This is a genomic window from Rhizobium sp. X9 (assembly GCF_018873185.1).
GTDB lineage: Bacteria > Pseudomonadota > Alphaproteobacteria > Rhizobiales > Rhizobiaceae > Agrobacterium > Agrobacterium oryzihabitans.
Genome location: NZ_CP071311.1, coordinates 398,373 through 512,145, shown reverse-complemented (window position 1 = coordinate 512,145; position 113,773 = coordinate 398,373). Strand labels below are relative to the sequence as shown.

At 60.2% G+C, this 113,773-nt stretch carries 110 protein-coding genes and 2 pseudogenes (2 of these 112 only partly in view); 48 read left to right on the top strand and 64 right to left on the bottom strand.

The window, feature by feature from the left end; all coding sequences use genetic code 11:
• A protein-coding gene (ppdK, locus tag JZY08_RS02490; protein ID WP_216330900.1) for a pyruvate, phosphate dikinase crosses the window boundary here: on the bottom strand, positions 1–643 show its 5' portion. 2,084 nt of this gene lie to the left of the window's left edge; the window shows 643 of its 2,727 coding nt (coding positions 1–643); its start codon is at positions 641–643; its stop codon lies off the left edge, out of view.
• Positions 644–871: 228 nt separating this feature from the next.
• Here ppdK and JZY08_RS02485 point away from each other — a divergent pair, with 228 nt between their 5' ends.
• Positions 872–1,849, top strand: coding sequence for a VOC family protein (locus tag JZY08_RS02485; RefSeq protein ID WP_216330897.1), 978 nt, complete (start codon positions 872–874; stop codon positions 1,847–1,849).
• A 430-nt stretch (positions 1,850–2,279) separates the two neighbouring features.
• On the opposite strand, the gene JZY08_RS02480 is transcribed toward JZY08_RS02485, so the two are convergent.
• The 5 genes from JZY08_RS02480 to JZY08_RS02460 form a co-directional block, all read right to left on the bottom strand.
• Entirely contained in the window at positions 2,280–5,747 is a 3,468-nt protein-coding gene (locus JZY08_RS02480) for a chromosome segregation SMC family protein (RefSeq protein ID WP_216330895.1), read from the bottom strand.
• Positions 5,748–5,831: 84 nt separating this feature from the next.
• Positions 5,832–6,512, bottom strand: coding sequence for a DsbA family protein (locus tag JZY08_RS02475; RefSeq protein WP_216330893.1), 681 nt, complete (start codon positions 6,510–6,512; stop codon positions 5,832–5,834).
• Between the two features lie 186 nt (positions 6,513–6,698).
• Positions 6,699–7,157: a hypothetical protein gene (locus JZY08_RS02470; protein WP_216330891.1), complete on the bottom strand. Its 459-nt coding sequence runs from the start codon at positions 7,155–7,157 to the stop codon at positions 6,699–6,701.
• Between the two features lie 112 nt (positions 7,158–7,269).
• Positions 7,270–7,794, bottom strand: a complete 525-nt coding sequence (locus JZY08_RS02465) for a DUF721 domain-containing protein (RefSeq protein ID WP_137037227.1) — start codon at positions 7,792–7,794, stop codon at positions 7,270–7,272.
• 30 nt (positions 7,795–7,824) lie between these two features.
• Positions 7,825–8,337 (bottom strand): hypothetical protein, encoded by a 513-nt coding sequence (locus JZY08_RS02460; RefSeq protein WP_253204042.1) that lies wholly within the window; start codon positions 8,335–8,337, stop codon positions 7,825–7,827.
• A 76-nt stretch (positions 8,338–8,413) separates the two neighbouring features.
• On the opposite strand from JZY08_RS02460, the gene mutY reads away from it, so the two are divergent.
• Positions 8,414–9,526 carry an A/G-specific adenine glycosylase gene (gene mutY / locus JZY08_RS02455; RefSeq protein WP_216330889.1) on the top strand — a complete coding sequence of 371 codons (1,113 nt, stop codon included), beginning with the start codon at positions 8,414–8,416 and terminating at the stop codon, positions 9,524–9,526.
• A complete protein-coding gene (locus JZY08_RS02450) occupies positions 9,523–10,134 on the top strand; it encodes an HAD family phosphatase (protein ID WP_003494287.1) in 612 nt (203 codons plus the stop codon). The genes mutY and JZY08_RS02450 overlap by 4 nt, the downstream gene beginning before the upstream one ends.
• A gap of 67 nt (positions 10,135–10,201) precedes the next feature.
• Here the strand turns inward: JZY08_RS02450 and JZY08_RS02445 are convergent, their stop codons facing one another.
• From JZY08_RS02445 to JZY08_RS02435, 3 genes are all read right to left on the bottom strand, one after another.
• Positions 10,202–11,719, bottom strand: coding sequence for a DegQ family serine endoprotease (locus JZY08_RS02445; RefSeq protein ID WP_216330888.1), 1,518 nt, complete (start codon positions 11,717–11,719; stop codon positions 10,202–10,204).
• Positions 11,720–11,965: 246 nt separating this feature from the next.
• The gene (locus JZY08_RS02440; protein WP_216330886.1) at positions 11,966–12,442 is read right to left on the bottom strand and encodes a hypothetical protein; all 477 of its coding nucleotides are present in this window, start codon (positions 12,440–12,442) and stop codon (positions 11,966–11,968) included.
• Positions 12,443–12,996: 554 nt separating this feature from the next.
• Positions 12,997–14,142: a site-specific DNA-methyltransferase gene (locus tag JZY08_RS02435; RefSeq protein ID WP_003494284.1), complete on the bottom strand. Its 1,146-nt coding sequence runs from the start codon at positions 14,140–14,142 to the stop codon at positions 12,997–12,999.
• A gap of 233 nt (positions 14,143–14,375) precedes the next feature.
• Between JZY08_RS02435 and JZY08_RS02430 the strand changes: the two genes are divergently transcribed.
• Positions 14,376–15,476 carry a hypothetical protein gene (locus JZY08_RS02430; RefSeq protein ID WP_216330884.1) on the top strand — a complete coding sequence of 367 codons (1,101 nt, stop codon included), beginning with the start codon at positions 14,376–14,378 and terminating at the stop codon, positions 15,474–15,476.
• 163 nt (positions 15,477–15,639) lie between these two features.
• Here the strand turns inward: JZY08_RS02430 and JZY08_RS02425 are convergent, their stop codons facing one another.
• Both JZY08_RS02425 and JZY08_RS02420 read right to left on the bottom strand, forming a co-directional pair.
• Complete coding sequence (locus tag JZY08_RS02425) at positions 15,640–16,116, bottom strand: DUF1284 domain-containing protein (RefSeq protein WP_216331493.1); 477 nt, start codon at positions 16,114–16,116, stop codon at positions 15,640–15,642.
• Positions 16,117–16,365: 249 nt separating this feature from the next.
• Positions 16,366–17,046: a GntR family transcriptional regulator gene (locus tag JZY08_RS02420; RefSeq protein ID WP_216330882.1), complete on the bottom strand. Its 681-nt coding sequence runs from the start codon at positions 17,044–17,046 to the stop codon at positions 16,366–16,368.
• A 222-nt stretch (positions 17,047–17,268) separates the two neighbouring features.
• On the opposite strand from JZY08_RS02420, the gene JZY08_RS02415 reads away from it, so the two are divergent.
• Entirely contained in the window at positions 17,269–17,958 is a 690-nt protein-coding gene (locus JZY08_RS02415; protein WP_216330880.1) for an HAD family hydrolase, read from the top strand.
• A gap of 455 nt (positions 17,959–18,413) precedes the next feature.
• Here JZY08_RS02415 and JZY08_RS02410 read toward each other — a convergent pair whose 3' ends face one another.
• Positions 18,414–18,953, bottom strand: coding sequence for a PilZ domain-containing protein (locus JZY08_RS02410; protein ID WP_167377515.1), 540 nt, complete (start codon positions 18,951–18,953; stop codon positions 18,414–18,416).
• A 262-nt stretch (positions 18,954–19,215) separates the two neighbouring features.
• On the opposite strand from JZY08_RS02410, the gene thrC reads away from it, so the two are divergent.
• The 4 genes from thrC to JZY08_RS02390 are packed head-to-tail and all read left to right on the top strand — an operon-like array spanning position 19,216 to position 25,477.
• Positions 19,216–20,613, top strand: a complete 1,398-nt coding sequence (gene thrC / locus JZY08_RS02405) for a threonine synthase (protein WP_216330879.1) — start codon at positions 19,216–19,218, stop codon at positions 20,611–20,613.
• A gap of 21 nt (positions 20,614–20,634) precedes the next feature.
• Complete coding sequence (locus JZY08_RS02400; RefSeq protein WP_216331492.1) at positions 20,635–21,933, top strand: pitrilysin family protein; 1,299 nt, start codon at positions 20,635–20,637, stop codon at positions 21,931–21,933.
• Positions 21,934–21,965: 32 nt separating this feature from the next.
• The gene (locus JZY08_RS02395) at positions 21,966–22,565 is read left to right on the top strand and encodes a GNAT family protein (protein ID WP_216330877.1); all 600 of its coding nucleotides are present in this window, start codon (positions 21,966–21,968) and stop codon (positions 22,563–22,565) included.
• Entirely contained in the window at positions 22,562–25,477 is a 2,916-nt protein-coding gene (locus JZY08_RS02390; protein ID WP_082183863.1) for an EAL domain-containing protein, read from the top strand. The genes JZY08_RS02395 and JZY08_RS02390 overlap by 4 nt, the downstream gene beginning before the upstream one ends.
• A 149-nt stretch (positions 25,478–25,626) precedes the next feature.
• Here JZY08_RS02390 and JZY08_RS02385 read toward each other — a convergent pair whose 3' ends face one another.
• From JZY08_RS02385 to JZY08_RS02375, 3 genes are all read right to left on the bottom strand, one after another.
• Positions 25,627–26,724: a putative zinc-binding metallopeptidase gene (locus JZY08_RS02385; RefSeq protein WP_216330875.1), complete on the bottom strand. Its 1,098-nt coding sequence runs from the start codon at positions 26,722–26,724 to the stop codon at positions 25,627–25,629.
• Positions 26,725–27,003: 279 nt separating this feature from the next.
• Complete coding sequence (locus JZY08_RS02380) at positions 27,004–27,195, bottom strand: CsbD family protein (RefSeq protein WP_003494272.1); 192 nt, start codon at positions 27,193–27,195, stop codon at positions 27,004–27,006.
• Positions 27,196–27,305: 110 nt separating this feature from the next.
• On the bottom strand, positions 27,306–27,911 hold the full coding sequence (locus JZY08_RS02375; protein ID WP_035242027.1) for a YqgE/AlgH family protein: 606 nt from the start codon (positions 27,909–27,911) through the stop codon (positions 27,306–27,308).
• Between the two features lie 161 nt (positions 27,912–28,072).
• On the opposite strand from JZY08_RS02375, the gene JZY08_RS02370 reads away from it, so the two are divergent.
• Positions 28,073–28,921: a protein-disulfide reductase DsbD domain-containing protein gene (locus JZY08_RS02370; protein ID WP_216330874.1), complete on the top strand. Its 849-nt coding sequence runs from the start codon at positions 28,073–28,075 to the stop codon at positions 28,919–28,921.
• Positions 28,922–29,043: 122 nt separating this feature from the next.
• Positions 29,044–29,529 (top strand): peroxiredoxin, encoded by a 486-nt coding sequence (locus JZY08_RS02365; RefSeq protein WP_216330873.1) that lies wholly within the window; start codon positions 29,044–29,046, stop codon positions 29,527–29,529.
• A gap of 217 nt (positions 29,530–29,746) precedes the next feature.
• Here JZY08_RS02365 and JZY08_RS02360 read toward each other — a convergent pair whose 3' ends face one another.
• From JZY08_RS02360 to coxB, 12 genes are all read right to left on the bottom strand, one after another.
• Entirely contained in the window at positions 29,747–30,055 is a 309-nt protein-coding gene (locus tag JZY08_RS02360) for a Dabb family protein (protein ID WP_003494265.1), read from the bottom strand.
• A gap of 111 nt (positions 30,056–30,166) precedes the next feature.
• Entirely contained in the window at positions 30,167–30,607 is a 441-nt protein-coding gene (rnhA, locus tag JZY08_RS02355) for a ribonuclease HI (RefSeq protein WP_003494262.1), read from the bottom strand.
• Positions 30,604–31,572, bottom strand: a complete 969-nt coding sequence (locus JZY08_RS02350; protein WP_216330872.1) for a homoserine kinase — start codon at positions 31,570–31,572, stop codon at positions 30,604–30,606. Before JZY08_RS02350 ends, rnhA begins: the two co-directional genes overlap by 4 nt.
• 92 nt (positions 31,573–31,664) lie before the next feature.
• Entirely contained in the window at positions 31,665–32,711 is a 1,047-nt protein-coding gene (ispH, locus tag JZY08_RS02345; protein ID WP_137037217.1) for a 4-hydroxy-3-methylbut-2-enyl diphosphate reductase, read from the bottom strand.
• 52 nt (positions 32,712–32,763) lie between these two features.
• A complete protein-coding gene (locus JZY08_RS02340) occupies positions 32,764–33,498 on the bottom strand; it encodes an SURF1 family protein (RefSeq protein ID WP_216331491.1) in 735 nt (244 codons plus the stop codon).
• 10 nt (positions 33,499–33,508) lie between these two features.
• On the bottom strand, positions 33,509–33,895 hold the full coding sequence (locus JZY08_RS02335) for a DUF983 domain-containing protein (protein ID WP_216330871.1): 387 nt from the start codon (positions 33,893–33,895) through the stop codon (positions 33,509–33,511).
• Between the two features lie 433 nt (positions 33,896–34,328).
• Entirely contained in the window at positions 34,329–35,204 is an 876-nt protein-coding gene (locus JZY08_RS02330; RefSeq protein WP_003494257.1) for a cytochrome c oxidase subunit 3, read from the bottom strand.
• Between the two features lie 61 nt (positions 35,205–35,265).
• Entirely contained in the window at positions 35,266–35,883 is a 618-nt protein-coding gene (locus JZY08_RS02325; protein ID WP_035241719.1) for a cytochrome c oxidase assembly protein, read from the bottom strand.
• Between the two features lie 42 nt (positions 35,884–35,925).
• The gene (locus JZY08_RS27735; RefSeq protein WP_082183856.1) at positions 35,926–36,057 is read right to left on the bottom strand and encodes a hypothetical protein; all 132 of its coding nucleotides are present in this window, start codon (positions 36,055–36,057) and stop codon (positions 35,926–35,928) included.
• Positions 36,057–37,010: a heme o synthase gene (locus JZY08_RS02320; protein ID WP_035241717.1), complete on the bottom strand. Its 954-nt coding sequence runs from the start codon at positions 37,008–37,010 to the stop codon at positions 36,057–36,059. The genes JZY08_RS27735 and JZY08_RS02320 overlap by 1 nt, the downstream gene beginning before the upstream one ends.
• Positions 37,011–37,321: 311 nt before the next feature.
• Positions 37,322–39,037 (bottom strand): cytochrome c oxidase subunit I, encoded by a 1,716-nt coding sequence (ctaD, locus tag JZY08_RS02315; protein WP_216330870.1) that lies wholly within the window; start codon positions 39,035–39,037, stop codon positions 37,322–37,324.
• Between the two features lie 17 nt (positions 39,038–39,054).
• On the bottom strand, positions 39,055–39,951 hold the full coding sequence (coxB, locus tag JZY08_RS02310) for a cytochrome c oxidase subunit II (RefSeq protein ID WP_137067524.1): 897 nt from the start codon (positions 39,949–39,951) through the stop codon (positions 39,055–39,057).
• Positions 39,952–40,361: 410 nt separating this feature from the next.
• Between coxB and JZY08_RS02305 the strand changes: the two genes are divergently transcribed.
• The 5 genes from JZY08_RS02305 (at position 40,362) to JZY08_RS02285 (ending at position 44,376) form a co-directional block, all read left to right on the top strand.
• On the top strand, positions 40,362–40,886 hold the full coding sequence (locus JZY08_RS02305) for an invasion associated locus B family protein (RefSeq protein ID WP_003494243.1): 525 nt from the start codon (positions 40,362–40,364) through the stop codon (positions 40,884–40,886).
• A gap of 83 nt (positions 40,887–40,969) precedes the next feature.
• Positions 40,970–42,385 (top strand): metalloprotease TldD, encoded by a 1,416-nt coding sequence (tldD, locus tag JZY08_RS02300; protein ID WP_216330868.1) that lies wholly within the window; start codon positions 40,970–40,972, stop codon positions 42,383–42,385.
• Between the two features lie 386 nt (positions 42,386–42,771).
• Positions 42,772–43,209: a VOC family protein gene (locus JZY08_RS02295; RefSeq protein ID WP_003494239.1), complete on the top strand. Its 438-nt coding sequence runs from the start codon at positions 42,772–42,774 to the stop codon at positions 43,207–43,209.
• A gap of 6 nt (positions 43,210–43,215) precedes the next feature.
• On the top strand, positions 43,216–43,890 hold the full coding sequence (locus JZY08_RS02290; RefSeq protein ID WP_216330866.1) for an HAD family phosphatase: 675 nt from the start codon (positions 43,216–43,218) through the stop codon (positions 43,888–43,890).
• Positions 43,891–43,998: 108 nt separating this feature from the next.
• Positions 43,999–44,376: a hypothetical protein gene (locus tag JZY08_RS02285; protein WP_216330864.1), complete on the top strand. Its 378-nt coding sequence runs from the start codon at positions 43,999–44,001 to the stop codon at positions 44,374–44,376.
• 54 nt (positions 44,377–44,430) lie between these two features.
• Here JZY08_RS02285 and JZY08_RS02280 read toward each other — a convergent pair whose 3' ends face one another.
• Positions 44,431–44,736 (bottom strand): MazG nucleotide pyrophosphohydrolase domain-containing protein, encoded by a 306-nt coding sequence (locus tag JZY08_RS02280; protein WP_003494231.1) that lies wholly within the window; start codon positions 44,734–44,736, stop codon positions 44,431–44,433.
• Between the two features lie 154 nt (positions 44,737–44,890).
• Between JZY08_RS02280 and JZY08_RS02275 the strand changes: the two genes are divergently transcribed.
• The gene (locus JZY08_RS02275) at positions 44,891–45,670 is read left to right on the top strand and encodes a sulfite exporter TauE/SafE family protein (RefSeq protein ID WP_216330862.1); all 780 of its coding nucleotides are present in this window, start codon (positions 44,891–44,893) and stop codon (positions 45,668–45,670) included.
• Between the two features lie 180 nt (positions 45,671–45,850).
• Here JZY08_RS02275 and pdxH read toward each other — a convergent pair whose 3' ends face one another.
• Positions 45,851–46,471, bottom strand: a complete 621-nt coding sequence (gene pdxH / locus JZY08_RS02270; RefSeq protein ID WP_216330860.1) for a pyridoxamine 5'-phosphate oxidase — start codon at positions 46,469–46,471, stop codon at positions 45,851–45,853.
• Positions 46,472–46,527: 56 nt separating this feature from the next.
• Here pdxH and JZY08_RS02265 point away from each other — a divergent pair, with 56 nt between their 5' ends.
• From JZY08_RS02265 to JZY08_RS02250, 4 genes are all read left to right on the top strand, one after another.
• Complete coding sequence (locus JZY08_RS02265) at positions 46,528–46,977, top strand: RT0821/Lpp0805 family surface protein (RefSeq protein ID WP_035218578.1); 450 nt, start codon at positions 46,528–46,530, stop codon at positions 46,975–46,977.
• Positions 46,978–47,188: 211 nt separating this feature from the next.
• Positions 47,189–48,304: a DnaJ C-terminal domain-containing protein gene (locus JZY08_RS02260; protein WP_216330858.1), complete on the top strand. Its 1,116-nt coding sequence runs from the start codon at positions 47,189–47,191 to the stop codon at positions 48,302–48,304.
• Between the two features lie 131 nt (positions 48,305–48,435).
• Complete coding sequence (fabI, locus tag JZY08_RS02255; RefSeq protein ID WP_003494220.1) at positions 48,436–49,254, top strand: enoyl-ACP reductase FabI; 819 nt, start codon at positions 48,436–48,438, stop codon at positions 49,252–49,254.
• A gap of 94 nt (positions 49,255–49,348) precedes the next feature.
• Entirely contained in the window at positions 49,349–49,942 is a 594-nt protein-coding gene (locus JZY08_RS02250; RefSeq protein WP_216330856.1) for a histidine phosphatase family protein, read from the top strand.
• Positions 49,943–50,185: 243 nt separating this feature from the next.
• On the opposite strand, the gene JZY08_RS02245 is transcribed toward JZY08_RS02250, so the two are convergent.
• Entirely contained in the window at positions 50,186–50,446 is a 261-nt protein-coding gene (locus JZY08_RS02245) for a DUF1344 domain-containing protein (RefSeq protein ID WP_006699882.1), read from the bottom strand.
• Between the two features lie 528 nt (positions 50,447–50,974).
• Between JZY08_RS02245 and aroC the strand changes: the two genes are divergently transcribed.
• Together aroC and ribB are read left to right on the top strand one after the other, a co-directional pair.
• Positions 50,975–52,072, top strand: coding sequence for a chorismate synthase (gene aroC, locus JZY08_RS02240; RefSeq protein ID WP_035241711.1), 1,098 nt, complete (start codon positions 50,975–50,977; stop codon positions 52,070–52,072).
• A 12-nt stretch (positions 52,073–52,084) separates the two neighbouring features.
• Complete coding sequence (gene ribB / locus JZY08_RS02235; protein WP_003494212.1) at positions 52,085–53,185, top strand: 3,4-dihydroxy-2-butanone-4-phosphate synthase; 1,101 nt, start codon at positions 52,085–52,087, stop codon at positions 53,183–53,185.
• A gap of 271 nt (positions 53,186–53,456) precedes the next feature.
• Here ribB and JZY08_RS02230 read toward each other — a convergent pair whose 3' ends face one another.
• Positions 53,457–54,653 (bottom strand): winged helix-turn-helix domain-containing protein, encoded by a 1,197-nt coding sequence (locus tag JZY08_RS02230; protein WP_216330854.1) that lies wholly within the window; start codon positions 54,651–54,653, stop codon positions 53,457–53,459.
• Positions 54,654–54,768: 115 nt separating this feature from the next.
• Between JZY08_RS02230 and JZY08_RS02225 the strand changes: the two genes are divergently transcribed.
• The 8 genes and pseudogenes from JZY08_RS02225 to dxs all read left to right on the top strand — a co-directional run bounded on the left by JZY08_RS02225 (position 54,769) and on the right by dxs (position 61,274).
• Entirely contained in the window at positions 54,769–55,449 is a 681-nt protein-coding gene (locus JZY08_RS02225; protein ID WP_216330852.1) for an energy-coupling factor ABC transporter ATP-binding protein, read from the top strand.
• A complete protein-coding gene (locus JZY08_RS02220; protein WP_216330850.1) occupies positions 55,446–56,051 on the top strand; it encodes an energy-coupling factor transporter transmembrane protein EcfT in 606 nt (201 codons plus the stop codon). Before JZY08_RS02225 ends, JZY08_RS02220 begins: the two co-directional genes overlap by 4 nt.
• A gap of 31 nt (positions 56,052–56,082) precedes the next feature.
• Complete coding sequence (locus JZY08_RS02215) at positions 56,083–56,646, top strand: biotin transporter BioY (protein WP_216330847.1); 564 nt, start codon at positions 56,083–56,085, stop codon at positions 56,644–56,646.
• A gap of 25 nt (positions 56,647–56,671) precedes the next feature.
• Entirely contained in the window at positions 56,672–57,607 is a 936-nt protein-coding gene (locus JZY08_RS02210; protein WP_216330845.1) for a histone deacetylase family protein, read from the top strand.
• Positions 57,608–57,609: 2 nt separating this feature from the next.
• Positions 57,610–57,762: pseudogene (locus tag JZY08_RS02205) on the top strand (exodeoxyribonuclease VII small subunit); the annotation flags it as partial.
• A gap of 16 nt (positions 57,763–57,778) precedes the next feature.
• Positions 57,779–58,033, top strand: a complete 255-nt coding sequence (locus JZY08_RS02200; RefSeq protein ID WP_003503059.1) for an exodeoxyribonuclease VII small subunit — start codon at positions 57,779–57,781, stop codon at positions 58,031–58,033.
• Positions 58,034–58,332: 299 nt separating this feature from the next.
• A pseudogene (locus tag JZY08_RS02195) lies at positions 58,333–59,255 on the top strand (pirin family protein).
• Between the two features lie 99 nt (positions 59,256–59,354).
• Positions 59,355–61,274: a 1-deoxy-D-xylulose-5-phosphate synthase gene (gene dxs, locus JZY08_RS02190; protein ID WP_216330843.1), complete on the top strand. Its 1,920-nt coding sequence runs from the start codon at positions 59,355–59,357 to the stop codon at positions 61,272–61,274.
• 42 nt (positions 61,275–61,316) lie between these two features.
• Here dxs and JZY08_RS02185 read toward each other — a convergent pair whose 3' ends face one another.
• A complete protein-coding gene (locus tag JZY08_RS02185) occupies positions 61,317–61,679 on the bottom strand; it encodes a nuclear transport factor 2 family protein (protein WP_216330841.1) in 363 nt (120 codons plus the stop codon).
• Positions 61,680–61,785: 106 nt separating this feature from the next.
• On the opposite strand from JZY08_RS02185, the gene JZY08_RS02180 reads away from it, so the two are divergent.
• Together JZY08_RS02180 and JZY08_RS02175 are read left to right on the top strand one after the other, a co-directional pair.
• Positions 61,786–62,580 (top strand): helix-turn-helix domain-containing protein, encoded by a 795-nt coding sequence (locus tag JZY08_RS02180; protein WP_216330839.1) that lies wholly within the window; start codon positions 61,786–61,788, stop codon positions 62,578–62,580.
• A 5-nt stretch (positions 62,581–62,585) separates the two neighbouring features.
• Complete coding sequence (locus JZY08_RS02175; RefSeq protein ID WP_137037199.1) at positions 62,586–62,894, top strand: putative quinol monooxygenase; 309 nt, start codon at positions 62,586–62,588, stop codon at positions 62,892–62,894.
• 49 nt (positions 62,895–62,943) lie between these two features.
• Here JZY08_RS02175 and JZY08_RS02170 read toward each other — a convergent pair whose 3' ends face one another.
• Positions 62,944–63,327 carry an ACT domain-containing protein gene (locus JZY08_RS02170; RefSeq protein WP_035241701.1) on the bottom strand — a complete coding sequence of 128 codons (384 nt, stop codon included), beginning with the start codon at positions 63,325–63,327 and terminating at the stop codon, positions 62,944–62,946.
• A gap of 154 nt (positions 63,328–63,481) precedes the next feature.
• Positions 63,482–65,512, bottom strand: a complete 2,031-nt coding sequence (locus tag JZY08_RS02165) for a methyl-accepting chemotaxis protein (protein ID WP_137037197.1) — start codon at positions 65,510–65,512, stop codon at positions 63,482–63,484.
• A 278-nt stretch (positions 65,513–65,790) separates the two neighbouring features.
• On the opposite strand from JZY08_RS02165, the gene JZY08_RS02160 reads away from it, so the two are divergent.
• Positions 65,791–66,543 (top strand): TlyA family RNA methyltransferase, encoded by a 753-nt coding sequence (locus tag JZY08_RS02160; RefSeq protein WP_003494183.1) that lies wholly within the window; start codon positions 65,791–65,793, stop codon positions 66,541–66,543.
• Positions 66,540–67,790 carry a class I SAM-dependent RNA methyltransferase gene (locus JZY08_RS02155; protein WP_216330837.1) on the top strand — a complete coding sequence of 417 codons (1,251 nt, stop codon included), beginning with the start codon at positions 66,540–66,542 and terminating at the stop codon, positions 67,788–67,790. Before JZY08_RS02160 ends, JZY08_RS02155 begins: the two co-directional genes overlap by 4 nt.
• Positions 67,791–67,862: 72 nt before the next feature.
• Here JZY08_RS02155 and JZY08_RS02150 read toward each other — a convergent pair whose 3' ends face one another.
• The 3 genes from JZY08_RS02150 to JZY08_RS02140 form a co-directional block, all read right to left on the bottom strand.
• Positions 67,863–68,177 carry a hypothetical protein gene (locus JZY08_RS02150; protein ID WP_137037195.1) on the bottom strand — a complete coding sequence of 105 codons (315 nt, stop codon included), beginning with the start codon at positions 68,175–68,177 and terminating at the stop codon, positions 67,863–67,865.
• Between the two features lie 89 nt (positions 68,178–68,266).
• Positions 68,267–69,025 (bottom strand): crotonase/enoyl-CoA hydratase family protein, encoded by a 759-nt coding sequence (locus JZY08_RS02145; RefSeq protein WP_003494179.1) that lies wholly within the window; start codon positions 69,023–69,025, stop codon positions 68,267–68,269.
• Between the two features lie 19 nt (positions 69,026–69,044).
• Entirely contained in the window at positions 69,045–70,832 is a 1,788-nt protein-coding gene (locus JZY08_RS02140; protein WP_216330835.1) for an acyl-CoA dehydrogenase, read from the bottom strand.
• Between the two features lie 219 nt (positions 70,833–71,051).
• Here JZY08_RS02140 and JZY08_RS02135 point away from each other — a divergent pair, with 219 nt between their 5' ends.
• Positions 71,052–72,047, top strand: a complete 996-nt coding sequence (locus JZY08_RS02135; protein ID WP_216330834.1) for a transporter — start codon at positions 71,052–71,054, stop codon at positions 72,045–72,047.
• Positions 72,048–72,264: 217 nt separating this feature from the next.
• Here the strand turns inward: JZY08_RS02135 and JZY08_RS02130 are convergent, their stop codons facing one another.
• The 4 genes from JZY08_RS02130 to JZY08_RS02115 all read right to left on the bottom strand — a co-directional run bounded on the left by JZY08_RS02130 (position 72,265) and on the right by JZY08_RS02115 (position 75,987).
• Entirely contained in the window at positions 72,265–72,783 is a 519-nt protein-coding gene (locus JZY08_RS02130; RefSeq protein WP_035241698.1) for a BA14K family protein, read from the bottom strand.
• A gap of 224 nt (positions 72,784–73,007) precedes the next feature.
• Positions 73,008–73,475 carry a BA14K family protein gene (locus tag JZY08_RS02125; RefSeq protein ID WP_216330832.1) on the bottom strand — a complete coding sequence of 156 codons (468 nt, stop codon included), beginning with the start codon at positions 73,473–73,475 and terminating at the stop codon, positions 73,008–73,010.
• A gap of 177 nt (positions 73,476–73,652) precedes the next feature.
• Positions 73,653–74,735, bottom strand: a complete 1,083-nt coding sequence (locus JZY08_RS02120; protein ID WP_301183734.1) for a hybrid-cluster NAD(P)-dependent oxidoreductase — start codon at positions 74,733–74,735, stop codon at positions 73,653–73,655.
• A 7-nt stretch (positions 74,736–74,742) separates the two neighbouring features.
• A complete protein-coding gene (locus tag JZY08_RS02115; protein WP_035219001.1) occupies positions 74,743–75,987 on the bottom strand; it encodes an aromatic ring-hydroxylating dioxygenase subunit alpha in 1,245 nt (414 codons plus the stop codon).
• A gap of 332 nt (positions 75,988–76,319) precedes the next feature.
• Between JZY08_RS02115 and JZY08_RS02110 the strand changes: the two genes are divergently transcribed.
• From JZY08_RS02110 to JZY08_RS02100, 3 genes are all read left to right on the top strand, one after another.
• The gene (locus JZY08_RS02110; RefSeq protein WP_216330830.1) at positions 76,320–76,928 is read left to right on the top strand and encodes a DUF6656 family protein; all 609 of its coding nucleotides are present in this window, start codon (positions 76,320–76,322) and stop codon (positions 76,926–76,928) included.
• Between the two features lie 66 nt (positions 76,929–76,994).
• Positions 76,995–77,972 (top strand): L-threonylcarbamoyladenylate synthase, encoded by a 978-nt coding sequence (locus JZY08_RS02105; RefSeq protein WP_216331489.1) that lies wholly within the window; start codon positions 76,995–76,997, stop codon positions 77,970–77,972.
• 48 nt (positions 77,973–78,020) lie between these two features.
• Positions 78,021–79,457 carry an FAD-binding oxidoreductase gene (locus JZY08_RS02100; RefSeq protein WP_216330829.1) on the top strand — a complete coding sequence of 479 codons (1,437 nt, stop codon included), beginning with the start codon at positions 78,021–78,023 and terminating at the stop codon, positions 79,455–79,457.
• Between the two features lie 72 nt (positions 79,458–79,529).
• On the opposite strand, the gene JZY08_RS02095 is transcribed toward JZY08_RS02100, so the two are convergent.
• Together JZY08_RS02095 and JZY08_RS02090 are read right to left on the bottom strand one after the other, a co-directional pair.
• A complete protein-coding gene (locus JZY08_RS02095; protein WP_216330827.1) occupies positions 79,530–80,390 on the bottom strand; it encodes a glycoside hydrolase family 75 protein in 861 nt (286 codons plus the stop codon).
• Between the two features lie 154 nt (positions 80,391–80,544).
• Positions 80,545–81,063, bottom strand: coding sequence for a glycosyl transferase (locus JZY08_RS02090; protein ID WP_216330825.1), 519 nt, complete (start codon positions 81,061–81,063; stop codon positions 80,545–80,547).
• 243 nt (positions 81,064–81,306) lie between these two features.
• Between JZY08_RS02090 and JZY08_RS02085 the strand changes: the two genes are divergently transcribed.
• Together JZY08_RS02085 and JZY08_RS02080 are read left to right on the top strand one after the other, a co-directional pair.
• Positions 81,307–82,464 (top strand): PA0069 family radical SAM protein, encoded by a 1,158-nt coding sequence (locus tag JZY08_RS02085; RefSeq protein ID WP_082183815.1) that lies wholly within the window; start codon positions 81,307–81,309, stop codon positions 82,462–82,464.
• Positions 82,465–82,870: 406 nt separating this feature from the next.
• Positions 82,871–83,524: a ribonuclease HII gene (locus tag JZY08_RS02080; protein ID WP_216331488.1), complete on the top strand. Its 654-nt coding sequence runs from the start codon at positions 82,871–82,873 to the stop codon at positions 83,522–83,524.
• A gap of 170 nt (positions 83,525–83,694) precedes the next feature.
• Here JZY08_RS02080 and JZY08_RS02075 read toward each other — a convergent pair whose 3' ends face one another.
• The 13 genes from JZY08_RS02075 to JZY08_RS02015 form a co-directional block, all read right to left on the bottom strand.
• Positions 83,695–84,678: a phosphotransferase gene (locus JZY08_RS02075; protein ID WP_216330823.1), complete on the bottom strand. Its 984-nt coding sequence runs from the start codon at positions 84,676–84,678 to the stop codon at positions 83,695–83,697.
• 332 nt (positions 84,679–85,010) lie between these two features.
• Complete coding sequence (locus JZY08_RS02070; protein WP_216330821.1) at positions 85,011–85,496, bottom strand: F0F1 ATP synthase subunit B; 486 nt, start codon at positions 85,494–85,496, stop codon at positions 85,011–85,013.
• A gap of 1 nt (position 85,497) precedes the next feature.
• Positions 85,498–86,139, bottom strand: a complete 642-nt coding sequence (locus JZY08_RS02065) for a F0F1 ATP synthase subunit B (protein WP_035218658.1) — start codon at positions 86,137–86,139, stop codon at positions 85,498–85,500.
• 81 nt (positions 86,140–86,220) lie between these two features.
• A complete protein-coding gene (locus tag JZY08_RS02060) occupies positions 86,221–86,448 on the bottom strand; it encodes a F0F1 ATP synthase subunit C (protein WP_003494147.1) in 228 nt (75 codons plus the stop codon).
• 72 nt (positions 86,449–86,520) lie between these two features.
• The gene (locus JZY08_RS02055) at positions 86,521–87,270 is read right to left on the bottom strand and encodes a F0F1 ATP synthase subunit A (protein ID WP_003494138.1); all 750 of its coding nucleotides are present in this window, start codon (positions 87,268–87,270) and stop codon (positions 86,521–86,523) included.
• 60 nt (positions 87,271–87,330) lie between these two features.
• Entirely contained in the window at positions 87,331–87,696 is a 366-nt protein-coding gene (locus tag JZY08_RS02050; RefSeq protein WP_003521044.1) for a F0F1 ATP synthase assembly protein, read from the bottom strand.
• A 270-nt stretch (positions 87,697–87,966) separates the two neighbouring features.
• Complete coding sequence (locus JZY08_RS02045; protein WP_216330820.1) at positions 87,967–89,130, bottom strand: cell wall hydrolase; 1,164 nt, start codon at positions 89,128–89,130, stop codon at positions 87,967–87,969.
• A gap of 367 nt (positions 89,131–89,497) precedes the next feature.
• The gene (locus JZY08_RS02040) at positions 89,498–91,417 is read right to left on the bottom strand and encodes a potassium transporter Kup (protein ID WP_082183806.1); all 1,920 of its coding nucleotides are present in this window, start codon (positions 91,415–91,417) and stop codon (positions 89,498–89,500) included.
• 15 nt (positions 91,418–91,432) lie between these two features.
• On the bottom strand, positions 91,433–92,410 hold the full coding sequence (gene corA / locus JZY08_RS02035) for a magnesium/cobalt transporter CorA (RefSeq protein ID WP_216330818.1): 978 nt from the start codon (positions 92,408–92,410) through the stop codon (positions 91,433–91,435).
• 327 nt (positions 92,411–92,737) lie between these two features.
• Positions 92,738–93,862, bottom strand: coding sequence for an Mrp/NBP35 family ATP-binding protein (locus JZY08_RS02030; protein WP_003494124.1), 1,125 nt, complete (start codon positions 93,860–93,862; stop codon positions 92,738–92,740).
• Between the two features lie 128 nt (positions 93,863–93,990).
• Positions 93,991–95,214 carry a CmpA/NrtA family ABC transporter substrate-binding protein gene (locus JZY08_RS02025; RefSeq protein WP_216330816.1) on the bottom strand — a complete coding sequence of 408 codons (1,224 nt, stop codon included), beginning with the start codon at positions 95,212–95,214 and terminating at the stop codon, positions 93,991–93,993.
• A gap of 78 nt (positions 95,215–95,292) precedes the next feature.
• Complete coding sequence (locus JZY08_RS02020; protein ID WP_003494120.1) at positions 95,293–96,033, bottom strand: LuxR family transcriptional regulator; 741 nt, start codon at positions 96,031–96,033, stop codon at positions 95,293–95,295.
• Between the two features lie 184 nt (positions 96,034–96,217).
• Positions 96,218–97,102 (bottom strand): IclR family transcriptional regulator, encoded by an 885-nt coding sequence (locus JZY08_RS02015; protein WP_216330815.1) that lies wholly within the window; start codon positions 97,100–97,102, stop codon positions 96,218–96,220.
• A gap of 71 nt (positions 97,103–97,173) precedes the next feature.
• On the opposite strand from JZY08_RS02015, the gene JZY08_RS02010 reads away from it, so the two are divergent.
• The 4 genes from JZY08_RS02010 (at position 97,174) to JZY08_RS01995 (ending at position 100,470) form a co-directional block, all read left to right on the top strand.
• On the top strand, positions 97,174–97,956 hold the full coding sequence (locus tag JZY08_RS02010; protein WP_216330813.1) for an SDR family NAD(P)-dependent oxidoreductase: 783 nt from the start codon (positions 97,174–97,176) through the stop codon (positions 97,954–97,956).
• The gene (locus tag JZY08_RS02005; protein ID WP_216330811.1) at positions 97,956–98,870 is read left to right on the top strand and encodes a 2-dehydro-3-deoxygalactonokinase; all 915 of its coding nucleotides are present in this window, start codon (positions 97,956–97,958) and stop codon (positions 98,868–98,870) included. The genes JZY08_RS02010 and JZY08_RS02005 overlap by 1 nt, the downstream gene beginning before the upstream one ends.
• Positions 98,871–98,948: 78 nt before the next feature.
• Entirely contained in the window at positions 98,949–99,578 is a 630-nt protein-coding gene (locus JZY08_RS02000) for a 2-dehydro-3-deoxy-6-phosphogalactonate aldolase (RefSeq protein ID WP_216330809.1), read from the top strand.
• A 4-nt stretch (positions 99,579–99,582) separates the two neighbouring features.
• The gene (locus JZY08_RS01995) at positions 99,583–100,470 is read left to right on the top strand and encodes an SMP-30/gluconolactonase/LRE family protein (RefSeq protein ID WP_216330807.1); all 888 of its coding nucleotides are present in this window, start codon (positions 99,583–99,585) and stop codon (positions 100,468–100,470) included.
• 185 nt (positions 100,471–100,655) lie between these two features.
• Here JZY08_RS01995 and JZY08_RS01990 read toward each other — a convergent pair whose 3' ends face one another.
• Positions 100,656–102,008 (bottom strand): bifunctional diguanylate cyclase/phosphodiesterase, encoded by a 1,353-nt coding sequence (locus tag JZY08_RS01990; RefSeq protein ID WP_003494108.1) that lies wholly within the window; start codon positions 102,006–102,008, stop codon positions 100,656–100,658.
• Positions 102,009–102,184: 176 nt separating this feature from the next.
• The gene (locus JZY08_RS01985; protein ID WP_216331487.1) at positions 102,185–103,804 is read right to left on the bottom strand and encodes a response regulator; all 1,620 of its coding nucleotides are present in this window, start codon (positions 103,802–103,804) and stop codon (positions 102,185–102,187) included.
• A gap of 408 nt (positions 103,805–104,212) precedes the next feature.
• Here JZY08_RS01985 and mutL point away from each other — a divergent pair, with 408 nt between their 5' ends.
• Positions 104,213–106,033 carry a DNA mismatch repair endonuclease MutL gene (mutL, locus tag JZY08_RS01980; protein WP_216331486.1) on the top strand — a complete coding sequence of 607 codons (1,821 nt, stop codon included), beginning with the start codon at positions 104,213–104,215 and terminating at the stop codon, positions 106,031–106,033.
• 139 nt (positions 106,034–106,172) lie between these two features.
• Positions 106,173–106,394, top strand: a complete 222-nt coding sequence (locus JZY08_RS01975) for a DUF2093 domain-containing protein (RefSeq protein ID WP_003494102.1) — start codon at positions 106,173–106,175, stop codon at positions 106,392–106,394.
• Positions 106,395–106,635: 241 nt separating this feature from the next.
• Here JZY08_RS01975 and lpxK read toward each other — a convergent pair whose 3' ends face one another.
• From lpxK to JZY08_RS01945, 6 genes are all read right to left on the bottom strand, one after another.
• Positions 106,636–107,682, bottom strand: a complete 1,047-nt coding sequence (gene lpxK / locus JZY08_RS01970; protein ID WP_216330806.1) for a tetraacyldisaccharide 4'-kinase — start codon at positions 107,680–107,682, stop codon at positions 106,636–106,638.
• A gap of 163 nt (positions 107,683–107,845) precedes the next feature.
• Positions 107,846–108,583 (bottom strand): HAD family hydrolase, encoded by a 738-nt coding sequence (locus JZY08_RS01965; protein ID WP_216330804.1) that lies wholly within the window; start codon positions 108,581–108,583, stop codon positions 107,846–107,848.
• A complete protein-coding gene (gene waaA / locus JZY08_RS01960) occupies positions 108,577–109,899 on the bottom strand; it encodes a lipid IV(A) 3-deoxy-D-manno-octulosonic acid transferase (RefSeq protein ID WP_216330803.1) in 1,323 nt (440 codons plus the stop codon). The genes JZY08_RS01965 and waaA overlap by 7 nt, the downstream gene beginning before the upstream one ends.
• Positions 109,900–110,115: 216 nt before the next feature.
• Complete coding sequence (locus JZY08_RS01955) at positions 110,116–110,355, bottom strand: DUF4170 domain-containing protein (protein WP_003494094.1); 240 nt, start codon at positions 110,353–110,355, stop codon at positions 110,116–110,118.
• A gap of 61 nt (positions 110,356–110,416) precedes the next feature.
• The gene (locus tag JZY08_RS01950) at positions 110,417–111,223 is read right to left on the bottom strand and encodes a 3'(2'),5'-bisphosphate nucleotidase CysQ (RefSeq protein WP_216330801.1); all 807 of its coding nucleotides are present in this window, start codon (positions 111,221–111,223) and stop codon (positions 110,417–110,419) included.
• 93 nt (positions 111,224–111,316) lie between these two features.
• Positions 111,317–112,663, bottom strand: a complete 1,347-nt coding sequence (locus tag JZY08_RS01945) for a TldD/PmbA family protein (protein ID WP_216330799.1) — start codon at positions 112,661–112,663, stop codon at positions 111,317–111,319.
• A 116-nt stretch (positions 112,664–112,779) separates the two neighbouring features.
• Between JZY08_RS01945 and JZY08_RS01940 the strand changes: the two genes are divergently transcribed.
• Positions 112,780–113,773: the 5' portion of a monovalent cation:proton antiporter-2 (CPA2) family protein gene (locus tag JZY08_RS01940; RefSeq protein WP_137037170.1), read on the top strand. It continues 827 nt past the right edge of the window; 994 of the gene's 1,821 nt are visible here — the first part of the coding sequence; its start codon is at positions 112,780–112,782; its stop codon lies off the right edge, out of view.

Sequence of the window (113,773 nt, the reverse complement as noted above, 5' to 3'; positions counted from 1 at the left end):
ACACCGCGCCGATTGCGCCCCAGAGCTGGACATGACAGTCCTGCGGGAAGGCTTCGCCCAACTCGTCCTCGATCAGCTTTTTGTAAAGCGAGACGACGTGCTGCCATTCGACTGCCGACATATCGGTATCGTATTCATGACCGAGGCGGCCTTTCTCGTCTTCGAGAATTTCCTCGAAAAGTTCGTGGTCGAGGCCCATGACGACATCGCCATACATCTGGATGAAGCGGCGGTAGCTGTCCCAGGCAAAACGCGCGTCACCCGCATCGTGGCCGAGCGCCTCGACGGTGCGGTCGTTGAGACCGAGATTGAGAACGGTGTCCATCATGCCCGGCATGGAGGCGCGCGCGCCTGAGCGGACCGACAGAAGCAGCGGCGTCTGGCTGCCGCCGAATGTCTTGCCGGTCACGGCTTCCATGCCATGAAGCCCGGCCATGACCTGCAGCTTCAGCTCCTCGGGAAGATCGCGATCGTTCTTGTGATAAAGCGCACAGGCATCGGTTATGATGGTGAGGCCGGGAGGAACGGGAAGGCCGAGACTTGCCATTTCGGCAAGGTTTGCACCCTTGCCGCCCAATATAGCAACGTCACCTGCCCGGCCTTCGGCAGCACCGTTGCCGAAGGTATAAACCCACTTTTTCATTCCACGCTCTCCACCCAGAAGCGTTGTCATTTTTCTATCATCTACAGCATTGGCAGCATGTTGGAAACGCCGCAACGTGCAGTTTACATCGCAGTGCAGCATAATTGCGGCGAATTGCGCGCCAGAATTGCCGCAAAAGCAAAATAACAGCGTTGCTGACGCATTCGTGTAGTGCGGAGAAACGGAGTGTTCCCTAAGCCATTCACATCGCCCAAAAAGAGATTATTCATGCAATTTACTCGCCGCCATACGTTGAAATTTGCCGGAATTTCTTGCGCCGCGACCGCCTTTGCCGGTGCTCTGAGAGCAGAAGGCGGCACGCCCGCCGCAAATGCCGGCACCGCCCTTCCCTTTGCGCTGACGACCCCCATGCATATCGGCCAGGCCGCCCTTCGGGTTCGCGAACTTGACCCGATGATCGACTATTACCGTTCCGTGCTGGGGCTGAACGAGGTGGAGCGCACATCGAGGGGCGTGACGCTCGGCGTCGGCACCGTGCCGCTGCTTGATCTCGTCCACAAACCAGCCGCCGATTACGAAAGCCCCACTTCAGCCGGCCTGTTCCACATCGCCTATCTGATGCCCAGCCGCAAGGATCTGGCGCGGTGGCTGGTGCATGCGGCGCTCAGACAGGTGCCGCTTTCCGGTTTTGCCGATCACAATGTCAGCGAGGCGATCTATCTCAACGATCCCGAGGGCAACGGCATCGAGGTTTACAGCGACCGGCCGCGCGACAGCTGGGTCTGGAGCGGCAGTGTGGTGAAAATGGGCACCGAACCGCTTGATGTGGACGATCTCGTGGCGCTGACCAACACCAGGAAGAGCGATTATGAAGCCGCACCCACGGGGATGCGCATCGGCCATATTCACCTGCGGGTCGGCGAGATTGCCGCCGCCCGCGCCTTTTACGAGGAGGCTATCGGCCTGCAACCGACACAGGATGCCCGCACGGATGCATCCTTCCTGTCTTCAGGCGGATATCATCACCATCTGGCCGTCAATACCTGGAACAGCCGGGGCGCAAAAGGCCGTAACACCACCGAAACCGGCCTCGACTGGTTTTCGCTCACCATCAAAAATCCCGCCGACCTAGAAGTGCAGAAAACACGGCTGCGGGCGGCCGGTTATGTGCTGGTGGAGATGGAGAACAAAGTTGTGGAAGCAATGGATCCCTGGGGCACGCGGCTGCGGCTAGTGCCCGCGTGAGTTGGGCGACGGCTTGAGGCGGAGTAGGTGCCAGAAAGGAATTCCTGCGCCACTTCGTCTGAATACCGCAAGCGGTACATCCCCACTCCCTCGTTCCTGTGCCTGTCACAGGCATCCAGCCGACACGCGTCTGCGTGGCGGGGAAGAGTCTTTTCAGCCCAACGACTTGGGCTGGCTGGATTCCTGTGACAGGCACAGGAATGAGGGACCGAGAGATCGAGAGAGCACGAGACCAATAAAGAAAGCCTTGCGAGGCCACGGCAGCGGCCTCGCAAGGCATTCCATCCGGTACAGGAAACCGGATGGTGGGGTTGGGAGAGCACTCTTGGGCTTCTGTACTAACCATAACAAAACGCCGCGCATTGTCGTCCACCCGAATGGGTGATGCGGCCAGATAAATTCACGATGGATGATGACTGGAAAAAGACGCTCAGACGGCTTCGCGCAGCTGTTCGGCGGTTTGCAAATCCACGGACACCAGTTGCGAGACGCCCTGTTCGGCCATGGTGACGCCGAAGAGGCGGTTCATGCGCGCCATGGTGATGGGATTGTGGGTGATGATGACGAAACGCGTTTCGGTGGAGGCCACCATTTCGTCCATCAGGTTGCAATAACGCTCGACATTGTGGTCGTCCAGCGGCGCGTCCACCTCGTCCAGCACGCAGATAGGTGCTGGATTGGTGAGGAAGACGGCAAAGATCAGCGCCATGGCCGTCAGCGCCTGTTCGCCACCGGAAAGCAGCGTCATGGTCTGCGGTTTCTTGCCCGGCGGGCGGGCGAGAATTTCCAGCCCTGCCTCCAGTGGATCATCGGATTCGATGAGTTGCAATTCCGCCGTACCGCCACCGAAAAGATGGGTGAAAAGCCGCTGGAACTGCGAATTCACCACATCAAAGGCCGCAATCAGCCGTTCGCGGCCCTCGCGGTTGAGGTTCTGGATGCCGGCGCGCAGCTTGCGTACGGCGTCGATAATGTCATCGCGTTCCTTGATGAGGGCCGCGAGCTTGGCGGAAAGCTCGGCCTGCTCCTCTTCCGCACGCAGATTGACCGCGCCAAGCCTTTCGCGCTCGATCTTAAGCCGGTCAAGATCGCGCTCGACATCGCGAATATCGGGCTTCGGCTGGTCCGGGCCAAGACCGGTCAGGCGCAGCGCCATATGCGGCTCGGTATTCAGCGTTTCGCGGATGCGATGTTCGGTTTCCTGCCGCTTCTCGCGGGCGGAGACCAGCCGCTCTTCGGAGCGTCCGCGTTTTTCGCGGGCCTCGGCCAGTTCGGAAAGCGCCGTCACGGCAACCCGGTCGGCAGCGCGTTGCAGGTTTTCCGCCTCCGCCAGCCGGTCGGCGGCCTGACGGCGGGCGTCTTCGGTTTTCTGAAGCTCGCTGAGGAGGTTGCGGCGTTTCTCGTCAAACTCCTCCGGCGCTATGTCCAGCTCGGCTATTTCCTCGCGCGCCTCTTCCTCGCGTTCACGCAGGGTGGCGATGTGATCGGCGGCACTTGCGGCGCGCGATGCCCAGGTGGAGCGCTCCTGCGCAATCGCTTGCAGCCGGCGTTGGCGGCTTTCCGCCTCGCGGCTCACCCCTTCGTGGCGGGCACGCGCTTCCGCCAAGAGGCCACGATCGGTGGCGACCTCGAGCTGGCTTTCACGCAGGCGCAGATCAAGGGCGGAAAGATCCGGCGCGTCTTCCATTTCGATGCGGGCGTTTTCTTCCTGAACGACGATCTCGTCGATCTGCGCGCCGATCTGGTTCAGCGCTTCGGAAACGATATCGCGACGGCGCAGAAGATCGCCCGAGGCGCGTTCGGCGGCGGTGAGCGCCTCTCGCGCTTCGGCAAGCTGGCGCGTCGCTAGTCGGCTTCTGTCGCGCACTTCCGATAGCCGCAATTCAGCGCTTCGGATATCCTCGGTTCTGATGGAGAGCTGCTCTTCGGCTTCCTCAAGACCGAAACGGGCCTCTTCAAGCTCCGTCTCTATTTCCGCAAGGCGGTTCTTTTGCGCCAGACGAAGGGCCGCCGCTCCCGGTGCGTCGGCGCTGGCGATGTGGCCGTCCCAGCGAAACAGCGCCCCCTCGCGCGTCACCAACCTCTGGCCGGTTTTCAGCGATGGCATTAGGTGCAGGGCTTGCGCAGTATCGGTTGCAATGCCGATCTGGGCGAGCGCGCGACGCAGGGGATCCGGTGCCTTCGCGTAGTCCAGAAGCGGTTTTACACCCTGCGGCAGAGCGGGATCGCCGGCACCGTCGCCATTGCCGGCCCAGTAGGCGGCAGCGGCGGGATCAAGCGAGCTCTCGAGATCGTCGCCAAGGGCGGCACCGAGCGCTGCCTCAAAACCGCGTTCCACCGTCATTTCTTCCGCAACCGGCGTGAAGCTGCCGGTGGCGGCAGCGCTGGAGGCGAGAATCTTGGTGATGGTGCGCGCTTCGGTTTCCAGCGCGTTCAGCCGGTTTCTTGCCGTTTCCAGCGGGCCGCGCGCCAGCGCTTCGGCGGAGCGCGCCGCGGCAACGGCGGCTTCGGCCTCTTCCGCCACGATCAGCGCGTCTTCCACCGCGATCTCGGCAGCCTCCACCGCCTCGCGGCGCTCGGACGGATCGGGAAGGCCGGAGAGTTTTTCATCGACGGCACCGATCTCGGAGGACGCTTCCTGCGACTGGCGTTCCAACCGGAGTTTACGGTCGGAAAGCTCGCGGATCGCCTTTTCCAGCTGCTGGCGTCCGGCAGCGGCCTCGGCGCGCTCTGCGGTCAATGCCGTGAAAACGGCTTCGCTTTCGGTGAGCTTGGCGGCAGCGGCCTCGAAGGCTTCGCGCATCTCTTCCGCATGGCGGCCGGAATCGGCGAGAATTTCGAGAAGTTCGGCCTCTTCCTCATCGAGCCGTGCGAGTATCTGGGCATTGTCCGAGACCAGCCGTTCCTCGCGGACAATATCCTCGCCAAGCTGGGAGAGCCGGCGCGCCAGCTCATCGCGGCGGCGCAACAGGCGGTTTGCCTCGTCATCCAGCTGGGTGCGGGCGATCTGCAGGCGTTGCAGGGCGGCGGCCACACGCGCTTCATCCTCGCGCAGTTCCGGCAGTTTCAGGCTGGCGATGCCCTGCTGTTTTGCCGCTTCCATCTGCGCCTGCGCCTTTTCGGCAACGATATTCGTGGCCTGATTGAGCGCGCTTTCCGCTTCACCCTCCGCGTCCTTCGCCTCCACCCAGCGGATATGCAGCAGGGTCGCCTCGCGGGAGCGAATATCCGCCGACAGCATCTTGAAACGATTGGCCTGTCGCGCCTGGCGTTTCAGGCTTTCGATCTGGCTTTCAAGCTGGGCGGTCACATCCTCCAGCCGCTCCAGATTGGCCTCGGCGGCGCGCAGGCGAAGCTCGGCCTCGTGGCGGCGGGAATGCAGACCGGAAATGCCGGCCGCCTCTTCCAGCAGCTGGCGGCGGGCCTGCGGCTTGGCGTTGATGAGTTCGCCAATACGCCCCTGCCCCACCATGGAGGGCGAGCGAGCGCCGGTGGAGGCATCCGCAAACAGAAGCTGCACATCCTTGGCGCGCGCTTCCTTACCGTTAATGCGGTAGACGGAGCCGTTTTCGCGCTCGATGCGGCGTGTCACCTGAATTTCATCGGCATCGTTGAAGGCGGCGGGCGCGGTGCGGTCCGAATTGTCGAGATAAAGGCCGACTTCGGCGGTGTTTCTGGCCGGGCGATTGCCGGAACCGGAGAAGATGACATCATCCATGCCGGATGCGCGCATGTTCTTGTAGGAGTTTTCGCCCATCACCCAGCGGAGCGCTTCCACCAGATTGGACTTGCCGCAGCCGTTCGGGCCGACGACGCCGGTCAGGCCCGGCTCGATGATGAATTCCGAAGGTTCAACGAAGGATTTGAAACCGACGACGCGGAGCTTGTTGAACTTCATACCGCAACGCTCCGGACAGAAATACGGCAATAAAAAACGGGCGAACGGAAATATCCGCCGCCCGTTCCTTTAGGGGTTCGGCGATCAGAGCAGCTTGTCGATGACAGCCGACATGGATTCAACCGACATGTCTCCTGCATATTTCTTGCCGTTGATGATGAAAGTCGGCGTGGAGTTGATGCCGAATTCCGTCGCACCGCGTTGCATCGTTGCGTTCACATCATCCAGAAGTTTCTGGTTCGTCAAGCAGGCCTCGAAAGACTCCTGTGAGAAACCGGCCATTTTCGACAATTGCAGCAGGGCCGCACGGGCATCCTGTGCCACAGCCCAGCTCTGCTGCTGCTTGAACAGCATGGAAACGAACGGGAAATACTGTCCTTCCGGTGCGCAGCGCGCCAGCATGAAGGCGGCCGCCGCACGCGGATCGAACGGGAATTCGCGCAGCACGAAATAGACCTTGCCGGTATCGATGTACTTCTTCTTGATCTCGTCGAAGGTCTTGTTGTGGAAGTTTGCGCAATGCGGGCAGGTCATCGACATATATTCGACGATCTTGACGGGCGCATTCGCATCGCCGAGCGCCGCTTCCGGCAGCGGGCCGGGCTTCATCACCGCAGCCATATCCACGTCACCGGTGGATTCAGGCAGTTCCTGCGCCTCGGCAACACCGGGCGTGAAGGCAAACGGCAGGGCCGTGGCAATGGCAGCAAGAGCAACGCCGCCGAGCAGGCCGCGTCTGGTAATATTCAATTCGGAAATCGGCATGGAAACACCCGTGTTGATTTGAAACTGCCTGATGCGCAATTCGCTAACCCGATACCACCGGCACTGGCAGCGCGACAAGCGGGCTCTAGAACTTCATTGTCAAAGAATCGTGACTTCGGGAAGGCGAAAGCATTAAAATGCAGGGGTGCGAACAATCGCCGCAGCAAGCGAATGCCTTTCGTGACCTCAACGGGACAGCCCAAACTGTATTTCAATATGGTGGTAGGATGAACCGGGGCCGTTCCAGTTGTGATAGACTTCGCGGCTTTCGCCTGAGAAATGGTGACGGGACATTTCTATGTCCGCAACCAGCGGAGCATATCCTTTGGTGAACAACGACCGCAGCGATCCCTGATGCACAGCGCTTGCAACCATGATTGGTTCGAGATGATGAAGCGCAATTGCGTCGTCAGGCCGCGCGGGCTTTTCTACCGGCCGGCATATTTCCCAATCGAAAAGGGTTTTACTGTCTCTCGGCAGATTGCGGGAAATGAAAACCCAGGGCCCATCGGCCTTCAGCCCATGATCAGCAATCTGCTTTTCAATTATCGGCGCATATTCGGCAGCCGCCTGTTTGACGTCGGGTATCCGCAGGCGCCTGGCAATGCGCACGACCCACATTTCAGCTGTTTCCTTGATTTCCATCGGCATACTCCTTTGGACCATGGAGTAATTCGGAAATAGGCAGCCAACAAATTGAAATAGAGAATTAAATTCTATTTTCCATCAAGCAATCAACCGCCAGTAAAATTTCTTCCTATTTCAGCCCTCGTTGCGGTGGCTTCTTCTGCATCACCGCCGTACCCAGCCTTTCCACCGCCCTGCGCAGCGCCTCGCTCTCGATGCCGTCCATCATGTCGTTGAGGCGTTTGGCGGCGTCGCCGCGCAGTGGCTGGGGTTTTCGCCTTCGGGTAACGGCCTGGGAGACCGGTTTTTGCACGATCCTGATCTGGCGCACTGCCGGAAAGCCGAAAAACCCGTTGATGCGGGCAATGAGCTCGCCCTGCGCATGGGTCAGAAACAGGGCGCGCGCGCCCTCGCAGGCAATCGTCAGCACACCCGGCTGGTAACCGCCGCGATCCGGCCCCTCGTCGCGGCGCGGCCAGGTGATTTTCTCCGGCCGCGTGCAATCGGCAAAGTCATCGCCGGCGATCTCATCCCACGAGCCGAGCAGCGCCGTGTTGATACCCGCCCGTTTCGACAGGACCGGATCCATGATGCCATTGGCGACTTCGGCGATCTGTACGACGCCCTTGCGGAACGAATTTGCAGGTTTTTTCATGCTTTCCTCGACAGAGGCGAAAAACCGACCTCAAACGATCGCGCCATCGTCATCTCCTTCACCGCGCAGGAGCGCGCGGAATCGCCGCCAGTCCCTGCGGGCGCCCAAGCTTATCATTCGCGCCACCAAACATCCAAAGAGGAAATAGGCCACCGCCAAAATCTTCAGATGCGCCATCCCGGGCTTATCCGACATAAGGGCGATCACCAACATGCATGCCAAGACGACAAACATGTATATCCACAGGACGTGACAAAAAAGCGCCCAGAAACCGGATTCAAACATGCGAAAGCGCCGCGAGGGCTTCGAGCGCATTTTCTCCAGTTCGCCAATTTCGCGGATCACGCGCGCCACGACAAAAGCCACGCTGTTTTCCAGCCCGAAATACATCCGGCCAAGATGGTTCAGCAGCCGCCCGATAATGTAGAGGGAAAGCAGAACTCCGATAACGGACAGGAGTGGCTGGGGTATCATATCGAGAAGCGCGTTCGGCATCGGTTTTCCTTTCTTCGAAATCGGACGACGGGTGTCGACGGCATTCATCACCGGACGCGATTTTCCACTTCGCCACGGTCGCGCCCTGTTGCAGATTGCCGCGCCGCGACTATGTTCAGCGGCAATGAATACATATGCTCGCCAAGACCTATCACATCCAACGGCAGAACGACTTCTCGCATGGTATGACCGCCACCATCGCGAGTTGCCGTGGCGTACGTCTCCGGCCATGGCGGCACAGGGAAAACGTGCCGATCCCTATCATGTCTGGCTTTCCGAAGTCATGCTGCAGCAGACGACGGTGCAGGCGGTGAAGCCCTATTTCCTGAAGTTTCTTGCCGCCTGGCCAAGTGTCGTCGATCTGGCGGCGGCACCGGTGGAAGATGTGATGGCCGCATGGGCGGGGCTTGGTTATTACGCCCGCGCCCGCAACCTTAAAAAATGCGCGGAAGCGGTGGCGAAAGAACATGGCGGTGTCTTTCCGGATACCGAAGAGGGCCTGAAGAAATTGCCCGGCATCGGCGATTATACGTCGGCGGCAGTTGCGGCCATCGCATTCAACCGGCAGGCGGCGGTGATGGACGGCAATGTCGAGCGCGTCATCTCCCGCCTTTTTGCGATAGATGCGCCCCTGCCCGGCTCCAAACCCGCCATGAAGGCGAAGGTGGCGGAGCTTACCCCTTCCGACCGGCCGGGTGATTTTGCCCAGGCGATGATGGATCTGGGCGCCACGATCTGCACGCCGAAGCGGCCGGCCTGCGCCCTCTGTCCGTTCAATGGCAGCTGTCTTGCGCTTGCCCATGACGAGCCGGAGCGTTTTCCGGTCAAGGCCGCGAAAAAGGCAAAGCCGGTGCGGCTGGGAGCCGCCTTCGTGGCGGTGAATGCAAACGGCGAAATCCTGCTCAGGCGACGCATCGAAAGCGGCCTTCTCGGCGGCATGACCGAAGTGCCGACAACGGCATGGACCGCCCGCCTGGATGGCGGCACGGACACGACCCACGCGCCCTTTGCGGCCGCCTGGCAGGCGGCGGGCGTCATCGTGCATGTGTTTACCCATTTCGAGCTCAGGCTCACGGTCTATCGCGCGCAGGTGCGGGACTGTCTTGAAACCGGCCCCGATGACGGATGGTGGGAGCCGGTTACAAATCTTGACGCACAGGCGCTGCCAACGGTGATGAAAAAAGTCATCGCCCAAGCTATTCCATCCGCATTCGATGAACGCAGGAAATTTCGATGACCAAGATTGAGCATATCGTATTCGACATCGGCAAGGTGCTGATCCATTACGATCCGCATATTCCCTATAGCCGCCTCATTCCCGATGCCGACGAGCGCAAATGGTTCTTCGAGAATGTCTGCACCCATGACTGGAACCTCGAACAGGATCGCGGACGCGGCTGGGAAGACGCCGAGGCGCTGCTGATGGAACAGTTTCCCGAGCGGGAAGAGCATATCCGCGCCTTCCGCAAGTTCTGGCACGAGATGGTTTCGCATTCCTATGACGACAGCGTCGCGATCATGACTGGCTTGATCGACAAAGGCCACGACGTGACGATGCTGACCAATTTCGCCTCCGATACCTTCCGCGAGGCGCAGAAGATGTTCCCCTTCCTTACGCTGCCGCGCGGCGTGACGGTGTCTGGCGACGTGAAGCTGTTGAAGCCGGATGTGGCGATCTACGAGCTGCACGCCCGGGAATTCGGTCTTGACCCCGCCGCCAGCATTTTCATCGACGATACGCTCGTCAATGTCGAAGGCGCCAAGGCCGCCGGCTGGCAGGCGGTGCACTTCACCGGCGCTGAAAAGCTTAAACAGGATCTGCGATCCTACGGTATCGATGCTTGAGAATGAGAGAAAGGGCAGCTCCGGTGGAGTTGCCCTTTATCGTCCGGTTCCTTCCGGAATGCTGGCTTCAGCCATGTGCGAATGGCACGGCAAGATAGGTCTGCGCGTCTCCGCGTTGGACCAGTAGCAGAACGGATTTACGCCCTGCCTTTCCCGCCTGCGAAATCGCGGCCTTGGCGGCGCTTGCCGACTTCACCGCGGTCTGGTTGACCGACACGATCACATCCCCCACCTGCAGGCCGGCCTCGGCGGCAGGCTTCGACGGCGCGATGCTTTCAACCACCGTCCCGGTCTCGCCCTGCGGCAGGTTGAGAGCCTGACGAACGGCTGGCGTTATGTCCGCCAGACCAAGACCAATCATCGGCAGGGATTGCGATGACGCGTCGCCCTGCTGCTGACCATTATCGGTGGAGGGCTGCCCGCCGCTCTGGGTGTCGTTTCCACCCACGGTAATCAGGAGTTCCCTGCTTTCTCCCTGCCGCCAGACAGTGACATGCTCCTTCTGGCCGGGCGACAGATCGGCGACCATGCGCGACAGATCGCGCGGCGACTTGATCGCCTGTCCGCCAAGCGCGGTGATCACATCACCGGTCTTTATGCCGGCGCGGCCTGCGGGGGTATCGGCATCAACCTTGGCGACCAGCGCGCCTTCCGCTGCTGCCAGCCCGATCGCATTCGCCACATCCGGCGTCACCGGCTGGATCTGGACGCCGATGAAACCATGCTGGATCGAACCGTCCTTCATGAGACGGACGACGACATTCTGCGCCTGATCGGAAGGAATGGCGAAACCGACACCGACACTGCCGCCATTTGGCGAGTAGATGGCGGTGTTGATGCCGACCACCTTACCCTCGACATCGACCAGCGGGCCGCCGGAATTGCCGTGATTGATGGGCGCGTCGATCTGGATGAAATCGTCATAGGGTCCGCTGTGCAGATCGCGGCCGCGGGCGGAGACGATGCCGGCCGTGACCGTGGTGCCGATGCCGAACGGATTGCCGATGGCAAGGATCTGATCGCCGGCCTTGAGCCTGTCGGAATCACCCCAGGAGATGACCGGCAGGGGCTTCGGCGCCGTGATCTTGACGACGGCCAGATCCGATTTCGGGTCGGCGCCGACAAGCGTGGCGGGAAGCTCCGTACCGTCATCCAGCGTCACCTTGATGGCGGTGGCATTGTCGATGACATGATTGTTGGTGACGATATAGCCGTCCGGCGAGATGATGAAGCCCGAACCGAGCGCTTCCGCCTGCTGGGGCTGGCGTTGCTTGGGTTGTTGCTGCGGCATGGGAATACCCTGCTCGCCGAAGAACTGGCGGAACTGTTCCTCGAAGGGGGTGGCATCATCAGTCGCCTGCTCCTGCGTTTTCATTTCAGTGGTGATCGTCACCACCGCCGGCTTGTCGGAGGCGACGATCCCCGCGAAGGAACCGCCGGATGTTACCGGGCCGGGAACGGCCGATAATCCGGCCTGGGCGAAAGCGGGCGTGTTGTGCAGAAAGAGCGGCATTGCAAGCGGTGCGGCGACAAAGGCTGCGCCAAGCAAAGCTGCGATGTGATATCTGCGAAGAATAGTGGACATGATGTTTCTCCTTTCAAGGACATCCTCAAGGCCTTGGCCGTCAGGGGAGCAGGCAGGTCCGCTCTCCATGCATCCGGCCGGGCGCATGGTTTTTTGAATTTCCGATCGTTTCTTTCGAAATCCGCGCAACCCCAAGGGGTGATAATCTGGAAGGCCGGAGGGCGGGTTCGTGCCCCGTCACCGCTCTCCGGCACGGTCTTTGCCAGTCTTTCCGGTCCTTGCCGCACAAGGACGGGAAAGCCCCAGTCAGCTCATGCGGACGATGTTCCGGTCAAGTTGCCGGACTTCGCCCTGAAGGGTGGAAAATGCCTTCATGGGAATATGGCCATGATGCATGTCAGCCGTTTTCAGCGTCTGGGTGCGGATTGCGGATGATTGATTTTCGAGCCTGTTGAAAGCGCTTGCGCTCAGCCTGCCCTGCTGGCGTTCGAAGTCGATCCGGTGGTCGGCGACACGAAGCTCATGAAGTACACGGACCAGATGCGGCCTCTGCCCGTAAGCGGCAGGGGCGGTATAGTTCATGGACATGTTGTTCATGAACAGGTCGTCATCGTTATGGCGGAAGAAATGTCTCCCACCGCGGTCGAAATCATGAGAGCGATCGCTATGCATTCCACCCGAGCCGGAATGCTCGCCATGCGAATGTCCGGCCGCGAAAGCGCCGCCCGTGGCGGCCGCCAGAATGAAGGATGCTATTGTGACTGTCCTGAAAAGCGAGCGCATGGCACGCCTCCTTGTTCATCGCAGGCAAAGGCCCGCGAATCCGGCTGTCTCGCATCGTCGCGTCGCGATTCTCTTCAACCGCCGGCGACACTCAGCCTGGAAGAATATGTACTCCCGGGCGTGTATAGCGTCACGTTAATCTTCCGTAACGCGCAGGACATCTATTGTTAAGGCTGGGGAACTTGTCTTTGCCGGGCGGGCCGTCGTGGCGGCTCATGAAAGCCTGCGGAAACCACAAAAGAAAATTGGCGCAGGCGGAAATGGCGGTCTCCGGCCTGCGCCAGTCCTGCCGCAAGCGGCATGGGACAGCAATGTTTTCGTGATCTGTCCGAACCGGATTTTCACAACCACTGCTTTGCATCAGACACTATGGCCGGTCTCTTGCGCGAAACTTGTCTAGCTAAAATTAAATGTTCGAATATACCAACGCCCGACACCGAGGTGCCGGGCGTTGGTCGTTCTCCATCCGGGACTGAAGGTACTAAACCGGACGGAGACGTATCCTGACAAGGGCGGGCGGTGGATCGTCCGTCTTCAGCCTCCAAGGCTTTTGACTATTCGGCCTTTGCCATTTCACTGCGGATGATGGTTCTGAGATCATCGATCGGCTTCAATTCGTCGCCGTCCTCGAAGTGCCAGAACGTCCATCCGTTGCATGCGTCGAGACCCTGCACCTTCGCGCCGAGGCGGTGAATGGAGCCGGCGGTCCCGGCGGATGCCAGAGTACCATCGGCACGAATAATGGCGCTATAACGGCGTTTCACATCCGTCAGCACCTGGCCCGGGCGGACAAGCCCGCTTTCCACCAGCGTATTGAAGGCCACGCGCGGTTCGGCCTTCTTGCCGGTCATGACGGTCAGTTCCGCCTTGCCGAGCGGCTCGACGGCGGCGATGCGGGCGGAGGCCGCATCGATATAATCCTGTTCGCGCTCGATGCCGACGAAGTGGCGGCCGAGACGTTTCGCAACCGCACCCGTGGTGCCGGAGCCGAAGAACGGGTCGAGCACGATGTCGCCCGGCTTGGTGGAGGCCATGATGATGCGCGCCAGCAGCGCTTCCGGCTTCTGGGTGGGATGCACCTTCTTGCCATCGTCACCCTTCAGCCGCTCATGGCCGCTGCAGATCGGGAACAGCCAGTCGGAGCGCATCTGCACATCGTCATTGGAGGCCTTCAGCGCATCGTAGTTGAAGGTGTAGTTCTTGGCTTTCGGATCGCGGCTGGCCCAGATCATGGTCTCATGGGCGTTCTGGAACCGGCGACCCTTGAAATTAGGCATGGGGTTGGTCTTGCGCCAGACGATGTCGTTGAGGATCCAGAAATCGAGGTTCTGGAGCATGGAGCCGACGCGGAAGATATTGTGGTAGGAGCCGATGACCCAGATGGTGCCATTGGGCTTCAGCACACGGCGGCAGGCGAGCAGCCAGGCGCGGGTAAAGGCGTCATAAGCCTCGAAGGAGGCGAACTGGTCCCATTCGTCATCGACGGCATCGACCAGCGACTGATCGGGCCGGTGAAGCGTGCCGCCAAGCTGGAGATTATAGGGCGGATCGGCGAAAATCGCATCCACCGACTGGCTCGGGAGGGCATCCAAGGCAGCGACACAATCACCTTTGATGATGCTGTCTTTCCAGGCGTCACTCTCGCCCGCACGATCAAAACCGGCACGCCGAAAATCGGCCAGCGGAAAAACTGCTGCCATTGGTACTCGCTCCATACGCTTACTCTCTACTGATGCTTATGGTTACCGAAGATGGTTATCAAAGCCTGAACAAGTCACGGAAAATGCAAAATAAATGGCTGTCGAGGCGTGCATGGCGGATTTGCGCCGCCGCATGGGGAACCCGAAGTCCCGTAAAAACGTTGTGCACAACAGGTTGTCCTGTTGCGCATATCCATGCGGCAGGAAGGCCGGCAATAACGGGGGTAATCCGAATGGGGTCCATGATGCGAACGGCTTCTTTTTCAATGCATGTCGTTTCCGCCGTTCTTCTGGTGACGGCACTGCCGTCACCGTCGCGGGCGCAGCAGCCGGCACCGCAATTTAACGTCGTGACCGACGCTGTTCTTTTCGATGGCGGCCCCTCGCTCGGCAACAGCGACAAAGTGCGGTGGGATTTTTACAAGGCCGATCGGAACGGAGCGCGCACGGATGCCAATGCCGGCGGGTCCTATGACGCCACTTTCGAGGCGAAGCTGCCGGCGGGCAGATATGTCGGCGTCGCGGCGCTGGGAAATGTCACCCGCGAAATACCATTTGAGGTGAAGGACGGAAGCGTCGCAAGGCCGAAGGTTAATTTCGACGCGGCAGAACTGACGGTGGTGCCGAAGCGCAGCCCCGACAGCGATGTGGAAACGCAGACGAAGACCGAAATCACCAAGGGCGATTTCAAGGACAGCGTCTACGGCCAGAACACGGCCTTCGTGCCGGCAGGCGAAGTGCTCCTCACCGGCAGCATCGGCCCGGCACGCGCACAGGAAACGCTTGCCATCAAGGCCGGGGAAAAGATCAGCCACGAGCTCGTCATTCCGAGCGGCGTGGTCGTTGCCAAGGCGGTCTATGCGCAGGATGGCAAGGCGGTGGAGACGGACGATATCCGCTTCGAGGCGCTCTCGGCCAAGGAGACGCTGGACGGCACCCGCCAGACCATCAACGGCGTTTACGGCACCGGCAAGATCATGGAAATGCCGGCGGGCGATTTCGTGATGCGCGCCCGTCTGGGCAAAGTCACGGTCGAGCAGCCCTTTACCGTGACGGCCGGAAAACGCTCCGAAATCAACATCGACCTTAATGCGGGCGTTCTGGCAATCACGGCGCCGGGTGCCGAGCGGATCGACATCGTCGAAACGACCAAAGACCTTCAGGGCACGCAAAAGGAAATTTCCGGCCGGTACGGCACCCGGCATCAGGAGACCCTGCATCCCGGCGATTATTCGGTGAAGGTGAGCTACGACGAAAAGTCCGGTCGCGAGCCGAAGGAAATCAAGGCGACGGTCAAGGCCGCAGAGCGGACAGAGACGAACGTGCCGGAGTAGTCGTCTCGGCCCCCCCACCTCTCCTCCCTCATTCCTGTGCTCGTCACAGGAATCCAGTCGACGCGCGTCTGCGCGGCGGGAGGAGTCTTTTCAGCCCAAGGACTTGGGCTGGCTGGATTCCTGTGACGAGCACAGGAATGAGGGTGTGGGGGAATGTGGACCGTCACAGCTTCCGGCCGGACGATCCATATTTGGGCCTGAGCATCGGATGGCTGGAAAAATGCTTTTCGTGTTTGACCGTCATTTGCAGCGGCTCGCCAACTTTCACGCCGGCAAATCCTGACGCCGAGATGCGATCGCACAACCTGATCCACTGGCAACCGCGACAGGCCTGCCGGATATCTCCGGCGGCGAAAGCCATGCGCATCCTTGCCAAAAGATCCGGCGTCACCCGCAGCCGTTTGCCGGCGGTCAGTGTTTCGCCCAAAAGCGTCGAAACCGAAAGCCGGGCCGCCTCGTCCCTCTGCACTACGCCTTCGTTGAAACAGTGGGCATGGCTTTCGCACAAAAGGCCGATGCAGATATCGTCAGGGCCGTCCACCAGCTCGATATCTTCGTCGCCCGCATTCAGGCGAGCGGCGACACGGTCGTAATTTTCGACGAAGCCGGATGAATATCCCTTCCCCACATAGGTCAGCATGCAGAGAAGGTGATGCGGGCGCAGTCGAACCGTCACTGGCGGTGTTTCCCGGGCTGGAAAAGGGTCTGCGGACAGAGGGAGCGCAAGGCGGGACAGCCGAAAAATCCGCCCGGTGATTTCGCCGTCTCAACCGTCATCCATCTCCCCTTCCGCTGATCTTGTCGCGGACAGGATATCGATACCCGACTTTTTCGACGGAGTCCAAAAGGGCGAGCCGAGAGCCACCATGTGGAGCAAGTTGCGCTTGGCTTATCCGACGATCGCGAAGGCGTCGTGCATCGAGCCTGAAGAGGTGCGGATCGCCTTGCGGCCGATCCATTGCACGTGGCCGTCGAGGATGCGCACCGCCTCCTCGGCGCGGCCACCGCGAAGTGCGTCGAGGATTGCCCGGTGGTCGGTATCGGTGCGGCGCTCCCAGCCGGCCCGCCAGGCGGAAAACAGGAACCGGGCGCTCGCCGCATGCAGGCCGTCGATCGCCTCCATCAGGCGCGGCATGTCGCAGGGCGCGGTGATGAGGCGGTGGAAGCGGCGATTGGCCTCCTCCCAGTGCTGCACATCGACGGCGCTATCGCCTTCGAGTGTCGCGGCTTCCGCCTGGTCGAGAATGGCTGAAGTCATGTTGGGAATGGCGTGGCGCAGCGCCAGAACCTCGAGTGCCGCGCGCATTTCCGCGACTTCGCGCACATCGGTAAGGCCGAAATCCGCTACCCGCACACCCCGGCGTGGAATGCTCGCCGCCAGGCCCTGCGCTTCCAGCCTGCGGAACGCCTCACGCACGGGCACATGCGAGGCGCCGAATTCGGCAGCGATATGATCCTGCCTCAGCCGTTCACCCGGCGACAGTTCACCGCGAACGATGCGGTCGGCCAGAGTGCGGCTGATGCGTGCGGCAATGGTGTCTTCGGGCGTGGTTTTCACTGTCTTGGGCATAACATCCCTTAACGCATCTGGCGCGACTGTGTGTAGCGCTTTTTGCACGCGGCAGATGCGCAAAGCCGAATATTCGAAGCCGCGCAGTCGCTTGCCCGGCCGGCCAAGCTATGAGCCTGATGGGACCGACCCTTGCCGGGCAACCGGTTGAGCTTGGCGCAGACATGGTCTAAAAGCGCCGGCATCACTTTCTTCCAAGCAAATTCGATACAGGGAGCGCCCATGAGCGGCTTCGACCTCATTATTTTCGACTGTGACGGCGTTCTGGTCGATTCCGAAATCATCGCGGCGCAGGTGGAGTCCCGTCTTTTGACCGAGGCCGGTTATCCGATCTCCGTCGAGGAAATGGGCGAGCGCTTTGCCGGCATGACCTGGAAGAACATTCTTCTGCAGGTGGAAAGCGAAGCCAGCATTCCCCTCTCCGCCTCCCTGCTCGACAAATCCGAAAAGCTGCTCGACATGCGGCTGGAACGCGACGTGAAGATCATCGAGGGCGTCAAATTCGCCCTGTCTCGCCTGACGACGCCGCGCTGCATCTGCTCGAATGCCTCGAGCCACCGGCTCGACATGATGCTGACGAAAGTGGGCCTGAAGCCCTATTTCGCACCGCATATCTATTCCGCCAAGGATCTCGGTGCCGATCGCGTAAAGCCGAAGCCCGACATCTTCCTGCATGGCGCGGCACAGTTCGGCGTCTCCCCCGACCGCGTCGTCGTGGTCGAGGATTCCGTGCACGGCATCCATGGCGCGAGAGCCGCCGGTATGCGCGTCATCGGTTTCACCGGCGCATCCCACACCTATCCGAGCCATGCCGACCGGCTGACGGATGCGGGCGCCGAAACGGTGATCTCGCGCATGCAGGACCTGCCGGCCGTGATTGCGGCAATGGCGGAGTGGGAAGGCGCTTTTTGACGAGGTAGCTGTGGTTACATCCCAGACACAAAAGGAATTCGTACCCGGCCAAGGCTATACCGAAGCGGACTGGGATGCTGTCGACTTTCCCGAGATGTCGGATGGAGAGCTCGCAAATGCGCGCCCCGCCAGGGACGTTTTGCCGCCAGCTTTTTTTGAGGCTGTGGAGGAGTATCGAAACTCTCGTCGCCGCCCGTCGGCGGAGAAAGCAACGGCTGTGGGAAAACCCTCCGCTTAAAACGCATGGAAAGTCGTAGACTTCTCCTCCGTCATGCCGGACTTGATCCGGCATCCAGTCACGGCGCGTCTGCGCCGTGAGAAGAGTCTTTTGCGATCAATGACTTGATCGCGCTGGACCCCGGATCAAGTCCGGGGTGACGGAATTCGCACCTTTGCGCGCAATCAGAACCGAAGCCTGCCGAGCAGCCTCCGGTTTTTACATTTCGCCCGTCAAATCACCGGCGCTTGGTCTTTGCCTTGGCGCTCTCGCCGCCGAAGCCGATATAGACGCTGACCGACTTCGGTGCGCCGCCCGGACCGTTGGGAATGGCCACGTGGTCGTTGTTGAAAATGAACTGCGTGCCGGCTCCGCCTGCCGGGACATCGATGGCGAAATTGGTCGTTTCGCCGTAGATTTCGCCGTCGCCATCCTTCACCGTCACGCGGATCGGAACCGTCACGCGGCCGGGCTTCGCCATCGGGCCGGGAACGAGACGACCCTGCGCCAGCACGTTCACCGTCAGCGTGGCTTCGTTTGCGGTGCATGAGCGCGTCGTGTCTGACAGCGAGACCTGATAGGCGAGTTTCTGCGGGTCGTCCTTGGCGCCGCCGGCATAGACCCGGTGAACGGCGTTGGCGTCGAGAACCGTCACGGTCGGGCAGTTGGCCTGCACCACCGGGGTGACGGCATTGGCCTGCGCGGCCGGAGGGTTGACGGCAAGCGAGTCCGACGGATTGGAGGAATTGCATCCTGCAACAACGGCCAGAAGCGACATCGCGGCGGACAAACGCAAGAAATTCCCTGACACTCTTCTAATTCCTCTCCATTGTCCCGGAACAGAACCGGAGACGCTGTTTATTGACCTTTCACGCAGGTTGGCGATGGTCTATAGCAGCGACGCCGGAAAAAATCGATTGGCATGTTCGGTTTTGCTTGAATTTTCAAAAAAGCCCTTCATTACCTCGCCAATCGCCTCATTTCCGTGAGACGCTGCTGAAGAAGAAGCCGATGACCGGCACCGGACAAGGGACTATCTCGTGAAATATGTATCGACCAGGGGTGCGGCCCCTTCGCTTGGTTTCTGCGACGCGCTTCTGGCGGGCCTTGGCCGTGACGGCGGGCTTTACGTGCCGCGCGAATGGCCGTCCATGTCGAAGAAGGAAATCCGCAACCTGCGCGGCAAATCCTATCAGGACATCGCGTTTGAGGTTCTCTATCGTTTCACCGGCGGTGAAATTCCGGCCGACAAGTTCAAGGCGATGATCGACGACGCCTATTCGACCTTCCGCCATCCGGCCGTGGCACCGCTGACGCAGACCGGCCCAAACACCTACGTGCTGGAGCTTTTCCACGGCACCACGCTCGCCTTCAAGGACGTGGCGATGCAGCTTCTCGCCCGCCTGATGGATTATACGCTGGCTGAGCGTGGCGAGCGCGCCACCATTGTCGGCGCCACCTCCGGCGACACGGGCGGCGCAGCCATCGACGCCTTTGCCGGGCGCGAGCGCACCGACATCTTCATCCTTTTCCCCAATGGCAAGGTCTCTCCGGTACAGCAGCGCCAGATGACGACCTCGACAGCATCCAACGTGCATGCGCTGGCGATCAACGGCAATTTCGACGATTGCCAGAACCTCGTCAAAGAAATGTTCAACGATGCGAAGTTCCGCGACGGCGTGAAGCTTTCCGGCGTCAACTCCATCAACTGGGCGCGCATCATGGCGCAGGTCGTGTATTATTTCACGGCGTCCCTGTCGCTCGGCGGTCCCGACCGGAAGATTTCCTTCACCGTTCCAACCGGCAATTTCGGTGATATCTTCGCCGGTTACGTCGCCAAGAAGATGGGCCTGCCGATCGACAAGCTCGTCATCGCCACCAATGACAACGACATTCTGGCGCGCACGCTGAAGACCGGCCGTTACGAGATGCGCGGCGTCAAGCCCACCACCTCGCCTTCGATGGACATCCAGATTTCTTCCAACTTCGAGCGTCTGCTGTTTGAAGCCTATGGCCGCGATTCCTCTGCGGTAAAGGCGTCCATGGACGGCCTCAAGCAATCCGGCGCATTTGAAATTCCGCCGCATGCGCTGAAATTCATCAAAAAGGATTTCCGTGCCGGTCGTGCCACCGAGAAGCAGGTGGCGGCGACGATCCGCGATACGCTTGAAAAGACCGGTTACCTGATCGACCCGCATACGGCCACCGGTGTTTTCGTGGCGGAAAAGCACGAAAAGGCGTCCAGCCCGATGGTGGTCCTGTCTACCGCCCATCCGGCTAAATTCCCGGCCGCCGTAAAATCCGCTTGCGCAATCGAGCCTGCGCTTCCAGTATGGTTAGCTGACATTATGAACCGGGAGGAGCGTTTCGACATTCTGGATGCAGAGCTGAAAGCCGTGGAAACCTTCATCGGCAGCCATGCACGCGCCGGCAAATAGAGACGCGGAAAGACGTTGAGTATGAGAGTTAATGTGACCCGGCTTTCATCCGGGTTGACCGTTGTCACGGAAAAAATGCCACATCTCGAAAGCGTTGCTCTTGGGGTGTGGATCAAATCCGGTTCCCGCAACGAGACGACTGCCGAGCACGGCATCGCCCATCTTCTCGAACATATGGCCTTCAAAGGTACGGCGCGCCGCACCGCCCGGCAGATCGCCGAGGAGATCGAAAATGTCGGCGGCGAAGTCAACGCCGCGACATCGACGGAAACAACCTCCTATTATGCGCGCGTCCTGAAAGACCACGTCCCCCTCGCGGTCGATATCCTTGCCGATATTCTGACGGAATCGCTCTTCGACGAAGACGAGCTGGAGCGGGAGAAAAACGTCATTCTCCAGGAAATCGGTGCCGCAACCGATACGCCTGACGATGTGATCTTCGACAATTTCTCCGGCGTCGCCTATCGCGACCAGACCATCGGCCGCCCGATCCTCGGCACGCCGGAAACCGTGCAATCCTTCACCACCGGCCAGATCAGGCACTATCTCGCCCGCAACTACACGACGGATCGCATCTTCGTCGTGGCGGCCGGTGCCGTCGATCACGATAGCTTCGTCAAGCAGGTGGAAGAACGTTTCGCCTCGCTGCCGCAGCTGCCAGCCGCCACGCCGGTTCTCGAAAAGGCGATCTATACCGGCGGGGAAATCCGCGAGACTCGCGACCTCATGGACGCGCAGGTGCTTCTCGGCTTCGAGGGCAAGGCCTATCACGCCCGTGATTTCTATTGTTCGCAGATCCTCGCCAATATCCTGGGCGGCGGCATGTCATCGCGGCTGTTTCAGGAAGTGCGTGAAGCGCGCGGTCTTTGTTATTCTGTCTATGCCTTCCATTGGGGTTTTTCAGATACCGGCATCTTCGGCGTGCATGCGGCCACCGGCGGCAACGACCTGCCGGAACTGGTGCCGGTCATTCTGGAGGAATTGCGCAAGTCGTCGCAGACCATCCATCAGGAAGAAATCGACCGCGCCCGCGCGCAGATCCGCGCGCAGCTGCTGATGGGGCAGGAAAGCCCGGCCGCCCGCGCCGGCCAGATGGCGCGGCAGATGATGCTTTACGGCCGACCCATCCCCAATGAGGAGATGATGGAGCGCCTCGAGCACATCACGCAGGACCGCCTGACCGATCTTGCAGGACGGCTGTTTTTCGATACAGTTCCGACATTGTCCGCAATTGGCCCGCTCGAACATCTGCCGCCTCTTTCAGACATTACTGCCGCGCTTTCTGCGCAGCAGCCTGCAAGGATAAAGGCGAACGGCTGAGGGTGGCGGTTTTTTCCGCACAGGGATGGTGAATGCTGCGTTTTCTTTCCCGACATAATGACACGCCCGAACTGCGCAGCGCCGACCATCTTCTCAGACTGCCGCGCTATGGCGATTTCAGGCAGTGGCACGTTCTGCGGTCGGAAAGCCGGCAGTTTCTCCAGCCCTGGGAACCCACCTGGCGCCCGGACGAATTGACGGAAGGCTCCTTCCGGATGCGCGTGGTGCGCAACGGTCAGGAGTTTTCCTCCGGCACCGCCGTTTCGTTTCTGCTGTTCGAAAAGGAGACCCTGCTGGTGGGCGGCATCACCATCGGTTACATCCGCCGGGGCGCCGCGCAAAGCTGCATGATCGGCTACTGGACAGGCGAACGCCACGCGGCACAAGGCCATATGTCTGCCGCATTAAAATTGGTAATACCCTACATCTTCAACGGACTTCAGTTGCACCGTATCGAGGCAGCCTGTATTCCGGAAAACTTCAAAAGCATCCGGCTTCTCGAAAATGCCGGGTTCCAGCGGGAAGGTCTCTTGCGGGAATATCTGAAAATCAATGGCCAATGGCGGGATCATATGATGTTTTCCCTTCTTGCCGACAAGCAAAGCTCCGGCGGAACGAAGTACGATACATGACCTACAATCACACTGCGCCGTGCTCGTCGAAACGTCTGGCGGCAATCGCACTGGCTGCGCCGTTTTTCCTGCTGTTCCTGCTTTTTGCTTCCTATTCCTACGCCTTCGAGCCGGTGAAGATTTCCCGTGACGACACGGCGCTTGATCTGACCGCGACCACCGATATCTATGCCAATCAGGGCGAGGCCTTTCAGGTCTCCACCGCGCCCGGCCCCGATGGCATCCGCCGCCGTATCGAGGTGCGCGCCAGTTCCACGGACCACCAGGGCGACTGGGCGGTCTTTGCGCTCGCCAATGTCTCCGAAGAGCAGCTGGAGCGCGTCATCGTCGCCCCGCATTTCCGTCTGGTGAACTCGAAACTGTTCTGGCCCGATCTCGGCTCGCAGCGCATCATCGCGATCACGCCGAGCGAAGGTTTTGCGCTGGACCGGCAGCCAAGCCCGGATGCCGACGTGTTCCGCATCACGCTCAATCCCGGCTCCGTCATCACCTTCGTCGCCGAGCTTTCCACGCCGCAGCTGCCACAGATCTATCTGTGGGAACCGGAAGCCTACAAGGACACGATCAACGCATTCACGCTTTATCGCGGCATCGTGCTCGGCATTGCCGGTCTGCTGGCCGTGCTCTTGACCATTCTGTTCGTGGTCAAGGGAACCTCCGTTTTGCCCGCTTCCGCCGCACTCGCCTGGGCGGTGCTCGCCTATATCTGCGTCGATTTCGGCTTCCTTGAAAAGCTCATCACCGTCACATCCAGCGACCAGCGAATATGGAGGGCGGGCGCCGAAGTGGCGCTCGCCTCCAGCTTCGTGGTCTTCCTGTTCACCTATCTCAATCTCAACCGCTGGCACGCGCATCTGGGTTACGCGACCTTCGCCTGGGTGGTGGGTCTGGCGCTGCTGTTCGGCGTCGCGATCTACGATCCTTCGGTTGCGTCGGGCATCGCCCGCGTGTCCTTCGCGCTCACCGCAACGGCCGGTATCGCGCTCATCATCTATCTCGGCTTCAACCGTTACGACCGGGCTATCCTGCTCGTTCCGTCCTGGGCGCTCATCCTCGTCTGGCTGTTCGGCAGCTGGCTGACGGTGACTGGGCAATTGGACAACGACATCGTGCAACCGGCACTCGGCGGTGGACTGGTGCTGATCGTGCTTCTGATCGGCTTCACCGTCATCCAGCATGCCTTTGCCGGCAGCGCCTATCAGCAGGGCCTGTTCTCTGACCTCGAACGCCAGTCGCTGGCGCTGACAGGCAGCGGTGATACCGTGTGGGACTGGGACGTGACGCGTGACCGGATCGTCACCACGCCCGACATTTCCAACCGGCTGGGACTGGAACCCGGCACCATGCATGGTGCTGCGCGCAACTGGCTGCCGCGCCTGCATCCGGATGATCGCGACCGGTTCAAGGCGACGCTCGACGTGCTGCTCGACCACCGCAAGGGCCGCCTCAACCACGAATTCCGCATTCGCGCCGAAGATGGGCATTTCCACTGGCTGCAAATCCGCGCCCGTCCGGTTCTCGGCTCCAACGGCGAAATCATCCGCTGCGTCGGCACGATTACCGACATTACCGAACAGAAGAATTCGGTCGAGCGGCTGTTGCAGGATGCGATGAACGACAATCTGACCGGACTTCCGAACCGGCAGGTTTTCCTCGACCGCCTGCAATCGATCCTCAACCTTTCTCCCGACAGCGAGGGCGTGCGCCCGACCGTGATGGCGATCGATATCGACCGCTACAAGCTGGTCAACGATACGCTCGGCATTGCCGCGGGGGATAATATTCTCATCGCGCTGACGCGGCGTCTGCGCCGCCTGTTGAAACCGCAGGATACGCTGGCGCGCCTCGGTGGCGATGAGTTCGGCCTGATCCTGACCTCCGAGCGCGATCCGCAGCGTGTGGCGGATTTCGCCGATGCGGTGAACAAAGCGATCATGGTGCCGATCAATTTCGCCAATCGCGAAATCATCCTCACCGCCTCCATCGGCCTTGTCTCGTGGATCGACCAGCAGGAAAGTGCGGCCGGTCTGCTCAGCGATGCGGAGCTGGCCATGTACCGCGCCAAGCGCGCCGGCGGTAACCGCGTCGAGCCGTTCCGCCCCGCCTTCCGCACTTCCGGCACCGACCGGTTGCAGATGGAAAGCGACCTTCGCCGCGCCATCGAGCGCAAGGAGCTGTCGCTCGCCTATCAGCCGATCGTCAAGCTTGACGATGGCGAGCTCGCCGGTTTCGAAGCGCTGATGCGCTGGGAACATCCCAAGCGCGGCAATATTCCGCCGAGCGAGTTCATTCCCATCGCGGAAGCCTCCGGCCTGATCGAGCCGCTCGGCATGTTCGCACTGGAGCGGGCGGCGACCGATCTGATGGACTGGCAGCACGCCATCGAGAAGATGCCGATCTTCATCTCCGTCAATATTTCCAGCGCGCAATTGCTGAACAACGAATTGTACAACGACGTGCGCAGCATGCTCACGCGCACGCGCTGCAATCCGCAGCAATTGAAGCTGGAACTGACGGAATCCGTGGTGATGGAGAACCCGGAACAGGCGCGGCTGGTGCTTTCCAAGCTGAAGGAAACGGGCTTGAGCCTCGCCATGGACGATTTCGGCACCGGCTATTCGTCGCTTGCCTATCTCACCCGCTTCCCCTTCGACACGATCAAGCTCGACAAGGCGCTGGTGGCCAATACCAGCGACAAGCGCAACGTGCTCCTGCGCTCCGTTATCGCCATGGCCCGCGCGCTTGACATGCAGGTGGTGGCGGAAGGCATCGAGACGCCGGAAGATGCGGCGGAATTGTCGCGCATGAATTGCCATTTTGGCCAGAGCTTCCTGTTCGGCACACCCGTGTCAGGCGATGCCGCGCTGAAGCTTCTGCGGGAGCGGTTCCAGCCGACAAAGCGGGCTTCGTAAGGGGATGGGGTGCAGCAGCGCGCTCCCCGTCCCTTTCTCCCTCCCCCTAACGCGAGCTCATCCTCTGGATTGACCCGAGGATCCATTGTCGCGGGTGGTTGTGGATCCTCGGGTCAAGCCCGAGGATGACGTCGAGGGCAAATCGTTCCTTACTGAACCATCGCCACCGGCGGCGACGCATCCGCCGCCACCCTGCCATGCAAGAGGTCGTGGATGAATTCCATCTTGGTCACCACCGGCGGCGACAGCACGAAGGGGTAAAGGTCTGCCTCCCCCATGCTGCGCTGGATCGAGTTGATGGCGACGCTGAGCGGAATCCAAGCCTTGACCAGTTGCGCGGCACTGCGGGCCTTGTAGGGATCGAACGTCACTTCTGCCGCCATCTCCTCATGTCCGTCAGGATCGATCGCCACACCGAAAGCGCGCGCAGTCTCAAGGGTGTCGACGATGTGCAGATAATGCGCGAAACACTCGGCGAAATCTTCCCAGGGGTGGACGGAGGCGTAGGAGCTTATGAAGCTTTCCTGCCAGTCGGGGCGAGGTCCCTGCTCGTAATTGCGTTGAAGCGCGGCTGCATAGTCCTCGCGATCGTCGCCGAACACCACACGGCAGGCCTCAAGGCGGTTTTCATCGCGAACCAGCTTGTTCCAGATGAAATGCCCGACCTCGTGGCGGAAATGGCCAAGCATGGTGCGATAGGGCTCATTCATGTTGGCGCGCACCTGCTCGCGCGTCGCATCATCGGCTTCGGCCGCGCGAATGGCGATCAGGCCCTCATCGTGACCGGTCATGGCGGGAATGACGGAACCGTCTGGTGCGACCTCATCGACCAGAAAGTCGAAAACGAGCCCGCCTGCCGGATCGGCATCCCGGTTCGGATGCGGCAGGCCGAGCCGCAGGATCGAATAAAACAGATGCCGCTGCGCCTGGCTGATGCGGCGCCATTGTTCGACGCCCTCATCCGTTGCGATATCCGGCACCAGGCGGTTGTGGCTGCAGGCCGGGCAAAAGGCGTTCTGGCTTTCCGCCGGGACAGACCAGTTGCAGATGTCATTCACCTCATTGGCGCAGAAACGCACCTGTTTTTGCGGGTCGGCGACGATCTGCCAATTGGGCTCGCCCGCAGGCGCCAGCGCTTCCATGGAAAGCCGTTCCGGCACAAAGGCCAGGCGATGGCCGCAGGAAACGCAGAAACGATTATCGAAATGGACCGGCTGGCCACAGGATGCGCAGGAAAAAAGCTTCATTTATGAAACCCTTGCGATGGATCATGGGACGGAAGGGGTCGGCGACATACGCCAACTCCTGGCAATTATGGTTACGGCGTCATTCTCCGGCCTGCCCCGAGGACAACGCCGAGTTTGATTGACGGTTCAAGGTCTTGCTTGACCTGTTGTCTGCGCTTCTTCCTTGTCGGGGAAATTATCCGCATCAAACGACGCCCAGACGACAAGAGCGCATGTGTTGCAAACACATGCGCTCCAAAGCACCGCTTCATCAAAGAGGCGGAAACCCGTCAGACTGCATTACATGCGGTCGACGGCGCCCTTGACGGCGTCTTTCGCCTTGCCGACGTTCTTCTGAACCTTGCCCTTGGTTTCCTGGGCCGCACCCTTGGCGCGCAACTCGTTGTTGCCGGTGGCTTCGCCGACGTTCTTCTTGACCTTGCCGGCGACTTCGTTGGCCTTGCCGGCGATCTTGTCTGATGTGCTACCCATGTCACTGCTCCCTAGTTGAGCCGCACTGTTTGTCCGGCTTTCCGGGTGAGTAACGTAAGGGGTCAAGGTTTGGTTCCAGCCTGCGACCGTGTGTGGGGACGGCGCAAATTTCAGGCGTGCCCTGCATCCGTGGAAAGCATGCGGGGGTCGACGCCCATCAGCGCGAGCGCCCGCTCATATTTATTGTCCAGCCCACGGTCGAAAATCAACTCTTCCGCCGCCGGGCAGTTCAGCCAGCCATTATTGGCGATCTCGTTTTCCAGCTGGCCCGGACCCCAGCCCGCATAACCAAGAAGCATGGTGGCCCTCTGCGGGCCGCGGCCATTGGAAATGGCGCGAACAATATCCAGCGTCGCCGTCAGCGAAATGTCGTCGCTGACCGGAATGCTGGATTCGCTCAGGTAATCGTCCGAATGCAGCACGAAACCCCGGCCGGATTCAACCGGGCCGCCGCACTGGATCGGAAATTCCCGGGTGCGGTTGGGCAGCATGATGGCGTCGTTGCTATCAACCAGTTTCAGATGCAGCAGAATATCCGTGAAGGTGATCTGCTGCGGCCGGTTGATGATGAAACCCATGGCGCCGGCATCCGAATGGGCGCAGATATAGATCACCGCACGGGCAAAATTGCCATCGTCCAGCCCCGGCATCGCGATGAGGAACTGACCATCGAGAAAGCCACGTTCGCGTTTGTCCATCAGGGTTGAAAAGCTCACCGTCGCCTCCAGCAGGCCGAATTCCGTCATCGAACGGAAAGCGGCGTTCGCACTTCGACAAAGGACAGGATGCGGCATCGCGTGCCATCAATCAACCGAAAATGATGCATCGCACGAATTCGTAACTGGTCCGCCAGCCGATGTTGGGTTAGACGGGAACTATGAGCGTCAGGACATTCTTTCGATTTTCACATCTTCGTTTCGCGGCCGCTTTCGCCGCCTTCCTCGGCGGCGGACAAGCCGCCCAGGCGGAAATTACCGATTGGGCGAGAAGCGAGGGCGGCCAGATGCGCGTCGCAAGCCTTGCGATGGATGCCGACGGCGTTGTGCGCGGCGTGCTGCAGATCGAACCGAAAGACGGCTGGATTACCTATTGGCGCGAACCGGGTGAAGCCGGCATACCGCCGAAGATCTCGCTTGACCCGGCAAGCGGCGTGAGCCTGATCTCCATGGCCTATCCCGTTCCGAAGCTCATCGAAAACGGCGACCTCACCGATATCGGCTATGACCACGCCGTCAGCCTTCCCTTTCAGCTGAAAGCCGCCGATACATCGGCCAACGGGAAGATCGACCTCACCGCCTTCATCGGTGTCTGCCAGAATATCTGCATTCCCTTCGAGGCGACGTTTTCGATTGAGCGCGGCAATGCGGGCAATGACGACGGCGAGGAACGGCGCCTGCTGGAAGAGGCGCGCGAGACACTGCCCGAAGCGGCATCAGACGATTTCAAGGTGACCGATTTCCATATCACACCTGACAAGACCATGCTCGGCGTGCAGCTGCAGCTGCCGGAAAACGCGCCGAAGGAAACCGACATTTTCATCGCCGGTCCCTCCGGCTTTGCCTATTACGAGCCGCAGAACATGGTCCGCGACAAGCGCAAGCTTTCTTTCTACATGAACATCAAGGGCCTGCCGAAAACCTATCAGGTGCAGGGCAACAGCTGGCCCATCCTGGTGAAATCCGGCGACCGGGCCATGGAAACGATGCTCAATTTTCCAAAGCCCTGATCGGTTCGGCGGCGACGCCTGCGCGATCGCTTCCGCAATGGAATTTCCCGCGAAAACCGCATGACACGTTTCATTTGGTTGCTCTATAGTCGCGCGAACCGAACGGCCACAGGAGCATGGACATGACCATCAAGATCGGCGAAAAACTGCCTTCCGCAACCTTCAAGGAAAAGACGGCCGACGGCCCGGTGGAAACCACCACCGATCAGCTTTTCGGCGGCAAGAAGGTCGTGCTCTTCGCCGTGCCCGGCGCTTTTACCCCCACCTGCTCGCTGAACCACCTGCCGGGCTATCTGGAAAACCGCGACACCATTCTCTCAAAAGGCGTGGATGACATCGCGGTTGTCGCCGTCAATGACTGGCACGTGATGGGCGCATGGGCGCAATCGTCAGGCGGCCAGGGCAAGATCCACTTCCTCGCAGATTGGGATGCCTCTTTCACCAAGGCACTTGGCCTTGATGCCGACCTTTCCGGCGGCGGCCTCGGTGTACGCTCCAAGCGCTATTCGATGCTGGTCGAAGACGGCGTGGTGAAGTCGCTCAATGTCGAGGAAAACCCTGGCCAGGCGACGGTTTCGGCCGCTGCGGCGATGATCGAGCAGCTTTGAGAGCTGGTGGCTTAGTCTCTCCGTCATGCCGGACTTGATCCGGCATCCAGCCACGGCGCGTCTGCGCCGTGATAAGGGTCTTTTGCGATCAAGGACTTGATCGCGCTGGACCCCGGATCAAGTCCGGGGTGACGGTGTATCGACTGACACGACATCGCCAAACGCATCAACGCTGCTTTTAGCCACAAACAAAAAGGGCGGCCAAGCCGCCCTCCCCTCAGACATTCATATCAAACACCAGAAGCCCGGCCAGACCGCCATCGGTCAGCGACACGAGACGTTCTCCGACTTCCATATGCTGGGGATGAGCGAGGTAATCGTCGCGGGCCTCGGGGCTTTCAAGCGTCACGATAAAACCGTCTACGAAACCGCCGTTCAGGCCTTCGGGCGAGACATTCTGGCCGTATTTCACATCGATGATGCCGGGTATCACGTCCTTCAGGGCCGCAATCGCCTCAAAGATCGCCTGTTTTTCAGAGGATGCCGTCGCAGCCTTGAAGCGCAAAAATACACAATGCAGGATCATCCGAATTCCTCTCCTCCGCCGGAACACTGTCCGGCTGTTTGACGACAAGATAGATCGGGTTTCAGTTTTCACAACCCCGGATTATAAAGACCGCAGCAGAACAGGCTTCCATTACCGCCGTTTGAAGGGCTCCATGCCCTTGCGCGCCAGTTCATCGGCACGCTCGTTTTCCGGGTGGCCGGCATGGCCCTTGACCCAGTGCAGGGTGACCTTGTGGCGCTCCTGCGCCGCCTCCAGCGCCTGCCACAGCTCGACATTCTTGACCGGCTTGTTATCGGCGGTTTTCCAGCCCTTCTTTTTCCAGCCGAAAATCCACTTTGTGATCCCGTCCTTCACATAGGCGCTGTCGGTATAGAGATCGACCTCGCAGGGGCTTTTCAGCGCGTTCAGCGCGGAAATGGCTGCAAGCAGCTCCATGCGGTTGTTGGTCGTCTCCGCCTCGCCGCCGGACAGTTCCTTCTCGACCTCGCCGTAACGCAAGACAGCACCCCAGCCGCCCGGACCGGGATTGCCGGAACAGGCGCCATCGGTGAAGATATCGACATGTTTCATTCGCCAGCCAACCCATATTCGGCGACATGGCTGATGGAGCGGTGGAACCGCAGTTTGCGCAGATATTCGAGCGGGTCCTTCTTCACCACCAGCGCGCCTTCCGGCGTCGTCAGCCAGTCATAGAGCCGCGTCAGGAAGAACCGCAGTGCGGAACCACGCGCCAGAAGCGGCAGCGCATCGAGCTCCTCAGCACTCAGCGGACGCACCGACTGATAACCCTCCAGCAGCGCCTTGCCCTTGGTGACGTTATAAGCGCCATCCTTCTCGAAACACCAGGCATTGAGGCAGATTGACACGTCATAGGCCAGCAGATCGTTGCAGGCGAAGTAAAAATCGATCAGGCCGGAAAGTTCGTCGCCGAGGAAAAACACGTTGTCCTGAAACAGATCCGCATGGATGACGCCGGCGGGCAGATCCTTCGGCCAGTGGGCGGCCAGATAATCGATTTCCGGGCGGATTTCTTGCCTCAGGCCCTTCTCCACCTCGTCGGCGCGGGCTTCGGATTTGTCCCAAAGCACCTTCCAGCCTTCGACGGAGAGCGCATTGGGGCGCTCGATCTCGAAGCCCTCACCGGCCAGATGCATGGCGGCCAGTGCCTTGCCAACTTCGCGGCAATGTTTCGCTTCCGGCTTTCTCAACCACATGCCCTCGAGGAAGGAGATCAACGCCGCCGGGCGGCCGGACAACTCTCCCAGCAGCTCGCCATCCTTGCGCGGCAAAGGTAAGGGGCAGGACAGGCCCTTGGCGGCCAGATGCTGCATGAGGCCGAGGAAAAACGGCAGATCGGATTTTTCCACGCGCTTTTCGTAAAGCGTCAGGATCAGCGGGTCCTTGGTGGTGTGCAGCAGGAAATTGGAGTTTTCGACACCTTCGGCAATGCCCTTGTAGGAGGTGAGCGTGCCGACGTCATATTGTATGAGGAAATTCCTCAGATCATCTTCGGTGATGTCCGTATAAACTGCCAATTTCAAATCTCTTGATGAAGGATGGAGTGGAAATCTGGGGTGAGGATGACAGATGCGAGGCGAGAACCGCCCGCATCGACCGCCATTCCGTTTCAGGCGCCGGCGGCGGTTTTGGGCGGCAGGGCGTTGCTGGCATTGCCGTTGACGAAAGCCATGTCGTCCGTCGTCAGCTCAATGCTGCGCAGCTCACGATTAACGAGGAAATGTTCCGTTTCCTCGACCGTAACAGCCAGATCAAGCGTCGTGTCAAACCGCGCCTTGAAGGCCTCGATGATCTCGTCGACGATGACTTCCGGTGCAGACGCACCGGCTGACAGACCAACCGTGCGGATATCGCCGATCGCATCCCAGTCGATTTCCGCTGCCCGCTGCACCAGAACCGAGTGTTTGGCGCCAGCGCGCAGCGCCACCTCGACCAGCCGCTTGGAATTGGAGGAATTGGGCGCACCGACGACGATGAACAGATCGCAGCCGGGCGCCGCCTGCTTGACCGCATCCTGACGATTGGTGGTTGCGTAACAGATGCTGTCGGCCGCGGGCGCCTGAATGGCCGGGAAGCGTTCCTGAAGCCTGGCGATAACGCCGGCGGTATCGTCAACCGACAATGTCGTCTGTGTGACGAAACCGAGGTTTTCACGATCGACCGGTTCATAAGTGCCGGCATCCTCTACCGTTTCGACCAGCGAGACGGTGCCTTCGGGCAATTGCCCCATGGTGCCGATGACTTCCGGGTGACCCGCATGGCCGATCAGCACGACATGGCGGCCGAGGCGCTGGTGGCGCATTGCCTGCTTGTGAACCTTGGAGACCAGCGGACACGTGGCATCGAGATAGAACAGGTTGCGCGCCTGCGCATCTTCCGGCACGGATTTCGGCACGCCATGGGCGGAAAAGACCACCGGCTGTTCGCGGTGCTCGGCGGGGATTTCATGCAGCTCCTCGACGAAGACCGCACCCTTGGCTTCCAGCCCTTCCACCACATAGCGGTTATGCACGATTTCGTGGCGAACATAGACCGGCGCGCCATAGGCCTTGAGCGCCAGCACGACGATCTGGATCGCCCTGTCCACGCCCGCGCAAAAGCCGCGCGGTCCGCACAGCCTTATCGTCAAAGGGGGTTTGGAAACGGCGATGTTCATTCGTGCTCCTTGGCCTTTGCCCGATAACCTGCCTTACCGGACGGCGCCCGCTTTAGTCACCCTGTGCCTTACCGTTCCGGAAATAGGCAAAACCGGCGACGATGACAAGGGCCGCCGCCAAGCCATACCACGTTATCGCATATTGGAGGTGATTGTTGGGCAAATCTATCAGCGTCACGCCACCCTGCGGCCAGCCACCGGGATTGGGCGTATTGTCGGCATCCACGAAAAGGTGGACCAGCCGATCGGAGGGGATATCGGTGCTGGAGGCCATTACCGCCAGATCCTTCCAGTAGAAGATGTTCTTGGCAATATCATTATCGGGCAGCAGCGAGGATGGCTTCGCCGCCAGCGGCGCGCGCGCCAGCCCGGTTATCCTGACTTCGCCGGCGACCTGGCCGTCTGGACGCTTGGCCTGCTCCTTCATCTCGAAGGGCACGAAGCCGCGATTGACGAAAAGAATGCGGCCATCGGCAAGCGTCAGCGGCGTGTAGATGTAATAACCGGTTCGGCCCTGATGGGTGGCGAAGAAATGCCGTTCGCGGGCATGATCGAAAGTGCCTGACAGCCTGACCCTGCGATATTCGATATCGCCGCCGCTTTTCGCCATCGCCTCCATATCGGAGAGCGCGACCGGGCCAGCATTCAGCCGTTCCTCGATATCGGCGATCAGCGCCTCTTTCCAATAGAGACGCTTCACCTGCCAGGTGCCAAGCCCGAGAAGGATGGCAAGTGCCAGCAGCACCAGCGGCGCGGCGAACCAGACCCGTCTTTCCGCCGCCTTCATGTGGGAAACGTCATTCACGATCAAGCCTGCCTTCGCTTGCATTGTTGCGGTATTGCAGCGCAATCATGATCCCTTTCAGCTTGCGCAGCAGCACGAGCGAGACAATCACCGTAAAAGGCAACCAGAGCATGACATGCACCCAGACGGGTGGCGCAAAACGCTGATCGAACCAGAGCGCCAGCCCGACCACCAGAAAACCCACGATCAGCATGACGAAGACGGCAGGGCCATCCCCCGCATCGGCAAAACCGTAATCCAGCCCGCAGGCGCTGCAGGCCGGCTTAAGGGTCAGGAAGCCGTCAAACAGCCGGCCGTTGCCGCAGCGCGGGCAGCAGCCTTTCAAGCCCACCTTGATGGGATCGACCGGCGCGAAATTGCCGTTTGATTGTTCAGACATGGTGAGACCTCCCGCTTCAGCCTGCAACCCTTTGCTGGGAAGGCGCTCAAGCACGAGGGCGGCATCGCCGCCCGTGAAGTGTTGACGAAGGACCTATCCTCCCTCCTCCGTCATCCTCGGGCTTGACCCGAGGACCTACGATTCGAGCGGAGCTATGTATCCTCGGGTCAAGCCCGAGGATGACGCCGAGCCTGCAGGAAGCTCACCTCCAGACAAGGGCAATAGCTCGTTACTCGGCGTTGCATTTCTTCTCCCCGCCGGGGAGAAGGTGGCCCGAAGGGTCGGATGAGGGGGCTAGCTCCCGGTCTATCGATAACGTCGCCCCCTCATCCCGCTGCCGCGGACTTCTCCCCGGCGGGGAGAAGAAACAAGTTGGACCCGCTCGCTCCAAAAGCGATGCCTTGCTTCGGGCCTGGGTCTCTACCGGATGCAATTATCCGTGTACCGGCGCGCCCCAACCACCCCAGATATAGATGGCGAAGAACAGGAACAGCCAGACAACGTCAACGAAGTGCCAGTACCAGGCGGCCGCTTCGAAGCCGAAATGCTGCTTGGGCGTGAAACCGCCGGCAATGGCCCGGAACAGGCAGACCAGAAGGAAAACCGTACCGACGAACACGTGGAAACCGTGGAAACCGGTGGCCATGAAGAAGGTCGCGCCGTAGATCGAATTCTTGAAGTCGAACGGGGCGTGCATGTATTCGTAGACCTGCACGGTCGAGAACAGGATGCCGAGGGCGACGGTGAGCACGAGACCGGTGATCAGGCCCTTGCGGTCATTGTGCAGCAGGGCGTGGTGCGCCCAGGTGACGCAGGTGCCGGACAAAAGCAGGATAACGGTGTTGTAGAGCGGCAGGTGCCAGGGATCGATGACTTCGATGCCCTTGGGCGGCCATTGTCCGCCGGTATATTCGAGACGGGAGGCCTGAATGGCCTCGTGCGGAAACAGGCTCGCATCGAAATAGGCCCAGAACCACGCGACGAAGAACATCACTTCCGAGGCGATGAACATGATCATGCCGTAACGCAGGTGAAGCGAAACGACGCGGGTATGGCTGCCTTCATTGGCTTCCTTGATCGTGTCCGCCCACCATGCGTACATGGTGTAAAGCACGATGACGAGGCCGATATAGAACAGCCAGGGATTGGCCATTTCCATGCCGAACAGCTTGAAGGAGCCAGCTGACAGGTAACGCATGTAACAGACGCCGCCGAAGGTCAGAATGAAGGCGCCGATCGAGGCCAGAAGTGGCCAGGGGCTTGGATCTATGATGTGGTAATCGTGGTTCTTCTGATGCGTATCTGCCATTGCGACAATCCCCTGGTATCTCTTCCCTGATCCGGCCTTAAGATGAAGGCCAGATCTCCTCTCACAATTTGCTTTCGCCAGATTCAGTTTTTACCGGCAAGGACGCAACCGGTTTTTCGGTTTTGGCCGGATAAAACGTATAGGACAGCGTCAAAGTATGAATGCTCTTGGTTTCGCGCGCCGTGGCGATGTCCGGATCGATGAAGAACACCACCGGCATTTCGAGCGTTTCGCCCGGCTGCAGCGTCGTTTCGGTAAAGCAGAAACACTCCACCTTGTTGAAATAGGCGCCCGCTTCCATGGGCGTGACGTTGAAGACCGCCGTGCCCGTGGTCGCAACCGGTGAGCGGTTGGTCGCCTTGAAGGTAACCTGCACCGTTTCGCCGATCTTCGGCGTGACCTTCCTGTCGACCGGCTGGAAATCCCAGTTGAGGCCGTTCGACGTGTTGGCGTCGAAAGTGACATTGATGGTCTTGTCGAGAATGACGTCGGAATATTGCTCGACGCGCTGGGTCGTGCCGTTATAGCCGGTGACGCGGCAGAACAGGGTATAAAGGGGCACGGCGGCATAAGCCATGCCGATCATCGCGCAGAAAAACACGAGACAGAGCACGAGGATGGAGCGATTGCTCACCCGCTGCGTGCCGGACCTTGCCGTTTCTGCTCCCATATTCGCCATCTCCTCCTCCACTCCTCCAGTCAAGCTCTCATTGTCAGGCCGTCAATGCGAACCGATCTTGATGATCGTGATGATGTAAAACAGCACCACCAGCCCCGCGAGCACGACACCGAGCGCGATGTTGCGCCCGCGTCTCGATTTTTTCTGCGCCGCGCTCAGTTCTACCGTTTCCATCACAGAACTCCCGAAATCACGGCCTTCAGGGCCGGCGCGAAATGATCGGCCAGAAGGCCGGAGAAGATGGCGAAGAGGTAAAGCACCGAATAGGCGAACATCTTCTTGGCGGGCAGCATCTTCTCGTCTCCTTCCGGCATGCGCCGGACATCGAACGAACAGTAGATGAAGATCGCGCTCAGCACCGCCGCGAAAATGCCGTAACCGACGCTCGCGAGACCGGTAAAATACGGCGCGACCGCAGCGGCTGCGGTCAGCACGGCGTAAACGATCATCTGGTTCTTGGTGGAACGCTCGCCCGCCACGTTCGGCATCATCGGAATGCCGACGGAGCCGTAATCGCGCATCTTGAACAGGGCAAGCGCCCAGAAATGCGCAGGCGTCCAGAGAAAGATGATGAGGAACAGGATGATACTGTCGAGCGAGACGCCGCCGGTCACGCAGGCCCAGCCGAGCATGGGCGGGAAAGCGCCGGCAGCACCGCCGATGACGATGTTCTGCGGTGTCGAGCGTTTCAGCCACATCGTATAAACGACGGCGTAAAAGAAAATGGTGAAGGCAAGCAGGCCGGCCGAGAACCAGTTGACCGCAAGGCCAAGGATGACCACCGAAAAGGCAGAGAGGGTCAATCCGAAGGCGAGCGCCTCGCCCGGGGCGACGCGGCCCGACGGGATCGGCCGTCTGGCGGTGCGGGTCATCACGGCGTCGATATCCGCATCGTACCACATGTTGAGAGCGCCAGAGGCACCGGCGCCAACGGCGATACAGAGAATGGCGATGAGCCCAAGAACCGGATTGATTTCGCCGGGCGCGAGCACGAGGCCAGCAAAGGCCGTGAAGACGACGAGCGACATGACGCGCGGTTTCAGCAATTCGAAATAATCGCGCGCGCCGGCTTCCGAAAGTTCGGAACTTTCCGCACCCAGCATTTCGCGATTGTCGATAACGGTCATTTCTTGTCCTGTTTTTCTTACGAATGCCGCTTGCCGCGGCATCCTTTGCACCGGCCCGAAAACCGAATGGCTTTTTCGGTATGGCGGCGCTTTGATTTGTTCTTTGCGGCTGTCACCGGAATAAAGCGTCGAATGCCATCTTAGCCCAGCGCTTGGCATTTATCATGTCAGGCGCCCGGATTCGCTTGGACAAAATGCCTCACGCCTCCGGATATGCCTTCAGATGCGGGAAACGGCACGAAACGATACCGTGCCATCCCATTTTCAGCCACCGGAATGCGCAAGCCCCGCCTGCGCTTTCCGGCCACGCATTAGCGAATGCGCGGAAGCTGTTCCCACTGGTGGTAAGGCGGCGGCGAGGACAGCTGCCATTCGAGCGTCGTCGCACCTTCACCCCAGGGATTGTTGCCGGCGATCCGCTTCTTGGCGAAGGCTTCCCATACGCCGAACAGGAAGATCAACACGGCAACGGCCGAGATATAGGAACCATAGGAAGATACCAGGTTCCAGCCGGCATAGGCATCGGGATAATCGATGTAGCGGCGCGGCATGCCGGCAAGACCGAGGAAGTGCTGCGGGAAGAAGATCAGGTTCACGCCCACGAACATCACCCAGAAGTGCAGCTTGCCGATGAACTCGTTGTACATGTAGCCGGTGATCTTCGGGAACCAGTAATACCAGCCGGCGAAAATCGCAAATACCGCACCGAGCGACAGCACGTAATGGAAGTGCGCCACGACGTAATAGGTGTCATGCAGCGAACGGTCGAGACCGGCATTGGCGAGCTGCACGCCGGTGACGCCACCGACCGTGAACAGGAAGATGAAGCCAATCGCCCAGACCATCGGGGTCGAGAAGGTCAGCGAACCGCCCCACATGGTCGCAATCCACGAGAAGATCTTGATACCCGTCGGCACCGCGATGACCATGGTGGCGAAGACGAAGTAACGCTGCGCTTCAAGCGACAGGCCGACCGTATACATGTGGTGGGCCCAGACGATGAAGCCGACGGCACCGATGGCGACCATGGCGTAAGCCATGCCTAGATAACCGAAGACCGGCTTCTTGGAGAAGGTCGACACGATATGGCTGATGATGCCGAAGCCGGGCAGGATCAGGATGTACACTTCCGGGTGACCGAAGAACCAGAACAGGTGCTGGTAGAGGATCGGATCACCGCCGCCTTCCGGCGAGAAGAATGCCGTGCCGAAGTTGCGGTCGGTCAGAAGCATGGTGATGCCACCCGCCAGAACCGGCAGCGACAGCAGGAGCAGGAATGCGGTGACCAGAACCGACCAGGCGAACAGCGGCATCTTGTGCAGCGTCATGCCCGGGGCGCGCATGTTGAGGATGGTGGTGATGAAGTTGATCGCACCAAGGATCGAGGATGCGCCGGCGACGTGCAGCGAGAAGATCGCAAGATCCACCGCCGGTCCCGGCATGCCGCTCGTCGAAAGTGGCGGATACATGGTCCAGCCGCCGCCCACGCCGTAAGCGCCCGCCGGACCTTCGACGAAGAGCGACAGGAGCAGCAGGATGAAAGCCGGAACGATCAGCCAGAAGGAAATATTGTTGAGGCGCGGGAAAGCCATGTCAGGAGCGCCGATCATGATCGGAATCATCCAGTTGGCAAAACCGCCGATCATGGCCGGCATGACCATGAAGAAGATCATGATGAGCGCATGCGCTGTCGTGAACACGTTGAACATGTGCTTGCCGCCGTCGATGGCGGCGTCGCCCTCGAAGCCGTAAACCATGGCGGCCAGACCGTGGAAGATCTGGATGCCGGGCTCCTGAAGCTCCATGCGCATGACGACGGAAAGCCCGCCGCCGACGATACCGGCAATGATCGCGAAGATCAGATAAAGCGTGCCGATGTCCTTATGGTTGGTGGACAGGAACCAGCGGGCGAAAAAGCCCGGCGTATGGGAATGATGCGCATCATGCGAATGATCGTCATGCGCGTGCGCTTCATTTGCGGAATGACCATGCGAGTGATGATCGTCGTGTGTGGAAGGTCCAGCCATTGTCCTCACTCCAGTCGTCAGTTGGTTTCGTTGGCCGCAACATCAACCGTGCGCGGAGCACCGTCGATTGAGGCCATCAGCGCCCGGTTCGCGCCGTTCAGATCAGAAGCGGCGGCGGCGTGCCAGGCGTTGTATTGCTGTTCGGAAACCACCCGAATGGCGATGGGCATGAAGGCGTGGTCCTTGCCGCAAAGCTCGGAACATTGGCCGTAATAAAGGCCTTCCTTTTCCGGCTTGAACCATGTCTCGTTGAGGCGGCCCGGAACGGCGTCGATCTTGACGCCGAAAGCGGGCATGGCGAAGGCGTGGATCACGTCCGTCGGAGCGGCGGTGACCAGAAGGCGAACGGTCTTGCCGACCGGAACGACCATTTCATTATCTACCGCAAGAAGACGCGGATAGCGGGCCTTGTCCTCTTTGCCGGCAGCGGCGCGATCCTGCTCCTTCAGCATGTAGCTGTCGAAGGAGAGCGGCTCTGCGCCTTCAGCGGCCTTGTATTCATAGCTCCACAGCCATTGCGTCGCGGTCGCCTTCAGCGTCAGGTCCGGGTTTTCCGGCTGCGTCAGCTGTGCGTTCAGAAGATTGAACGAGGGGAAAGCGAGGAACAGGAGAATGAGAACCGGCGCGAGCGTCCACACAACCTCGATCGTCGTGTTGTGGCTGGTCTTGGAAGGCACCGGATTTTTCGCGGCGCGGAATTTCAAGGCGACGATAATGAGCAGCGCAAGAACGAAAAGCGTAACCGGAACAATGAACCAAAGCGTATATTGTTCGAACCAGCGTATTTCGTGCATGATCGGCGTGGCTGCCTCCTGCATGCCCATTTGCCAATGCACCGGCTGATCGGCCTGGGCGCCGACAGCCGTGAGCAGACAGGTCATCCCCGCCAGTGCTGCGTAAATCCTATTCGTCACGGTACCCTCTCCCTCACGCGTCTGATCTTGATCAATCACAAACGCAGAATCCATGCTAATGGTACTAACTTCAAACCACAGTTTGTCCTCAGCCGCAATATGCGTCGGGACACGGATGCGCCCCAATTTTGCCATTGGTCAATCCACGGACGACTTTCTCCGCTCCCATGCCGGAGTGACTGGCGGAACGCAGTTTCAAACAGCGCAAATGCGACAAAGCCCCTGCTTAACGCCGGGTTTGCGGCCAGTTTCGTCGCCGGATAATAAATGTCGTGCAAGGCAAATCACACGTCCATACGCACGGACAGGTCCTATTTCCGCCCAACTCCGCTGGAATTGAAGGCTCAAGGCTTTTTTTTCCGGATTATGGCGTCAGAATAGCCGCACTGATTCGAATCCCAGAGGTATCCATGCGTCTTTCCCCGCTCGCGCGCACTTTTCTTGCCGCCGCCGGTCTTGCCATCATCGCCCCCGCCGCTGCGGCGCTGGCGCAACAGCAGCCGCCCGGCACGCCGAAGTCGACGCATGGCGCATGGTCTGTCATCTGCGACAAGCCGGCCGGCGCCTCCGAAGAGCAATGCGCCCTGATGCAGAACGTGATTGCCGATGACCGCCCGGAAGTGGGGCTTTCGGTGGTGGTGCTGAAAACCGCCGACCGCAAGTCGCGCATCCTGCGCATCCTCGCGCCGCTCGGTGTTCTCCTGAAGGATGGCATGGAGCTTTATATCGACAACAACAATATCGGCCGGGCCTATTTCACCCGCTGCTTCTCCGAAGGCTGCTATGTGGAAGTGGATATTGACGACGAGTTGCTGAAGGTTCTGCGCGCCGGCAAAGCCGCCGTTTTTGCGCTGCGTGAATCCGTCGATCAGGATCGCGTTGGCATTCCGATCGAGCTGACCGGCTTTGCCGAAGGCTACGACGCGCTTCCTTAAGACTGCTTGCCATCAAAGGCCAGCCTTGCTTCTGCCCGCTCCAGTCCCTAAATCGGTCATAACGATCAAGACTGGAGCCGCCGATGACCAACGACCTTGTAAATCTCTTCGATTGCGACGAGACGCAATTGCGCAAGCTGGTCGCCGAAGCGCTCACCGGCGCGGATGATGGCGAACTTTTCATCGAACATGCGCAGGCCGAATCACTGACCTTCGACAATGGCCGGCTCAAGGGCGGCTCCTTCAACACCGACCAGGGTTTTGGCCTGCGCGCCGTTGCCGGCGAGACAGTGGGTTACGCCCATGCGGGCGAGCTTTCTCAAAGTGCGCTGAAACGTGCTTCGGACGCGGTCGGCGCAGTTACCAGAGGTTATTCAGGCTCCTATGCCGCCGCACCCCAGCGCACCAACAAGAAGCTTTACGGCGACGAAAACCCGATCGGCAGCCCGAGCTTCGAGGAGAAGGTGAAACTTCTCACCGACATCGACGCTTATCTGCGGGACAAGGATGCCAATGTCCGGCAGGTGACGGCGACGATTTCCGCAAGCTGGCAGGTGGTGGATATTCTGCGCGCCGATGGCCACCGCGTCAGCGATGTCAGGCCCATGACCCGCATCAATATTTCCGTGGTCGCAGGTGAAGGCGACCGGCAGGAAAGCGGCTCCTACGGCATTGGCGGCCGCGTCGGCTTTGGCGATTTCATCACGACGGAGAACTGGCAGCGCGGCGCCGACGAGGCGCTGCGCCAAGCGCTGGTCAACCTCACCGCCATCGATGCGCCTGCTGGTACCATGGATGTGGTGCTCGGCTCCGGCTGGCCCGGCGTCATGCTGCATGAGGCGGTCGGCCACGGTCTGGAAGGCGATTTCAACCGCAAGAAGACCTCGGCCTTCGCCGGCCTGATGGGCGAGATGGTGGCCGCTCCCGGCGTGACCGTCGTGGATGACGGCACCATCGACAGCCGTCGCGGCTCGCTGACCATCGATGATGAGGGAACACCCTCGGCCTATAATGTGCTGATCGAGAACGGCAGGCTGGTGGGCTACATGCAGGACCGGCAGAATGCCCGGCTGATGGGCGCGAAGGCCACCGGCAACGGGCGTCGGCAGGGTTATGCCTATGTGCCGATGCCACGCATGACCAACACCTACATGCTGTCTGGGGACAAGACGCCGGAGGAGATCATCGCCTCGGTCAAAAAGGGCATATATGCCGTTTCCTTCGGCGGCGGACAGGTGGATATCACCTCCGGCAAATTCGTGTTCGGCTGCACCGAGGCCTACCTGATCGAGAACGGCAAGATCGGCGCGCCGGTCAAGGGCGCGATGCTGATCGGCAACGGGCCGGACGCGATGAAGCGTGTCTCAATGATCGGCAACGCTTCCAAACTCGACACGGGCATCGGCAATTGCGGCAAGGCCGGGCAATGGGTGCCGGTCGGCGTTGGCCAGCCGCATCTGCGCATGGATCAGATCACCGTCGGCGGCACGAAGGCGTAGAGCTCGCGGCTTGCGGCATAAGTGACGATGCACGGCGCGGCCCTTGTCGTGATGTGGCGAAATCCACATCAGTCATTCCGGCACTGAGCCGGAAACCAGCCGACGCGCGTCCGCGCGGCGAGAAAGACTCCTTTTCAGCCCCAGGACTTGGGCTGGCTGGATGCCGGATCTAGTCCGGCATGACGGTGGGAATGTCGTGGCCCGATGGAAAATGGAACCTCCTGCGCCAGGTTCAGCCCGTAGCGTCGCAGGCAGTCTCAGCCCACAGCCTCGCACATGGCTGCCATGATGAGGATTTCTCTGGCAAGTCACCTGTAAGACGCTAAGATCGCCCCACCACCGCAGGCCACTCCTCCCACCCCCGGGCTTGCGCGGCAAAGGAGACCATGACCATCATACGAAATGCCCTCGTCCCGGAACTAGCCGTCAGCGACTGGCAGAAAAGCCGCGCTTTTTATTGTGACCTGATCGGTTTTCATGTGGTTTATGAGCGTGCCGAAGAGGGTTTTGCCTATCTGGCGCTGGGCGACGCGCAGCTGATGATCGACCAGATCGGCGCGACCCGGACCTTCGTTGCGGAAAATGCAGCACTTGAATTTCCGCTGGGGCGCGGCATGAACCTGCAGCTCGCCGTCCCCTCGCTGCAGCCGGTTCTCGCGCGGCTGGAGCGGGCCATGATCGATCTTGTCCTGTCGCCGGAAGAAAAATGGTACCGACGCGGCACCGTCGAGGTCGGCAACCGGCAATTCATCGTCGCCGATCCGGACGGCTATCTGATCCGCCCATTCGAGAGCCTCGGCGAACGCCCCTTCCGGTTCGGTTAAGTCACCATGCTGCCTTTTCTTCCTCATGCTGTCGTTTTCGACATGGACGGATTGCTGATCGAAAGCGAGACGCTTTATCGCGATTCCTTTCTGGCCGCATCGGATGAGGGCGGCCACGGCATGCGGGTCGAGACCTATCAGAAGGTCTGCGGCAGCCCGTGGGACGTCATCACCGGAACCATCTTTGCCGATTATGGCGCGGATTTCCCCATCGATAGCTTCCGCGACGCGTGGCTCCGGCATCTTGCCGTGCTGATGGCGGAAGGCGTAGCGCTGAAACCCGGCGTCGTCGAGATTCTCGATCTCCTCGACCGGCTCGACATTCGCCGCGCCATCGCCACGTCCTCGCGGCATGAATCGGTGACGCGCCATCTCGGGCCCTACGATCTGCTCAGGCGTTTCGACACCATTGTCGCACGCGGCGACTACACGGACCCGAAGCCCTCGCCCATGCCCTATCTGACCGCCGCAAAACGTCTCGGCATCGATCCGGGGCAGTGCCTTGCGCTTGAGGATTCCTATCACGGCGTCCGCTCCGCCTCGTCGGCTGGCATGCTGACGATCATGGTGCCTGATGTCGCGCCGCCGACGGATGAAATGCGGGAAAAATGCATCGCCATATCGAGTGACCTTCATGCGGTTGCAGGCCTCCTGAAAAAGGCGCAGCTTTCAGAGGCATGAAAGCGCGTCACATGGCTTTAGCCATTGGTCTTTATGATGAGGCACATATCGGCTGAAAGGCCGATCCTGTTCGAATTCATTGTCAGCGCATTCATAAATGGAGTGGTCATGCTGCTTGTCGCCGTGTCGTTCGCGACATTTATCCTGCTCGTTCTTTCCGCATTTCAGATTACCCTTGCGGCGGGTGCGCCTCTCGGTCGCTTCGCCTGGGGCGGCGAGCACAGGGTTCTTCCAGCCACGCAGCGCATTGCCAGTGTGGGGTCTGTCGCGATCTACGCCCTTGCCGCATCTTTTCCGCTGCAAAAGGCAGGCGTCATCACTCTCTGGCCGGCAGGCTGGATCGAAGCCGGCATCTGGATCATCGCCTGCACGCTTGCGGTGAGCATCGGATTGAACGCCATGTCGCGAAGCCGTGCGGAGCGGCGGGTCATGACACCGGTGGCCGCCATTCTCGCAACTCTGTTCTTCATGGTCTCGCTCTCATAATCGCAGCAGTAGCAGAGCCGGCAACGTGGAGGTCGAATCGCACGCCACGAACTGTCATGCCGGCGGTGTAAAGCGCCACTTGCGTTCTATCGACCCTTTGATGTCGAGACCGTTATAATGGGCCAGCAACAGCACATGGCCGAGGAGATCGGCGGTTTCGTCGGCCAGATCCCGCTTCATCTCCTCTTTGCTCGTGCCCTTGCTGCGCCCTCGCCCCGTCAGCCGGTTCCAGGCCTGCGTGACCTCGCCAACCTCTTCCTGAAGCTTCAGCATGTACCAGTCCGGGTCGCGGAAGATTCCATTTTCAGCAGCATATTTTTGCGAGGCTTCTTCAAACTGATGCATCATGACAGCAAGCATTTGTTCATCCTTTGTTCCTGCGCTACAACTCTAATCATGATTCTCCAACGGCGTCGACCCTTAAGGGGGTCGTGCAACCATGAACGGAAATTTTCGCGACATGCGCCTGCAAGCGAGATAGGGAAAAGGTATTCGAACAACCGTGCCATCGCCCATGTCCCACCTCGATTTTTTCTCGGCTCTCATCACCGCGCATAGCCCGTCGCTGCTTGCGATGTTTGCGGGCGCTGCCTTTCTCGCCGGCCTTGCGCGCGGTTTTTCCGGTTTCGGCGCAGCCCTCATCTTCATTCCGCTGGCGAGCGCCATCGTCGGGCCGCGCATCGCCTCGGCGGTTCTGCTGGTGGTCGACGGTGTCCTGACACTCGGCATGATACCGCCCGCATGGCGCATGGCGGACCGGCGGGAAGTCTTCACCATGGCGGCCGGCGCGCTTGTCGGCGTTCCGCTCGGAACACTTCTTCTTTCCAACGGCGATCCACTCACGCTGCGCTGGATCATCTCCGTCGTGGTCGTCGTGCTCCTATTGTTCCTGCTTTCCGGCTGGCGTTATAGCGGCCGGCCGAAAACGCCGCTGACCCTGTTCACCGGGCTTGTCGCCGGGCTGTTTTCGGGTGCTGCACAATTGGGTGGCCCACCCATCGTTGCCTACTGGCTCGGCGGCGCCCTCAAGGGCGCCTTCGTGCGCGCCAATGTCATTCTCTATTTCGCGATTTCGACGGTAATCTCCACCGCCAGCTATTTTTTCAGCGGCCTGTTCACCGCCGATGTCCTGGTTTTCTTCCTGCTGGCGCTGCCATTCTACGGGGCGGGTCTTTATGCCGGCGCGCGTTTGCACGGGCTTGCCGACGAGGCGGCGTTCAGGCGCATCTGCTACGGCCTGATCGCCATTTCCGCCGTCATCGGCCTGCCGCTCTTCGATTCGCTGCTGAAATAGGTGGAGAGAAGGGACTGCCTTTCAACTGCAACAACAGTGCGCTTGCTCTTCCGTCATCCTCGCCCTTGAGGCGAGGATCCACAATCAGGCGCGACCATGGATCCCCGGGTCAAGCCCGAGGATGACGTCGAGTTTGGCGTGAGATTTCACCAACAGCTCAAACGGCCCGCATTTGTCGCATCAAGGGTACATGCGGACCTTGGACCAGATCGCATCCGGCGTCTCGCGGCGGAATTCGACGCGGTCGTGCAGGCGGAACTTGCGGTCGTGCCAGAATTCGATGCTGACGGGGCGAATGCGGAACCCGGACCAGTAGGACGGGCGCGGAATATCGCCGATCGCATATTTGGCGGTATATTCGGCGACGGCCTTCTCCAGCGCGAAACGGCCTTCCAGCGGCCGCGACTGCTTCGACGCCCAGGCGCCGATGCGGCTTCCGCGCGGGCGCGAAGCGTAATAGGCGTCCGCTTCCGCGTCGGTGACGATCTCCACCTCCCCGCGCAGGCGCACCTGCCGACGCAGGCTTTTCCAGTGGAAACACATGGCCGCTTTTTTCTGGCCGAGGATTTCGCGTCCCTTCTGACTTTCGAAATTCGTATAGAAAACGAAGCCGCGATCATCGACGTCCTTCAGCAGCACCATACGCACATTCGGCAGGCCGTTTTCATCCACGGTTGCGAGTGCGACCGCGTTCGGATCGTTGATTTCGGAGGCCGTCGCGTCCTTCAGCCATTCGGCAAAAAGCGTGAACGGTTCATTTTCTTCAGTGAAGTCACTGGATGTTAACCCCGTTTCCGACATATTGACTAAAATGCTCCCGAGCTGATTTGGACCCCAGAGATGATCTCTGGTGAAAGATGGTGACCGTCATAGCAAAGTCGAACAGTCGAACAAAGGGCCTCCTTTCGTCGATCGCGGAAGTTTCCGCTGTCGTCTCAATGCTCGTGGTGCTGAGCGGCTGCGTCAGCCTCGATCTGTTCGGCGGCGACAAGGTCGACCGCTCACTTTCCACCGCTTCCGTTCCAAACCAGCAGAATAACGGGCCGCAGACCGACGACGCGACCATCCGCAACGCGGTGACATCGGCGGATCTGGCCAAACTTGCCGACCAGCCGCTGCCCTGGGCCAATGCCGCAACCGGCAGCGCCGGCGTCGTCACCGCCATTCACGAAGACAAATCCAGCGGTTTCGTCTGCCGGGAATTCAGGACGACGCGCCACTCCTTCGAGGGCGTTGCAGCCTATGCCGGCCAGGCCTGCCTGTCGGAAACCGGCGAATGGCTGCTGACACGCTTCGAGCAGAAATAATCTGTTTACCTTGGCGCATGGAATAAGGCCGGCCCCAGCCCGGCGCGTATCCTCCGTAAAGAACTGATTAGCAACTTATTGCAACAGTCGACGTTGATAAAACGAGGGCGTGCAGGCGAATGATCGCGGGCATCCCTTTTCGGAGGGGTTAGTTTCAGGATTGCGCCATGAGCGGCAGCATGCACCTGAGCCAATGTAACTGGTGTTTCGCATGCGCGATCCATATTCGATCCTCGGAGTAAAACGTGACGCCCGCCACGAGGAAATCAAGGCCGCCTGGCGCACGAAGGCGAAAACCGTCCATCCGGACGCCAATCGCGACGACCCCGATGCCTCGGCGCGATTCGCCGAGATCGGTCAGGCTTACGATCTTTTGAGAGACCCCAAGAAACGCGATCTCTACGATCAGGCCCGCAGGGCGGCCGAGAAGAAGCAGCGCGGCGAAACCATCATGCAGCAGCGGGAGGCGGCACGCGAGGCTGCCGAGCGCGCCAAAGCCGCCGAGAAGCTGATGGAGGAGCTGGCCCGTGCGGACGCCCGCAACCGGGCGCAGACCGGCCAGAAGACAGATGGCCGGCCGGAAACGGCCGAGGATATCGTCGAGCGGATATTTGGCGCAGAGGCGCAGAACGATCCCAAGGTGCAGCAGGCGGCGGAAGCAGCGAAAGCGGCGGCCAGCGGTGCAAGAAGCGATATACCGGGCGCCGGCGAAACGGCGCAGCCGGGTACCGCCGACGACAAAACCTCCTCAGCGTCGCTTGCCGCCAATCTCTTCAGCGCCCTCGTGCGCCGCTTCCGCGCACCGCAGCCGGCACCGGAAAAAGCACCTGATATCACGGCGGAAGCCACCGTCACGGTCGCAGACCTCCTCGAGCGCAAGTGGATCACCGTTGCGCTTGCCGAGGAGCGCGAAGCCCGTTTCCAGCTCGAACCCGGCATGACCGATGGTCACGTGGTGCGGCTGAAGGGACAGGGGCTGAAGCTTCCCAACATGGCGCGCGGCGATCTTGCCGTGACATTGCTGGCTGCACGCGACGACATCTTTTCCGTTCGCGGCTTCGATATTCACACGACTCTGCCGATCTCGCTCGGCGATGCCGTTCTGGGTTGCGAAACGATCGTGAAAACGCCGCTCGGTGAGGAAAATCTCACCATTCCGGCCTGGTCCGGCTCTGATCGTGTGCTCAGGCTTGACGGCAAGGGTCTTGCCGATGGCAAGGGCGGGTATGGCGATCTCGTCATTGAATTGCGCATCATCCTGCTCGAAAAGCCGGATGAAAAGGTGACCGACCTCATGCGGCACATGCGCGAAGGCCTCTATTTGTGAAAGTTTTGCGAATAGGCGGGACAACGCACCCTTTGTTACGCTCCCTAACAGTTGATGATCTTTGGCAATCTTGAACAGGATTGCAGCCTATGCCATAGGCAGGATCAATCGAAAGTATCAGGGAGCATAAAATGGCTCAGGCATCCGGCCTCATGGCTGGCAAACGCGGCCTCATCATGGGCGTCGCCAATAATCGTTCAATCGCTTGGGGCATTGCCAAGGCTTGCGCGGACGCAGGCGCGGAACTCGCACTCACCTGGCAGGGCGATGCGCTGAAGAAGCGCGTCGAGCCCTTGGCGCAGGAACTCGGTGCATTCATGGCCGGCCACTGTGACGTGACCGATCTCGAGACGATCGATGCGGTTTTTGCCGGGCTGGAAAAGCACTGGGGCAAGATCGACTTCGTCGTGCACGCCATCGCTTTCTCCGACAAGGACGAGTTGACCGGCCGTTATCTCGACACCAGCCGCGACAATTTCAACCGCACCATGGACATTTCCGTCTTCTCGCTGGCCGCCGTTGCCAAGCGCGCCGAGCCTGTCATGAATGATGGCGGCTCGATCGTCACGCTGACCTATTACGGTGCCGAGAAGGTCATGCCGAACTACAACGTCATGGGCGTGGCCAAGGCCGCACTCGAGGCAAGCGTGCGTTATCTCGCCGTCGACCTCGGCAATCGCGGCATCCGCGTCAACGCCGTTTCCGCCGGCCCGATCAAGACGCTTGCGGCTTCCGGCATCGGCGACTTCCGTTACATTCTGAAATGGAACGAGTACAATGCGCCCCTGAAGCGCACCGTTTCCATCGAGGAAGTCGGCAAGTCGGCGCTTTACCTGCTGTCCGACCTTTCGACGGGCGTGACCGGCGAAATCCACCACGTGGATTCCGGCTACCACACCATCGGCATGAAGGCGGTGGACGCGCCGGATATTTCGGTGGTCAAGGACTGACCGCCACGAGATCAAATAATTAGAGCGGGATGGCGAAAACTGCTCTCAGTTTTCGCCATCCCGCTTCAGGAATGCTTGAAACAGGGGTATCGCCTTGCTCGTCTATGTGATCCGACACGGACAAACGGACTGGAATGCGATACGCCGGCTTCAGGGCCAGAAAGACATTCCGCTCAATGATTTTGGCCGCCAGCAGGCGGTCGGCAACGGCAAGGTCCTGGCGCGTATTCTCGGCGCATCGGCTGATGATTTCGACTACGTGGCAAGCCCGCTCGGGCGCACGCGCGAGACCATGGAACTGATGCGCGGGGCCATGGGGCTCGATCCCAGGGCCTACCGCACCGATCACCGTCTGGTCGAAGTTTCCTTTGGCGACTGGGAAGGCCAGACCCTTCCGGAACTGAAAAAAGAGTTTCCCGACCGGGTGAAGGCGCGCAAGGCCAACAAATGGGACTTCATTCCCCCCGGACAGGATGCCGAAAGCTATGAAATCCTCTCCTGGCGCATCGGCGCATGGCTATCGTCCGTCGAGGTTCCGACGGTATGCGTCTGCCATGGCGGCGTCATCCGCTCCATCTTCCGGCTGGTGTCAGGCATGGACAAGGACGAGGCCTCACGGACGCAAATCCCGCAGGACCGGATTTTGAAAGTCGAGATGGACAGGAGTAGGGCGGAGTGGATTTCGTGAGGGAAGTGCCGCGACGGCTGCCTCAATCGCGGAAAGAGTCGCGACGTAAAAATCAATAGCAACGGGCGACTTCAATCTGGCCGGTTCTTCAGGGAACTCCCTCATTCCTGTGCTTGTCACAGGAATCCAGCCAGCCCAAGTCTTTGGGCTGAAAAGAACTCCTCCCGCCGCGCGGACGCGCGTCGACTGGATTCCTGTGACAGGCACAGGAATGAGGGTGGATGATAGCTACCGCCTGGAAATTTACTCAACGACCTGAAGATCGTCGACCACGCGTTTGCCATCCACTTCCGTGTAGAAAACCACGACCTTGACGCCCGCCTTCAGGCCTTCGAAATTGAACTCTTCCGGCACGCGATAGGTCTTGCCGTCGTTCAGGGTAATGCTGAGGCCATTCGCGTCGATCTTGCTGATCGTTCCCTCCACGTCGACGCTCTGGGCGAAGCCGTTGATGGGCATCAAAAGGTTGGCGGTAGCCAGAAGGGCGGCAATCATCATACGCATCGATCTAGCTTTCGTGGATTTGCGTGAAAACCTTACATGCATGAAGAATTGCCTTTCGAATGTGGCGGAAATTGCCCGCAACCATGACATTTTCGGCCCAATTGATGAACGGATTTGGGATCGCGTTCAAGCCGTTAGTGATTTTTACACCGCATTTCGCAGCAATATTGGAAAACTCCGGATTAGCGTGGAAAACTGCAGCGTTTTTACATTTCTGTCATCTCGAAAAACGTTACCGGCCGGTGCGAATCGCCACCCCACCTCATCTCTGTGCTTGTCACAGAGATCCAGCCAGACCAAGTCCTTGGGCTGAAAGGAATCCTTCCCGCCGCGCGAGAGCCGCGTCGACTGGATTCCTGTGACAGGCACAGGAATGAGGGCTGACACGTCCCGATCTCCTGCACCGCACTTATCCCGCCGCAACGAAAGAAAGGCTTTTGCCTTGGTCTCATTTTCCACTATGACAAATCCGCTTGTTTTAAACGGCCCCTGTCCGCAGGTCGGCCCTGTTTTCCGGTCTTGAAAAATATGTCGCATAACAGCTTCGGTCATCTTTTCCGCGTTACCACCTGGGGAGAAAGCCATGGGCCCGCCTTGGGCTGCGTGGTGGATGGCTGCCCGCCCGGCATCCGCTTCACGCTTGCCGAGGTGCAGCACTGGATGGACAAGCGCAAGCCCGGCCAGAGCCGCTTCGTGACCCAGCGCCGCGAGGACGACATTGTAAAAGTCCTCTCCGGCGTGATGCTGGACGAGGACGGCGAGACGATGGTGACGACCGGCACGCCGATCTCGATGCTGATCGAAAACACCGACCAGCGCTCCAAGGATTACGGCGAGATCGCAAGGCGCTTCCGCCCCGGCCACGCCGATTTCACCTATGACCTGAAATACGGCATTCGCGATTATCGCGGCGGCGGACGTTCCTCCGCGCGCGAGACGGCGGCGCGTGTCGCCGCGGGCGCAATCGCCCGCAAGGTGGTGCCTGATCTCAATGTGCGCGGCGCGCTGGTGCAGATCGGCAAACACAGGATCAACCGCGACAATTGGGACTGGGATCAGATCGACCAGAACCCGTTCTTCTGCCCGGATGCGGCCATGGTGCCCGTGTGGGAAGACTATCTCGACGGCATCCGCAAGGCGGGATCGTCGATCGGCGCCGTCGTCGAGGTGGTGGCGGAAGGGGTTCCGGCCGGCATCGGCGCACCCATTTATGCCAAGCTCGATCAGGATATCGCCTCCAACCTCATGTCGATCAACGCCGTCAAGGGCGTGGAAATTGGCGAGGGATTTGCCTCCGCCGAGCTTTCCGGCGAAGAAAACGCCGACGAGATGCGCATGGGCAATGACGGCAGGCCGATTTTCCTCTCCAACCATGCCGGCGGCATTCTGGGTGGCATCGCGACCGGCGAACCTGTTATCGCCCGCTTCGCCATCAAGCCCACCTCCTCCATTCTGACCGAGCGCCAGTCGATCGACGCGGACGGCAACAATGTGGATGTGCGCACCAAGGGCCGCCACGACCCCTGCGTCGGCATTCGCGCCGTGCCGATCGGCGAAGCGATGGTGGCCTGCACCGTTGCCGACCATTACTTGAGAGATCGCGGCCAGACCGGCCGGTTGAAGTGAGGTAGACTAGAAATGGCATATGATCAGAAACGTGTCGTCGACGCCATCCGCGCTTTCGAAGCCGGCGAGATCGTTGTCGTGACCGATGATGACGACCGGGAGAACGAAGGCGATCTGATTATTTCGGCGGTTCATTGCACCGCGGAAAAGATGGCCTTCATCGTTCGCCACACATCCGGCATCGTCTGCGCCCCCATGCCGCGTGAGGAAGCCAAGCGGCTGAACCTCAATGCCATGGTTGCCGAAAACGACAGCGCCCATACGACCGCCTTTACCGTCAGCGTCGATTTCAAGCACGGTACCACAACCGGAATTTCGGCCGACGACCGCACGCTGACGGTGCGCAACCTCGCCAACCCCAATGTTGGCGCCGCCGATTTTACCCGGCCCGGCCATATCTTCCCGCTGATTGCCCGCGAAGGCGGCGTTCTGATGCGCTCCGGCCATACCGAAGCGGCCGTCGATCTCTGCAAGCTGGCGGGCCTGCCACCGATCGGCGTCATCTGCGAGCTCGTCAATGATGACGGCACCGTCACGCGCGGGCCGCAGGTCACTGCCTTTGCGGACAAACACCAGCTGAAGCAGGTTTCCGTCGCCGACCTCATCGCCTATCGCCAGCGCAAGGAAACGCTGGTGGAGATGGAATCTTCCTTCACCATCGAAACGCCTTTCGGACCGGCCAAGGCGCAGACCTATTCCCTGCCCTGGGACCGCATGCAGCATATGGCGGTGATTTTCGGCGATATCCGCGATGGCGTCGATATTCCCGTTCGCCTTCATCCTGAGAACGTCGCCGACGACGTGTTCGGCGACCGCCAGCCGGTGCGGCACTATATGCAGAAAATCGCCGAGGAAGGCCGCGGCGTCATCGTCTATCTGCGCGAAGGCTCCGTCGGTGTCGGCCAGGTGGCCGGACGGCGCAAGTCACGCGATCCGGACGAGGCGCATGCGCAGGCCCGCTCCCGCGAAAATGAGTGGCTCGAAATCGGTCTCGGCGCGCAGATCCTGAAGGACCTCGGCATCAGTTCGATCAAGCTGCTGACGACGCGTGAACGCCATTACGTCGGCCTCGAAGGTTTCGGCATCAAGATTTCGGCGACGGATATCTGCTGATTTGGGGGCTTTTGCCTAGCTTCACAGGGCTATCGTGAGGCGAGCGGGTTCCGCTCGTTTCTTCTCCCCATCGGGGAGAAGTCCGCGGCAGCGGGATGAGGGGGCAAGTTCTCCGCATATCTTTGCCGTTGCCCCCTCATCCGACCCTTCGGGCCACCTTCTCCCCGGCGGGGAGAAGAAATATGCCGCAACGCCGCGCGACAATCCGGCATCACGGATCAGCAACGTCGTGTCTGCGTGCCCCGTCTAGCAATCACCCGAGGGAAAGACCTCAGTTTTCCTCCCGCCAGCCCTCCAGATAATTCACACTCTCAACCCCGGTAAACTTCGCCAGCCTCACCAGTTCCGCGTCGAGCTTCTCCAGCCGTCCAGCCGAGGCGCGCACGCCCGGCTCCAGCCACAGGCGGCGCACATCCAGCGTGCCGCGCTTGCGATCCGCCTTCATGTCGATGCGGCCGATCAGCCGGTCTCCTTCCAGAAGCGGGAAGACGTAATAGCCATATTGCCGCTTCGGCTCGGGCACGAAGACCTCGATGCGATAATAAAAACCGAACAGCCGCTCCGTGCGGTTGCGGTCGCGCAAAAGCGGATCGAAGGGGCTCAGCACACGGACGCGGGACGACGGTTCCGGCAGATCGGAGACATCGGCGCTGAAATCCGCAAAGGCATAGGACGGGCGGGCAGCGCCGCCATCGCTTGCGAGAAGCGAGACCTCGCACAGTTCGTCGCGATGGTTCTTGACCCAGTCCCTCGCCTCCTGCGGGGTAACGAGATCGAAAAAGGCGGCAATTTCGCCATGGGTGGCAAAGCCCAGCCGGGTGAGCGCCTGCCGGCAGGCCCAGTCGACGAATTGCGCGTGCTCCACTTCGCTTTCGTGGTGCTCGCCGGGAATGACCCGCTCCGCCAGATCATAGACCTTCTGGAAATTGACGCGACCGGATATGGCGAGCTTGCCGGTGTGCCAAAGATATTCGAGCGCGGTCTTGGAGGGATGCCAGTTCCACCAGCCGCCGGACTGGTGCCCCTCCTCCTTCAACTCCCGCGCCAAAACCGGACCCGTGGCGGCAATGCGCTCCAGCGTCTCGGCAAAAGCCGCATCGAAACCCTCGCCATGCCATTTGCGCCAGCGTTCCTGAATGATCGGCTCACGGCGGCGGAAGCGGTGTTTCCAATAGGGATAAAATTCCGTCGGTACGATGGAGGCGTCGTGCGTCCAGTGCTCGAACAGCGCGCGGTCCTTTTCCAGCAATGTGGTCAGATGTTCGCGCCTGTAGGTCTGATTGCGGGAGAATATTATCTGATGATGGGCGCGCTCCACCGTGCCGATACTGTCCACCTGCACGAAACCGATATCGGTGATGAGCTGCAGCAGGCCATCCTTGGAAAGCGCCTTGCCGGGCGGAGAGGAAAGCCCCTGCCGCGCCAGAAAAATCCGCCTTGCCGCTTCGTTCGAAACCTTGATCGTCATGGCGTTGAAGGTATGACGGCTTTTTCAGGATTGCAATGTTCTTTTTTTGTTCTTTGTTTCACTTCTGTTGATGACACGATATAGAACCGGAAAGCGATAGAGGGATGCATCAGTCTTGGAAATCCGTTTCGACAGTGCCGGCGTGGCCTTCGAGGGCAGGCAGGCTTTACAGCCCCTGTCCCTGACATTGACTGAACGGCGCATCGGCGTGATCGGCCTCAATGGCTCGGGCAAGACCACCTTTGCGCGGCTCGTCAACGGGCTCACCAAGCCGACCGAAGGCAAGGTGTCGGTGAACGGTCTCGATACCGTCAAGGATGCAAAAGCGGTGCTGCAGACGGTCGGCTTCATTTTCCAGAATCCGCAGAACCAGATCATCCTGCCGATCATACGCGACGATGTCGCCTTCGGGTTGAAGCGGCTCGGCCTCAACAAGGTGGAGACGGAAACGCGGGTGAAGGCCGTGCTCGCCCGGCTCGGCATTTCTCATCTGGACGAACGGCGCGCGCACGAGCTTTCCGGCGGCGAATTGCAGCTGTCGGCGCTGGCGGCCCTTCTGGTCACTGAACCGCAAGTCCTCATTCTCGATGAACCGACCAACCAGCTCGACCTGAAAAACCGCGCGATCGTGGAAAAAACGATGGCGGCCCTGTCGCAGGCGCTTGTTGTCATCACCCATGATCTGCCGCTGCTTGCCGGCTTCGACCGCGTGCTGGTCTTCCACGAGGGTGCGCTGGTTGCCGATGCCGACCCCGAAGAGGCGGTGGCGCGCTATCTGGAGGTGGCATCGCGATGAAGTCCCTGCATGTCGAAGGCACCGGCTGGCTCTATCGCGTCTCGCCACGCCTCAAGCTCTTGACGCTGATGGTCTTCAGCATCGCGCTGTTCCTTACCCGAGACCTGATTTTGCTGGGATGCGCCGTGGTTCTGGCCGCCGCCATTTTGCGCCAGACGCGGCTGCCCTTGCGGGAGATCGGCCTGCGGCTGCGCCCGGTGATGCTGACCATTCTCCTGGTTGCCGCCTTCAGCTATCTGTTGCTTCCGGCCCATGATGCCAGCGTCAATCTTTTGCGGCTGACAGCACTGGCGCTTCTCGCCACCGCCGTCACCATCACCGTCAGCATTTCGCAATTCATTGACGAAATTGCGCTTGCCGCCGCACCGCTGGAAAGGCTGGGGCTGGTCAAGGCCGCCGATATCGGGCTTGCCGTCGGGCTCGTCGTGCGGTTCGTGCCTGAAATCGTCAACCGTTACCATGCGGTGCGCGATGCGCACCGGGCGCGCGGCCTGCCGGTGCGGATGGCCACCATCATCGTGCCGCTGGTGATTATGACGTTGAAGGATGCCGATGCCATTGCCGACGCCATTGACGCGCGCGGTTTCAGAGGCCAAAGCTGACGGCCAGATAACCATCCGGAGTTTCCGAGCCATGACGACCCGCGACCTTGTGCTGATTTCGCTGTTTTCCGCCATCATCATCGCACTCGGGCTTCTGCCGCCGATCACGCTCGGTTTCATTCCGGTGCCGATCACCGCGCAGTCGCTCGGCGTCATGCTGGCCGGTGTCGTGCTAGGGGCGAAACGCGGTACACTGGCGGTTCTCCTGACGATCCTGATTGCCGCCATCGGCCTGCCGGTACTGTCAGGCGGACGCGGCGGCCTTTCCATCTTCACCACGCCGACCACGGGCTTCCTGATCGGCTGGATCGCTGCGGTTTTCGTCACCGGCACTCTCTCGGAAAAATTCGTCAACCGTGGCCAGTCGGCTCTGGCGCAGGGCATCGGTTTCTTCATCGCCAGCCTGATCGGCGGCGTGGTCGTGCTTTACGCTTTCGGCATCACCTATCTGGCGCTGGTCGTCGGGCTTGGTTTCGAAAAGGCTTTCATGGGTTCGCTCGCCTTCATTCCCGGCGATGCGCTGAAGGCCGTGCTTGCCGCTCTTGCAGGCCGCGCCGTGATGGCGGGTTATCCGCTTCTGCCGCAGCGCGCCTGAGCTAGCTTTCTCCGGGAGGAAAAGAATGGCGACCCGTCTTTACGAACATCCGATCTTCCTTGAACACATCACGCCAGAAGGCCACCCCGAGCGGCCTGATCGGCTGCGATCGCTGAACATCGCGCTCGAACATCCGAATTTCGAGCGCCTTGAACGCAAGCAAGCGCCGCAGGCCAATGAGGACGCCGTGCTTCTGGCGCATCCGGAGGAGCATCTGCTTGCCGTCATGCGCCAGATCCCCGAGGAGGATGGCGAGATCAACCGCATCGAGGCGGATACCTATGCCTCACCGAAAAGCCTGCAGGCGGCGCTGACCGGCATCGGTGCTGCGATGGCGGCGGTGGATGACGTCTTTACGGGTGCCGCCGACAATGTTTTCGTCGCCGCCCGCCCGCCCGGGCACCATGCGGAAACCGCCAAGGCCATGGGCTTCTGTCTCTTCAACAATGCGGCAATTGCCGCCCGCCATGCGCAGAAGGTGCATGGGGCAGAGCGCGTCGCCATCATCGACTGGGATGTGCATCACGGCAACGGCACACAGGATATCTTCTGGAGCGACACCTCCGTGCTGTTCTGTTCCACCCACCAGATGCCGCTCTATCCGTGGAGCGGCGATAAAAATGAAACCGGCGTGAAGAACAATGTGGTCAACGCTCCGCTTTCGCCCAATACCGGCAGCGAGTATTTTCGCGAGGCCTTCAAATCGCGCGTGCTGCCGGCAATTGCGGATTTTTCGCCTGATCTCATCATCATCTCCGCCGGTTTCGATGCGCACCACCGCGATCCCCTGGCGCAGATCAATCTGGTCGGTGAGGATTTCGACTGGGCGACGGGGCGGCTTCTGGAAATGGCGGACAAATACGCCTCGAACCGGGTCGTCAGCCTGCTTGAAGGCGGTTATGATCTGGAAGGGCTGGCGGAATCGGCGGCCATGCATATTTTGAGAATGATGAAGGGTTGAACATGACGGAAAATGCCAACACAGCCGATGTCAGCGGTTATTCCTTTGAAAAGGCCGTCGCCGAGCTGGAAAGCATTGTCGCACGCCTGGAACGCGGAGACGTGGCTCTGGACGAATCAATCGCCATCTACGAGCGCGGCGAAGCCCTGAAGAAACGATGAAGGGTTGAACATGACGGAAAATGCCAACACAGCCGATGTCAGCGGTTATTCCTTCGAAAAGGCCGTCGCCGAGCTGGAAAGCATTGTCGCACGCCTGGAACGCGGAGACGTGGCTCTGGACGAATCAATCGCCATCTACGAGCGCGGCGAAGCCCTGAAGAAACACTGCGAGACGCTGTTGAACGCTGCCGAAAAGCGAATCGAGAAAATCCGTCTCGATCGTGCGGGCAAGCCGCAGGGTGTGGAACCGCTCGACGGGGAATGACTGCGTTTAGCGGGAGCGTTTGGACGTGATTCGATAAGGTAGCCACCTCCCGATTCAAACACTCGACGTCATCCTCGGGCTGGTCCCGAGGATCGGCAATGCGTTGATTTTATTGACGTGTTTAGATCCTCGGGACAAGCCCGAGGATGACGGAGGAGAGGTTTGAAAACTTTCCCCGGCCGTAAGGTGTTCTCACAATGTCGTGTTAACAGGGATCGTTGACGCTGCGTTCGATATCGCGATGCTCCCCTCCCGCCCGGTTATGCTAAACTCCCGCCAGACGATACGAGGAGCTTGCGATGTCCTTCTTTCCCGGCAACGATCCCGTCGCGGGTGATGCTTTTGCGTGCGACGCCATCGAGAACCTGATCATTCCCCGCACCAGCGATATTGGCGGCTTTGCCGTGCGCCGCGCCCTGCCGACCCGGCAGCGGCGGCTTGTGGGACCGTTCATCTTTTTCGATCGCATGGGCCCGGCGATCCTGAAGGCCGGTGAGGCGCTCGACGTCAAACCGCATCCGCATATCGGGCTTTCCACCGTTACCTATCTGTTCGACGGCGAAATCAAGCACCGGGACAGTCTCGGCACCGAACTCGTCATCCGCCCCGGCGACATCAACCTGATGACGGCCGGGCGGGGCATCGTGCATTCGGAACGCACGCCGGAAAACCTGCGCGGCCGCCCGCTTTCCATGTCCGGCCTGCAGACGTGGCTTGCCTTGCCAGACAACATGGAAGAAATCGCCCCCGCCTTTGCCCACACGGCGAAGGAAGACATGCCGCTGATCGACCTCAAGGGCGCGACAGGCCGGGTAGTGATCGGCGAATTCGAAGGCCTCACCTCCCCGGTTTCGGCCTTTACCGATACGCTTTATGTCGACCTTTCGCTGGAGCCGGGCGTAAAATTTCCCTCTCCGCCGATCACGAGGAGCGGGCGATCTATATTCTGTCCGGTTCGCTCGATGTGGCGGGCGATATCTTCGCCGCCGACCAGTTGCTCGTCTTCCGGCCGGGCGACGACATCACGCTTCAGGCCGGCAGCAATGGCTGTCACATCATGATCTTCGGCGGGGCGGCACTCAATCAGCGTCGCTACATCTGGTGGAACTTCGTTTCGTCATCAAAAGAACGCATAGAGCAGGCCAAACAGGAGTGGAGAACCGGACGCTTCGATATCGTTCCCGGCGATGAAGAAGAGTTTGTCCCTTTGCCGGAAGGTTGAAATTCTATAGAAGTGTACGACATGCAGGAATGGACCGTCGGCTTTCACCATGAAAGCCGCTCCGGCGCCCCCTGCTGACCACGAGAAAAGGCCGAACGATTGACCGGAATGCCCCAGACCCCACTGCTCGACCGGGTGAATTTCCCCTCCGATCTCAAGGAGATCGACGATCGCGACCTGCCGGAACTGGCACGGGAACTGCGCGACGAGATGATCGACGCGGTGTCGAAGACCGGTGGCCATCTGGGTGCCGGCCTTGGCGTGGTGGAATTGACGATTGCCATTCACAAGGTCTTCAACACGCCCGAAGACCGGCTGATCTTCGATGTCGGACACCAATGTTATCCGCATAAAATCCTCACCGGCCGTCGCGACCGCATTCGCACGCTGCGCCAGGAAGGCGGGCTTTCCGGTTTCACGCGTCGTGCGGAAAGCGATTATGACGATTTCGGCGCCGGCCATTCCTCCACCTCCATTTCCGCCGGTCTCGGCATGGCGGTGGCGGCGGGGCTGGATCAGAGCGACCGCAAGGTGATCGCCGTGATCGGCGACGGCTCGATGTCGGCGGGCATGGCGTTCGAAGCGCTCAACAATGCCGGCGCGCTCGATGCGCGGCTGATCGTCATTCTCAACGACAACGACATGTCGATTGCGCCGCCGACCGGCGCAATGAGCGCCTATCTGGCGCGTCTTGCCTCCGGCCGCACCTATATGGGCTTTCGCGATTTCGGCAAGAAACTCACCGCCTATCTCGGCAAGACCATTGACCGCGCCATTACCCGCGCCGTGACCCATGCGCGCGGTTACGTGACCGGCGGCACGCTGTTCGAGGAGCTTGGTTTTTATCACATCGGCCCGATCGACGGTCATTCCTTCGATCACCTCTTGCCGGTGCTGCGCAATGTGCGCGACAACCAGAAAGGCCCTGTTCTCATCCATGTGGTGACGCAGAAGGGCAAGGGTTATGCACCGGCGGAAGCGGCGGCCGACAAATATCACGGCGTCAACAAATTCGACGTCATCACCGGCGCGCAGGCGAAAGCCAAGCCGAATGCGCCGAGCTATACCAGCGTCTTCGCCGAAGCGCTGATCCAGGAAGCGACCCTCGACGACAAGATCATCGGCGTCACCGCCGCCATGCCTAATGGTACCGGTCTCGACAAGATGGCCGAGCTTTTCCCGACCCGCACCTTCGATGTCGGCATTGCCGAACAGCACGCCGTCACCTTTGCGGCGGGGCTTGCGGCTGATGGTTACAAGCCGTTCTGCGCGCTTTATTCCACCTTCCTGCAACGCGGTTACGACCAGCTGGTGCATGATGTGGCGATCCAGAGCCTGCCGGTGCGTTTCCCCATCGACCGCGCCGGTTTTGTCGGCGCGGATGGGCCGACCCATGCCGGTTCCTTCGACACGACGTTCCTCGCCACCCTGCCCGGCATGGTGGTGATGGCGGCGGCCGACGAGGCCGAGCTGAAACATATGGTCCGCACGGCGGCGGCCTATGACGAAGGCCCGATTTCCTTCCGTTACCCGCGCGGTGAAGGTGTAGGCGTCGAGATGCCCGCGCGCGGTGAGATTCTTGAGATAGGCAAGGGTCGCATCATCAAGGAAGGCGCCAAGGTTGCGCTGCTGTCTTTCGGCACGCGGCTTGCGGAATGCCTGGCGGCTGCCGAAGATCTCGATGCCGCCGGACTTTCGACCACGGTTGCCGACGCGCGCTTCGCCAAGCCGCTCGATCTCGATCTCATCCGCCAGCTGGCCAGCCATCATGAGGTGCTGGTGACCATCGAAGAAGGTTCCGTCGGCGGCTTCGGCGCACATGTGCTGCATTTCATGGCGAGCGCCGGCCTGCTTGACCATGGCCCGAAGGTCCGGACGCTGACCCTGCCCGACCAGTGGGTGGAGCAGGCAAAGCCTGAGACCATGTATGCCAATGCCGGCCTCGACCGGGCCGGCATCGTTTCCACCGTGTTCAATGCGCTCGGCCAGCGTCAGGCCGGCGTCGGTTTCGCCGGCTGACACGATTGCCGGGACAGGAGGCGGGACGATCCCGCCTCTTTCTCAGGATGCAGCGACGTCGAGAAAACCGACAACGTTTTCGATCCGCCCCTCGGCATTCAGGCTGACGACATCGGTTCCGCCAGCGACATCGTCTCCGTCTGGCGAAATGAGACGCCATGAAAAACGGGTGAAGTTGCCGTGACCATCCGGAGTGCCTGTGAGCACGAAACGATATCCCGGAAATTTCTGCCGCGCCGCCTCGATCATCGTGGCAATCCCCTGCTGCCCCTCGCCCTGCATCAGCGGATCGACATAGCGCGTGTTTTCTGCCCATGCCTGACCGACGAGATGCCTGCGGCGTTCATTGTCCTCCTCGTTCCAGGCAGCGAGATAGGTTTCGGCGATTGCGAGATGTTGCGTCATGATTGCGCTCCTTCTGGTTGACGGCCCAAACATGCCGGCGGTCGGGAAGCGGAACAATTACCTCAGAGGTAATCGCATTGCCGCTCTCTTCTGCTAGGTTGCGGGCATGAAATATCATCGAGAACATGTTGGCCAGGTGCTGAAGGAATGGCGTGCGCGCCGCAGGTTAAGCCAGCTCGATCTGGCGATGGAAGCGGATATATCTGCGCGCCATCTGAGTTTCGTGGAAAGCGGGCGATCATCCCCCAGCCGCGAGATGCTCGTGAAACTGGCGGAACAGCTTTCCATGCCCGCCCGCGCCGCCAACCGGTTGATGCTGGCGGCGGGTTATGCGCCTGTTCATTCCGAACGGCCGATGGATGCGCCCGATATGGCGGCGGCCCGGCAGGCGGTTGAAACCGTGGTGCACGGACATATGCCCTTCCCCGCCCTTGCCGTTGACCGGCACTGGAACGTCGTTCTCGCCAATGGGGCGATTACGTCGCTTCTGGCCGGCGTTTCCGAAGAGCTGCTTCGCCCACCGCTCAACGCACTGAGGCTGAGCCTGCATCCGCAGGGCCTGAGTTCGCGCATCGCCAACCTTGCCGAATGGCGTCATCACCTGCTGGAACGCCTACGCCGTCAGGTCGAAGAGACGGGAGACGAGGTGCTTTCTCGATTGCATGCGGAGCTTGCGGCCTACCCCGCACCAAAGGTATCGCCCCATGCGGCCGGGGCCGACCCTCTGGCCATACCGCTCCAGCTCCGTGATCCGTCTTCGGGCGGCATATTGAGCTTCATCTCGACCACCACGGTTTTCGGAACGGCGACGGACGTTACGCTGTCCGAGCTGGTGCTGGAATGTTTCTACCCGGCCGACGCGGCAACCCGCACCGCCCTGATGCAAGACACCAAGGAGTAAGACCCGTGCACACCACCTATCTTATCGGCTTTCAGGTCCGTCCCGGCCAGCGCGAGCGCTTTCTCGAATTGCTGAATGCGCTTCTCGACGCCATGCGGCACGAAAAGACGTTCTTGAACGCGACCCTGCATCGCGACGGTGAAAACGAGAACCGCTTCCTGCTGCACGAAACCTGGAGCGACCATCAGGACGTCATCGACGTTCAGATTCACCGCCCCTATCGGCAGGCATGGCACGATGCATTGCCAGAGCTTCTGGATGCGCCACGGGATATCTCCATCTGGCATCCAATGCGGGCCGATCATTCCGCGTGAGACCCTTCAAAACGCCTACCGTCAGAAAATCGTCATGCTAAATGGATCCTCAGGTGAGCGAATGTCCCGCGTTTGCCAGCAGACCGGACGCTTTTTTGAGATCGCTCGTTTTCAAAAGCAGGTGGTCGCCATCGAAAGTCGAAACCACAAATATTCCTATATCATTGGTGGATAAGGGCTCGATGACGGAGAGGACGATGCCCGTTTCATCAAAGGCAAATGGCCCCTGAAACTTAAAGCACGACCAGCCGGCATCAAAGTGAACATCCTGCGGGATGCGGTCTTTCCGGCAGACGATGGAAAGTTCGTCATCGGTGCGGCTGATGCTGACGAACCCGCCGCCATCGGCCCAGGCCGGAATGGCTTCAGACGCGTGAAGCCGCGCCACCCCATATTCACCATCCAAAAGCCGTAACTTAACGCGAGCTGCCATCTGGAAATCGCCTTTCTCGAAAAACTGCGGCGGGCTTAACTTATCATCTGCTGATGCGAAGGGTCGAGCGCCCGCCTATTTGACCCGAAAGCCGAGCAATAAAAAGGGGCCGCACCGGCCCCCTTTTTCTGTGCAACGATACTGACAGCCCCGCTCAGAACTCCGTCCAGTCCTGATCCTTCGCGGCTGGCGCTTCCGACGTGCCGCCGAAGGCGCGGGCGAGGCTCTGGCCAAGCGCACGGGCCGGTGACGAGACCGGTCTTGCGGTAGCGGAGGCCGGTTTCACCGGTGCTTTCCTGGCCGGCGCAGGTGCCGGCTGGAAGGCTGGTTTTGCCGAGGAGTGGCGAGGGGCCGCATAGCTCCCGGCACCATTGCCGGCGCTGGCAACGGCAGCACGCGTGCCACCCATCCTGAACTGACCGAGCAGGCTGTTGAGCGCCTCCGCTTCGCGGGCCAGCGAATGGCTGGCGGCGGTCTGCTGCTCCACCATGGCGGCATTCTGCTGCGTGCCCTGATCCATGGTGTTTACGGCCGTGTTGATTTCCTGCAGGCCCGTCGCCTGTTCGCGGGCGGCAACGACAATGGCGCTGACATGGGCGTTGATCTCCTCGACTTCCGCCACGATGAGGTCCAGCGCCTTGCCTGTTTCGTCGACGAGATTGACGCCGTTCTCCACCTGCCGGCTGGAAGCGCCGATCAGCGTCTTGATTTCCTTGGCGGCATTGGCGGAACGCTGGGCGAGTTCACGCACTTCCTGCGCGACGACGGCGAAGCCCTTGCCAGCATCACCCGCACGGGCGGCTTCCACGCCTGCATTCAGCGCCAGAAGATTGGTCTGGAAGGCGATATCGTCGATGACGCCGATGATGTTGCCGATCTCGCCGGAGGACTTTTCGATCTCGCGCATGGCGGCAACCGCATTGCGCACCACGACGCCCGACTTTTCCGCACCGGCGCGGGCGCGTTGAACCAGACTGCCGGCATCTTCGGCGCCCTTGGCGCTATCACGCACCGTGGTGGTGACTTCTTCCAGGGCTGCGGCGGTTTCCTCGATGGAGGCCGCCTGCTGTTCGGTGCGGCGCGACAGATCATCGGCGGCAGACAGCATTTCCGAAGCGCCGGCATTGATCGCTGCCGCATTCTCGCCAACGGCGCGCATGGCATGCTGGAGCTTTTCGACGGCGCTGTTGAAATCGATACGGATGGGGTCGATGTAGGAGGCGAACGGTGTTTCGATCCGGTAGGCAAGATCGCCCTCCGCCAGAGCCGAAAGACCCTTGCCCAGCTCGTCACGCGCAAAGGCGTTGGCGGCCTCGTCCTGCGCCTTCTCTTCTTCGTTGCGGCGACGCTCGGTCTCGGTGGCGGAGCGCATGCGCTCGGTTTCGCCGGCGAGACGGGATTTTTCCAGCCCTGCCTCCTTGAAGACGAGGACGGCCTTGGCCATCTTGCCGACTTCGTCCTTGCGGTCGACCGCCGGAACTTCCGTTGTCATGTCGCCATCGGCAAGCCTGCTCATGGCCGCCGTCATGCCGACGATCGGCGTAACGATCGAGCGCGACAGGGCCCAGATGAGGGCAACGGCGAGAAGGCCGGCGACAGCGCCGCCGCCCAGAAGCGCGTATTTCAGGTTCAGCGCCGCAGCCTGCTGTTCGGCCGCGTAAGCGGTCGACAGGCCGTTCAGCTGCTCCTTGATCTTGGCCGCGGAGGCGCGGAAACCGTCGAGCTGGCCCTTGGCCTGGTTGCGGCCGATCTCGATGATTTCGGAAATCGGCGCTTCGGTCGTCTTGCGCGCGGCGATCTGCGGTTCCGCCAGTTCCTTGAAGAACACGGTGGCGGATTTCTGCATGTCGTCGATGGATTGCAGAATGTCCGGCCGGCCGGCTGCGAGCACGCGGGCTTCGTCGAGCTTCTTCAGCATCAGGTCGCGCTGGGCGAATACATCATTATAGGTGCTGTCGCTGCGAAACAGCAGGAAGCCGCGCTGGTTGACGGCCTGTTCCAGCATGGCGGCCGTCGCGCCGTCCACGGCCTGGATGATATCCTTGGTGCGGTTGTTTTCGATCGTGACGCGCTCACTCCCCAGCGTCTGCCAGAATACGACCGCGGAGGCGAGCAGGCACACGCTCATCAACGCACAGAAGGTGACTATGAGCTTTATGTTGATCGGGAAGTTTTTCAGCGACATCGCAAACTCTCTCGGCGACCCGATGCCTCGGAGCAAGCGTCTGCGTTGCAACGGTCGCAATAATGTGGATTGGAGGAGATGCCGTCATGGCAGGTTCCGACTGGCCGCACGGGCCTTGCGCACAAAGTGCAATACAAGCCTTTATATTGGATTAATCGCATATGCTGTTTGAGCGATGCCACATTCACGCCTGTATCAGGGCGAAGGCGGCAGTGTCGGCGGGTTTCGATGATAAATCGCTTGCATCGGCGGAGTTTGGCGGTCATTGACACGGGACCATGTCCAAAACACCTGAAAATGAACGGCTTGACCAGCTTCTTGTATCGCTCGGCCACTTCGCCAGCCGCTCGCGTGCGCGCGACGCGATTGCGCGCGGTACCGTGAGCGTCAACGGGAAAACCGCCACCAAGCCCAGCCAGACCGTTGCCGGAAACGTCAAGATCGCCATTACCGATCCGGCGCAGGCCTATGTTTCCCGCGCTGCCCTCAAGCTTACCGCCGCGCTCGATCATTTCGGGCTCGATCCAAAGGGCCACGAATGTCTCGACGTCGGTGCGTCCACCGGCGGCTTCACCGAGGTGCTGCTTCATCGCGGTGCCAAGCACGTCACCTCCATCGATGTCGGCCACGGGCAGATGCATCCGCGGATCGAGAACGATCCGCGCGTCACCAATCTGGAGGGGCTGAATGCGCGCTTCCTCACGGCCGACGACATCGATGACCGATCCGTGGACTTCATCGTCTCCGACGTGTCCTTCATCTCCATCAAGCTGGCGCTCGCCCCCGCACTTGGGCTTGCAGCCTCCGGCGCGCTGGCGGTTCTCTTGGTCAAGCCGCAATTTGAGGCGGGCCGCGACGCCATCAGCAAGGCCGGCCTGTTGAAAGAGCCGGAAACGGCCCCCGCCGTTGCTGCCGAACTGGAACGCTGGCTCGTTGAAGACATGGGCTGGAAGAGCCTTGGCCTCATTCCCTCACCGATTTCCGGCGGCGACGGCAATATCGAATTTCTTCTCGGAGGCCAAAAGCCATGAGCACGCAGACCGTCAGCATAAAGAGCCTTGGCGCGCAGGGCGATGGCATTGCGCACTGTCCCGACGGCCCGGTCTATGTGCCCTTCGCCCTGCCCGGCGAAACCGTGGCGATTGCCAAGGTCAAGGATACCGGCACCATCATCTCGATTGCGGAAGCCTCGGCAGACCGCCGCGAACCCGCCTGCCGCCACTTTGGTCCCGAGGGCGTTAACGGCGCCTGCGGCGGTTGTTCGCTGCAGCATTTCGCCGATCAGCCCTACCACGCCTTCAAGCGGGAGCTGGTGGTTTCGGCGCTTCGATCGAAGGGTCTCACGCCGCCGGTGGACGATCTCGTCATCTGTCGCCCCGGCGAGCGCCGCCGCGCGGTGTTTGCCGCCCGCAGGACGGAAAAGGGTCTGCTCCTCGGTTTCAGCCAGGCGAACAGCCATCACATCGTCGCCATCGAGGAATGTCCCGTCACCTCGCCCGGCATCGTCGCGCGGCTGGATGCCATCCGCGCCATCGGCCTTTCCCTTGCGTCGAATGCCGAGCCGTTTCGCATGACCGTTCTTGAAACGCTTTCGGGTCTCGACATTTCAGTCGAAGGCATCAAATCCGTCGGCGACAAGCAGCGCCGCGCCTTGACGGAAACGGTGCTTGCCATGCGCGGCATCGCCCGCGTCTCGCTGTCGGGTGAAATCCTCATCGAACCGCAAAAGCCGATCATCGAATTCGGCGGCGTTCCGGTTTCGCCGCCGGCCGGCGGTTTCACCCAGGCGACCAAACAGGCCGAAGACGCCATGGCCGAGCTGGTGCTGGCCCATGTGGGCAAATCCAAGCGCATTGCCGATCTGTTTTGTGGTTCCGGCACCTTTGCGCTGAGGCTCGCGCGTATCGGCCGGGTACATGCGGTGGAAGCAGAAGACAAGCCGCTGAAGGCGCTCGATTTCGCCGCCCGCAACACGCAGGGCCTGAAACCCGTCAGCATCGAAAAGCGCGATCTCTTCCGCCGGCCGCTGATGACGAGCGAATTGAAGAATTACGATGCGGTGGTGTTCGATCCGCCGCGTGCGGGTGCGGAATTCCAGTGCAAGGAACTTGCCCGCAGCACGGTGAAGAAGATCGTCGCCGTCAGCTGCAATCCGCTGACGCTTGCGCGCGACCTCGCCCTTCTCACGGAAGGCGGCTATCGCCTGACACGGGTGACGCCGGTGGACCAGTTCTTATGGTCGCCGCATGTGGAAGCCGTGGCGGTGCTGGAGAAATAAGCAATCCAGGCGGAGAGCTGCCCACTGCCCTCATTCCTGTGCTTGTCACAGGAATGAGGGCCGAGGGGTTTGTTACCAGGCCGTATCGACCGTGCCGTTCCCGACCACGCCCGAGCAGCGGCACGAACCGCCGACGCGGCCCTGCTCGATGGGGCAGATATAGGGTCTGCGGCGATTGGCGCTGTCCGGCGGAGTGATGACGCAGACGAACCGCGCGCGGCGCTGGCGATCGCGGCTGTTCCCGGAATAGAAGTTCGGGCTATCGTCCTGCGTGGACTGCGCCAGAATGACGTTGTTGCTCGACACCAGCAAAGGCGTAGTCGCCGCCGCTTCGGCAACGGTGGCGGCGGAGAGGAATAGGGACAGGGCGAAAACGAAGTGACGCATGCGGGTGGCCTTCGGACAATGACGGTACGGTATTTAACCCAAGCCATATTGACCGGTTCCTTAACCGCAAGGACTTCCTGCCGAAACGCTTAACGGCGCATGAATGCCTCGAAGGCGGCCCGTGCTTCCGCACTTTGCAATTGCGCGATGAAATGGCGGGCTTCCTCATCGATGCGCGCCAGTACATCCTGCGGATTGCCGCGCACGAGATCGCGGGCGATCTTCAGCGCCTGCTGCGGCTTGGCGGCAAGCCGGGTCGCGAGTGCCAGCGTTTCGCTCTCGACATGTTCCGGGGCCACGACCTTCCAGATCATTCCGGCCTGCAACGCCTGTTCGGCGGTAAAACCTTCGCCCATGGCAAGCAGCGCAAAGGCGCGCTGGTGGCCGATGAGCCTCGGTGCAAGCAGGCTGGATGCCGCTTCCGGCACCAGCGCCAGATCCACGAAAGGTGTCTTGAACAGGCTGCGATTGGAAGCAACGGTCAGATCGCAATGCAGGTTCAGCGTTGTGCCGATGCCGATGGCCAGACCATCGACACCCGAAACCAGCGGTTTTTCGAAGGTCGCGAGTGCCTTCAGAACATCGAGAACGGCAAGCTTTCCTTTTGCGCCCGACATGGCGAATGCAAGGAAGTCGGCCATATCATTGCCTGCGGAAAAGCAGCCTTCCGTGCCGAGAAACGCAACGACGCGAATATCAGGATCGGCATTGGCGGCCTGCAAGGCTTCAGCCATGCGCAGATACATTGCATCGGTGATGGCGTTTTTCTTGTCCGGCCGGTTGAAGCGGATGGTCAGGACTTCGGGTGCGTGGCTGACCCGCTCGACGAGAATATGATCGTCCGACATAGCTCTCTCCTCAATCAACTCAGGAAGCCAAAACGGCGCGGGCAGCGGCAAGGCTTGCCGCCCCGGCGATGACCCGGTCCTTGAGCGCTGCCGTTTCCGCCAGCAGGTTTTCCGCCGCAAACCGGCAAAGCGCGGCGCGTTGTCCGCCCCTGCCGTCTTCCACCGAGGCCAATGCGCCCTTGGCGAGATAGGCTCCCGTGAGCGCCAGCCCGAAGAGACGCTGGTAGGGTGTCGCGCCGGCGAGTGCGGTTTCGGTTTCGCCCGCCTTCAGCCGTTCCAGCAGCCAGTCGGTCGCCGTTTCCAGATCGTCGAGGCTCGTTTCCAGATAACGGGCCGTCTCGCCGAGATCGTCGCGGTTCGAGGCGGCGGTCCGGGCGGCGATCTCGCGCAGTTCGGTGATGAAACCACGCACCTGCGCGCCATCCGATAGCGGCAGCTTGCGCAGCACCAGATCGATGGCCTGAATGCCGTTGGTGCCTTCATAGATCGGAGCGATACGGGCGTCGCGCAGATAACGTGCCGCGCCGGTTTCCTCGATGAAGCCCATGCCGCCATGCACCTGAATGCCCATGGAGGCGACATCGACGCCGGCATCGGTGGAGAAGGATTTGGCGATCGGTGTCAGGAGGGCAGCGCGCTCCTGCCAGTAAGCGCGCTGCCGGGCGTCTTCAGTCGCGTGCGCCATATCGATGGCATGCGCGCAGCTGAAGGAGATCGCCCGCGATCCCTGCGTCAGCGCCTTCATCGTCAGAAGCGTGCGGGCGATATCCGGGTGCTCGATGATCGGGCTCATGCCGGAACCCTGCCAGCCGGGCGCCTTGCCCTGCGTGCGCTCTCTGGCGTATTCGATGGCCTTCTGGGTCGCCGCTTCACAGATCGCCACGCCCTGCATGCCAACGGCGAGGCGGGCGTTGTTCATCATAGTGAACATGCAGGCGAGACCCTTGTTCTCCTCACCGATCAGCCAGCCCAGGGCGCCCTTCTCTTCCCCGAACCTGCCGTCTCCGAAAATCATCGTGCAGGTGGGCGAGCCGTGAATGCCAAGCTTGTGCTCCAGAGAATGGCAGAAGACATCGTTTCTGCTGCCCGGCGTACCGTCGTCATCAGGGAGAAACTTCGGCACGAGGAAGAGCGAGATGCCGCGTGTGCCGGCCGGTGCGTCCGGAAGGCGGGCGAGAACGAGGTGGATGATATTGTCCGCCGCGTCATGTTCACCCCAGGTGATGAAAATCTTCTGCCCGAAGATGCGGTAGGTGCCGTCACCATTGCGCTCGGCACGGGTCTTCAGGACGCCAAGGTCCGATCCCGCATGCGGCTCGGTGAGGTTCATCGTACCGGTCCATTCCCCGGATACGAGTTTTGGAAGATAAGTACGTTTCAGATCGTTGCTGCCATGGGTGACAATGGCTTCCACCGCCCCCATGGTGAGCGTCGGCGCCAGCGCAAAGGCCATGGAACCGGAATTCCACATCTCAAGCGCGGCGACATTCAGCATATGCGGCAGGTTCTGGCCACCGAACTCTTCCGGTGCCGTCAGGCTGTTCCAGCCGGCTTCCGCCCAGCGACGGTAAAGATCGGCCCAGCCATCCGGCGTCGTGACCTTGTCGTCGGCGAGCTTCGCGCCCTGACGATCGCCGATCTCGGCAAGCGGAGCGACCTCGGCGGTGGCGAAACGACCGGCTTCGTGCAGAATGGCATCCACGACATCTTCACCGAGGTCTCCCAGCGCACCCTTTGCAAGCGCGTCTTGCAGACCCGCCACATGTTTGAGCGTAAAGGCGATATCGTCCACCGGCGCGGTATACATGCTGCCTCCTCCCGAAGCTTTTGCCTATCGTGCTGCCTTCGGGCTAAATGATTTTTACGTAAACGTCAATTTGAAAATTCCCGCCATTTCAGCGGGATTGTTATAAAACTGTCATATGAATTTGCTCAGCATGCGCTGAAAGGCGCCTCGCGGCCGCCGCTCCCACACCGGAACGACGAACGCCTCCCTCCTCCCATCCAGCCGGTCAGGACTGCCACGATGGATCTCGTAACACCCGTTATTCCCGGCCTTGTCTGGGCCTATCAATTCCACCCCGGCACAGCCCCGTGCCGCCGGCTTGCACCCGATGCCGGCTTTCACGAAATGGCCGATTGCGACGGTTTCTTCTGGCTGCATCTCAATCTCGCCGATCAGCGGGTGGCGGGTTTTCTCGAAACCATAGAGGGTCTCGATCCGGCGGCGCGGGCAAGCCTCACCACCCATGAGACACATCCCTCCATCGTGGTGGATGAAAAATCGCTTTACGGCACGCTTGTCGATTTCCAGCGGGAATTCGACAAGGAGACGCGTGATTTCGGCTGGTTGCATTTCGCGGTGAGCGACCGTTTCATCATCACCACCCGCCTGCAGCCACTGCATTCGGTGGACCGGCTGAAGGCGGCGGTCGACAAGAATTCCAACCGTTACCTCACACCATCGCATGTGTTCGAAGGCCTTGTCGCCGAATTCCAGCGCTCACTCATCAATCTGGTGATGGAGACGACGGAAGAGCTGAACGCCATCGAGGATATGGTCTATGACAGCGAGACACGCGACGAACGGCGGCGGCTTGCCCCGCTGCGCCGCACGGTGGTGCGCCTGCACCGGCATCTGCGCACCGTGCTGACCCTGATGCGACGGGCCTCCGCTGCCGACGAGGACGAGATGCCCGATGGTTTCGAGGACGTCGCCTCGCGTCTGATGGGTCGTCTGGAAGCTGTCGACCACGATGTCTACGCTTTGCAGGAGCGGGCAAGGCTGCTGCACGAGGAAATCGATTCCAAACTCTCATCCGAAACCAACCGGCACCTTTATATCCTGTCACTGATGACGGCATTCCTGCTGCCGCCATCGCTGGTCACAGGTTTTTTCGGCATGAATACGGATGAGCTGCCGTTTACCGTCGGCACGGGCGGCACGCTTTCGGCCAGCATCTTCATCGTGATTTCGGTGGCGCTTGCGTGGTTCGTGCTCAAGCGGGCGCGGATTCTGTGACGATCAACAGAGGTCAACCGACTTCTTAGCGGGGTGGCGTCGACAGTCCCACTCAGCGTCATCCTCGGGCTTGACCCGAGGATCCACAACCACCCGCGACGTTGGATCCTCGGGTCAAGCCCGAGGATGACGAAGGCTGATGTTACGATGCCTATAAGAAGCTTGAGCCGCCCGGTATTTCTCCGGGCGGCTCCATCGATTTCAGCTCGTCCACTTATCAGCTGTAAGGCGAATAGCAGGGCTGGCGTGGGCCATGATACGGCTGGAACGTGTTGCTATAGGCATCGTAGGACCGATAGCGGCCATAGCACCAGTTCACATGCGCCTGGCTCATGCCCGCACGACGGACAGGGCGGTATTCGCGATAGACCGGACGCGGACGATATTCCGGAACCGGACGGTAGATTTCCCGCGGCTGCGAAAGTGCACCGCCGATGATCGCACCCGTCGCAAAGGCTGCGAGCGGGAACCAGTAACCGTCATGATGACGATAGCCCGGACGGTAATCGCGATAACCGCGATGACCACCGTACCAGCCACGACGTCCGCCATCCCAGTCGCGACGATCGCGCCAGTACTGCACATTCACGATATTCTTGCTGGCGTCGTTGCCCACCGTCTCGACACTCTTCGGTGCCGTCGGCAATGGCATTGCCGCTTCCGCCGGAACAATCGCTCCCGCAACCACGATCGCAGAAAGACCGACAGCCAAGATATTCTTCATATAGTCTCTCATCTGACTTCCTCCATTCACGACGGTCGACAGGCCGTTATACGTGAATAATAGCACCTTTTTCTTCTTACTCAGCCAGCTTGTCGGCGCTGGCCGTTACATTTGAGGTTGCAGGCTAGGCGTTTTCGCCTGAACCCAGCATTAACGATGCATTCACGCTTCGGTTACCCGATCCGGCAGCCCGAAAGCAAAAGCCCGGATCAAATCCGGGCTTTCGAAAACCACTATCAGCGGCTGTAGGGCGATACGCATGTGCGGCGCGGACCGCTGGTCGGCTGGTAGGAGTTGTCGTAAGCGCGATACGAGCGCCAACGGTTCTGGCACCAGGACACATGGCTGCCGCCATAGGCAGGACGCGGCTGCTGCACGGCGCCACCGATGATCGCACCTGCGGCGAAGGCTGCCAGCGGGAACCAGTAACCGTTGTGATAACGGTAACCCGGACGACGATCGCGATAGCCGCGATGGCCGTTGTAATATCCGTCACGCGGCGGGCGCGGGCGATACATGCGGTCACCGTGCCTGCGGTCGTAGCGGCGGTCCCATTCGCGGTACTGCACCGGAACGACATTATTGTCAGTGGATATTGCCGGCTTCGGCATCGGCACGGGCGCTTGGAACGCCTGCGACGGCGTGAAGCTGGTGAGGAAAACGACAATCGCCGTGGCGACGCTCGTTGTCCGGAAATTCATCATGATCTTCCTCCGTTTGCTTTAACGCGTTGAACCGCGCCTTTTCATCGCTCGCTCTCATCGGAGGTAAGGGTCAGCCCCATGGAACACCCGAAAAGAATTCGATGACGTGCAAACGAGTTTGAGGAAATTTAGTTCCACGACAAAAACCGGTGGAACTGGAAGGAGGTGCACAGCCTGTCAGGCTTCCACCTTCACGTCCGTCAGCGGCCTCGAGCAGCAGGCGAGAATATAACCTTCCTCGATTTCTTCATCGAGAATACCGCCATTGTGGTTCATCTCCACCTCGCCGGAAAGTTTCAGCACCCGGCAGGTGCCGCAAATTCCCGATTCGCAGGCAGCGCCGATGCGCACACCGGCAGCACGCGCCGTCATGAGAACCGTCTGGCCGGGCTGGCACGGCATTTCTTTTCCCGAAACGGTGAAGCCCACCATCGAGAGCGCTTCGCCGTCCGCATCGGTAAGGACGCTCTCACCGACGGCGACGGGGGCGGCAGGCGAGAAGCTTTCCTGATGGTAACGGCCCATGTCGAAGCCTGACGCATCCAGCATGGAGCGGACGGCAGCCATGAAAGGCTCCGGCCCGCAGCAGAAGACGGTGCGCTCCATGAAATCATGCGCGAGCAGTGCGATCTTGGCCTTGTCGACCATGCCCTTCAGGCCGGACCACAGATCGGTGCGGCCGCATTTCTCGACAATAAAGCCGAGAGACAGGTTCGGCATGAAGCGGGCGAGATATTCCAGCTCGTGACGGAAGACGATATCGCCGGGAGTCCGCGAACAATTGATGAAGGCAATATCGCTCTGCGGGGCGCGGTCGCTCATGTCGCGCACCATCGACATCATCGGCGTGACACCGGAGCCTGCCGAGATGAACAGATATTTGTCGCCGGGATGTTTGACGTAGGAAAAGTCGCCGAGCGGGCCGAGCGCCCGGATTTTCATGCCGGGCCTCAGATTATCGAACATCCAGCGGGTGCCGATGCTATTGGCCTGCGCCTTGACCGTGACCGACAGCGCATAGGGGCGCGACGGGCTGGAGGACAATGTATATGTCCGGTAGAGCGGATCCTTGCCGACCGGCAGTTCCAGCGTCACGAATTGCCCCGGCAGATAACGAAACCAGTTCTGATCTTCGGAGCGGAACAGGAACGTCATCACGTCAGGCGTCTCTGGTGTCACCGAGATACATTCCAGCAGGTGAAGCTTGTCACTCCACGGCTTCATCTCGTCTATGTGCTTGTAGCTCACAACCATATTCATCTTCGCATCACGCTACAGCCGAAAGCCTGGCCTTGTCGCCGGACAGCCGGTCGACCATGAAATCGGCATACCAGTTGACGAACTGCATCACGCCGCCCTCGTCCTCCATGGAATAGGGGCCGGGCTCATAGGCGGGGGAACGAATGCCGAAGGCATTTTCCTCAACGATGCGGCGGTCCTGATCGTTGGTTTCGTTCCAGACGTGGGTGAGGTCTTCCAGATCGTAATCCACGCCCTCGACCGCATCCTTGTGCACCAGCCATTTGGTGGTGACCATGGTTTCGTTGGCGCTGAGCGGCAGCACCCGGAAGGAAATGGTGTGGTCACCGAGGAAGTGGTTCCACGTCGTCGGGTAGTGGAACAGAAGCAGCGCGCCGATATGGCTGATGCTGACATCGTCGGACAGCGGCCGGCGCACGGCGCGTTTGCCGGACATGGTGTAGCTTTCGGCCTCGCCGATCAGCGGCATGCGGGCGACGCGGAACTGGCCCTTGGGGTCGATCTTGAAACGGCTCGGCAGGCCGGCGGCCTCGCAGCGCGCCCAGTGGCCGCCGATTTCAGGATCGCTCGCACCACCGTCCGTTCCCGTCACGCTCGGATTTTCGGGATAGGTGCGGCAGAGTTCCGGGTGGTTGGCAGCGCAATGGTAGCATTCGCGGTTGTTTTCCCAGACGAGCTTCCAGTTGCCCTTTTCGATGATGGTGCTTTCATGCGCGACCTTGGCTTCCCAGATGCGGTGCGGGGCCATGTAGCTTTCGACTTCGGCGCGCATCGGCGCGAAATCCGCCGGCTGGTCGGCAAGGCAGATGAAGACGTAACCGGCAACGGTTTCGCAGGCGACCGGCTTCAGGCCGAAATCCCCCTTGTCGAACTCCTCGCCCATATGGCGGGCGAACAGCAGCTTGCCGTCCAGATCGTACGTCCACTGGTGATAGGGACAGACGAGACGCGCGGACTGGCCCTTCTGCGTGGTGCAGACGCGGGAGCCGCGATGGCGACAGGAATTATGGAAGGCACGGATCTGCCCGTCACGACCGCGCACGATGACGACGGAATAGGCGCCGACCTGAACGGTGAAATAGCTGCCGGACTTCGCCACCTCACAATCATGGCCGACAAACAGCCAGTCGCGATACCAGATCGTTTCCATGTCCAGCTTGAAATAATCCGGGTCCGTGTAGAAAGGCTGTTCCAGGCTGAAGCCTTCGCGGCGGTTCTTCAGCTGGCGCAATACGGTTTCACGCAATTCCATGGCCAAATCCTCGATCAAACCGCCCTGCCCGGCACCATTCACGCGGGCTGCGGAAGCATGTCCCATCTAAACACCGGCGGGTATTTGCGGCAGCGCAAACAGCGACATCGGCTTCCGCATTGGCGACAAATTGCGACATGCGCCGATGGCCGTCGCAGGCCATTCCGCTTGCGAAATCCGCGCGCTATTCGGTCCGATAAACCGCGTCGCAATATGACGCATGATGCTGCGCACATCCTATCAACCCGTCAGAAAACGGGGGTAACGGCGCAACGGAGTTTTAACGCTGCCTAAACTATGTTGGCTGATCGACAGCAACGAGGGCGCTCCTGGTGGAGAAGGCGACACGCATACGTTATTTCGATGCGGCAAAACATTCGGTCACGCCGATACGTTCCAATACCGCGCATTCGGACTTCCTGCGCACCGGACGGATCACCCGTTACGAAGAACGCTGGCTGCCGAAGGAGCGCGTCTATTACAGCCATGACGAGGTGGCCGCGATAACCGGGCGCAAGCTAGAAGCTGCCGCCGACGCCACCCATAGCCGTCTCAATGGCTTTCACCAGTCCATCCGCTTTCCCAAGATGGTTTTCCACCATCTGCTCGATGAACGGCCGCATCTCGGCTATTGCCATGTCACGGCGGCGAAAACCAGTTTCGACGCGCGCCGCCATGTTTTCTGGTCGTTCTATTTCGCGAATTTCTTTGCCGAGCTGAGCGGTGCTGAAAACTTCTTCGAAAACATCGATGCGCGTTATTCGCGGATGTATTTTGCCGTCGCCATCAATGCGCTGCCCGATCGGGGCCTCGCCGTCGACACGTCCTTCCACCGCGGCGGCCTCTTGTTCCAGACCCACGATCCGCGCGTGGCGCTTAAAAACGTGCTGATGCTTGGCGCGCGCTCGGACGAGATGCGCAAGATCATCAGGGCGATGTAAAAAGCCGCGATTGCGCTTTCCATACCTGCCCGAAATACGCTATTGACCGCCCTGAAAGGCAGCATCATGGCGCGTCATATCAATATCGAAAACGAGCGGGAAACCGCCTTGCAGGCAGCCGTCACCGAGCTTGCAGACGGCCAGCCCATCGCCCTGCCGACGGAAACCGTCTACGGCCTTGCGGCAGACGCCACCAATCCGGCGGCCATCACCCGCATTTACGAGACGAAAGGCCGGCCGCAGTTCAATCCGTTGATCTGCCATATGGCCGATATCGCCATGGCCGAACGTTACGCGGTTTTCGACCCCGTATCGCGCCGCCTCGCCGAAGCCTTCTGGCCCGGCCCGCTGACGCTGGTTCTGCCGCTCAAACCGGCAAGCGGCATTCATTCGCTGGCGACGGCCGGGCTCGACACGGTCGGCATTCGTGTACCGCAGGGTTTTGCCGGTGATTTGATCCGAAGGTTCGACCGGCCGCTGGCCGCGCCCAGCGCCAATAGTTCCGGCAAGATCAGCCCGACGAGTGCGGCCCATGTCGAGGCCGATCTCGGCCAAAAGATCAATCTTATTCTCGATGGCGGCGCAGCTTCGGTCGGCGTCGAATCCACCATCGTCAAGGTGGAAGAGGATGGCCGGGTGCGGCTGCTCCGTCCCGGCGGCATTGTCACCGAGGACATAGAGCGCATTGCCGGCAAACGGCTCGAGCGGCCGAAAAAAGCCTCTGCCGCCATTGAAGCGCCCGGAATGCTGGCCTCGCATTATGCGCCGGGCGCTGCCGTACGCCTCTGTGCAACATCGGTTTCCCCCGGCGAAGCGCTGATCCGGTTCGGCGGTATCGCCATTGCCGGTGAAGAGACGGCGCGCACCGTGCTTGATCTCAGCCCTTCCGGCGATCTTTCCGAGGCCGCCGCCAATCTGTTCGATTATCTCAAAGCAGCCGATGCAAGCGGTGCGGCTACCATCGCCATCACCACCATTCCCGCCCATGGTCTCGGAGAGGCGATCAACGACCGCCTTTCCCGTGCCGCCGCGCCGCGAGGCTGATTTCCAATCATTTCGCCCACCGTTTCAAATGACAGCGAGACGCCGCCCATGACCACCACTGCTGCTCCCTCCTCCGAAACCCTCGACCGCTTCACCGCCATCGTTGGCGAGAAGAACGCGGTGCGCGACGCTGCGGACATGGCGCCACGTCTCGTGGAAAATCGCGGGCTTTATCGCGGCGCCTCGCCGCTACTGCTCAAGCCCGGTACGGTTGAAGAGGTTGCAGCCATTCTGAAGCTTGCGAGCGAAACCGGAACCCCCATCGTGCCGCAGACCGGCAATACCGGCCTTGTGGGCGGCCAGACGCCGCGTGCGGACGGCACCGATATCATCCTGTCGCTCGAGCGCATGAACCGCATCCGCGATATCGATCCCGTCGCCAATATCATCGTGGCGGATGCCGGCTGCATTCTTGATGATATTCACAAGGCCGCCGATACGGTGGAGCGCATGTTTCCGCTGTCGCTCGGCTCGCAGGGGTCGTGCCGCATCGGCGGCAATCTGGCCACCAATGCCGGCGGCACGGCGGTTCTCGCCTATGGCAATATGCGCCAGCTTTGCCTGGGGCTCGAAGTGGTGCTGCCAACAGGCGAAATCTGGAACGGGCTGCGCCGGTTGAAGAAGGACAATACGGGTTACGACCTGCGCGACCTCTTCATCGGCTCGGAAGGCACGCTCGGCATCATTACCGGTGCGGTACTGAAACTTTTCCCGAAGCCGCTCGGTCATCAGGTGGCCTTTGCGGGGCTTGGCTCCACCGAAGACGCGCTGAGATTGTTCGAAATGGCCTCGAACCTTTGCGGCACAGCGCTGACCGGCTTCGAACTGATGCCGCGCATCGGCGTGGAATTCACCACGAGACATATTCCCGGCGTGCGCGATCCTCTCGAAAATCCGCATGACTGGTACGCACTCATCGATATTTCCACCTACGATTCAGCGGAGACGGCGGAGACGATGATGCAATCGCTGCTGGAGCGCGGTTTTACGGCCGGGCTTGTCGAGGATGCCGTGATCGCGACATCGGAAGCGCAGCGACAGGCGCTCTGGCACATGCGCGAAAGCATGTCGGATGCGCAGAAACCCGAGGGAGGTTCGATCAAGCACGACGTCTCAGTGCCGGTTTCGAAGATACCGGAATTCATGGCGACTGCGGAAAAGGCGGTTATCGCCGCCATTCCGGGCGCCCGCGTCTGCGCCTTCGGCCATCTCGGTGATGGCAACATCCATTACAATATTTCCCAGCCGGTCGGCGCCGACAAGGCCGAGTTCATCGGCCGCTGGCGGGATATGAACGAGATCGTCCACGGCATCGTGCTATCGCTCGGCGGCTCGATTTCGGCCGAGCACGGCATTGGCCAATTGAAGCGCGACGAACTCGCCGCCATCCGGCCCGGCATCGAAATGGAACTGATGCGGCGCGTCAAGCATGCCTTCGACCCCGCCGGTATCATGAACCCCGGCAAGGTGCTCTCCGCCGGTTAGGCTGACCGAATATCTGATCGAATACGGGCGGCCCATCGCCGCCCGCTTTCCGCCAGGATAGGACAACTCAAACTAGCGGGCACATTCGATCAATTTCTCAATGCCGCCCCATTTGTCGAATTGCTCTTTTCCCATCGTGGCAATCTCGGCACGCCATTTTTTTGCGTCGACGGTGGGATGAGACGTCTTTCCGGGAAAAACGACCGTAATGACCGGGATCGAATCTTTATTTTTCTTCTCGTCGGCAATGCCTGATTTTGCTCTCAGGACGCCACCCTTGTTTACCAAAGGGTTGTTGCCGATATCCTGATGGAAGCGCACGGACGCTTCGCCGAGCTTACCGCCGTCAGCATAAACCCCATAGGCGAAACGTTTGGTTGCCGGGCGATAAACGACGGCTATGTCGCCACCCTTCACACCATACTTCCTCACAAAACTACCAGACAAAACAACATACGGAATTTCGTTGGCATCGACCCAATGCCTTTGTGTTCCTGCCGGCCCATCCGGAACCGAAACGGAAGTCTCCGTTATGAAAGCCTTTCCCGGCAGGGGATCGCCAGCCTTTTGAACTATCGGCCTGTTGTTTTCGTCTTTGGAAAAACCAAATATTCTGACCTTTGAATAATCACCGGTCGCAACAGCTTTCTTCCAGGCATCGCGGCATTTTTTCTGCCATCCATTCCGGTCAGTATCGGGTGTTGACCCCACCGCGGTCACTCCATCGCAGGTGTAGGACAGGCCTTCGCCGTTCACCAGATAGGAGTTCGGCGCCCCATCGGCATCAACTTTGAGTTCTTTCGTGGTGAAAACGACGCCCCCCGTTCCACATAGGGCCTGGGACAAAGCTGTCGTCGGCAGAGCTAATATTGTAGCAAAACAAAAGGCAGCGTGGATTTTAGAAGAATGAGACTGAAAGAATCCGCAGAACATGCAACCCTCCCCTGAAAGACATGTATAGGTTGCATTTATTCATGCAGAAGTCGAGTCCCTCTTCTTGCTTCTCGGCAAAATTTTGCAGTTTCCAGGTATCGCAACCCAGTTCAGTCTTCAGTTGATTATACTTTGAGAGTTTAAGCGCTTCAGCTTAGCTTGAAGGTCGCGCTGTCCAGGCCGGAGCCAGCTCCGCATTCAGGCGGCGCGGCTTTTGCGCGTGGACGAGCTGTGACAGGCCCATGCCGGGTTTTGCGATCGCCACCGCATGTTTCTTCGGCATCAGGTAGCCATATTCCAATGGCGGCTGGCGGCGGATGATTCGGCTGAAGAACGGGCGTTTGTGGTAACGGGATGGGGAAAACCGCGCCGGCTCCGCACACACTGTCACATAGTCGAGGATTTCCTCGATCCAGCCGCTCTGCGGGCGGGCGCCCGGTTCGACCAGCAGGATCCATTGTCCGCGCGCCGAATGCATGACATCGGCAATGTCCCATTGCACATAAAAACGGCAGCCGGCGGCATCGGCGACACGCGACGACCCATCGCGCGAACCGTGATCGAGGACCACAACATCGCTTACAAGCCCCTCCACGGCACCGGTTACGAGCGCAGACAGCGTGTGCGCCAGTTCCGGTTCCTGATCCCGGCATTCCATTATGACTGTCAACATATGCATAGCTCTAACGCATCGCACAATAAATTGCCACTCCGGTCGTCACGGGAAAAGTTGCGAGGCCTTATCGCGGCACGACCCTGCGGAAGATGCTGATCGTGCTTTTTTGTTCTTGTAATGTTCTCATTTCTGCGTTAGGAATTTAATCATTCGAAGGGGCAGCGAAAGCCTGTTCGAACGGAAACGGTTTAGGGCGTTGGGCGTGCCTTCAAAGGTGCGTCATGACCTTGGAGCATCCAGATGAGAGACCATACGCTTTCAGGGCAGGCTGCCTTTCAGCCGCGCCATACGCCTGACATTGCCAATGCGCTGGCCGATGCATCGGGCCTGCGGATCGAGATCGACCGTCGTCGCGGCCGTGGCGCGGGTCTCAACCCGGATGGGCGTTTCGAGGCCCTGCAGCGGGAGGTTTTCGACGATGGCTGGCAAACCCTGGAAGAGTTGCCAGCGTTCCGCACCGAGGTGCAGGTGGAAAAGCCGCGCAGCATTATCAGCCGCAATGAATCGCCCGACATTCCGTTCGACCGCTCCATCAATCCCTATCGCGGCTGCGAACATGGCTGCATCTATTGTTTCGCAAGACCTACGCATAGCTATATGGGGCTTTCGGCGGGGCTGGATTTCGAGGCCAAGCTGTTTGCCAAGCCGGATGCGGCAAAGCTGCTCGAAAGGGAGCTGGCGAAACCCGGCTACAAGGCGCGCGTCATCGCCATCGGCACCAATACCGATCCCTATCAGCCGATAGAACGCGAATGGCGCATCATGCGGCAGATATTGGAAGTGCTGGCGAAGGCCGAGCACCCTGTCGCCATCGTCACCAAATCCGCGCTGATCAAGCGGGATATCGATATTCTGGCGCCGATGGCCAGGAAGGGCCTCGCCAAGGTCGGCATTTCCGTGACGACGCTGGACCGCAAGCTGGCGCGCAGCATGGAACCGCGCGCCGCAACGCCGGAAAAACGGCTGGAGGCCGTCAAGGCGCTGACGGATGCTGGCATTCCCGTGGCCGTCATGATGGCACCCGTCATTCCGGCGCTCAACGATCATGAGATCGAACGCATTCTTGAAGCCGGCAAGGCCGCCGGCGCAACCGAAGCCTCCTATGTGCTGCTGCGCCTGCCGCTGGAGGTCAGTCCCCTCTTTCGCGACTGGCTGCTGCGCAACTATCCGGACCGCTACCGGCATGTCATGTCGCTGGTGCGATCCATGCGCGATGGCAAGGACTACGATGCGGAGTTCGGAAAGCGCATGAAGGGCGCCGGTCCCTATGCCTGGCAGATCGGCAGGCGTTTCGAGATGGCAACGAAACGGCTCGGCCTCGTCCGCCGCGGCATTCATCTGCGCGACGATCTCTTCGTGCCGCCGGGTGGCGCAGGGGTTCAATTATCGCTGCTTTAAGCAGCAGATGCGGAAAGTGTCCGAGGATGATGAATGTCGGAACTGAACGCGGCGTCATCCTCGGGCTTGGTCCGGAGATGACGCCGACCATGAAGGATAATTCGCCAATAATTGGAGGCTTTGTGAGCCTTTAACAGACGGAATTCAGAACCATAGGAGCAACCTTCTTGTCTTGTTGCTCTCGACGAAATGCCCGGCGGGTTTTCCCTGGCCTGCCGGACATCACCCCCCGGAACCGCCGCCTCGCGTGCGATCATTTTTCCTCCGCCGCCCCGCTGGAGGATCAAAGGTCATGACGACCTCAGGGGCACGGTGAGCCACGCCCCTCGATCCCGGCTCACCGCGCCTGTCATCGCCCGCTTCCGGGGGCTTGCAGGAGATCGGGTGTGTGTGCAAGTTTCGCCGCATGAAACGCCGCACCGCACCCGATTCTCCTGCCCTCTTCGATCTTACCGATACCGGCCCGGATTTCTCTTTCGAACTGGAAGCGAGAAGGAAGGGCCTCTGGCCCGTGGCCGGTACGGATGAGGCAGGCCGTGGACCTCTCGCGGGACCGGTCGTCGCTGCGGCGGTCATTCTCGATCCGGACAATATTCCTGAGGGTCTCGACGATTCCAAGAAGCTGACGAAGATAAAGCGGGAGAGCCTGTTCAGGCTCATCATGGAAACCTCTGTCGTTTCCGTCGCCTCCTCCGGTCCCGGCCTGATCGACAGCATGAACATCCTGCGCGCCAGCCTCGATGCCATGCGCCGCGCCGTGCTCGGCCTCGAAACCTCCCCTGCCCTCGTGCTGGCCGACGGCCGCGACAAGCCACCGGGCATCACCTGCGAGGCCAAGGCCGTCATCAAGGGCGATTCCCGCTCCCTCTCCATCGCCGCCGCCTCGATCATCGCCAAAGTAACCCGCGACCGGATGATGGAGCGGGCTGGCATCGTGCATTCGTCCTATGGTTTCGAAGGCCATGCCGGTTACGGGACGCCGGCTCATCTTCGAGCCATCGAAAGTCATGGACCCTGCCCGTTGCACCGGATGAGTTTCAGGCCGCTGAAGCAGGATTGATCGTGGCGACGGACGCAACTTGAAATTCAGATAAATTCGTTCGATCAGCGCCTTCGCAATACAAAATAGGTCAACACGGGCGAAACCGGGAAGCGGGTGCAAATCAGAACGTGACTTTGTCTGCGACAAAGAGCGGCCAATCTTTTCAGCTTGGTGCGCTGGCGTCAGCGTCAGAACAGACGATCGGAAAATCGATCGATCTCCCACTTGGTGAGAAAATCAACCTGTCGCGGGATCCATCCGACAGAATTGCTTCCCCATTCGTGGGTTCGGCTTGCGTGTTCACCCATAAGCCATAAGTGACGAACCGTCACAAACCTCAACGCCGCTTCGAAGTCGTCAGGCGATATCGGCCGAATTTCCCGATACCCATCCACGAAGGCGTGCCAGACGGTAATATGTTCCCGGCCAAAGGAGATTTGAGCCCAGAGGAAGACAGCGAGATCATAAGCGAGATATCCCGGGCCTCCATCATCAAAGTCGAAGAATACGGCTTCACCAGCCTCATTGATACGCGAATTGAAACCGTGGCAGTCTCCGTGACAATATGTCCAAGTCAGATTATCGGACGCCTCGATCGCCGTTGCTGCGCGCTTGGCGATGTCTTGAAGATCAACGAGAACCTGCGCATCATCCACAATTCCGCTGTCGCGTATTCGTGCGAGAGGCCGATGCAACAAATGTTCAAGATCAAGTCGATATAGCGTTTCGCCGATGGGAAATGTCTCTGCCGCGTTGTGCACAAGAGCAAGGGTCTTTCCGTTAGCCCGGGCATCGCCAGCATCAGCGGCATGGACTTCACGCCCACCAAGCGCGTTAAAAAGCACGCCCTCGCGCGCACCTTCCGGCGACTGGCCTCGAACGAAGAAAGTACCGTCACGTGTCGGAATTGGCCCGGCGACTGGAACTCCTGATTTCGAGAGATGGGACAGAAATGCAGTTTCGCTTTTGACGTCGGCTGCGCCACGGGCACGGCGGTGGGAAAGCCGAAACACATAACGCTCGCCGTCGTTCACGGTAACGAGATAAGCGTCATTAAATCCACGCTGAAGCAGCTTGCAGGATACAGGTCGTTTTAGTTCGTAGTGCCGATTGATAAAATCTTCGATCGCTTCACTCTGTGGGGTAGAATACAGCGGATAAAAGTCGATCATTCGGCTATGTCCTGCGGAGCTTCATGAGGCTGTCTCAGCATCGCGACCAAGTCGCTTGCTCCGTAGAATAGGGAAATCTGCTGCTGCGGCAATAAGCGGACGCGCGATCAAATATTTAGAGTCGAGAGCCAAACCCTAACGCTTGCCAATACCCGCCCTTTTTTAACCTGCCCTCCACCCCGCAGGCTGACCGTTTGTATGAGTGGCCCATTAAGAGAACAGCATTTCGACAGGCCTGTCGGCACTGTATTTCTGACCGATCCCTGGGGCCCAAAACAAAAAACCCCTCGCGGCTCGCACCGGAGGGGTTTTGAACAATATCGAGATAAATCTCAGTTCAGCTTCGACTTCACGTCGCTGATCGTCGCAGCGAAAAGCTTGGCCTTTGCGGCAGTGGTGGTCTTTTCGGCAATGAGCTTCTCGGAAGCGGCAATGGCGATGTCCACGGCGGCGGCGCGAACGGCGCCGATGGCGTCTTCTTCGGCCTGTTTGATCTTCTGCTCCGAAAGGGCCGTGCGGCGGACGACGAATTCTTCCGTCTTCTGCTTGGCTTCGGCCGTCAGGGCGGCTGCCTCGCGTTCGGCAGCGGCAACGATGCCTGCTGCTTCCGCTTCGGCTTCCTTGCGCTTGCGCTGATATTCAGCCAGCAGGTGCTGGGCCTCTTCACGCAGGCGCTTGGCTTCGGCCAGCTCGTCCTGAATGTTCTGCGCGCGCTCGTCCAGAGACTTGGTGAGCATGCCCGGAACCTTGAGATAGGCGATCAGGACGAAGAAAAGGATAAGGCCGACGAGAGCGAAAAATGATGCATCAAACGCCATATCAGGCTCCCTTCACATTCGAAGCGGCGGCAATGGCGGCCTTGACGTCGGTGTCCTTGACCTTGGCGCCAACCAGCTGGTCGACAATCGCGGTCGCGGTTTCCTCGGCGATAGCGCCGACATCGGCAAAAGCCTGTTCCTTGATGCCCGCAATGCGCTTTTCGGCGGCGGCGAGCTTTTCAGCAAGTCCGGCTTCGATCGCGGCGCGGTCGGCATCGGCCTTGGCCTTGGCGGCGTCACGTGCCGCGGAGCCGATCGAGCTTGCCTTGGCGCGGGCTGCCGCGAGTTCTTTTTCATAGGTTTCGACGGCAGCGTCAGCTTCGGTTTTCAGCCGTGCCGCTTCATCGAGATCCTGTGCGATGCGTCCATGACGGTTTTCGAGAATGCCGCCGACGCGAGGAACGATGACCTTCTGCATGAGCAGGTAGAAAAGGCCGAACGTGATCGCCAGCCACAGGACCTGCGATGCATAAGTAGACTGGTCGAACGGCGGGAAAACGCCGGAAGCACCGTGTTCAGCGCCGTGCGCTACACCGGTTTCCGTGTGCGTGGCTTCCGGTTGCGGCTGGCCGACAGCCGGAGTTTCCGTATGCGTTTCACCTACGGTCGGTGCTGACTGGGCATAAGCCTCGGTCACGAACATGCTCACCTCCAGGGGGACTGCAAATGCGAAGGATCACGGCACGCCATTAGCGCGAGCCGTGATCCAGACCTGATGCCGATATTAGACAGCGAACAGGAGAAGGAGAGCAACGAGCAGCGAGAAGATGCCCAGAGCTTCCGTAACGGCGAAGCCGAATACCAGACGGCCGAACTGGCTGTCGGCAGCAGAGGGGTTGCGCAGTGCGCCGGACAGGTAATCACCGAAGATACGGCCGAGTGCGAGGGACGTACCAGCCATGCCGAGGCATGCGAGACCTGCGCCGATGTACTTTGCTGCTTCCGCTTCCATGTGAGACTCCTTGAGATATAGGTTGTTGCGGCTGTTTTTGACGCCCGTTTCCGGGGTCAGCGACTTTACTTCTCAGTGACCACCATGCACGGCGTCGTTCAGGTACATGCAAGTCAGTACCGCGAAGACGTATGCCTGCAGGAAGGCAACGAGAAATTCGAGAGCGGTCATTGCGACCGTCATGATGAGAGGCAGGACAGCGCCGCCGATGCCGAGAGCGCCGAGCGCGCCCATGGAGGCGACGAAGCCTGCGAAAACCTTGAGCGTGATGTGGCCGGCCAGCATGTTCGCGAAGAGACGAACGGAAAGGCTGATCGGACGCGACAGGAACGAGATCATTTCAATTGACGCGACAAGCGGCAAAAGCGCTTTCGGTACGCCCGAGGGGGCGAAGATGCCGAAGAAATGAAGACCGTGCTTGTAGAAACCGTAAACGACGACCGTGCCGATGACGAGGCAGGCGAGCGCGAAGGTGACGATGATCTGGCTGGTGACCGTGAAGAAATACGGGAACATGCCGAGAAGGTTTGCCGTCAGCACGAACATGAACAGCGAAAAGACGAAGGGGAAGAACACCATGCCCTTCTTGCCGGCGCCTTCGCGCAGCATGGAGGCGATGAATTCATAGGACATTTCAGCAACGGACTGCATGCGGGTCGGGATCAGACCGCGGTTCGACGTTGCGAAATAAAGGAAACCGGACGCTGCAGCCACGGTCGCAACCATGAAAAGCGACGCATTTGTGAAGGAAAAATCGACGCCGCCAATTTCGATCGGAATGATCGGCTGCACCAAGAACTGATGGGTCGGATCGTTTGCCACCGGCTGCCCTCTTTACCTGTCGCCGCTCATGGCGGCATCTCAACTGCAAGAAAAAACAGCTTAAACGCCGCCTTTTCCACCCTCGTCTCGTCTGTCCGCCTTCTCCAGCAGCGGCGGCTTTGCCACCGCGCCCGTCGAGCGCAACACATTCAATACGCCTGCGCAGAAACCGAGAAGAAGAAGAACGATCATCCCCCACGGCGTCGTGCCGACAAAATAGTCCAGAAGATAACCCAGCATAGCGCCGACCACGATGGCCGAAATGAACTCCGATGAGAGCTTCACCGCCATCGCAAAACCTTTTCGGTTTTCCGCAGCGTTGGTCTCCGCCCTCACTTCCGCCTCATCCTCCGCCTTCACCTTTGCCAGCTCGTCAGCAAGGCGCTTGCGGCGCTCGTCCAGACTATCGTCACGGTTGCCAGTCATCTTAAAATCCCACCCATTTTCTCCGTTCCAGCCATGCCAGAACCCTTTGGAGTTGTAAACGGTGACGGATTAAGCCTGTTCCAGCCCGCTCTGAAGTCGCGCGCAACATAGTTTTAGGGGCTTCTCTAGTCAAGGCACTGAGGGTGCTTGTTTCAGCACAAATTAATCATTGAAAAACAATGACTTGATGCCAAATCGCCGTTTGACGGCGATGTTTCGCGAGGGAATCGGCATTTTTGACACGGAAAATGCGACAAATTGGCGGTGTGATCAGCTCCAGCCGCCACCATAGGTACGGTAAAAGACGTGCAGGCCAATCCTGCCGACCTTCTTCATGGTCTTGCCCCAGGCGGGACGCACATAAACGGCATGATAATGGGTGGCGGAACCCACTTCCTTCAGCCAGATCTTGCCGGCGGTGGTGGCCATGGCCACTTCACGCGCCATTTTCCAGTGGCGTTCGGAATTCACGCGGTCCTTGATATTGTCGCAGGCGAAGGAAAACTGGCAGCGGTTGCGCCAGTCCTTGTTCTGATAGACCACGCCGCAGATGGTTTTCGGATAAGCGGGGTTTCGGACGCGGTTGAGGATGACCTGCGCCACGGCCGCCTGCCCCTTCACCGATTCTCCGCGCGCCTCGAAATAGATGCCGGATGAGAGGCATTGCTGTTCGGCCGGCGAAAACACCTCGGCCGGCAGCGGGGTCGCTGCCCAGGCGTGGTCCTCCTCGCTGATCTGCGGCACGAAACGTCCAGCCTCGGGCTTCCTGAGAATGGCGTCGAAAGGAGACTCGCGGGCAAAATCCGGTGCGGCGGGCGCGTAAGCCGTGGCGAGAATGTCCGGGGTCCTGTTGGTGATGAGTTCCGCCAACATCGGCGAGACGCTCTTGTCCGCCTTCTTTTCATCACGGCGGAAATAGAAAGAGGCGAGTTCGACATCCTTGCCGCGCTTCGGCTTGACGAAAGCGGTGCGGTCCTTGCGCTTCAGCGGCTCTATATCCAGCATGCTGGTGCGCTGCAGAACGGAACCGGCAGTGAAGGCCTTCGGCGGCTGCATGATTTCGGTTGCGACGATGCGGCCCTTCTTGGCGGCGCGGTTGACGCGGTCGCTGTCAGGCGTCGTCTCCTCACCCTTCTTGTTGGTGACGAAGGCCACCTTGCGGCCATCGGGCAGGGTCATGCCGCTGCCATACAGCGCCGCCTCCCCTGCCGCATCGTTGAAAGTGAGCGAGGCGTTGTGGACGGAACCGGCCGGAGAGGCTGTCAGCACCATGCGCCATTGCTCACCGCCATTGTCCAACCCGGCCAGCAGGGAGGCGAGATCAGCACGCGCAGCGAGGGAGGGAAAGACGAGCCAGGCGGCAAGGCCGAAGACGACCGGTGAGGCCCATCTGGACGTCCATGCCTGAAAGGACGCGGAGGACCGACGACGCATTACACTTTTCGAACGCAAAACCAGCACTCCGAACACCGACAACCAAATTTGCTACAGGTGTTCGAGAATCTCTTATTAACCTTGATGCTTGGTTAACGCCGCGCCCGGACGCGGCTTCACGTTAATGTGTAACCACCTTCTAATGCGCGTGGCGTGGAGTCGAGTTCGCATGTGCCGATCATAACTGTCCCGCAGGGCATCTCCACATCCGTCATTCCGGCCTCGAGCCGGAATCCAGCCGACGCGCATCCGCGCGGCGTAAAGACTCCTTTCAGCCCAAGAACTTGGGCTGGCTGGATACCGGCTCAAGGCCGGTATGACGGAAAGAAGGAGACCGCCCAGCTACATTGAGGGCATGCCCACTTCATCACACGACGACGTGGGAGCCCAGTTCCACCACGCGGTTGGCCGGAAGGCGGAAATAATCCGACGGGTCGGCGGCCGTTTCGGCAAGCGCGATGAACAGGCGGTTCTGCCAGCCCGGCATGCCCGACTTCGGATCTGGCACCAGCTTGCGGCGGCCGAGATAAAACGAGGTGGACATGATGTCGAACTTGTAGCCGGTGCGCCTCAGGTAACCCAGCGCCTGGGTGACGTTCTGGGTTTCCATGAAGCCGAAATGCAGTTCGACCACCGCAAAGCGATCGCTCAGTTTCGTGAGAGTATAACGATCTTCCGGGCGGACGCGCGGCTGGTCCTCGGTGCGGATCGTCAGGATGACGTTCTTGTCGTGAAGGACGTGGTTATGCTTGAGATTGTGCAGCAATGCGGCCGGCGCGGCCTCCGGATCGCCAGTCAGGAAAATCGCGGTGCCGGGCACACGCACCGGCGCATGGGCGCTTTCCTTCTCGACCGAAGCGACGAAGGCCTTGAGCGGCACATCGCTGCGACGGGTCTTGGCGAAGAGGATTTTCGAGCCGCGCTGCCAGGTGGTCATGATGATGGTGAAGGCGATTGCCAGCATCACCGGCACGTAACCGCCATCGTGGATCTTGAGCAGGTTGGCGCCGAGGAACACCAGTTCTAGCAGCAGAAGCGGCGCCAGCACGGCAAGGGCCAGCCAGATGGACCATTGCCAGCGCTTGCGCACGAATTCGAAGAACATCAGGCTGGTGACGACCATCGCACCGGTGACCGAAATGCCATAGGCGGTGGCCAGCGCATCCGAACTCTTGAAGGTGAGCACCAGCGCGACCACGCCGAACAGCAGGATGGTGTTGACGGCGGGAAGGTAGATCTGCCCGGTATTCGTTTCCGAGGTGAAGAGGATTTCCATGCGCGGCAGGTAGCCGAGATGGATGGCCTGACGCACGAGCGAGAACGCGCCTGTTATGACCGCCTGGCTGGCGATGATGGTGGCGGCGGTGGCCAGAATGACGGCCGGCAGGATCGCCCATTGCGGGAACATCAGGTAAAACGGATTGGACATTGCCGCCGGATCCTTGAGAACCAGCGCGCCCTGACCGAGATAATTCAGCGTCAGTGCCGGGAACACCAGACAGAACCATGCCCACTGGATGGGACGGCGGCCGAAATGGCCAAGATCGGCATAAAGCGCTTCAGCACCCGTGATCGTCAGGAAAACCGCGCCCAGCACGACGATGCCGTAAAAGCCTTCATTGGCCAGAAACTCGACCGCATGCCAGGGGTTGAACGCATAGAGAATGCCGAAATCATCGGCGATGTGAATGAGGCCGGCAACACCCATGACCAGGAACCAGACCGCGGTGATCGGTCCGAAGAATTTCGCCACGGTTCCCGTGCCGTGCGACTGGATCGCGAAGAGGCCGATGAGAATGCAGACGGAAATCGGTATAATAAAGTCATCCATCGCCGGAGTGACGAGTTTCAGACCCTCCACCGCCGAAAGCACCGAAAGTGCCGGCGTGATCATGGCATCGCCCAGGAAGAGGGCAGCGCCGATGAGGCCGAGCACGATGAGAATGCTGCGGTGGGTGCCGGCCGTCTTCATCAACAGCGCCAGAAGCGAGAGCGTGCCGCCTTCGCCGTCATTGTCGGCGCGCAGCAGAAGCGTGATATATTTGAACGTCACGATGATCGTCAAAGCCCAGATCATCAGTGATGTCAGGCCGATAACTTCCTCCCGCGTCACGCCATCATAGGCGATCGGCCGCAGGGCTTCGCGGAAGGCATAAAGAGGGCTGGTACCGATATCGCCATAAACAACACCGATGGAACCAAGGATCGCGGCATAAAGCCCCTTGTTCTGATGTTTGTCGTCCGAATCCGGTTTCTCGGCAACGTCCTTGTCGACGATTTGAGACATGATGATCCTGGCTCCTCAGAGCCAGCCCTTCCAACGAAAAAAGAGAAACGGGATGATTGCGGACATCAGCATGACGACGAGCGCGAGTGGATAACCAAATGTCCAGTTCAACTCCGGCATGAGCTGAAAGTTCATTCCGTAAACCGAAGCCACCAGGGTCGGCGGCAAAAACACCACCGAGGCAATAGAGAAAATCTTGATGATGCCGTTCTGCTCGATGTTGATGATGCCGAGAGAAGCGTCGAGCAGGAATGTCAGATTGCCGGAAACGAAGGAGGCATGTTCGGTCAGCGACTGGATATCGCGCCCGATCGACTTGCCCTGCTCCCTCACCTCCTTGTCCTGCTGCACCTGCGTGCTTGTGTGCAGAAAACCCTGCACACGGGCAAGCGATGCGAGACTGTCGCGCACTTTTGAAATGAGGCGGTGATAGGCGGCGATATTCGTCAGGCGTTCCTCGAGATAGCGCGGTTGCTTGCGCTTGCTGCGCGCCTGGCTGCCGAGAATCTCGGCGGCGAGATTGTCGATGCCGGCCACCGAGTTTTCGAGGATTTCCGCCGTCCGGTCGACAATGGTTTCAAGCAGCTTCAAAAGCAGCACGGTGCCGCTGCGCATTTCGTGCGGCGCGCGGGTGATGGCGGCGATGAAAAGGTTGAACGACTTCGGCTCGGCATAACGGATCGTCACGAGGCGTTTGCCGGCAAGAATGAAGGCGACGTCGGTCAGGCGCGGATCGTCGGAGTCCGCCTTCCACACCAGAGAAGCGGTCATGAAGACATTGCCGTCTTCCATGTAGAGGCGGCTGGAGGGCTCGATGTCCTTCAAATCCTCGCGGGTGGGCAGGTCAAGCCCCAGCAGCTTTTCCACATGATGCTCTTCAGCCCTGTCCGGATTGACGAGATCGATCCAGACGACGTCGTCGGGAATCTGTTCGGAGCCGTCGTCTGGCGACAGGCTGATCGCCTCGCAATTGGCGCGATAGGCTTTTATCAATCCGTTTCTCCGGTCCGCATCGCAGGCTTCAGCCGCAATGCTGCTTAACATATCCTGTTCAAGGTCGGCAAACCTTTGGACGACACTTCAGGGAACGCTGGAACGGGCGGGATTTTCACATCTCGCCAGCCCCACGGACCAAGAGCCAAACGGCGCAGGCGTATGCTCCCAAAGCGAGAAGCAATCAAGCAATATTTTTTCGCGACAGCCTTGCAGGCGAAGCATCTCTGGAGATTAAACCCGAAGACCCTCTCCGAATGCACCGATTAATCTGCTGTAATTAAAGGATATTCTTTCTATCCCACCATTGGGTCGGCTTGTTGAACGCTATTCGAAAACGATTTTCGGCGCCGGTTTTCTTTCGTCCGCGCCGATGCGTGCCCAGACTTTTTCCGCAATATCGCGGTAGATCGCAGCCTGCGGGCTGTCCGGTTCTGCGGCAACAACAGGCGTTCCGGCATCCGACATTTCACGGATGGAAATGGTGAGCGGCACTTCGCCGAGGAACGGTACGCCGATCCTCTCGGCCTCCGCCTTTGCCCCGCCATGGCCGAAAATATCGTAACGCGCTCCCGTATCCGGCGCGATGAAATAGCTCATATTCTCGATGACGCCGAGCAGCGGAACTTCCACCTTGCGGAACATGGTGATGCCCTTGCGCGCATCGATGAGCGCCAGATCCTGCGGCGTGGAAACGATGACGGCGCCGGCAAGCGGCACCTGCTGGGCGATGGTGAGCTGCGCATCACCCGTGCCGGGCGGCATGTCGAGCACCAGCACATCGAGCTCGCCCCATGCGACTTCGCGCAGCATCTGCATCAATGCCGACTGCACCATCGGCCCGCGCCAGATCATCGCCGCTTCCTCATCCACCAGGAAGCCCATGGACATGACCTTCAGCCCGTAATTCTCCATGGGAACGATGATGCGGTCTTCCTGCTGCTGCGGGCGACCGGAAATCTTAAGCAACCTCGGCAGGGACGGACCGTAGATATCGGCGTCGAGCATGCCGACCCTGAGGCCGAGCGCCTGCAGACCGAGCGCCAGATTGACAGCGGTCGTAGACTTGCCGACCCCGCCTTTGCCCGAGGCAACCGCGATGATGGCGCCGACGCCCGGGACCCCGACCTTGGAAGAGCGTGGCTGGGCGGCCGGGCGGCCGGGCGCGGCGGCGGGGCGCGGCGGTGGCTCTTTGCCCGGCTTTCGATCCGCGGTCAGCGCCACGACTGCGCCGACAATACCTTCAACACTTTTGGCGGCCTTTTCCGCCGAAAGCCTCAACGGTTCCATATCGGCTGCCTTGTCGGCGGGAACGGTGATCGAGAAATAGGCTTTCGCGTCGGCAATGAAGATTTCAGAGACCATGCCGAGCGCCACGATGTTTTTATCGCTGCCGGGATAGATGACGGCCTCCAAAGCCTTCTCGACCTGGTTCTTGCTGACCTCTGCCATAATTTCACTCCGCTGCATCATCCCGCCGGATAGGGGCTCAATTCCGCGCCATCCATAGACAAGCCAGAGCGCTTCGCCAATGCTAAAGAAGATGGGGCGGACATTCGCGACGATTTAACACCCCGGTTTCAGATTTCGTCGTCCATATCGAGTGTTTCCGGGTCGAAAACGCGGCCATCGAAAAAACAATCTGGACCGAGCACGAGGCCTGTGCGCGAGGCACCGACATGCACCGGCTCCCTGAGCGTGCCTTCCAGCTTCAGGTTTGCGCCCGGCACGGGCACAAAAAGCGGTTTCATCGCCTTGCGGAAGATATCCGGCCGGTAGGCATTGCGTGCAGCCTCCACCACGGCCGCGTCGAACCGGCGCTCGGCGGGAACCTCGCCCCAGCGCAACATCTGGCTGAAGAACCACAGGGCCTGGCTCTGCCAGGGGAAATTGGCGGCCTTGGCGCTCGTCACGAAAAATTCCGGATAGCGCTGCATGTCCCGCAGCGAGGTGGAAATATATCCCGTCAGCGCCGGAAGCAGGAATTCGCCGTTTTCGTCAATATAATGGGGAGCGGCGAGAATGCCGGTGAGTTCTTCGATATTGGCGGGATTGGCGCACCATTCGCCTGCACGGTAAAGTGCGCGCAGCAGCCCTTCCAGCAGGGTGGCGTTCGCCTCCGCCCAAGGCCGCTTCGTGGCCAGCATCTTTTCCGGGGCATTGTGCCAGATCAGCGCTCCGGTCGTGACGATCCGTCCGGCACCCCCCAGAACCACGGCGCTGCCCGCCGGCTCGGCGGTACAGAGCGCATCGACTTTGCCGCTTTCCAGAAGTGCCGGCATCGCCTTCGGCAGGGCTTCGACAATTTCCATATCCCGCCCGAGCAGCACGCCGCAGCTTCCGAGCAGATATCGCAGGGCATAAAACGGTGTGGAGACGATATCCTCGACCGCGAATACAGGCGGGTTCCCCCCCGCGGCCCGGCGCGCGGCGCAGACACGGGCCATAGCTCGCCCGAAGGCCGCCGGATCCGGCAGCTTCAAACCTTCACGGTAAAGCTCGTCGTAAAATCCATGAGAAACGGTCGTTGCCGATCCGCCAAGGGAGAGTGTGAAAACACCGATGATATCGGCGGGCAGATCGTCGAGGCCAACGGCGGAACCGACCGGAAGCGGCGCGGGCAGATGCGCGATCTGAACGTCATTCTCGTCAAGTGCGGCAAGCACGGCGCGCGCGGACTGCTTTCGGACGAGTTCCAGTTCTATGCCTTCATCGGCAGCAAAGCCTTTCTCGGCAGCGGCTACCAGCACGGCGCAGTCGACAGTCGGAGAAAATCCCGCTTTTACCTTATGCCGTTCCGGCAAACGATTTCTCCTTTCCGGTGATTCGAAAGAAGGATCGCCCAGGAACCCGTTTATCACAATGATAAAATTGCGATTTCGCTATTTAATCAGGCCGACGCGCAGAGCCTTGGCAACCGCCTGGGTGCGGTTGACCGTGTCGAGTTTTTTCGTCGCGCGGTTCAGGTAATGATTGATGGTATGCTCAGACAGCATCATGATTTCAGCGATTTCGGCGCTGGTTTTGCCGGCCGCCGTCCAGTTCAGACAGTCTATTTCCCGCTCGCTCAATGTTTCGGGCACGCGCAGGTCCAGTCGGCGGATTTCAGATAGCCGGGCAAAGATATGGCTGGAAATATAGAAAAGCTCCGCCAGCTGGCTGAGCGGCAGAACCGTCTTATTGCCGGAGAACGACACTGCGCCCCTCGTCGTGGTGATGTCGTGAACGGGAAACCAAACCGAATTGATCATTTCGAACCGCTCGAAGAGACCGATTACCGATTTCCTGGCGATATGTTCGTCACCCTTGGCCAGAAAATCCATGGAAACGGAAAAGGGTGCGGTCGATTTTTTCAACTGCGCCATCACCCGGCTGTTCTGCAGCATGCCCTCTTCATCGTAACGCTGCAAAAGTTCGGCCGGCCAGCTGGTGATGATGGTATATTGCGACAGCTCGCTCGCCATTTCGGACGACAGGTCGAGTACCATGAAGGCCTTGAATTCCCATGCCTCCGTCAGCCGTTTCAAAAAACGGAATATGTCGAATTGCGTGTTCAGATCGGCGATCTCGCGAACGCAATCCACACCAATCGACTGAACGGCGGCCGTCTCTGTTTTCTGCATGAAAGCTGTTCTTCGAGAATGAGAAAATGCCGCCGCAAAGACCCCCTTTGCCCGGAATTGCGGATGTTACTCACCAAATCGATTCATGCAAACAAAAGTTGAAAACTTAATTCAGAATAATCGAAAATACGATTTCACTTTCACAAACCCGTTCTCTGCCAGCGTTTCGCTAGCCCTGCTTTATTCAACCGCCCGCAACCGGGGATAATTTGAAAGCAAGTTCCGCCGCAATTTTATCCGCGGTTTCGCGCACCAGCGGTCCCCATTTGCGAAGCTGTTCCAGATCAACGCGATAGGCGGGACCGGTGACGGAAATCGCCGCATAAAAATTGCGCCCGGGCGCCCGCACCGGAGCGGCGACGCAATGGATTCCGATCTCATGCTCCTGCAGGTCGAAGCCATAACCGTTTTTGCGGATAGCCGAGACATCCTCAATCAACGCCTCCGGGGTTACGAGCGTGTTTTGCGTGAAGCGGTGAAAGTCCAGCCCTGCGGCGACCCCCGCCAGATCCTTGATGGCAAGCAGCGAAAGCGCGGCCTTGCCCACCCCCGTGCAATAGGCCGGCGAGGTTTTGCCGACCTGCGAATGCATGCGCAGACTTTGCTTGCCCTCCATCTTGTCGAGGTAGGTGACCTGACCGCCGTTCAAAACGGCGAGATGCACGGATTCCTGCGTCGCCTCCTGCAGCGCTGCCAGGTGGGGGGCGGCAATGCTGCGCAGATCGTTGCCGCTCCAGGCTTTTGCCGCCAGTTGCAGCAGCCTCAAACCCACGGCATAGGTCTGGTCGGCGGCATGGTCGATCAGACCTTCGGCGACGAGATGGGAGAGCTGGCGATGAACGGTGCCGCGCGGCTGGCCGCAAGCCTCGACCACTTCGGTAAAGCGCATCGGTTTCTCGGCAAAGGCAATGAGTTCCAGAAGCGAGACGGCCTTTCCGAGCGTGCCGGTCACGGTTTCCGTTTTTCGCGCGCGGCCCGGAACGGCGTCATGCTTTTGATCATCGGGCTTTTTAAGATTGGGCTTTTTAGGATCAGGCATGGCAACATCCACCGTCATCTGCCTTGACATAAGCGTGACGCCAAGAGAATAATTCCATTTAGTAAAATCTAGTTCCATATATTGGAACAATCAAGCCCTCAATGGATGAGACGATGCCGATGACGCAAGCCCATTTCCATGACCTCAAGGACGCGGGCGTGCTCGTCACCGGCGGCGGCTCGGGCATCGGCGCATCGCTGGTGGAAGCCTTTGCCATGCAGGGGGCGAAGGTCGCCTTCATCGACATTGCGGAAGAGCCGAGCCTCGCGCTTGTCCGGCGGCTTTCGGCAATGGCGCCTCACCCGGTGCATTTTTTCAAGACCGACCTCAGCGACATTCCCGCAATCGGAAGGACAGTGGAGGCGGCGGCATTCGCCACCGGCGGCCTCAAGGTGCTGGTCAACAACGCCGCATGGGACGACCGCCACGACATCGACACCGTGACGGAAGCCTATTGGGATGCCAATCAGGCCGTCAATTTGAAGCAGATGTTCTTCACCATTCAGGCGGCGCTTCCCCATTTGAGAAAGGCGAAGGATGCGTCCATCGTCAATTTCTCCTCGATCTCGTTTCTCCTGAACATGGGCGATCTCCCCTCCTATGCGGCGGCCAAGGCCGGGATCATCGGCCTGACGAAAAGCCTTGCCGGCAGGCTGGGGCCGGAAAACATCCGCGTCAACGCGCTTTTGCCGGGCATGATCGTGACGGAGCGGCAGAAGGAACTATGGCTGACGGATGACGGGATTGCCGCGACCACGGCGCGCCAATGTCTCAGGCGCACGCTTGTCGCCGCCGATCTGGCGGGGCCGTGCCTGTTTCTCGCATCATCGGCATCGAGCGCCATCACGGCGCAATCCATAATCGTAGACGGAGGCCTGTTATAATGTCTGAACCCGCTTTTATCGCCGTCGACTGGGGCACGACCAGCTTCCGGCTCTGGCTCCTCAGCCGATCAGGCGCGGTGCTGGCCGAACGACGCAGCGCGGAAGGCATGACGACAGCCATGCGCACCGGTTTTGCCGAGGTGCTGCAATCGCATCTCGACGCCATCGGCGCGCCGGACAACCTGCCGGTTCTCGTCTGCGGCATGGCGGGGGCGCGGCAGGGCTGGGTCGAGGCTGGCTATATCGACGTGCCGGCATCGCTTTCCGCGGTTCTCGAAGGTGCGGTTCGTGTGCCGGGTCAGGTGCGGGATGTGCGCATTCTGCCGGGTCTGGCGCAGCGGGATAAAAACGCGCCCGATGTGATGCGCGGCGAGGAAACGCAATTGCTCGGCGCACTCGCTTCCGCCGACGCCGGCGAAAAGCTGGTCTGCATGCCCGGCACGCATTCCAAATGGGTGACGGTCAAGGGCGGCGACGTTACCGGCTTTGCCACTTTCATGACCGGCGAACTCTTCGAGGTCATCTCCAAGCAGACGATCCTTTCCCATGCGGTGGCCGAGGCCGAAGCCTTTAATGGCGAACATGAAGCCTTCAAGGCGGCCGTACGCGACATCTACGCCAATCCGCAGCTGGCGACCAACCGGCTGTTCACCCTGCGCTCCGGGCAGTTGCTGCATGGCCTTGCCGCAACCGACGCCAAGGCCAAGCTTTCCGGCATCATGATCGGGCTGGAAATTGCCGGCGCGCATTCCTCCGCAAGCCGGGATACCCCGGTGGTGCTGATCGGCTCCGGCGCACTTGGCGCGCTTTACGAGGGTGCATTCGCGGCCCTGGACATTCAATATACGGTCATCGATGCAGACGAGGCCGTGCGGCGCGGATTGCTGGCCGCTGCGAATACCATCTGGCCCTAAATCATATAGTGTGAGCGGAATTTCTCGCGAAAACCGCTCGCACTTGTCGCCATTCCGCTTCAGGACGAAAGAAACACCATGCGTATCCCCTTCCCTTCCATAAAATATCCGCTGATCGCCATTCTGCGCGGTCTGAAACCCGAGGAAACCGAAGGCGTCGTCGGCGCGCTGATCGAGACCGGCTTCCGCGCCATCGAAATCCCGCTTAATTCACCCGATCCGTTCCGTTCGATCGAGATCGCCGCGAAGATGGCGCCCGCCGATTGCCTGATCGGCGCAGGCACCGTGCTGAGTGTGGAAGACGTGGAATCGCTTGATGCGGCCGGCGGCAAGCTGATGGTCAGCCCGAACGCCGATGCCGACGTGATTGTCGCCGCACGCGTCAAGGGCATGGTGACGATGCCGGGCGTTCTCACCCCCACCGAGGCGCTGGTTGCCGCAAAGGCCGGGGCGACGGGGCTGAAGTTCTTCCCCGCCAGCATCATCGGCCCCGCCGGTATCAATGCCATCAGGACAATCCTGCCGAAGGATCTGGTTATCGCCGCCGTCGGTGGCGTGTCGGACAAGAATTTCGCCGAATATACCAAGGCCGGCATCCTTGCCTTCGGGCTTGGAACAAGCCTCTACAAGCCCGGCATGACGGCGGCGGAGGTTCGGGAACGTGCCACCGTCACGCTTTCTGCCTATGACGCCGCAATCGGAGGATAAGAGCTTGGCAACCGTTTTTCCCTTTGCCGGACAGGCTCTGGACGAGACGCCGATGACGCTTGGCGAAGGCCCGACCTTCGACGCGACGACCGGCACCGCCTGGTGGTTCAATATTGTCGAACGGGAGCTGCATGAGCTGCATTTCGCTTCCGGCCGCAAAACTGTCTATGCCCTGCCTTTCATGGGTAGCGCATTGGCCAAGATCAGCGACAGCAAGCAATTGATCGCCTCCGATGACGGCCTTTTCCTGCGTGACACGGCGACCGGTGTGCTGACGCTGCATGCGGAACTGGAAAAGGACATGCCCGGCAACCGCTCCAATGATGGGCGCATGCATCCCTCGGGCGCGCTCTGGATCGGCACCATGGGCCGGAAGGCGGAAACCGGCGCGGGCAGCATCTACCACGTCGCCAAAGGCACCGTCACCAAGCTGTTTGCTGAAGTCAGCATTCCGAATTCCATCTGCTTTTCACCTGACGGCGCGACCGGATATTACGTCGACACCAAGGTGAATAAACTGATGAAGGTGCCTCTTGATGCCGAGACAGGCCTTCCCTCCGGTAAGGCCGAGGTGCTGGTCGATTCCGCCGGTATCGATGGCGGCATAGACGGATCGGTCTGCGATGCGGAAGGTCATATCTGGAACGCCCGCTGGGGCATGGGTGCGGTCGATCGTTACGATGCCAGTGGCAAGCATATCGAACGCTATCTGGTGCCGGCGGGACAAACCACCTGCCCGGCCTTCATCGGCCCCGGTGCGTCCCGTCTTCTCGTCACATCCGCCCGCGAAAATCTCGACGACGACGCCATTGCCGCCAACCCGCAGCACGGAAAGACATTCGAGCTTGGGATTGAGGTGAAAGGCCGGTTCGAGCCGCTTTACCGGTTGTGAGGCGTAGCACGCTCCGCCCTCCCCTCATTCCTGTGCTTGTCACAGGAATCTAGCCAGCCCAAGTCCTTGGGCTGAGAGGAGTCGTTTCGCCGCGCAGACGCGCGTCGGCTGGATTCCTGTGACAAGCACAGGAATGAGGGAGGTGGGGAGGTCCCGCCACCGCCTCTTAACGGCCATTTCACTTCTCAGGGAATATCCGACAGGATCTCGCGGTAATTCTCGTGCAGGTAACGCTGGGTTGCGGCGGCATCGGCGGGGCGGCCGTAAAAATAGCCCTGGCCCATGGCGCAGCCGAGTGCACGCAGCTTTTCTTCTTCCGCCCGTTCCTCGATACCCTCCGCCACCACTTCGAGATCGAGACCTTCGCACATGGCGACAATGGCCTTGATGATGTGCTCCGAAGGGCGGTCGCTGCTGATGCGGGAGACGAAAGCGCGGTCGATCTTGACCTTGTCGAAGGTGAAATCGCGCAGACGACCGAGGCTTGACTGGCCCGTACCGAAATCGTCGAGGGAAATGCGCACACCCGCGCTCTGCAACTCGCTGATGATGCGCTGCGCGGTATCGGCGGATGTCATCACCGCCGTTTCGGTGATTTCAAGCTCCAGCCGGTGCGGGTCGAGACCGACACGCGACAGGATCGAGAGAATATTGTCCGCCGTGCCGGGGTCCATCAGCTGCGCGGAGGAGAGATTGAAGGAGAGGAAAAGCTCGCGCGGCCAGAATAGCGCCGCTTCCGCCGCCTTTCTGAGCAGGGCTTCCGACAATGCGTCGATAAAACCTCGTTCTTCGGCAAGCGGCACGAAAACGGCGGGCGATACGAAGCCGAGATCAGGGTCGTTCCAGCGGGCAAGCGCCTCGAAACCGATGACTTTGGCTTCTTCCAGCCTGACGATGGGCTGGAAATGCACATCGATCGCATCGGTGATGATGGCGTTTCGCAGAGCCTGTTCCAGCTGGGTGGCGCGCTTCATCTCCTGAGCTATCTCGCGCGAATAGACCGTTATCTGGCCGCGGCCGCGCCGTTTGGACCGGTAAAGCGCTGTCTCGGCGCTTTTCAGCAGATCCTCGAAATCATCGCCAGCAAAAGGGTAGATGGCAAAACCGAAGGAAGAGGAAAGCCGGACGTTGCGATCGCCGAGATCGTAAGGGGCGGAGAGCACGTCCTTGATCATGTTGCCGATGCGCTCGGCACCGGTGCGCTCGAAGACCAGCGGCAGCACGAAAGCGAATTCATCGCCGTCATGGCGCGTCACGACCGCGCCATCGGGAATGCAGGCCTTCAGGCGATGCGCCACCTGGCACAGAATCTCGTCGCCCGCCTGCACGCCGAAAAGATCGTTGATGGGTTTGAAGCCGTCTATATTCGCAATGCCGACCGTGAAGGGTGCGGGATCGCTGGAGCGTTCGCTCGCGAGCATGCGAATCTTGTCCCGTAGACGGTATCTGTTGCCGAGCCCCGTCAAAGGATCGCTGTAAGCCATCGCTTGCAGCTCGTTCTGGCTGACCTGCAACGTCTGCGGCTCTGGCCGTTTCATTCCTGCATCTCGTGAATCCTGTGTGATCGCGCTCACAATGCAGGGCAAGTATTAAAAAAGCCATAGAGCCGCGAACCGAAAAAGCGGCGGCGTTTTCCGGCAAATCCACGGCTTGCCTCAAAAAGACCCGAGCAGCGGCAAAAAATGTGCTGTGTTTTCACCGTGGCGGCTGGATTTCAGGCTTGCAGTCGCAGGGTATCCTTGCCGAAAAGGCGCAGGAAAACAGCCTCGACCATATCGGGACTGACGGGTTTCAGCAGCATGTCGTCCATACCCGACGCCAGGCATTTGTCGAGATCACCCTCGAATGCATGGGTGATGACGCCGACAATGGGAATGCGATCGTCACCGGCGAGCTCGCGCATGCGGCGGGCAACCTCGAAACCGTCGATATCGGAAAGTGTCGTATCCAGCAGGACGACGGAGGGCGCCTGTTCCGCAAAAAGACGCAGCGCCTCTTCGCCCGAGGTGGCGAGCCGGTAAGACAGCCCCAGGCCTTCGAGGATCTGCGAGAAGACGATCTGGTTGACCCTGTTGTCCTCGACGAGAAGTATCTCGCAGACGCCCCCGGTCTTGAGGATTTTGGGCAGGTCCTCGGTCATGATCTCCCAATCTTCTTCAGAGGATTTTTCCCTGGGAGAGGAGCTGAGGCCAACGGCAAGATAATGCAGCAGCGATGCATCGATTTCGTCTTCCTCTATGGTGACGACGGGCAGGCCATGGGCTTCCGCGATATCAAGGCATGCGACGCTCATCTGCGCATCGACGACAACGACATCGATGCCGACGCCGGCAGAGGCGGCAATGTCGATGAAACTGCGCTGTTCTTCCTCGCTCGTCACGACGGCATAATCCATGCCGCCTGCGGTCAGCCTTCGACCGGCAACGTCTCCAAAACGACCGTTTTCGGATACGACCAGCACCGCCTTGCTCTTCAGCAGGCCGCTTCTGGCATCGCGTTCATCATCCTTGCCATAGGTGGAGGCGACGAAAGCAACGTGTTCGAGCGAAGGAATGACGGGCATGCCGTTCGCATCGATAGTGGCAAGTGCCGTCACATCCTCCATCGTCGTCACGAGGAAATATCGGCCCGAACGCCCAACACGCTGCTTGCGCGTGATCGTCAGCACCTCTTCGCCATTCAGGCGTCTCACCCTTTCGGGAATGACGCTTGGCGTGCCGGTGTCCAGCACCATGCGATCGGCAGCGTCGATGCGGCCTGCCACCTTGCGCGAATGGAGATCGAAAACGGTTCTTCCGAGAATGGCTTCGGCGCTGGTCTCGACCATGGCGCAGGCGGATTTGTTGATTGCGGCATAGGCCATGTTCCGATCCTTGACGAAAACCGGAAACGGCAGATTGTCGAGAATATCCTCGATCAGCTGGACGCGTTCGAGGTCGATGCGCCACTGTTCTTCTCTTTTCTTCTGTTCGGAAATATCGGCAACGACACTGATGCCGAGACCGGAAGGCAGGCGGTTCATGACGAAACGCAGGAAGCGTTCCCCCTTCAGCCGCTCGGTCTTTTCCGCCCGTTCCTTCCAGTGCAGCGCCAGACGCTCGCCGATCCATTCGTCCCGCCCGAGCTGGCGGGCATTGGCTGCCAGACTTTCCGTTTCCTGAAGATAACAATCGTAAAGCGCGCTCAGATAGTCGCGCAGCCGCGCGCCCGGTCCGACAACGCCCTCTTCGAGCGGAAAAAAACTTAACAGCTTCCGGCTTGCGAAAATAATGTGATCATTACGGTCGTAAACGACGATCGCCGCGCCAAGCGCGTCGCAAAGGGCATCAAGCATCACCGTATGAACGCCCGCGCCAGAGGACGCCAAATCACTCAACTGCAAACTCCCGCCTGTTTTTAAGGGGTCAGGCTTATGTTTCTATTGGAATCGTCCGAGGCGGATGCCGGGATGAAACGACACATTCCGAAAAAGAGACATCAGGGTTCGCCACTTGAAGCAGTCTTGAGGAGATGATGACGCTCACCCATAGTCGACGTCACACACCACCCGAAAGGGGGGCCTCGTTCCTGCGGTCATTTCAAGCCGCCTCACCATAACCAGGGCCGATTAAAGTCGGATTAACGCTTAACCCGGCGTTGACGGAAATGATTAAATGCCGAACAGCCCGGAAAACATGTGCAAACTCTCGCCGTCAGAGTTTTTTGCTTTCGAAGCGGTGACGAATCCGCGAAAATGACGATCATGGCCATCAAGCAGCTTTCAGAAACCCTCATCAACCAGATCGCCGCCGGCGAGGTCATCGAAAGACCCTCCAGCGCCACGAAGGAACTGGTGGAAAACGCCATCGACGCCGGCGCAACGCGGATCGAGATCGCCACGGCAGGCGGCGGCAAGGGGCTGGTGCGCATCACCGACAACGGCTCCGGCATGTCACCTGCCGATCTCGAGCTTGCGGTCCGGCGTCATTGCACCTCGAAAATATCCAATACGCTGGATGATATCCGCACGCTCGGCTTTCGCGGGGAGGCCCTGCCCTCCATCGGCTCGGTCGCCAAGCTGTCGATCATCAGCCGCCAACAGGGCGCGGAACAGGGGTCGGTGATTTCGGTGACGGGCGGCAAGGTCTCGGACGTGCGGCCTGCCGCCTCGAATGCCGGCACCATCGTCGAGGTGCGCGACCTGTTCTTCGCCACGCCTGCGCGGCTGAAATTCCTGAAGACGGAACGCGCCGAGGCGGCCGCCATCACCGAGGTCGTCAAGCGTATGGCGATCGCCTTTCCGCATATCCGCTTCGTGCTATCGGGCACCGATCGCTCCACGCTCGAAATCCCTTCGACCGGTGACGATCATCTCGCCCGCATGGCGCAAATCCTCGGCGCGGAATTCAAGGACAACGCCATCGAGATCGATGCCGGGCGCGAGGATGTGACGCTGACCGGTTTTGCCGGCGTGCCGACCTTCAATCGCGGTAACTCGGCGCATCAATATGTCTTCGTCAACGGCCGTCCGGTGCAGGACAAGCTGCTTTTATCCGCCATTCGCGGCGCCTATGCCGAAACCGTGCCGCATGGGCGATATCCCGTTGCGGTGCTGTCCCTGACGCTCGACCCCGCCTTTGTGGATGTGAACGTGCATCCGGCGAAATCCGACGTGCGCTTCCGTGATCCCGGCCTTATTCGCGGGCTGATCGTCGGCGCGATCCGCCAGGCGCTGACGCGCGACGGCGACAGGGCGGCAACGACGGGTGCGAGCCAGATGATGAGCGCCTTCCGCCCGGGTTACAGCCCGTCCAATCTCCGGCCTTCTCCGTCCGCAACATGGTCCGCCGCGACTTCTCCTTCCCGGCCGCTTGCCGTTTCCAGCGGAACGCAATTTTCGGAGGCCGTGCAGTCGCGCTTTTCCGACATCACCATGCCGACGGCGCGGGCCGAGCCGCGGGAGACTTACGAGGCCGCCGCAAGCCCCTCGCCAGAACCGGTGCTTTATCCGCTGGGTGCGGCACGGGCGCAGCTGCACCAGAACTACATCGTGGCGCAGACGGAAGACGGTCTCGTCATCGTCGATCAGCATGCCGCGCATGAGCGGCTGGTGTTTGAGGAAATGCGCAACGCGCTGCATTCCAGACGCCCGCCTTCACAGGTGCTGCTCATCCCCGAGATCATCGACCTGCCGGAAGAGGATTGCGACCGGCTGATGGACCATGCGGCCGGCTTCGATGCCCTGGGTCTGGTCATCGAACGTTTCGGGCCGGGCGCGGTCGCCGTCCGGGAAACGCCCGCCATGCTCGGCGAAGTCAATGTGCAGGGGCTGGTGCGCCAGCTTGCCGACGAGATTGCCGAATGGGACGCCGCCTCCACGCTTGCCAACAAGCTCGAATATGTCGCCGCCACGATGGCCTGCCACGGTTCGGTGCGTTCCGGCCGGCGCATGCGGCCGGAGGAGATGAACGCGCTTTTGCGGCAGATGGAAAACACACCGGGTTCCGGACAGTGTAATCACGGCCGCCCGACCTATATCGAGCTCAAACTTTCCGATATAGAACGTCTCTTCGGCCGAAGCTGATCTCGTTACCCGGCGGGCTGGCCTTGGGCCGCGTCGAGAGATATAAATTCAAGGGACTGGAGCATCCGGATTGTTCAGGAGAACGCTGCGCCGTTTCGGGCTGGATGCACTGACAGGACATAGCAGGAGACGAAAACGGATGAACAGATTTGAAGGAGGCGGAAACCGTCTCGCCGTCATCGAATATCTCGACGGTGACTTCCGGATCGTGCAGACCGGCTCGCATGTTGCCTGCGCCATCACCGGCAAGACCATTCCGCTCGATGAGCTCCGCTACTGGAGCGTGGCGCGGCAGGAAGCCTATGTGGACGCCGCCGCTTCGCTGGAGGCCGAAAAGAAGGCTGGTAATTTGCCCGCCTGATAAGGCGCGGAAGCACGCCCGAAATGGCCGCGTGTGAGAACGCTTCTTTTCGCGCTGAGGGCTGCTCACCTCTCCAACCTCATCCCTGTGCCTGCCACAGGGACCCAGCCAGCCCAAGTCCTTGGGCTGAAAGAAGTCCTCTCGCCGCGCGGACGCGCGTCGGCTGGATTCCTGTGACAAGCACAGGAATGAGGGTGGCGGTATGTGCAGCGCGCAGAGCGGCTTAGGTTCGGAAAATGCTCTAAATTGACGGCCGCGCATGTTCCCGCAGCAGGCGGGCGCGGCAGTTCACCACCGCCGTCTCGATGATCGTTCCAGCCGCATTGGGATCGTCGAACACCATGTCGATCTCGATCACCACGCTGTTCCACAGCAATTCTTCCGCCCGGCCATGGTGACCGTTGAGGCGTATGGCGTCCTTGGCCGTCGTCACCAGCTGCAAATTTTGCTTGCCGGCGTCCTGCAGAAGATCGGCGATCTCGTCGTCGCTGAAATGGTGATGGTCGGGAAAGGAGCGCCGCTCCACGATCTCGCCGCCCACAGCCTCGACGGTTCTGAAGAATTTGGCCGGATCGGCGATGCCCGCATAGGCCAGCACGCGTCTTCCCCTGAAATCCTGCGGTTCCTGCGGCGTGATTGCGGCTACGAAAACCGGTTTTGCGGCCTTTGCCGCCATTCTCACCAGCGGATCGGCTGCATGGCCGTTGCCGACCTTCAGAAGTCCCGTCATATGCCGCATCTGTTCGGCAAGCGGCGCCCGGACCGGACCGCCCGGCACAAGATGGCCGTTACCGATGCCGCGCACCGTGTCGATGACGACGAGCGCATAATCCAGCGTCAGGCGGGCGCTCTGGAAACCGTCATCCATGATGATGAGGTCCACGCCCTCCTTCACCAGCCGGTGCGCGCCTTCCACCCGCTTGCGGGAAATGACGGTCACCGCCTCGCGGGCAAGCAGCAGCGGTTCATCGCCGACATCGGCGGAGCGGTGCTGCGCGGGATCGACAAGGGTGGTGACATCAAGCGTGCCGCCATATCCGCGACTGAGAAATCCGGGTTTGAGGCCTTTTGCGACGGCGGCTCTGGCGATTGCCATCGCTGTCGGCGTCTTTCCAGCACCGCCCACGGTGAAGTTACCGATGCAGATGACCGGAACGGGAACGCTCGCCCGTTTTGCCGTACGCATCCGCCGGCCGGCAATATTGCCGTATAGAAGGGAAAAAGGTGATAACAGCCAGGCCTGCCAGCCTGCTTTCTGCCACCAGAAGGGCGGCGCTTCAGAAACCATATATGCCCGCTCCCGGCCACGTCCGCGGCGTTGCGCTTAAATTCGACAAGTCACACGGGTATTTGCCAGAAAAAACCCTGAATTGCAAAACCCGGATATACATGCGCAGCTTGTCTATTCCCATTTTGCGCGACATGTGGTCCGCGCGCTCTGAAGATGCGGCCTAAAGAACGCGTTCAGGCAGCAGGGTTTCCAGCGCGGTAATGTCATCGAAACAATAATGCGCATCGGCGCCAAGGCTTTCGCGTGATCCCGTGCCCGTCAGAACCGCGATGCGCAATCCTGCGCCGGCATTCCTTGCCATATGCAGATCGTGATTATTGTCGCCGACCACCGCCACCCGCTCCGGCGGGAACCCAACCGCCTCGCAGAAACCGAGAACCATGCCGGGTTGCGGCTTGGTGCCATAACCGCTGTCATAACCCGCGACGAAATCGACATCGCTTTCGAAACCGAAGCGAATGGCCGTCTGGCGAATGGAGTTTTCATTGTCGCTGGAAGCGATGCCGAGCTTGTAGCCGCGTGCCTTCAGCCTTGCGAAAAATGCCTTGAGGTCGGTGACGGGCACGGATTTATCCGCTGCCTCAGTGAAAAGCCGATCGAGCCGCGCAGTCAATTCGCCGACATCGCAGGGCGAACCGGCCGCGACCAGACCGGCGGCGATTTCCGCCGTATTGCCGGCGGCCAGCAGGCTGTCGGGTACCACATGGCCGGTGACGGGGTCCATGCCGCAGGCGGCGAGCAGCTGGTCTGCAAGAACGGGATCACCCTTGGCCGCGATCGCCGCAAGCTCGCGGTTCACTGGTCCCCAGCTTGCGTCATAGCCCAGAAGCGTGCCGTCCTTGTCGAAAAGGACGGCCGCGATCGACTGCGTCACATCACGTTCGATATCCGCTACCATGAACCGATGGCGCTCCGCGGTTGCAGCTTGGCGGTAACGGTGAGCGGATTGATATAGGGTTCCAGCGCCTTGACGGTGGAGGAAAGCGCGCCGCGCATATCCTGAATGACCCGGTTGCCGGCATCGATCATCTTGTAACGCTCATTGTCGTTGACCAGCAGATAATGCACCGCCTTGGCCAGCATCTCGACATCGCGGATGATGCGACCGCCGCCGGCACGGATCAGTTTCTGATAGGCCTCACGGAAATTCTGCACATGCGCGCCGGATAATACCGCGCAGCCGAGCATCGCCGGTTCCAGCGGGTTCTGGCCGCCCTCAGCCGTCAGCGAGCGGCCGACAAAGGCAAGTTCGGTCAGCCGCAGGTAAAGCCCCATTTCACCGATGGAATCGCCGAGGAAAATATCGGTTTCCGGCGTGATGACGTCGTTGCGGCTTCGGCGGGCTACAGTCAACCCCATGGTCTTCAGCATGGCTTCCACATCGTCGCCCCGCTCGGGGTGGCGCGGCACGATGATGGTCAATTGACCGTTGCGCGACTTGATCGCCGCATGCACGGTGGCTGCTGCCTTTTCCTCACCATCGAAGGTGGAGATCGCCGCCCAGGTCTTGCGATTGCCGACCTGCTTGCGATAGGTCTCCAGAAGAGCCTCGTCGCAGGGTGGCGGATCGGTATCACCCTTGAGGTTGCCGGAGATGACCACCGGCCAGGAGCCGAGATCGCGGAAGCGTTCGGCATCGAGATCGGATTGCGCGACAACGAGGGCAAGCTTGGAAAACAGCGATTCCGCAATATCGTGCCGGTTGTTCCAGCGATCGAAGGAACGGTCGGACAGGCGCGCATTGACCCTGATCTGGGGGATGTGCCGGCGCTCCAGCTCCATCATCGTCACCGGCCAGATTTCCGATTCAGCGGTGATGGCGGCATCCGGCGCCCAATAGGCGAGGAAACGATTGACCGCGATCTTGATGTCCAGCGGCACATATTGATGGATCACATCATCGCCAAGCCGGGTGCGGGTCAGCTCGGCCGAGGTCACGGTACCGGTGGTCAGGAGCACGTAGATGTCGCGCTTGCGTATCTCGCGGATCAGCGGAATGAGAGCGAGCGTCTCGCCGACGCTTGCGGCATGGAACCAGACGAGCGGCCCACGCGGGCGCTCGGCGCTGGCATAGCCGAAGCGTTCGAGGCGACGGCGCTTGTCTTCCTTGCCCTTTGCCGCCCGATAGGAAAGATAGGGACGGGCAAAGGGATAGGCGGCAATCCCGGCAATCCGGTAACCGGAAAGAGCGAAGCGTGCGAGACGGCTGCTCATGACATTCTGCCCTTGATCATTCCGCTCAATGCCCTGCCCCTGTTCTTTGTTGTTATCGCCGCCTACTTCTTCTCAAATTGCGTCATTTTTTGTCATCGGAAACGAAAGCGCGATCACATTTTCTCGCAATCCAAATCCCGGCCTGCACGTCTTCGGCAGGAATCACGGGAAAACTCGCTTTCACCCGATAGTATTACAACGCAAGGGCAAAGGTACTCAAATTTTGTCGTCGGGATTGAGAAGACGGTGCATATGCACGATAAAATAACGCATATGAGCGTTGTCGACCGTCATCTGGGCCTTGGATTTCCACGCGGTCAGCGCAGAAGCATAGTCAGGATAGATGCCGACGATATCGAGCGCATTCAAATCCCGGAACTGAACATCCTGAAGGTTTTCCAGTTCGCCGCCGAACACCAGGTGCAGCAGCTGTTTCTGTTTGCCAGATTCCGTCATGTCTTTATCTCTTTCTTAAGCTCTGAGAGAGCCCCTCATCTGCGGGATTTCCCGGCAAACGTCAACCATCGGACAGATGCGAAAACGCTTTCAAAAGCGCAGGCAGCGCATAATCTGCTGCAGCGCACAATGCGGGGTGGTTTACCTCACGGCGATTATACATCAGAGGTTTTCCATCAAGGCCGACCAGAAGGCCGCCCGCCCTTTCGAGGATCAGGTCGGCGGCGGCCAAATCCCACTCGTGCGAGTTCGCCTTGACGAGCGTTCCGTCGATGCGGCCATCCGCCACCATGGCCAGCCGATAGGCGAGCGACGGCACATGCGGAATGCGCTTGACGCCGTCCCGAACCTCGTCCGGCAGATGCGCGATCACATCTTCAGGTGCAGCCAGATGAAAGGTGCCGGTATTTTCGCGGGCGGCGGAAATGGGTTCTCCATTCTTCAGCGCTTCGCCGCCTTCCAGTGCCGTGAATTCCTCTGCGAGCGCCGGCGCGACAAGGGCAGCCGCCACCGGCCGCCCCTGATGCACGACCGCGACACTCACGCACCAGGTGTCCCTGCCGCCGATGAAGGCGCGGGTTCCGTCGATGGGGTCGACGACGAAGACGGTGGAACGGGCAAGCCTGTCCGTGTCGTCGTCCGTCTCTTCCGACAGCCAGCCGTATTCAGGCCGGGCGGATCGCAGGATGGTTTCGAGAATTTCGTTCGCGGCGTAGTCGGCCGCACTCACCGGCGAAAGACCGCCATTTTTCCACCAGACCTCGGGATCCTTGCGGAAAAAACCGAGAGCCGTCTCGCCGGCCTTGCGCGCGGCCTCGAGGACCAGCCTCAAATCGGAAGCCCAGCGGGCCTCTGCAATATCGTTCATTTTGCCGTCTTTTCCGCGCGCCTCAGGCGGCGCGCCTGTTTTTCTCTTCGCACTTGCACACAAAGTGCCGGCGAAAACAACCCGCGGGTCGCCTCACTTGCCCGCGATCGTCATGCCTTCGATGGCGAGCGTCGGTGCGGCGACGCCGTATTTCCGGTCGATATCGTTGGCCGGCGTGACACGCATGAACATGTCCTTCAGGTTCGAGGCAATCGTCACCTCCGAGACCGCGAAGGACTTTTCGCCATTCTCGATCCAGAAGCCGCTTGCACCACAGCTATATTCACCGGTGATCATATTGGCGCCATGGCCGATCAGCTCGGTGACGTAAAAGCCGCTTCCGACCTGCGCCAACAGTTCTTCCGGAGATAGTTCACCCGGCTCCAGCGCGAGATTGGTGGAGGCCGGCGATACCGAGGTTCCGCCGCGCACGCCGCGACCGTTGGTTTCAAGGCCGAGCTCACGCGCGGCCGAGGTGGAGAGGAACCAGTGTTTCAGCACCCCATCCTCGATCATCGTCATCTTCTCGCCCCTGACACCTTCGCCATCAAAGGGACGAGAGGACGGGCCGCGAACGATCTGCGGGTCATCGGTGAGGTGGAGGCCCTTTTTCAGAACCTGCTGCCCCATCTTGTCACGCAGGAAGCTGGTCTTGCGGGCGACGGAAGCGCCGTTGATCGCGCCGGCAATGGCACCAACGAAACCGCGGGCGATGCGGGGATCGAAAACCACGGTAATGTTGCTGCCGGTATCCACCTGGCGCGGGCCGACCCGCCGCACGACTTTTTCACCGGCGCGACGGCCGATCTCTTCGGCCGCATCGAGATCAGCATAATAGAGGCGGCTGTCGAAATCGTAGTCGCGCTCCATCTTCGTACCTTCGCCAGCGATGACGCTGACGGAGCGGCTGAAACGGCTGCCCATGTAGCTGCCGGAAAAACCGTGCGAGGTGACGAGGACAAGGCCGCCCATGCCGCTCGATGCCCCGGCGCCGGAGGAATTGCTGACGCCCTTGACGGCAAGTGCCGCCTCTTCCGAGGCGAGTGCCGCTTCGCGCAGCTGATCGGCCGAGACCTCGGTCGCATCGAAAAGCTCAAGATCGTCGTAGGATGTCGCCAGCCGTTCCCTGTCTGCCAGACACGCAAACGGGTCTTCCGGCGAGACCTTCGCCATGGCCACTGCCCGTTCCGCCAGCGTCTTCAGATCGAAGCCGGGATTGGCCGAAACACTCGCCACCCGCCGTCCGACGAAAACGCGGAGCGAAAAATCGTCGCTCTCGGAGGATTCGGTGCTTTCCACCTTGCCCAGCCGCACGCCGACCGATTGCGAGCGTGAACGGACGACAACGGTGTCCGCCTCATCCGCACCGGCTGCACGGGCAAGATCGACAAGTTCACTGGCGCGATCGAGAAGTTTGGAAGAATCTATTTCTGAGGACATGAGTTGGCCTTTCATTCCTGTTCCATTTATTGTGCCAGGAACCCCGCATCAAGGGCGAAACGCCGCTTTCTCCATCTGAGCGGCTCCATCGCCGCCATATTCGAAAGTCCGCCCGCATGACCGAGCACGACGCTCTCTTTTCCGAACCATTGCTGCTTCTGGCCGGCGCGGTCATCGCGGCCTCGGTTTTCCGCAAACTCGGGCTTGGCACCGTGCTCGGCTATCTGGTGGCGGGCATCATCATCGGGCCATTCCTGCATCTCGTCACGGACGCCAAGGACATCTTCAACGTCTCGGAACTGGGCGTCGTTTTCCTGCTCTTCATCATCGGTCTGGAACTCAAGCCGTCGCGCATATGGCAGATGCGGCGTGATATTCTGGGGCTTGGGTTGGCGCAGGTGTTGGTAACGGGCAGCGTTCTGGCATTGATCGCCTGGTGGGCCGGGCTGATCGACGCGCGCGGCAGCCTTGTTGCGGGTTTCGGCCTTGCGCTCTCCTCCACCGCCTTTGCGCTGCAAATTCTCGAAGACGATGGCGACATGAACACGCGGCATGGCAACCGCTCCTTCTCGATCCTGCTGTTTCAGGATCTCGCCATCGTGCCGCTTCTCGCCCTCGTCACCATTCTTTCCAACCGCCCGGACGTGCCGACGGATTCGATGGCCTACGATCTCGTCGCCTCCGTTGTCGCGGTGGCGGGCATGGTGCTGGCCGGGCGTTACCTTTTGACGCCGATGTTCCAGATCATCGCCCGCACGGGTGCGCGGGAAGTGATGATCGCCGCCGCCCTCTTCGTCGTCATCGGTGCTGCCGCCATCATGGAGGCGGTCGGGCTTTCGATGGGCATGGGCGCGCTGCTGGCTGGGCTGATGCTGTCGGAATCCTCCTACCGGCACGAGCTGGAAGCCGATATAGAGCCGTTTCGCGGGCTGCTTCTGGCGCTTTTCTTCATGGCGGTCGGCATGTCGCTGCATGTCAACATCGTCTATGAGCACATCGTCCTCATCCTGATCGCCGTGCCGGCGATGATGGCGGTGAAGGCGGCCGTCATCTACAATCTGTGCCGCATCGCCGGCTCGTCCCGTTATGCGTCGAGCCGTATCGCGCTGC

Bases quoted from the DNA above. Each gene is read 5' to 3' on its own strand.
- JZY08_RS02485 (WP_216330897.1), top strand. From the start codon at position 872: ATGCAATTTACTCGCCGCCATACGTTGAAATTTGCCGGAATTTCTTGC.
- JZY08_RS02480 (WP_216330895.1), bottom strand. From the start codon at position 5,747: ATGAAGTTCAACAAGCTCCGCGTCGTCGGTTTCAAATCCTTCGTTGAA.
- JZY08_RS02475 (WP_216330893.1), bottom strand. From the start codon at position 6,512: ATGCCGATTTCCGAATTGAATATTACCAGACGCGGCCTGCTCGGCGGC.
- JZY08_RS02470 (WP_216330891.1), bottom strand. From the start codon at position 7,157: ATGGAAATCAAGGAAACAGCTGAAATGTGGGTCGTGCGCATTGCCAGG.
- JZY08_RS02465 (WP_137037227.1), bottom strand. From the start codon at position 7,794: ATGAAAAAACCTGCAAATTCGTTCCGCAAGGGCGTCGTACAGATCGCC.
- JZY08_RS02460 (WP_253204042.1), bottom strand. From the start codon at position 8,337: ATGAATGCCGTCGACACCCGTCGTCCGATTTCGAAGAAAGGAAAACCG.
- mutY (WP_216330889.1), top strand. From the start codon at position 8,414: ATGAATACATATGCTCGCCAAGACCTATCACATCCAACGGCAGAACGA.
- JZY08_RS02450 (WP_003494287.1), top strand. From the start codon at position 9,523: ATGACCAAGATTGAGCATATCGTATTCGACATCGGCAAGGTGCTGATC.
- JZY08_RS02445 (WP_216330888.1), bottom strand. From the start codon at position 11,719: ATGTCCACTATTCTTCGCAGATATCACATCGCAGCTTTGCTTGGCGCA.
- JZY08_RS02440 (WP_216330886.1), bottom strand. From the start codon at position 12,442: ATGCGCTCGCTTTTCAGGACAGTCACAATAGCATCCTTCATTCTGGCG.
- JZY08_RS02435 (WP_003494284.1), bottom strand. From the start codon at position 14,142: ATGGCAGCAGTTTTTCCGCTGGCCGATTTTCGGCGTGCCGGTTTTGAT.
- JZY08_RS02430 (WP_216330884.1), top strand. From the start codon at position 14,376: ATGGGGTCCATGATGCGAACGGCTTCTTTTTCAATGCATGTCGTTTCC.
- JZY08_RS02425 (WP_216331493.1), bottom strand. From the start codon at position 16,116: ATGCTGACCTATGTGGGGAAGGGATATTCATCCGGCTTCGTCGAAAAT.
- JZY08_RS02420 (WP_216330882.1), bottom strand. From the start codon at position 17,046: ATGCCCAAGACAGTGAAAACCACGCCCGAAGACACCATTGCCGCACGC.
- JZY08_RS02415 (WP_216330880.1), top strand. From the start codon at position 17,269: ATGAGCGGCTTCGACCTCATTATTTTCGACTGTGACGGCGTTCTGGTC.
- JZY08_RS02410 (WP_167377515.1), bottom strand. From the start codon at position 18,953: ATGTCGCTTCTGGCCGTTGTTGCAGGATGCAATTCCTCCAATCCGTCG.
- JZY08_RS02400 (WP_216331492.1), top strand. From the start codon at position 20,635: ATGAGAGTTAATGTGACCCGGCTTTCATCCGGGTTGACCGTTGTCACG.
- JZY08_RS02395 (WP_216330877.1), top strand. From the start codon at position 21,966: ATGCTGCGTTTTCTTTCCCGACATAATGACACGCCCGAACTGCGCAGC.
- JZY08_RS02390 (WP_082183863.1), top strand. From the start codon at position 22,562: ATGACCTACAATCACACTGCGCCGTGCTCGTCGAAACGTCTGGCGGCA.
- JZY08_RS02385 (WP_216330875.1), bottom strand. From the start codon at position 26,724: ATGAAGCTTTTTTCCTGCGCATCCTGTGGCCAGCCGGTCCATTTCGAT.
- JZY08_RS02380 (WP_003494272.1), bottom strand. From the start codon at position 27,195: ATGGGTAGCACATCAGACAAGATCGCCGGCAAGGCCAACGAAGTCGCC.
- JZY08_RS02370 (WP_216330874.1), top strand. From the start codon at position 28,073: ATGAGCGTCAGGACATTCTTTCGATTTTCACATCTTCGTTTCGCGGCC.
- JZY08_RS02365 (WP_216330873.1), top strand. From the start codon at position 29,044: ATGACCATCAAGATCGGCGAAAAACTGCCTTCCGCAACCTTCAAGGAA.
- JZY08_RS02360 (WP_003494265.1), bottom strand. From the start codon at position 30,055: ATGATCCTGCATTGTGTATTTTTGCGCTTCAAGGCTGCGACGGCATCC.
- rnhA (WP_003494262.1), bottom strand. From the start codon at position 30,607: ATGAAACATGTCGATATCTTCACCGATGGCGCCTGTTCCGGCAATCCC.
- ispH (WP_137037217.1), bottom strand. From the start codon at position 32,711: ATGAACATCGCCGTTTCCAAACCCCCTTTGACGATAAGGCTGTGCGGA.
- JZY08_RS02340 (WP_216331491.1), bottom strand. From the start codon at position 33,498: ATGAAGGCGGCGGAAAGACGGGTCTGGTTCGCCGCGCCGCTGGTGCTG.
- JZY08_RS02335 (WP_216330871.1), bottom strand. From the start codon at position 33,895: ATGTCTGAACAATCAAACGGCAATTTCGCGCCGGTCGATCCCATCAAG.
- JZY08_RS02330 (WP_003494257.1), bottom strand. From the start codon at position 35,204: ATGGCAGATACGCATCAGAAGAACCACGATTACCACATCATAGATCCA.
- JZY08_RS02325 (WP_035241719.1), bottom strand. From the start codon at position 35,883: ATGGCGAATATGGGAGCAGAAACGGCAAGGTCCGGCACGCAGCGGGTG.
- JZY08_RS27735 (WP_082183856.1), bottom strand. From the start codon at position 36,057: ATGGAAACGGTAGAACTGAGCGCGGCGCAGAAAAAATCGAGACGCGGG.
- JZY08_RS02320 (WP_035241717.1), bottom strand. From the start codon at position 37,010: ATGACCGTTATCGACAATCGCGAAATGCTGGGTGCGGAAAGTTCCGAA.
- ctaD (WP_216330870.1), bottom strand. From the start codon at position 39,037: ATGGCTGGACCTTCCACACACGACGATCATCACTCGCATGGTCATTCC.
- JZY08_RS02305 (WP_003494243.1), top strand. From the start codon at position 40,362: ATGCGTCTTTCCCCGCTCGCGCGCACTTTTCTTGCCGCCGCCGGTCTT.
- tldD (WP_216330868.1), top strand. From the start codon at position 40,970: ATGACCAACGACCTTGTAAATCTCTTCGATTGCGACGAGACGCAATTG.
- JZY08_RS02295 (WP_003494239.1), top strand. From the start codon at position 42,772: ATGACCATCATACGAAATGCCCTCGTCCCGGAACTAGCCGTCAGCGAC.
- JZY08_RS02290 (WP_216330866.1), top strand. From the start codon at position 43,216: ATGCTGCCTTTTCTTCCTCATGCTGTCGTTTTCGACATGGACGGATTG.
- JZY08_RS02285 (WP_216330864.1), top strand. From the start codon at position 43,999: ATGCTGCTTGTCGCCGTGTCGTTCGCGACATTTATCCTGCTCGTTCTT.
- JZY08_RS02280 (WP_003494231.1), bottom strand. From the start codon at position 44,736: ATGCTTGCTGTCATGATGCATCAGTTTGAAGAAGCCTCGCAAAAATAT.
- JZY08_RS02275 (WP_216330862.1), top strand. From the start codon at position 44,891: ATGTCCCACCTCGATTTTTTCTCGGCTCTCATCACCGCGCATAGCCCG.
- pdxH (WP_216330860.1), bottom strand. From the start codon at position 46,471: ATGTCGGAAACGGGGTTAACATCCAGTGACTTCACTGAAGAAAATGAA.
- JZY08_RS02265 (WP_035218578.1), top strand. From the start codon at position 46,528: ATGGTGACCGTCATAGCAAAGTCGAACAGTCGAACAAAGGGCCTCCTT.
- JZY08_RS02260 (WP_216330858.1), top strand. From the start codon at position 47,189: ATGCGCGATCCATATTCGATCCTCGGAGTAAAACGTGACGCCCGCCAC.
- fabI (WP_003494220.1), top strand. From the start codon at position 48,436: ATGGCTCAGGCATCCGGCCTCATGGCTGGCAAACGCGGCCTCATCATG.
- JZY08_RS02245 (WP_006699882.1), bottom strand. From the start codon at position 50,446: ATGCGTATGATGATTGCCGCCCTTCTGGCTACCGCCAACCTTTTGATG.
- aroC (WP_035241711.1), top strand. From the start codon at position 50,975: ATGTCGCATAACAGCTTCGGTCATCTTTTCCGCGTTACCACCTGGGGA.
- ribB (WP_003494212.1), top strand. From the start codon at position 52,085: ATGGCATATGATCAGAAACGTGTCGTCGACGCCATCCGCGCTTTCGAA.
- JZY08_RS02230 (WP_216330854.1), bottom strand. From the start codon at position 54,653: ATGACGATCAAGGTTTCGAACGAAGCGGCAAGGCGGATTTTTCTGGCG.
- JZY08_RS02220 (WP_216330850.1), top strand. From the start codon at position 55,446: ATGAAGTCCCTGCATGTCGAAGGCACCGGCTGGCTCTATCGCGTCTCG.
- JZY08_RS02215 (WP_216330847.1), top strand. From the start codon at position 56,083: ATGACGACCCGCGACCTTGTGCTGATTTCGCTGTTTTCCGCCATCATC.
- JZY08_RS02210 (WP_216330845.1), top strand. From the start codon at position 56,672: ATGGCGACCCGTCTTTACGAACATCCGATCTTCCTTGAACACATCACG.
- JZY08_RS02200 (WP_003503059.1), top strand. From the start codon at position 57,779: ATGACGGAAAATGCCAACACAGCCGATGTCAGCGGTTATTCCTTCGAA.
- JZY08_RS02185 (WP_216330841.1), bottom strand. From the start codon at position 61,679: ATGACGCAACATCTCGCAATCGCCGAAACCTATCTCGCTGCCTGGAAC.
- JZY08_RS02180 (WP_216330839.1), top strand. From the start codon at position 61,786: ATGAAATATCATCGAGAACATGTTGGCCAGGTGCTGAAGGAATGGCGT.
- JZY08_RS02170 (WP_035241701.1), bottom strand. From the start codon at position 63,327: ATGGCAGCTCGCGTTAAGTTACGGCTTTTGGATGGTGAATATGGGGTG.
- JZY08_RS02165 (WP_137037197.1), bottom strand. From the start codon at position 65,512: ATGTCGCTGAAAAACTTCCCGATCAACATAAAGCTCATAGTCACCTTC.
- JZY08_RS02160 (WP_003494183.1), top strand. From the start codon at position 65,791: ATGTCCAAAACACCTGAAAATGAACGGCTTGACCAGCTTCTTGTATCG.
- JZY08_RS02155 (WP_216330837.1), top strand. From the start codon at position 66,540: ATGAGCACGCAGACCGTCAGCATAAAGAGCCTTGGCGCGCAGGGCGAT.
- JZY08_RS02150 (WP_137037195.1), bottom strand. From the start codon at position 68,177: ATGCGTCACTTCGTTTTCGCCCTGTCCCTATTCCTCTCCGCCGCCACC.
- JZY08_RS02145 (WP_003494179.1), bottom strand. From the start codon at position 69,025: ATGTCGGACGATCATATTCTCGTCGAGCGGGTCAGCCACGCACCCGAA.
- JZY08_RS02140 (WP_216330835.1), bottom strand. From the start codon at position 70,832: ATGTATACCGCGCCGGTGGACGATATCGCCTTTACGCTCAAACATGTG.
- JZY08_RS02135 (WP_216330834.1), top strand. From the start codon at position 71,052: ATGGATCTCGTAACACCCGTTATTCCCGGCCTTGTCTGGGCCTATCAA.
- JZY08_RS02130 (WP_035241698.1), bottom strand. From the start codon at position 72,783: ATGAGAGACTATATGAAGAATATCTTGGCTGTCGGTCTTTCTGCGATC.
- JZY08_RS02125 (WP_216330832.1), bottom strand. From the start codon at position 73,475: ATGATGAATTTCCGGACAACGAGCGTCGCCACGGCGATTGTCGTTTTC.
- JZY08_RS02120 (WP_301183734.1), bottom strand. From the start codon at position 74,735: ATGAATATGGTTGTGAGCTACAAGCACATAGACGAGATGAAGCCGTGG.
- JZY08_RS02115 (WP_035219001.1), bottom strand. From the start codon at position 75,987: ATGGAATTGCGTGAAACCGTATTGCGCCAGCTGAAGAACCGCCGCGAA.
- JZY08_RS02105 (WP_216331489.1), top strand. From the start codon at position 76,995: ATGGCGCGTCATATCAATATCGAAAACGAGCGGGAAACCGCCTTGCAG.
- JZY08_RS02100 (WP_216330829.1), top strand. From the start codon at position 78,021: ATGACCACCACTGCTGCTCCCTCCTCCGAAACCCTCGACCGCTTCACC.
- JZY08_RS02095 (WP_216330827.1), bottom strand. From the start codon at position 80,390: ATGTTCTGCGGATTCTTTCAGTCTCATTCTTCTAAAATCCACGCTGCC.
- JZY08_RS02090 (WP_216330825.1), bottom strand. From the start codon at position 81,063: ATGTTGACAGTCATAATGGAATGCCGGGATCAGGAACCGGAACTGGCG.
- JZY08_RS02085 (WP_082183815.1), top strand. From the start codon at position 81,307: ATGAGAGACCATACGCTTTCAGGGCAGGCTGCCTTTCAGCCGCGCCAT.
- JZY08_RS02080 (WP_216331488.1), top strand. From the start codon at position 82,871: ATGAAACGCCGCACCGCACCCGATTCTCCTGCCCTCTTCGATCTTACC.
- JZY08_RS02075 (WP_216330823.1), bottom strand. From the start codon at position 84,678: ATGATCGACTTTTATCCGCTGTATTCTACCCCACAGAGTGAAGCGATC.
- JZY08_RS02070 (WP_216330821.1), bottom strand. From the start codon at position 85,496: ATGGCGTTTGATGCATCATTTTTCGCTCTCGTCGGCCTTATCCTTTTC.
- JZY08_RS02065 (WP_035218658.1), bottom strand. From the start codon at position 86,139: ATGTTCGTGACCGAGGCTTATGCCCAGTCAGCACCGACCGTAGGTGAA.
- JZY08_RS02060 (WP_003494147.1), bottom strand. From the start codon at position 86,448: ATGGAAGCGGAAGCAGCAAAGTACATCGGCGCAGGTCTCGCATGCCTC.
- JZY08_RS02050 (WP_003521044.1), bottom strand. From the start codon at position 87,696: ATGACTGGCAACCGTGACGATAGTCTGGACGAGCGCCGCAAGCGCCTT.
- JZY08_RS02045 (WP_216330820.1), bottom strand. From the start codon at position 89,130: ATGCGTCGTCGGTCCTCCGCGTCCTTTCAGGCATGGACGTCCAGATGG.
- JZY08_RS02040 (WP_082183806.1), bottom strand. From the start codon at position 91,417: ATGTCTCAAATCGTCGACAAGGACGTTGCCGAGAAACCGGATTCGGAC.
- JZY08_RS02030 (WP_003494124.1), bottom strand. From the start codon at position 93,862: ATGGCAGAGGTCAGCAAGAACCAGGTCGAGAAGGCTTTGGAGGCCGTC.
- JZY08_RS02020 (WP_003494120.1), bottom strand. From the start codon at position 96,033: ATGCAGAAAACAGAGACGGCCGCCGTTCAGTCGATTGGTGTGGATTGC.
- JZY08_RS02015 (WP_216330815.1), bottom strand. From the start codon at position 97,102: ATGTCAAGGCAGATGACGGTGGATGTTGCCATGCCTGATCCTAAAAAG.
- JZY08_RS02010 (WP_216330813.1), top strand. From the start codon at position 97,174: ATGGATGAGACGATGCCGATGACGCAAGCCCATTTCCATGACCTCAAG.
- JZY08_RS02005 (WP_216330811.1), top strand. From the start codon at position 97,956: ATGTCTGAACCCGCTTTTATCGCCGTCGACTGGGGCACGACCAGCTTC.
- JZY08_RS02000 (WP_216330809.1), top strand. From the start codon at position 98,949: ATGCGTATCCCCTTCCCTTCCATAAAATATCCGCTGATCGCCATTCTG.
- JZY08_RS01990 (WP_003494108.1), bottom strand. From the start codon at position 102,008: ATGAAACGGCCAGAGCCGCAGACGTTGCAGGTCAGCCAGAACGAGCTG.
- JZY08_RS01985 (WP_216331487.1), bottom strand. From the start codon at position 103,804: ATGCTTGATGCCCTTTGCGACGCGCTTGGCGCGGCGATCGTCGTTTAC.
- mutL (WP_216331486.1), top strand. From the start codon at position 104,213: ATGGCCATCAAGCAGCTTTCAGAAACCCTCATCAACCAGATCGCCGCC.
- JZY08_RS01975 (WP_003494102.1), top strand. From the start codon at position 106,173: ATGAACAGATTTGAAGGAGGCGGAAACCGTCTCGCCGTCATCGAATAT.
- lpxK (WP_216330806.1), bottom strand. From the start codon at position 107,682: ATGGTTTCTGAAGCGCCGCCCTTCTGGTGGCAGAAAGCAGGCTGGCAG.
- JZY08_RS01965 (WP_216330804.1), bottom strand. From the start codon at position 108,583: ATGGTAGCGGATATCGAACGTGATGTGACGCAGTCGATCGCGGCCGTC.
- waaA (WP_216330803.1), bottom strand. From the start codon at position 109,899: ATGAGCAGCCGTCTCGCACGCTTCGCTCTTTCCGGTTACCGGATTGCC.
- JZY08_RS01955 (WP_003494094.1), bottom strand. From the start codon at position 110,355: ATGACGGAATCTGGCAAACAGAAACAGCTGCTGCACCTGGTGTTCGGC.
- JZY08_RS01950 (WP_216330801.1), bottom strand. From the start codon at position 111,223: ATGAACGATATTGCAGAGGCCCGCTGGGCTTCCGATTTGAGGCTGGTC.
- JZY08_RS01945 (WP_216330799.1), bottom strand. From the start codon at position 112,663: ATGTCCTCAGAAATAGATTCTTCCAAACTTCTCGATCGCGCCAGTGAA.